Genomic DNA, 115,343 nt, shown 5'->3' with positions numbered 1-115,343 from the left:
GAAACACTGTGTTTTAAAGTTTCAGTTGCATAGCCAATCCCAGTAACTTTAGCAATTGCCTTTTCTGAATTTTCCTTCTGAAGCGCCAATATTCCCGAAGCTTCGCCTAAAACCATTGAATTTCTCTTTTTCTCCATATCCAAAGCGCGACACGGAAAATCAAGATCTTCTGAAGCGTAGATCTTCATGGCTTTCATTTGGGCGATGGTAAATGCGGTTAATGCAGCTTCACTCCCACCGGCAAGAAACTTATCGGCAAAACCAGCCTGCATCCAGGCAATTGCATTTACTACTGCGTGTAAACCGGTTGAGCAGGTTACACTATGAGAAAATTCCGGGCCTTCCGTTTGAAGATCTTGCGAAACCCAGGAAGAAATATTTCCTAAAGTGGTAGAAGGCGAAGCCTGTGTGGCGGCTTTGCCGGTTTCTATAAATTCTTTATGGTATTTTTCAAATAAACCGGTAGCACCACGGGAGCTCCCGATGTTTATTCCGATATTTTTCTCGCTTTTCCAGCCGGCTTCTTTTATAGCTTTTCTGGCTGAAAAAATTGCAAATAAAACCGAATCATCCAGTTTTCTATAATTGGTGTTTTCCTTGCGGAGTGACTCTATAGCAGCCCGGGCTTCCATTGGCAAAAAAGCCGCAAAAGCTTCGGTTTCATCAAACTGATGTTTGGAAATAAAATGTTTCGGATTTTTAGAATTTTTCCATATTTCTGCCGGAGATTGACCAAGCGCAGAAACAGAACCAAGTGAAGATATAAATACCGGTGATTTCAAAAGCGATTAATTTTTCCGCAAAAATACAGTCTGTTGAATCAACCGCTAAATATTTTTAATAAAAAAGAAGTCAAGATAATGAATCAGAAATCCCGCAAGGTTTGAACAACCTTGTAGGATTATTGTTATTTTTCAAACCTACGAGGTATAAAAAACCTTGCAGGAAAGATAGTGAGCTAAACAGAGAGATAAACAAGCTTACCGCTGGTAATAAAGATTTAAAATAGAATCCATTTCTTTTTCGCCTAGAAGGATCTTTTGTAGTTCTAACTGAATTCCTTCAGAAACAAGATCAATAAGTGGTTGATAAACTTTTTCGAATTTCTGAATAGATTTCTGCAAAATCCCGTCCCATTCTTTATGATAATTTACCAAATCGTCGGGATAAACCTTCGTTCTGGAAGCATTTTCCTGAAAAGGTTCAAAAGCTTCATCGAGATTTAGATATCCGTAATCATCGGTTAACTCTTCGCCAACTTGAATATCTCTCACCGCGATTTCAAAACCGTATGCGGTAGAAAAGCAATTAGAATTAAAACTATGGTTTACATATTTCGCCAAATCCCAACAAAGCACCAGGTCCCCAAACCGATTCCGAAAAGCATATTTTTCTAACATTTGCGCACTTTTAGGATGTAGTTTTTCTATCTGGGAAGTATAAAAAACGTAATCCAAATCATCCTGCACCCAGGTAATGGTGCCCTCGGGAATAAATTTGGTAGCAACAACACCATATCCCACCTTTTGGTTAATAAAGCGCAACTCGGTATCTGGATGCATCATAATCGCAAAATTTTAATTCTAATGTAAACAATTAAAGCTTTGCTTTTAAGCCACTTATAAGTTATGCCTAAAATTTATTCAGTAAACAACTTCGGAGCAAACTCACCAAGCATTATTATTGAAAAATCTAATTCCATCTCGAGGCAAGCCTCGGAGCATTTAATCTCGATTATCGAGTAAATCTTCAATCACCTGGTAGATCTTATCCAATTCCGGCTGCGAAATTGTATAAGGCGCCAAAATATAAATAGTATTACCAAGAGGTCTTAGAAATACACCATTATCCATAAAGTGTTTAAAAAGCTGGTTTCTAAGATTGCCGTAGCGCTCCATTTTCACATTAAGATCAAAAGCATAGATTACACCCAGTTGCCGGCGATTGGTAACTTTTGGATGATCTTTTATCTTTTCATCAAAAGCCTGGTGAGATTTAATCACCGATTTGATTTGTTGTTGAATTTCTTCGGAAACCAATAATTCTATTCCGGCAATGGCCGCAGTACAAGCGGGTGGATTTGCAGAATAGGTATGGCCGTGAAATAGGCCTTTAGAAATATCATCGGCATAAAAAGCATCGTAGATTTTTTGCGAACAGGTCGTTAAGCCCATTGGCAGCAATCCGGCGGTTAATGCTTTAGAAAGGCACATCACATCTGGTTTGGTTTCCATATAATCTGAAGCAAAATATTTCCCGGTTTTCCCAAAGCCGGTCATTACTTCATCGGCCACGCAAACAATGTCATGCTCTTTGCAAATTTTCAGGATCTCATTCAAGCCAGCAGCATCGTGCATTTTCATTGCTGCAGCGCCCTGTACTAAGGGCTCATAAATAAATCCCGCAATATTGTTTCCTGAAATTAGCTCTTTCAGTCCCGAAATAACTTCTTCATTATTTTCTCCTAACGGAACCGGGATTCGTAAAACTTCAATAAAATGCTCTTCAAAAGCGCCATTATAAACCGAAAGCCCGGAAACCGACATCGCGCCAAAAGTATCGCCGTGAAAACCTTCTTCAAAAGCCAGCATCACATTGCGATTATTGCCCTGGTTGTGATGATACTGCAAAGCCATTTTTATCCCGATCTCGGTGGCCGTAGACCCATTATCGTTAAAAAATAATTTCTGCTGATTTCCCGGCAAAATTTTTATTAATTCTTCAGAAAGTTTTACCGCCGGCTCGTGGGTGAACCCGCTAAATACTACCTGATCCAGGTTTTGCATCTGGGCTGCAACTTTGCCGGTGATGTATTCATTGCAATGCCCATACATTGCCGTGTACCAGGAAGCGATTCCGTCTATATATTCACTGCCATCTTCGGCGTAAAGAATACTGCCTTTTGCTTTTACAATAGGTAAAGCTTCCGGGGAAATTTTATGCTGGGTTAGCGGATGCCAAAGGTGTTTTTGATCTCGGGTAACTAAGTTCATTTTGTATATTCTAAAGAGGCATTCTGAAAATTTTTCTAAACGTCATTCTGAACTTGATTCAGAATCTAAGTTTTAGATACTCAAAACATATTAGAAGCTGAAACAAGTTCAGCTTGACGATCTTTTAAAACAGCCCCAACGTTTAATTGATTTTTACTTTATTTCAATTTCTCTCTAAATAATTCAGCGTATTCTTTGATCACATTTTGATCAAAATAAGGTTCCTGTTCTATTCTTCCGAGAACTGGTACACCGCTCATTTTTTCAATAATCGGTTCGGTAGATTTGTTTTCTTCGCCCGAAAATATTATTCCGAAGCAATTCAATCCACGGGATTTTAAAGCTTCTATAGTTAATAAAGTATGATTGATACTTCCAAGATAGTGACGGGAAACCAAAATGATGCGATCCTCAGGCTGCATTAAATCGGCTATGGTTTCTTTATCGCTAATAGGAACCAGTAAACCGCCGGCGCCTTCAATAACTAAATAATCTTTTGCTTTAGGTCTTTTTATTTTCTTTGAAGTGATCTTTACTTCATCAATTTCAGCCGCTGCATGCGGACTCATGGGTGTTTTTAACGCAAAGCTATTTTTATGAAAAACAGTTTTATCGTTAGAAATTAATCTTTCTACCTTATGGCTATCAGAATTATCAAGATCGCCGGCCTGGATAGGTTTCCAGTAATCGGCTTCCAGGGCTTCGGTTAAGATTGCTGAAGCTACTGTTTTTCCAACTTCGGTCCCTATTCCGGTAACAAAATAAGTATGTTTCATTTATTTATAAATTCAATTCCAAAGAAGGAATTCATCATTAATTTATAATCAATTTTTTATTCTTTGCCAAGCTTTCGTCCAGCATCAGGCTGGTTTAAACTGAATTTCTCCTCACAATTTTCGCAATGATAATCGTACTTGTAATGAATTGGCAGGGCGAAGGTGAGAAATGAAAACAAAAAAGCAAAGAAAGAACGCACATCTTTAATATGCGTGTAAACTTTTACACGACTGCTTTCACAATTGGGACAAACCACTCTGTTTCCTTCATCGTTTAGAGAATAATTATCGATCTCACTTAAAATTGCCCGGGCTCGTTCCTCATCATCAGCATAAACGTTTAATTTTACACCCCCAATTGCCTGACTTACCAAAGGATCTGTATCTATAAGAACCTGGTCTGCAAGAAATACCTCTATGCCTTCAGATTGTAATTTCCCTTTTACAATTTGTGCTTCAGAAGAATACTGAAACCTGGCTATGTTTACAAAAGTGCTCATGTGTTTTTATATTTTATCCCAAACCGGAAATTAATCCCTGGCTTATACCTAATCCTGAAACAGCCAATTTTTGGGTCCGGCATCATGCTGGTTTCAGGCCAGTAATTTAGCTAGTATTTTTAATACCCTGCTTATTTCTTCTTCAGAATTAAAAGAATGCAGGCAAAACCTTAACCTTTCCTGGCCTTTGGGCACGGTTGGCGAAAGTATGGGTTTTACCTCAAAACCTTCTTTTTTGAGACTTTCAGCTACGTTTTTCACTTCTTCGTTCCCCGGAATTATACAGCTCTGAATAGCAGATTTACTTTGCAGGAAATCTGGTGATAGATTATTCTGAGATACCTGGCTTCTAAAAAACTGAATATTATTTTTTAAATGCTGAATTTGCGGAATCCCCTTTTCAAACTCCTGGTAAACGGCTAAAATAGTCGCCACCGAGTGTGGTGGCAGCGCGGTAGTATAAATAAAACTTCTCGAATAATTAACCAGGTAATCTTTTAGGCTTTTGCTTCCTAAAATTACTGCACCGTGGCATCCTGGCGCCTTTCCAAATGTATTTAAACGCGCGAAAACTTTATCTTGAATTCCAAAATCCTGCACTAAACCTTCACCTTTCTCGCCAAAAATGCCGGTGGCATGGGCTTCATCCACAATTAAAAAAGCACCAAATTGTTCAGAAACTCTAGTAAAGTCTTCTAATGGAGCCATATCACCATCCATGGAGAAAACAGATTCGGTTACAATATAAAGCACCGAATCTTCGATTTTTTTTATTTTGGAAAGCTTATTCTGAAGACTATCGGGATTATTATGATGGAATTTATAAGCTTTGGCGTGACTCATGCCGATGCCGTCTCTTATAGAAGCATGCACAAGTTCGTCGTAAAAAATAAGATCACCTCTTTTTGGGACCGAAGCAAAAAAGCCAATATTAGCATCGTAACCCGAATTAAAAATTAAAGCGGCTTCAGTTTGATGAAATTCTGCAAGGTAATTTTCGGTTAAATCGTATAGAATATGGTTTCCAGAAAGCAGCCTGGAACCGGTGGCGCCATTTTGCAAGAGCTTATTTTCTTTTAAAATTTCATGTGCCTTATTGTAGATTTTTTCCGAAGAAGATAGTCCGAAATAATCGTTAGAAGAAAAATCTATAAGCGAAAAAGATCTTTTCAAGCTTCGGAAAGCCTGTTCCTGCTTTCTACTTTCTAAACTTTTCTCTAATTTTAAGGGTAACTTTTGCATATTACAAAAGTAAGCATTCACCGAAATAATCTTATGGATTGGACATTATTTGCCTTAAGAGTTGGCCTTGCTACTGCAGCCGGTTTAATTATAGGCCTGGAAAGGGAAATTCAAGGCAAGGAGGCGGGCCTTAAAACAAATGCTCTGGTCTCCCTTGGAGCCGCGATCTTTATTTTAATGTCATTAGAATTTGAAGGTGATAAATACGTAGATATTACCCGTGTTTTAGGTCAGATCGTAGTTGGAATTGGGTTTATTGGAGCAGGAACCATCCTGGAAAAAGAAAGAAAAGTAAAGGGCCTCACTACAGCGGCTACAATATGGTGCAGTGCAGGAACAGGTTGCCTGGCGGGATTTGGAATGTATACAGAATTAGCAATAGTGAGCGGGATCATCCTTACAATAAACCTTGTTTTCGGCTATATAGAGCACAAAATGAAGAAAAAGGCAGAAAAGGAGGATGAAGAAAATTCAGATTAGACTATTTGTCTTTCATTTTAGAATGATCTATATTATCTTCTGGAGTATCATCGATCTCGCTTTTTAATATATAGGAATTCTTTTGATATTTCCCTCGCAGATCGTCCATTATAGAACCTTTCCATAACCTAACACCCATAAAATAAGAAGCTCTTCCAATTAGATGAGCACTTACCGGTGCAGTTAAGAAAACAAAAAGAATAATCACTAAAGCCCTGGAAGTAGTAGAAAGGTCGTTAAAGAACACAGCAGTCCCAACCAAAATTAAACCTACCCCTAAAGTTGCCGCTTTTGTATTTACCGAAATTCGCATATACGTATCAGGCATTCTTACCAGGCCAATTGCTGAAAGCAAAACGAACAAGGTTCCTAAAGTGACTAAAATTACTATTATTACTGAACTCATTTTTTTCTATTTCGTTTTTCAAGGTAATAGGAAAAGGCCACCGTACTTAAAAAAGCGATTAAAGCAAGGATCATGGCGGTATCCAGGAAGGTAGACCTTCCGTGTATAATACTGTATACCCCAATAATCCCAATCCCGGTGGTAATTAAAACATCCAGGGCAATGATCTTATCGGCAATACTGGGACCTTTTATAAACCGGTAAACTATAAGAAGTACCGAAAAGGCAAGTATGGGTAGAATTACATAATATAAATAATCGGTTAGCGTCATCTCAATATTTCCAAAATACGTTTTTCAAATCCGTTTTTTATTCCCTTTATAAACTCTTCCCTGTCGGTTATATACATACTATGTACATAAAGCACCTTTTTATCGTTAGAAACATCCAGGCTTAAGGTACCGGGAGTTAAAGAAATCATATTAGCCAGGAAAGTAATTCCCAGATTGCTTTTTACACTTAGTGGCACTTTTACAATCCCTGGTTTCATTCTAAAATTAGGAGTAATTACTTCATAAGCTACCTGCAAGTTCGCTTTAAACAGTTCCCACAAGAAAAAGAAAAAGAAAGCGATTAGTTTGGGAATAATTGTAAAATAGCGCGCATCACTATTCCCCCTTGTAATTACCCATAAAATGAAGAAATTCACAACAAACCCAAACACGTAATTTTGGAAGCCAAAATCTCCAGTTAGGGCCACCCATACAAAGGTGAGTAATAAGTTGGATACAAACCTGCTCTTCATTATTCGGATATTTGTGTGTTAAGTACCGCGTCTATATACTGCTGGTTATTCATTAATTCTGATGAAATTCTTGTAGCTAAAGTTTGAATATGCTCTGCTCCAAAACCTACATACAGAGTCACCATACTTAAGAAAACAATAGGCACTACTATCTGAATTCTCTTTATATTTTTAATCTTATGATAATACCTAAATTTAGGTTTAACAGGTATTTCCTGTGCATCTTTCCAAAAAACTTCAGCCCAAAGCTTTGCGATTACTACCAAGGTAATAAAACTTGCAAAAATAATAGCGGCTAAACTCCAATAACTTCCGGTCTCAAAACTTGCGGTAATCAATGATATCTTAGGCCAAAAACCTGACAAAGGCGGGATTCCAACCAGGGAAAACAAAGGGATAAACATCAACAAACTTAATTTGGGGTAATTAGCATAAAAACCACCCAAAGCACGCATACTATTAGAACCTTTTATGCGATAGATAAGTCCGCTGATCATAAATAAATTTGTCTTTACAAGGATATCGTGAACCAGGTAAAAAATTGCCCCTGCAATAGCTACTTCGGTGAACATTCCTAAACCAATAATCATATATCCAATATGGCAAATGATCAAGTAAGAAAACACCTTCCTAATATTATTTTGCACCAAAGCTCCTAAAGCACCACTAAAAAGGGTGAAAATAGCAAGCACCAATAGAATTTGATCAAGGAAAGCATCTCCCACAAAGATCAGGGTGAAAACCCTAATTAAGGCATAAACCCCAACTTTGGTAAGTAAACCACCAAAAATTGCTGATACAGCCGAAGGTGGCGTATGATAAGAAGCCGGCAACCAGAAATATAAAGGAAAAACTGCCGATTTAATTCCGAAGCCAATTAAGAATAGAATAGCGGTAATCTCTACTAAAGCCCTATTTTCCACGGCTGCTACTTTATTAGCCAGGTCGGCCATATTTAGGCTCCCGGTTAAACCATAAAGCACCGCAATTGCAGTTAAAAAGATCATGGAAGCGAGGAAATTCAGCGTAAAGTATTTTACAGCGCCTTCCAGCTGCGCTTTTTCTCCCCCAATAGTGATTAATACGAAAGAACTTATAATAATAATTTCAAACCAAACATAGAGGTTAAAGATATCTCCTGTTAAAAATGCCCCGGTTAAACCTAAGAGCAGAAAGTGAAAAATGGGGAAATACCCAAACCTTAAACGGTCACCAATTACAGAACCAGAGGAAAATATAGAAACTGCCAACCCTGCAATAGAGGTTAGCAAAACCATGGTAATTGCAAAAGTATCGGCTATAAAGGTTATCCCGAATGGAGCTTCCCAACTCCCGGCCTGTACGGTTTGAGTTCCATTATTCCAGATATAAGCAAATACACCAATACTCACCGCAAGGTGTACAAGACTTCCAAGCATGCTTATTATTCGCTGCGTATTGATTTTCTTCCAGAAAAACATTAGCAGGATAGCCAATAATAATTGCAGCAGTAAAGGATATAATATTAATTGTTGTGTCATGAATCTTCGTCTGTTGCGTTCATTTCGTCCAGATCATCGGTTTTAACCACTTTATGCGCTCTTTTTACAAGAATAATAGCAAAAGATTGTAAACCGAAACTAATTACGATAGCGGTTAATATTAGGGCCTGCGGAACAGGATCTGCATAAGCTTCTAAAAACACCTTGGATTCTTCAGGAATAATTGGTGGTGCTCCTTCGGTAATTCTTCCAAGGAGAAAAATAAGGAGGTTGGCACCATTCCCTAAAAGAATAATTCCAATAATAAGCTTTACCAGACTCCTTCGCAGCATCATATAAATACCTGCGGCATATAGAATCCCAATAATTATCGCTAAAAGAATTTCCATATATTAAGCTGATTCTGAAATTGTAAATATTATTGTTAGCGTAACGCCAATCACTACAAGATAAACCCCAATATCAAAAAACAAGGCCGATCCTACATTTCCTATCACAGGAAATGGTTGAGGAAACCAAAGGCCCGTCATAAAAGACTGGTCTACAAGTACCGGAGCCATACCGCTAAAAAAAGCAAGAGCCAAGCCCACCGGCATCAAAAACCCTGGATGAAATCTCAATAAGCCTTTCGTGTTATCCAAGCCGTTAGCAAAGGCGTGCAGCACAAAAGCTATGGCAGCGATCAATCCGCCCACAAAACCACCTCCAGGCAAATAATGCCCTCGCAATAGTATAAAAATGGAGAACACCAGCAATACCGGCAAAAGGTAATTAGAAGCTGTTCTTAATATTAAAGTACTCATCTATATAATTTTTATTCAACCCGAATAAAGGGCGCTTAAAGTTTTTACTGTGACCTATCGGTGCTTTTCAATCTTAATTTCAACAAACCAAAAACTCCTATTGCTGCGATAGCCAGTACTGAAATTTCCATAAAGGTATCTATACCCCTAAAATCTACCAGAATTACATTTACAACGTTCTTCCCGTGAGCTAAAATATAGGCGTTTTTAGCATAAAAATCACCCAGTTCGGTATTGGTGGGTTCGGCTAAAACCTGGAGGGCGAGCAAACAAACCACCGTACCTAAAGCTGCTGATAAAATTCCATCCCTAACCCTCATTTTATAATCTGAAAGGGTAAGGTATTTTGGTAATCTATAAAGTACCAATACAAACAGAATAACTGTAAGGGTATCAATTGAAAACTGCGTCATTGCCAAATCTGGTGCACTGTAGAAAACAAAAATTAAACAGATAGCCAGACCTACAACTCCCATTGCGGCAACTGCAGCAAGCCTGGATTTTGTAAATACGGTATAGAAAACTCCGGCAATTAATATAATAACCACGGCGAGCTCGTAAGCTGTAACTTCAGAAAGTTGACGATAGTCTATTAAAACGGTTGGATTTCCAAACATAACATATCCCACTAATACCACGAGAAACAAAACAATAGTGGTTACATAATTTCGTAAATATCCATTTTGAAAAACATTGGTCCAGAATGCTGAAAATACACTGAAATAATGCGTTCCCTTTTCCGTAATGCTTTTTGGAGAAATAAACTCCAACTTTCCTATCCTGCTTTCCAGTTTTGCTGAAGGTTTCAGGAAGAAATACAAGAAGATTCCGACTGCAATGGTAATTGCACTCAAAAGTAAAACGGTATTGAAACCGTGCCATAACGCAAGGTGATAATCTGAAGCATCTGCGCCTAAAGAAGAAACCACAGGTTTAACCAGGGCAGATTCAATAAGCATTGGGAATATCCCGAATAGAATTCCTAAAACAGCAAGGATAATTGCAGGGGCCCACATTAAAAATCCGGGGGGGTTTACATCTTTATGAGCTTCAGGCAGTTTGCCTACAAATGGTTTGATTCCGGCTACAAAACCGGCCCAAAGCAATAATATCTTCGTTAAAACAATTGCGATCACAATTATAATCGTAAAAGTTTCAGCGTGCATACTTGCTTCGTAAGTGAGTTCTTTTCCGAGGAAACCTACCGATGGTGGGATACCCGCACTGGAGATCGCTGCCAAAATACCGGCAATCGCAACAGGCATCATAATTTTTCGCAATCCGCCTAATTTGGTGACATCCCGGATTCCGGTCTGGTGATCTATAATTCCCGTAACCAAGAATAAAGTAGCTTTATAAAGCGCGTGAACTATTATAAAAACCGCTGCAGCAAGGAAAGCAGCTTTTGTTCCCAAACCGATTAAGAAAACTAAAATCCCAAGCGCTGAAATGGTCGAATAAGCTAAAACGCCTTTAAGATCTGTTCTAAAAAGAGCGTGTATTGCAGAGTAAACCATTGTGATTCCTCCCACAATTATTAATGTTGTGTTCCAGAATTCCTGATCCCCAAAAACCGGCGTAAAACGCATGAGCAAGTAGATTCCTGCTTTTACCATCGTGGCTGAGTGCAGATATGTCGAAACCGGAGTTGGTGCTTTCATCGCACCTGGCAACCAGAAATGAAATGGAAATTGTGCCGATTTGGTGAATGCGGCAACAAAAATAAAGACTACCGCCAGGATATAATATTCGCTTCCGGCAATAGCCTCTTTCATACTTAGCATTTCAGAAATGCTATAAGTGCCGCTAATGCTACCCAATAATAAAGCTCCTGCCAAAAGGGAAAACCCACCAAAACCGGTAATTCCCAATGCCGTTAAAGCTGACTTTCGAGAAGCCGGGTTGGTATTATTAAACCCGATTAGGAAAAATGAACTTATACTGGTTAATTCCCAAAAAACGAAAAGCGAGATAAGATTGTCTGAAAGTACCAGCCCAAGCATTGCAGCCATAAACAAGCTCAGGTATCCGTAGAAACGGTCAAGATACTTATGCCCTCTAAGGTATGAAGCTGTATATGCAAAAACCAGGAAACCAATCCCGGTGATCATTAATGAAAAAAGAAGGGAGAGACCATCCAGTTTAAAACTAAGGTCAACTCCAAATGCCGGGACCCATTGATAGGTTTTACTAATTATTTCTCCGGAACTTATCTGCGGAATAAAACTCGCAAAATAAGCAAAAAGTCCCGCCGGAATAAGCGCTGAAAGAATCGCCAATTTCCCCCTGAAGAACTTTCCGGTAAAAACCAGGAATATTGCGAATAAAAAACCTAAAAGTATTGCTGCTAGCATATATTTTCTCTCAAAAAGTCCGTTCCCCGCAAATATAAGAGTTATTATTTAAGTTTTACAGCCTAAGCCCTACTTAAGCATCAGAAGGATCCCGATTTAAAAGCTTCCTATTTTTAAGCATTTTAAAAAGCCTGTTTCTTAGCAAATTTCTTAAAATGCTGAAATTAATTTATCTTTTTTAATTATTAAAATTATTGTTTTTCGATAATTTAGCTTAATTTTGTTATTGATAAACGATAATTATAAAGGAATGAAATCTTCAGAATGGCTTAAAAACATTTTTTAATGTTGCTTATTACTTAATGATTCTAGGTTGGATACTTTTATTTGGATTTTTACTTTATGCAATATTTATTAGTCCAAGCGATATCCTGGAAATATTTAGAGATGCTGAAGAATTTGAAATCAAATCTAAAAATGCTCTTTATACCTCTTTATCGTATGAATTATTATCAAGTGGAGTTTGGATCTTTATCCTGTACTTATTTAAAAATTTAATGCAGGACTTAATTGCCGGTCCTTTATTTACAAAGCTCCAAATTGCAAGCTTTAAATTAATTGGGCAACTAATTATTTTTATTACCATTCTAAATGAACTATTTAGATTTGTTTATAAGGTCATTTTTAATAAACGCATTGAGATAAATTTTGATCATTTTAATCTTTGGTTTGTTATTTTTGGCTTATTTCTAATATTCTTATCTAAAATATTTAATCAGGCTAGAATAATAAAGGAGGAGAACGAATTAACCGTATAATCTTATTATTATGAAATGGCATTTAAATATTCTAAGGCTAATTATTAATCTTTCCATTATTGGGATTATTATTTTAGGCATTATTATTTCTTTTGATCTAGCATCTTCGATAATAACTCCAGAAACCTCTTTCTCCGATAAAATTAAATTAGATTATTTTCAGGATGCAAAAGATACTTCTTCGGAAATTGTTGCCTATGTTTTCATTGCAATATACTTAGCACTACATCTTTTTCTTTTAACAAAATTTGTATCGACCAATATATCAATCAAAGCATTATTAAAACGAGGTTTAATTTATAAAAATCAAAATAAGGATTTAAGAAATATAGGATCTGGATTTATTCTTTTTGCAAAATTAAAATACTCGCTTTTAATGATATCTGGTGTATTTTTCTATAATGATATCACCATATTGATCGATGCATTACCGCAATTTTTACTTTTTTATGTTCTGGGTAAAATCTTACTAATGATTTCTCTTATTAGCGCAGAGGGTGAGCTTATCAAACAAGAAAACGAATTAACCGTTTAGCTATGCCAATCAACATCAACCTGGATAAAATTCTGGAAGAACGCGGGATGAAAAGCAATGAACTGGCTGAGAAAATCGGGATTACCACAGCAAATCTTTCCATATTAAAAACGGGAAAAGCAAAAGCGGTTCGTTTTTCTACTTTAGAAGCGATTTGCGAAGCTTTAGATTGCCAGCCGGGAGATATTTTAGAATATACCAAAAACTAAAAAAGCCGGGCACTTGCCCGGCTTTTTCTATATTTAATTTCCTAAGATTAATCGGCTAAAATAATAGCTTTATTATCTTTCATTTCTAAAACTCCGCCTTTTATAGTATAATAAAGAATATTGCTGTTTCCTTTATCTTTCTTAAAATCTTCAGAAAGCTCATCGTCTAATTCCTTATTAGAGGCAGCAAGTTGAATTTTAACTTTCCCTTCAACCAATGTAGAAACTATAGGCGCGTGATTGTTCAGCATTTGGAATTCCCCGTCGTTTCCAGGGACTTTTACTGCATCAACATCAGCTTTAAAAACTACAGCTTCAGGAGTTACTATTTCTAAGTACATATTTTTTAGTTTATGTTTACAGTTTTCAGCAAAAAATATTTACTGAATACTGCTCACTGACCACTGTTTACTTTTTAATTAGTCTTCTTCAGCCAACATTTTCTCTCCGGCCTCGATCGCTTCCTCGATAGTTCCTTTAAGGTTAAAGGCAGATTCTGGAAGGTGATCTAATTCTCCATCCATAATCATATTAAATCCTTTAATGGTATCTTTAATATCAACCAAAACTCCTTTTAAACCGGTAAACTGTTCGGCCACGTGGAAAGGTTGAGAAAGGAAACGTTGCACACGTCTTGCACGAGATACAGCAAGCTTATCTTCTTCAGAAAGCTCTTCCATACCAAGAATAGCAATAATATCCTGCAATTCTTTATAACGCTGTAAAAGCTCTTTTACACGTTGTGCACACTTATAATGATCGTCACCTAAAATATCGGCAGTAAGAATTCTTGAAGTAGATTCCAATGGATCTACCGCAGGATAAATACCAAGCTCAGCAATTTTACGTGAAAGTACCGTTGTTGCATCCAGGTGGGCAAAAGTTGTTGCCGGTGCCGGGTCAGTAAGGTCATCTGCAGGTACGTAAACCGCCTGTACAGATGTAATAGATCCGTTTTTAGTTGAAGTAATACGCTCCTGCATCGCACCCATCTCTGTCGCCAAAGTTGGTTGGTAACCTACCGCAGATGGCATACGCCCTAGAAGTGCTGACACCTCTGAACCTGCCTGAGTAAAACGGAAAATGTTATCTACGAAGAAAAGAACGTCTTTCCCCTGGCCTTCTCCAGCTCCATCACGGAAGTATTCCGCAATTGTAAGGCCGGAAAGCGCCACACGAGCCCGTGCTCCAGGTGGTTCGTTCATCTGTCCAAAAACGAAAGTTGCTTTAGAATCTAGCATTGCAGTTTTATCTACTTTTTTAAGATCCCAACCGCCTTCTTCCATAGATTCAGAAAAAGCGTCTCCATATTTTATAATACCAGATTCAAGCATTTCTCTAAGAAGGTCATTCCCTTCACGAGTACGCTCTCCTACTCCGGCAAATACCGAAAGACCACCGTGGCCTTTAGCAATATTGTTAATTAATTCCTGTATAAGTACTGTTTTACCTACACCGGCACCACCAAAAAGACCAATTTTACCACCTTTTGCATAAGGCTCAATAAGGTCAATTACTTTAATCCCGGTAAATAAAACTTCTGTAGAAACAGATAAGTCTTCAAATTTTGGCGCTTCCCTGTGGATAGACATTCCATCTTTTCCAGCCTTAGGTAGATTCCCAAGTCCGTCAATAGCATCACCTACCACATTAAACAAACGGCCATAAACTTCTTTACCAACCGGCATTTGAATAGGCGCTCCTGTTGCCACTACTTCAACCCCACGGCTTAAACCATCGGTAGAATCCATAGATACTGTTCTCACTGTTTCTTCACCAATGTGAGATTGCACTTCTAAAATTAGAAGGGAACCATCTTTTCTGGTGATTTCCAAAGAATCGTAGATTTTTGGCAATTCAGCATTCTCTGAGTCGAACACAACATCAACTACAGGGCCAATAATTTGGGCAACTTTACCTGTTACTTTAGACATTATTTAATTCTTTAATGTTTTCGTATTTAAAATATCTGAAAAACTCAATGTTATAATTCACAATGTGTTAAAATCAAACAGAGGTATTTTCAGGCTGCAAAGATAGTTTTTTCTAAATAAAATCATACCTCTCTTAAAATAACTTTTTTGAAGCTTATTAAAGCCGGCAAAAATTCATCTAAAAGTATTATTTTAAAAAGAAAAATCCCTTCTGAGAAATTTCAAAAGGGATTTTTATATATATTTAATTAGACCTCACAGGTCTCAGAGACCTGTGAGGTCTTTATTTAGGTCGACATTTTACTCAACTGTAACAGATTTCGCCAAATTCCTTGGCTGATCTACATTCTTTCCAAGCAATACCGCAATATGGTATGACAATAACTGAAGAGGAATAGTTGTTAGAAGCGGCGTTAACGGCTCTAAAGTTTCTGGCACTTCAATCACGTGATCGGCAAGATCTCTCACCTCCTCGTCACCTTCAGTAACAATAGCGATAATTTTACCATTTCTGGATTTAATTTCCTGAATATTACTTACCACTTTTTCGTAATGACCTCTCTTGGTTGCAATAACCACAACAGGCATTTCTTCATCGATAAGCGCAATTGGGCCGTGTTTCATTTCGGCAGCAGGATAACCTTCAGCGTGAATATAGGAAATCTCTTTAAGTTTAAGCGCTCCCTCTAAAGCTACCGGGAAGTTAAACCCTCTTCCTAAATAAAGGCAGTTTCTGGCATCCTTATAAATATCGGCGATCATTTTTATATGCTCATCACCTTCTAATGCTTTCTCTATTTTTGAAGGAATGCGTTCCATTTCCTGCAAATAGGTCATAAACTCCGTATGAGAGATCGTCCCGTTTTGCTTTGCAAGCTTAAGCGCCATTAAAGTAAGCACAGTGATTTGAGTAGTAAAGGCTTTTGTAGAAGCCACCCCAATTTCTGGCCCGGCGTGAGTATAAGCACCTGCATGAGTTTCTCTTGAAATTGAAGAACCAACCACATTACAAACTCCAAAAGCGAACGCGCCTTTTTCCTTAGCTAATTTTATAGCCGCCATGGTATCGGCAGTTTCTCCACTCTGGGAGATTGCTATAATTACATCTTTTTCTGAAATTATAGGATTACGATACCTAAATTCTGAAGCATATTCAACTTCCACAGGAATTCTCGCAAGCTCTTCAAAAACATATTCAGCAACCAAACCGGCGTGCCAGCTGGTTCCGCAGGCAACGATAAGGATTCGTTTTGCATTGGCAATACGCTCCAGGTTGTCATCTACCCCGGCCATTCTTATCAATCCTTCGTCGGCTAACATTCTACCACGATAGGTATCTTTAATTGCAGTAGGTTGTTCGTGAATTTCCTTAAGCATAAAATGCTCGTATCCACCTTTTTCAATTTGCTCAAGATTAAGTTGAAGTTCCTGGATATAAGGATCTACCAAAGTATCATCCTTAATTTTTCTAACCCTAACTTCTTTACCTCTTCGCACCACTGCCATTTCCCCATCTTCCAGGTAAATTGCATTGTTGGTATACTCTATAAACGGAGAGGCATCTGAAGCGATAAAAAATTCATCTTCTCCAACACCAATAGCTAACGGGCTACCTAAACGCGCTACCACGATCTCGTCTGGCTTCGTTTTATTGTAAACCGCGATCGCATAAGCTCCAACAGTTTGGTTCAAAGCGATTTGAACTGCTTTCCCAAGTTTAACACCTTCGTTAATAATTACATCTTCTATAAGATTTACTAAAACTTCGGTATCGGTGTCACTTTCAAAAGTATAACCACGAGTTTTCAGCTCTTTTTTAAGCGCATCGTAATTCTCAATAATTCCGTTGTGAATTATTACAATATCACCAGAATTAGAATAATGAGGGTGACTATTCACATCATTTGGCACCCCGTGGGTTGCCCAACGTGTATGACCAATCGCCACATTTCCATTGGTGGTAATAGTATTTTCAAGTTTCTCTTTTAGATCAGCAACCTTACCCTGTGTTTTACACATTTTGAGTTCTTTACCGTCATAAAGGGCGATCCCTGCACTATCATATCCACGATATTCAAGTCTCTGGAGTCCTTTAAGGACAACGGGATATGCATCCCTATGCCCAATATATCCTACAATTCCGCACATAGTATATTGGTATTATTTAATTAATCTCTGTATAATATATTCTAAGCTTTAATCGCTTTTCTTCGTCATTTGAAAGGTTTCCGTGTAAAACGGTACCTTCTGGTGTAACCACACCCATTACCGGATAAAACTCCACATCTTCAGTATTTCTAACTGCCGAGGTGCTGGTAATGTTTATGTTTTGCGTAACAGCCAAACCTAATCTTACATTTTCAGCTTCATTTTCAATGATATTAGTAACGTGTTGAGTTACATTCAGCTTATAACGAATTCCGTTTCCATCTTCATCTCTTTCTAAAGGAGCAGAGAAAGAAGAAAGCGAGGTAGCCGGATTATTCTCATTCCCATCCTGAATAAAATTCAAAGAGAAATTATAATCGGCAATAATTCTATTATTATCTAAATCGTAAAGATAAATACGTGTAGGTTCATTAATTTCACTAGCAAAATCCTGATCTACATAAAAGCTAAGATTAGCTTCATTAATAAGCCAGTTATTCTCTCTTAAAGCTTCTATTTGCTCGTCACTTTCAAAAAGCTCCACCACAGTCAAAGTACCTTCTCCTCCATTAAGGAAAAGTTTTTCTGCACCGGCATCTTCGTTAGATTCCTCTATAGCCTGTAAAACATCTCCAGGATATTCTCCCTCAAATGTATTTACGATAGTACTTCCAAAATTCAGTTTATAATTTCTGGTATCTCTTTCTGTTTCAGTGCCACCATCATCTGTAGTTGTTTCAACCTCGCTGGTATAAAAAAGCTCTATCCCGGCATCTGAATCCTGAAGATTAAAGAAAATCATTGTACCATCCTCGGCTGTTGATTCAGCTTTAATGAACATTCCGCGTAAATAATTTTTGAAATTGTTATTATTACTAAGTACGCTAGAACCTTCCTTCGCTATAATTTTCTCCTGAAAATAATCTACCGGAAGTTTAACTCTTAAAGCAGGCCCCGAAGTAATAGTGTCCTGTTCGCCTTCTGCATTCTCTTCATAAGAAACAATAGCTCTTGGCGAGGGTATAAAATTATCATTTTCGTAAATCACATCCCCAATAAGGTTTTGCTCAAATAGGTCTTGTTGATCTGAATAATAACGCTGTCTATCCTGAAAATCTGCTTCAGGATCCAGATCATTTAGGTAATAATTAGATTCCTGTACAGAGATTTTAATCGGTGTATTTCCATAAACCGAATCTAAAACGTACTCTATATTTCCGTCTGTATCTAAATCTCCTTCTGTACTAAAGTAAGGAATGGTTAAAACCACGCTATCAAGCTCTGGCTCTACTCCAAAAGTAGGATTATTAGTAGGCAAAGAAACCTGGCTAAGTATGCTTGCCGTAGTTTGCCCGTAAATTGGGTGATTAAAAACACCCAGTAAATGGTTACCCAGATTATTCGTTTGTACTGAATTGATCTTTTTACTGTAAGCAGTCACCTCAACCTCCTCTAATTCAAGATTACTTGGGTTTTCAATAATTTCACCGCCAACGGTACTATACTCATCATCACATGCCACAAAAGCAAAAACAACAACAAGTAGAGTTGCTGTTTTATACATCATTCTCATTAAATTCATTCGATAAAAATTTCTATTCAGATAAAACTTCGTTAGTGTAAAAATCCTGATAAGCCTGGCTAAACTCTTCCCTGTTTTTATAAGGAAGTAGTGGCTTATTAAGCTTACTCAGGTATTTAGATAGATCTTCAGGAATATTCTCACCCGCGGTGATTATAGCATCTGAATGATCTGCTGCAAGCTTCATTAAATTAACAAAGTTTGGGGTTTTTAGATGTTTTATATCTTCTTTTTCCATCCCGTCATACAATACCTTTTCCTGCATATCTTCATCTAACGTTCCTTCGAAGTCTTGATTGTATACAGAGGTAACAATTTTCGCGCCACTAAATAACGGCTCGTTACCATAGTACCTTCTAAGGTATAGCGGAAGTAAGGATGCCAACCAGCCGTGAACGTGAATAATATCGGGTGACCAGTTTAATTTCTTAACGGTTTCTATTACTCCTTTTGCAAAAAAGATAGCCCGCTCGTCATTATCTTCAAACAAGTTACCTTCTTCATCGGTAAGCGTAGCTTTTCTTTTAAAATAATCTTCGTTATCTATAAAGTAAACCTGCATTCTTTCCTTCGGAATAGAAGCCACTTTTATAATTAATGGCATGTCCAGGTCATTGATCACCAAATTCATCCCTGAAAGCCGTATCACTTCGTGAAGTTGATGGCGACGTTCGTTGATATTACCAAACCGGGGCATAAAAATTCTAATTTGCCCTCCAATATTGTTTACCATTTTTGCGGCTTCAAAAGACGTGGATGATATTTCGGTTTCGGGTAGGTAAGGAATAACTTCAGATGATACGTATAATATCCTCTTATCTTTCATAAATTGATGGCTTTAATTGCGATTGCGAACAAAAAACACGCAAAATTACAAAAATTTATGCAGATTGCTAGTAATATATTAAGTTTGCACGCTGTTAATTTTATAATAAAATGCAGGTTTTCAAAGAAAAAACCCCTTTACAGGCGGCGATTAAAGCCGCAAAATCTAAAGCTGAAACCATTGGTCTGGTCCCAACTATGGGCGCCTTACATCAGGGTCATTTATCATTGGTGAAACAGGCTTTGGAAGTCTGTGACCAGGTGATTATCAGCATTTTTGTCAATCCCACTCAATTTGACAACCCTAACGATCTGGAGAAATATCCGCGTACTTTACCAGAAGACATTAAACTCCTGGAAGAGGCCAGTTCAAACCTATGGGTTTTTGCTCCTACCGCCAACGAGTTATATGGTGATAATATAAGTTCTGAGCAGTTTAATTTTGACGGTTTAGAGCAAGTGATGGAAGGAAAGCACCGAAAAGGACATTTTGACGGGGTTGGAACCATAGTAAAAAGATTGTTCGAAATAATTACTCCTCACAAAGCTTTTTTTGGTGAGAAGGATTTCCAGCAATTACAAATTGTAAGAAAATTAACCGAAAAAACAGGGCTTCCGGTGGAAATAATAGGTTGTCCCATTTTGCGAGAAGACAATGGTTTAGCAAGAAGTTCGAGGAATGAAAGATTGAATATAAATGAACGGGAAAAAGCTTCTTTCATTTATCAAACCCTGCTTAAGGTCAAAGAATTATTTGGCACAAAAAGTGCAGAATATATCCACAACTGGGTAAAAGAGCAATTCACAAACCATCCTGTTTTAAAACTAGAATATTTTGAGATTGCTGACACCCGAACATTAGAAAAAATTAACCGAAAAAGAAAAGGCAATACCTACCGTGCTTTTATCGCAGCCTATGTTGACGATATTAGGCTTATAGACAACATTGCCCTAAATAACGAGGAATAAACTATGCAAGTTCACGTAGTAAAATCTAAAATACACAGAGTAAAAGTTACAGGTGCCGATCTTAATTACATTGGAAGTATTACCATAGACGAAGATCTTATGGAAGCTGCCAATATAATTGAAGGTGAAAAAGTTCAAATTGTTAACAACAACAATGGTGAGCGTTTAGAGACTTATGTAATTCCGGGACCAAGAAATACGGGTGAGATCACTTTAAACGGTGCCGCCGCCAGGAAAGTAGCTAAAGGTGATATTTTAATCCTTATCGCTTATGCTATTATGGATTTTGAAGAAGCTAAAGCTTTTAAACCTTCCCTGGTTTTCCCTAACGAAGAAACCAATCTTTTGAGCTAGTTAATTGAACAAGAGAATAGTCAAAATACTTAAAATTATACTCCCATTATTATTGGGAGTTTTTTTAGTTTGGTATTCTCTAACCAGTGCTACTCCAGAAGAACGGGAAGAATTATGGCTCAACATTTTAAATGCCAACCCGTGGTTTCTATTACTTTCTATGATATTTGGTGGGCTTTCCCACCTTTCCCGTGCTTACCGGTGGAAGTTTATGCTAGAACCTATGGGCTACAAACCCAGGTTACCCAATAGTTTTATGGCAGTAATGGCCGGCTACCTGGCAAATTTTGGGATTCCACGATCTGGAGAGGTTTTGCGCGCAGCCAGTCTTTCTTCCTATGAGAAGATTCCTTTTGAAAAAGCTTTTGGAACCATTATTTCTGAAAGAATTGCCGATGTAGTGGTTATGCTAAGTATCACCGCATTTACTTTATTGCTGCAAACCGAATATCTACTGGCTTTTTTCAACACCCATGATATTAATCCTTTAACCAGCTTTGGGATACTTTTGGCATTATTATTAGTTGGCATTCTGGTGCTTCAGTTTATTAAAAGATCCCAGCTTTCCTTTTTGGTTAGGATTAAAAAAATGGCACGCGGACTTTTAGAAGGAATGCGCAGTATATTCAGAATGAAACAAAAATGGGCTTTTATCTTCCATACTTTGTTTATCTGGTTAATGTACATTTTGATGTTCTATGTGATTATTTTTGCAGTACCTGGAATGGAAAACACTGAATTTTCTGTGATTATGGCTGCATTTGTAGTTGGTTCTTTTGCCATTTCGGCCACAAATGGCGGAATTGGCGTTTATCCCGTGGCAATTGGCGCTATTCTGGTTGTTTTCGGAATTTCTAAACAAACCGGCGAAGCTTTTGGCTGGATTACCTGGGGCACTCAAACCCTACTGGTGCTGCTTCTGGGCGGACTTTCCTTCATATTTCTACCTATTTTCAACCGTCAGAAATAATATATATATTGTGTTGGTTAAACAAAACCCAACACCTATGATTAAAAAATTACTAATTTTTGTGCTGCTAGTGGCGCCGCTACTAAGTTCAGCACAAACTCTTTATGAAACGATCTCTTCCGAAAAACTCGGCGAAACAAGAGAAATCAAGATTCAATTACCACGAAATTACGAGGAAAACACCGAAAAGACTTACCCGGTTATTCTCGTACTCGATGGAGATTATCTTTTTGAGCCCATGGCCGGCAACGTAGATTACTATTCTTACTGGGAAGATGCCCCCGAAATGATTGTGGTAGGCGTCAATCAAAGCAAATCTCGTATGGATGATGCTTACTATGAAGAACGCAATTTCCTGCCGGCAGATAAAGGCGCGGCCTTTTTTGAATTCCTGGGAATGGAACTCTTGCAGCATCTGGATAATAAATACAGAACTGCAGATTTTAGAGTAATTGCAGGGCATGATTATACGGCAAATTTCATTAATTATTATCTCTTAAAATCAGATCCAATCTTTGATGGTTACATCAACTTAAGTCCAGATCTGGCGCCACCAATGGCCGATCGCATCAGCAATGCACTTAGAAAGGCTGAAACTAAAAAATGGCTTTACCTGGCTACCGGTACAGATGATATTCCGCAGTTAAAAAAGGGAATTGAAGATTTAAACTCTCAGCTTGCTGCGGTAGAAAACGAGCTTGTAACCTACGAGTTCGATAATTTTGAAAACGCTACTCATTATTCCCTGGTTGGAAAAGCAATTCCGGCTGCTTTGGAAAGCATGTTCAGCGTTTACAGGCCAATAAGCAAGAAAGATTACAATGAGCTTTTATTGCAAACCTCTGTTTCTTCAGTCGATTTTTTAACCGATAAATATGAAAGCATAAACGAGCTTTTTGGGATTCAGAAAAAAATAAGAATAAGTGATTTTTTGGCCGTTCATAATGCGATTGAAAAAACAAGACGCTGGGACGATTATAAAGGATTAAGCGATTTAGCTTATGATAATTACCCGGGCACTATGCTGGGCACTTATTTTGAGGCCCGCTACGAAGAGGAAACCGGCAATCCTAAAAAAGCAATGCGTACCTACCAAAATGCCTACGGACAGGAAAAAATCGCATTTTTAGATACCGATTTTATGCTAGCTAAAGCCGATGCAATTAAAAAAGATTTCGGTTATTAGCTGGAAAATTTAAAGCTAAATGGCCAAGGTTAAATCAACGTTTTATTGCCAGAATTGTGGGAGTCAATATTCTAAATGGCAGGGCAAATGCAGCTCTTGCGGCGAATGGAATACCATTGCCGAAGAAATTGTAGAAAAACCTGACAAAAAAGACTGGAAATCTCCTAGCGAAAGGGAAGCAAAACGAACTGCCAAACCTTTAAAAATAGCCGAAATTGAAAACAGCCCCCAAAACCGATGGAATACCGGCAATAATGAGCTGGACCGGGTTTTAGGCGGCGGACTTGTACCTGGATCGCTCACCCTACTGGGCGGTGAACCGGGCATAGGAAAAAGTACACTTCTCCTTCAAATTTCACTTCAATTAAACTACAAAGTTTTATACGTTTCGGGCGAAGAAAGTCAGCAGCAAATAAAAATGCGCGCAGAACGCATCAACCCTGTTGCTGCCAATTGCTATATTCTTACCGAAACCAAAACCCAAAATATCTTCAGGCAAATTGAAGCTATTGAGCCCGAAGTAATTATTATAGACTCAATTCAAACCCTGCACAGCGATTATATTGAAAGTGCGCCGGGTAGTATTTCCCAAATTAGAGAGTGCACTGCAGAACTTATAAAATTCGCAAAAGAAACTAATACTCCGGTTATTTTAATTGGCCATATTACCAAAGAAGGAAGCATTGCCGGCCCAAAAGTGCTGGAGCATATGGTTGATACCGTTTTGCAGTTTGAAGGCGATAGAAACCACGTATATCGAATTCTAAGAGCTCATAAAAACCGTTTTGGTTCTACCCACGAACTGGGAATTTATGAAATGCAAGGCAGCGGCTTACGGGAAGTAAGCAATCCTTCTGAAATTTTGATTTCAAAAAATGACGAAGACCTTAGCGGAACAGCAATTTCAGCCACCCTGGAAGGGATGCGACCGCTTATGATAGAAATACAGGCCCTGGTTAGCACGGCAGTTTATGGAACGCCGCAACGTTCCGCCACCGGTTATAATGTAAAAAGACTGAATATGCTACTGGCGGTTTTAGAAAAACGAGCCGGTTTTAGATTGGGCGCCAAAGATGTTTTCCTAAATATTACGGGTGGAATTAGTGTAGACGATCCCGCGATAGACCTTGCGGTAATCGCCGCCATTCTATCTTCCAATGAAGATATCTCTATTCCAAAAGATATTTGTTTTGCTGCAGAAGTTGGACTTGCAGGTGAAATTAGACCGGTTACCCGCGTGGAACAGCGCATTATTGAGGCCGAAAAACTTGGTTTTGCTTCAATCCTGGTTTCCAAACAAAGCAAAATCCCAAAAAACAACTTCAATATTAACGTAGTAAAAGTGGCGAAAATTGAAGATGTAGTAAGCCATTTGTTTGGGTAAATTACCCTCTCTTCTTTAATTCAAGAAAATATCGTAATTTAATTTGACTTAAAATTTTCGTTATGAAAAATGATAAATTGAAGGAAAAGATAATAGCTTATATTGATAATGCCGATAAAGACTTATTGAATAGGCTTAGTGAAGTAATTGAAAATTATAAGGAAAAAGAGACTGTTGCCTACACCATAGATGGTCAGTCTTTATCTAGAAAAGAGTATTTAGAGCAATTGAAGGCAGCTGAAAACGAAATCAAAAAAGGTGATTTTATAAGTCAAAAAAACTTAGAGAAAGAAGTCAACACCTGGTAATGCCTAAATTCAAAATAATTTGGTCTTCAAATGCAAAATTAGAACTTCAAAAAATACACGATTATTTTAAGTTCGAGAAAAAGACCCCGAAGGAGCAAAATCAATAGTTCAGGACATTCTTAAAGCAACTAGAGAGATTACTTTTCCTGAACAATACCAAATTGAAGAAAACAATCCAAAATATCGTAGGATTGTAATTCGTAATTATAAAATAATTTACAAAGAAGAGAATAACAATATCTTAATCTTAAGAATTTTTGATAGCCGCCAAAGTCCTGAAAAGTTAAATGATTAAGAAACTTTCACCCCTAAATCTGGCATAATTACTGCTTTACATTGCACGGAAACGCAAGACTATGAAGCAGATTAAAATATTAAGCTTATTCTTAATTTTAATAATTTCGGGATGTTCGCAAGTAAATAAAGCCTCCGATTTTATTACCAATCCCACCGCAAAAGAAAAATATAAGCGCGATTTTAAAGTTTCAGATGAATTGTTCTCCATCTGGGAAAATTCGGCAGAAACAGCTTTTCGTGATAGTGTAAGTGTAAACCTTCCCTATGCTGAAACCGGTAAATTCTTTCCTAAAAGTTTTTCAGTGTATTCTTACGAAATTGAGCTCCAACCGGGTGAAATTCTTAATTTAGAAGTCGAAACCGATTCTACAAAACAATTGGTTTTTATAGAACTTTTTGAGAAAATCAACGATTCTACAAACGTATTTGAAAAAGTCAAATCTTCAGATTTTCAGAAGAAAAGTTTAAGCTTTGAAGCCGACAAAAAAGCTACCTATAAATTAGTTATCCAACCCGAAATAGAAGCCAGTACACCATTTGCATTTAAAATGGAGAAAAGTCCTGCTTATTTATTTCCAGTAGCTTCTGGAGTCAACACTAATGTACAAAGCTATTGGGGAGACAATCGCGATGGTGGCGCAAGAAGCCACGAAGGCATCGATATTTTTGCAAAAAGAGGAACACCTGTGGTAGCGGCTACAAACGGCAGTATCGGCTATACTGGCGAAAAAGGCCTTGGCGGTAAACAGGTTTGGCTACGAGATCGCAAACGCAATCAGTCGCTTTATTATGCGCATTTAGATAGTATTGCAAATATTACCGGAAGTGTAAAAAGAGGAGATACTTTGGGTTTTGTGGGGAATACAGGAAATGCCAGGACTACGCCCCCTCACCTGCATTTTGGTATTTACAAAAGTTACCGTGGCGCGATTAACCCTTTGCATTTTGTTTACCAAACCAATTTACTGGAAACCGAACCTGAGAAATTAGATAGTATTCCACACAAATTGATCGTACAGAGTAGCAAAGCCAATCTTAGAAATAAGCCAACAACTTCTAATTCGACAATTTTAAGCACATCCGAAACACAGGACACCCTTCAATTTCTAGGAAAAACCAACGAATGGTTTCACGTTAGAACTTCAGGGAATAAAGCTTCTTTTATTCACCAGAGTCTGGTTACACCAATATAAATTACGTCATCCTGAACTTGTTTCAGGATCTAAGTTGTTGATACAGAAACATTCTATAAGCTTAACACAAGTTTAAGCTTGACCCTTTTAATACGCCTAAGGCGCAGGGTTTGGATAGGTTTCGTGAACTTTATTGATCTCTTCCAGAACTTCTTTAGAAAGATCTACATCTATACTTCCAATATTTTCCTCTAATTGTTTGATAGACGTTGCGCCAATAATATTACTGGTCACAAAGGGTCGTGTATTCACAAAAGCCAGAGACATTTGTGCGAAATTCAAGTTGTGCTTTTTAGCGATCTCGCTATAAGCACGCGTAGCTTTTACCGCTACATCACCGGAATATCTCTTATACTGTGAAAATAATCCCAGTCTTGAATTTGGCTCAATTCCATCTAAATGTTTTCCGCTTAAAGTTCCCATTCCCAGGGGAGAATATGGAAATAAGCCTACATTTTCACGATGAAGCACTTCTGTAAGTCCAACTTCGTCTTTTCTATTCAGTAAATTATATGGATTTTGTACCGTGATCATTTTTGGAAGGTCGTGCTTTCTACTTTCTTCCAGAAAACGCATTACTCCGTATGGCGTTTCATTAGATAAGCCCACCTGCCGAATTTTTCCTTCTTTTATAAAGCCGCTTAAAGTCTCCAATACTTCCTGGAAATTTTCTTTCCAGGCGTCACTCTCATCATGTTCGTAACCTAATTTCCCAAAGAAATTGGTATTTCGCTCCGGCCAGTGAAGTTGATAAAGATCTATATAATCTGTTTGTAATCTTTTTAAACTTTTGTGTAAAGCATCGGTTACTGCTTCCTTAGAAAAACCAAGGTTCTCCCTAATATGATCCATGGCATTTCCCGGGCCTACAACTTTTGAAGCCAACACTACATCTTCCCTTTTTCCCGTTTTTTTAAACCAGGAACCAATAATTTCTTCAGTACTTCCCTGGGTTTCTGCTTTTCCAGGTATGGAATACATTTCTGCAGTATCCAGGAAATTTACGCCTTTATCCAAAGCAAAATCTATTTGTTCATGCCCTTCGGCTTCGGTGTTTTGTTCACCGTAGGTCATGGTGCCAAGGCATATTTTACTAACTTTTATATCGGTATTTGGGAGCGTGGTATATTTCATTAATTTTTCTTCAGCAATTATTATTTTATTCGTTCAGCAATTTAGTTACCTCATCTAACTTTGGTGTTAAAATCACCTCAATTCTTCTATTTTTTGCCCTTCCTTCAGCAGTTTCATTGGTTGCGATAGGCGCATATTCTCCACGCCCGGCTGCAGTTAGATTCTGCGGATCTATATTATTGTTTTCCTTTAAAATTTGAACAATAGAAGTCGCTCTTTTCGTTGAAAGATCCCAGTTATCGTTTAAAGGGCCGCTACCGCCGTAAGGAACATTATCTGTGTGACCTTCAATTAAAACCGCGATATCCGGATTTTCTGCCAACACCTGCCCTAACTGTTTTACGGCCTGTCTACCTTCAGCATTTACCGCCCAGCTACCGGAACTAAACAATAATTTATTTTCCATGGAAACATAAACTTTACCATCACGTTGCTCTACGGTTAAGCCTTTGCCTTCAAAATTGGTAAGCGCTTTAGAAATAGCCTCTTTTAGCGCATTCATTTTAGCATCTTTGGCGGCGATTAATTCCTCCAGCTCATTTACTCTTCTGGAACGTGCGTCTAAATCGCGCTGTAACTTATCTAACCTGGTTTGTTCTTTTACCAGCGCCTGCTCCTTTTCTTCTAATTCAGCTAGGAGTTGGCGGTTTTGCCGGGAATTTTCTGAAATTGCTGCAGAGCTGTTTTCTTCCAGGGCATCGTAAGAATCTTTAAGGGTAGCGTAATTTTTCCTGGAGCTTTCTAGTTCATCTTTTAAACGATCTCTTTCAGTCGTGGCATCAGCATAATCTTTTTTTAATGCTGAATATTCTTCATCCAGATCTCGATATTTTTCAAGCTCAGATTGTGTATTTCGGTTCTCGCGTTTTAAATCGGCGTGTCTGCCTTCAAGTTCCTGGTATTTTTTTGAAGAAACACAAGAGGTAAACATAAACACTCCTAAAAGGGCTAAAAGACTTAATTTTTTCATAAGTATATTCTTTTCTTTAATATTCTGATTCCAATTCTACCAAAACAGGACAATGATCGCTGTGTTTGGCCTCTGGTAATATAACGGCGCGTTTTAATTTTTCTTGCAAAGGTTGAGCTACCAGAGTATAATCTATACGCCAGCCCTTGTTATTGGCCCTTGCATTAGCACGATAACTCCACCACGAATAATTATCACCTTCTTCATTAAAATGCCTGAAGGAATCTATAAAGCCACTTTTCATAAAATCATCTATCCACTTCCGTTCTTCCGGCAGAAATCCCGAAACATTTTTAAGTCGAACGGGATCATGAATATCAATGGCTTCGTGACAAATATTATAATCTCCACAAATAACTAGATTTGGGAAATCCTGTTTTATTTCGTCTATATATTGGTGAAAATCGTCCATAAACTTGAATTTATGTTCCAACCGGGCAATATTAGTCCCCGATGGTAAATACAAACTTATGATAGAAAATCCTTCAAAATCGGCACGTATCGTTCTACCTTCTTGATCCATATAATCTATCCCGGTACCATATTCTATATGCAAGGGTTTATGCTTGCTTAAGATAGCAACCCCACTGTAACCTTTCTTTTGTGCAGGATACCAGTAATGATATGGATAACCTGAATCTTTAAAATCGTCCAAGTTTAATTGTTCTGGCTGCGCTTTTATTTCCTGGAGACAAACCACATCTGGATCTGCCTGTTGCACCCAATCTAAAAAGCCTTTTCTAATGGCAGCTCTAATTCCGTTTACGTTATAGGAAATGATTTTCATGAAAGTCAATTTTCCTCAAAAATAAGGCTAAATGCAAGATTTACAAGTTGGATTATTGAATTTCCAGCAGTCTTTTGGCTTGTTGAAAATGCCGCTCTTCATGTGCAAGAATAATCTTAAAGGCAGCATCGAGCTTATACACAATTTTAGGGTTTGCAGGCGAAGAGATTACCGCGTTCTTCTCCAAAAGATCTTCAGATTCCAAAATCTTTTGTTTTAATTTCTCCTGGTGCTCGGTAAATCTAACCAGAATATCTTCTGAAGCTCTGTTTTCTGAAGGTTTCCAGATTGAAAATGTTTTTGTCTTCTTAGTGGTTTCAGGCTGAACCGATTTTAAAATAGCTCTTCCGAAGAAATTCACCAAAAACCCGAATTTAGCGGTAAATGCCCGTTTATGATTTTTATGCCGAAGCCTATCTATCATTGGAAAGTAAGACTGATTTATCAAAATAAGATGCTCTAAGTTTTGTGCTATACTCCAGGTCTCAGTATTAGGTTTCCGGTGAATTTCACGCTCGTTTAGACTCCCAAAAGTTTTTGTAAACTTCAGGGTAAGTTCATCTAACCGGTGTAAAAATTCTTCCGTATACATTTCAAAACTATAAATGCGATAACTATTATTCTACAATAAAGCGCTTTACTTTCCCAACTTCCCGGGTTCCCATTCTCACCAGGTAAACTCCCCTGGCGGCGTAAGACATATCTAATTCGTAAACATAGCCGCTACCCGAATTCTCTACCTGATTTTCCAACATTTTTTGTCCTAAAATATTGTGAACCGTAATTCTTAAGGTCTCTTGATAATCGGTTTCCATCACAATTCTAAACTGTTTATTTTCTTCGGAAACCACTATAAGTTCAGCTTCATTTAAAATGAAATCTTCAATATCTAAGGTAGAATCGGTGATATTCACCGAATAATCGTGGGTTGTCCCATAATCCATTACCTCACACGGATTATTTAGATCACCATCAAAATCTACGTCTCCCGCCCTAATTCTTAATAAATGCTGGCCTAAAGACGCATCGCCCGGAATGCTGAAGTTTGTAGAATGCCATTCTCCCGCAGTAGGAATAATTTCTGAAGTGATTAAACGTTCATCATCCCCAAATACGGCATCATCATTTAAATCTATCCACATAGAAAACCGTTCGGCGTCGGTATCGGTTAAGTCTCCAAATAAAGATTGCACAGATACGGTAAACTCACTCTGCGAGCGATCTAAATTAGCCGAAAGTCCAATAAAATCAGCGTAACCATTTCCGCAGGGAATACGCTCGTTAAGTACATTTTCCAGTTCGAAGAAGAAGATCCCATCCCCAAAACTACAATCAGATCCATCAGGAATACAATCTAAATTTGCAACCGATCTTACCGTAGTATCGTTATTGGGTTCAAAATCGTTCTCCAGCCTGGTACCACCGGTAATTCTGTAAGTTCCAGAAGGTGAAATATCTGAGGTTTCATTAAAAGTATAGACCTCCAAACCGCCAACGGGCAAGGTGCCGTTAAAGACTTCCCTTACCGGAGTGTTATTTCCTATTTGATAAAATACAGGGATATCCTGTTGTGGCTCGCCACCAAAGTTTTCTATACTTACAGTTATTTCTTCTGAAGAACTAAAATTCTCCCCGGTTCGTGGCGCATCAATAGAAGTGACTCCAACATCATTAGGCGGTAAATTTCTAACAGAAGTAACCAGCGTATCGTTTTCCTCATTTTCATCAGCTTCTAAATTCGTGCTAAAAATGAATTCATAGGTTCGCCCAACCTCCGAAAGATCGGCGTTTTCAGAGAAGGTAAATTCAGCCGAACTTGTTGCCGCAATGCTTTCTTCAAAAGTTTCGGTTACTTCTGGCCCACCATCTATGCTATAACTTACTTCAAAATTAGATTGAGCATTCCGCCCATAATTTCTTATTATAATCGTAACTTCTTCATTTGCACCCAAACTGGAATCTTCCGGACTAATCAAAGAAACAACGCCAAGATCATTATCAAAATCTGGAGCGATCTTAAAAACACCCACGTGATTTTTTCTTTCCTGACCAACAAAATATTCACCATTATGCCAAAACGTAAGACCATCAGCGGCATCTACGCTTAAATGTGCATAATCACCATACCTGGAATTAGGATTAGGACTTTCACCTTCAATAATGCTTTGCTCTTCTATAGTCATTATTCCGGGTTCATCATTTCTATATCTCCCAGTATAACGCAAAGAGGGAAAAACAGGATTTTGCGGATTATCGTTTAAAACGGTGTAACCAAGAGCAATATTTCCTTCTCTATCCAAACCAATACTTCCGCTAAATCTATCGCTATTATCGGGCGCATAAGTTCCTTCCTGGAAAACACTCCAGGGGCCACCATCGTTTTGCTGCCTAAGTTCATACCAACGTATTCCTGCATGTTCCGCTGCGCTGGGGTCTACATCTACCACGAAGTTCATTACTACGGCATTATAATTTGGAAATCTCCTATAGGTGGTCATATACATCATCGTGGCTTGTAACACATCAATTTCAGGAGTATCGTCACCGGGCTGAGAGAGGTTTGAAAAGGAGCCTCCATCAAAAGTGGCAAGAAAAGGAGAAACACCATCGGCGGATCCTAATTCCTGTGATTCGGAAATCGTAGAATTTGAGGGGTTATTCCAGTCTACATTAATTAGCCAAAGCTTTAAATGATCTTCATTAACCCCTGCCCAGGAATCGTCTTGAAGATAAACTATGGGAGAATTCCCTCTTGGTGGCAATTCCTGTCCAATTCCCGAAAAGCCTGCAGGGCTGTAAAAACCGTTTGTTTCTATTCCGGGTAAAGGGAAAGACATAATTTGGGCAGTTTCCCCTATAAGCATTTGGTCTCTTTCTAGAGCATAAACCACCTGACTCGTTGCGGCTGTTCTGGAATTTTTATTGGTGGTAATATAATAGCCATCTCCCCAAACCGAAATTTTAGGATAATCTGGCAACACACCGTTGGTGGTAAAACGATAGGTATACCAACCATCGTTAATAGGGTCCGGACCCTGCGATACTGCGATCAAAAAACTTTCAGGAGTATCGCTAAATTGTGAAATTATAAACCTATCGGCGAATTCATCGTAAAGAATAATGGGATCGCCAAGGGTTTCATTTGTAAATTCGCCGCCAATACTTGCCAAAGAAGCAGGTTGCATAATTTGATTCCCCGATTTATCAAAAATTGAAAAAGCCGAATTCCAACCGTTTACGTAATGGTTAGGCCCGGCAGCTCCCGTTGGATCTGTAGGTGTAGCTTGTGTAGAAACCGCTTCAAAAGTAAAATTAGGAGCTTTCACCGGGATTTCCCCCATTTTTTGCTGAAGAGCCTCTGTTTTGGTCTTTGGTAAACCTTTACCGGGTACAATTTTATTAATTCCGCGATTTCTGGGATTATATATTTTAAATTCTTTTTCCGGCGGAATTAGTTTTCTTTTAGACATTGCAGAAGAAGGAACCGCGCTGGCAGAATCTATATAGACAGGACTGGCAGTCTCCCGCTCCTGACCAATAACTACAGCATGAAAACCAAAAAATAAAACTAATAGGATTGTAATTTTTCTCATTTTGAAATGACTTCTTCTTTTACTTTCTAAAAATAATGATTCTATGCTTATCAAAAACAAAAGGAGCGATTAACTTGGTTAATCGCTCCTTTTCTATAATAAAAATTACTTTTTATCTATTTTTTCATCCAGGTTTTAAAATCTACTTCCTGCTGGATAATCTCTTTAAGCTCTGTAATTGCAACTCGTTTTTGTTCCATGGAATCCCTAAAACGCACGGTCACTTTTTTATCTTCAAGTGAATCGTGATCTACGGTAATACAAAGCGGAGTTCCCGCAGCATCCTGGCGACGATACCTACGGCCAATCGCATCTTTTTCGTCGTACTGAACTCTAAAATCCCATTTTAATTCTTCTATAATTTCATGGGCAAGCTCTGGCAAACCATCTTTTTTAACTAACGGAAGAACCGCAACTTTAGTTGGCGCAAGAACAGCCGGTAGTTTTAGAACTGTTCTACTAGTGCCGCCTTCCAGCTCCTCCTCTTTTAATGAAGCTGAAAAAACCGCCAAAAACATTCTATCTAAACCAATAGAAGTTTCAATTACATAAGGCACATAATTTTCTTTCATTTCAGGATCATAGAAACGCAATTTCTTCCCTGAATGTTCTTCGTGCGCTTTTAAATCGAAATCTGTTCTAGAGTGAATCCCTTCCAATTCTTTAAATCCGAATGGGAAATTAAATTCTATATCTGTAGCGGCATTAGCATAATGCGCCATTTTTTCGTGATCGTGGAAACGGTAGTTTTCTTCGCCCAAACCTAGAGATGCGTGCCAATTCTGGCGGGTTTCTTTCCAGTGCTCAAACCATTTTAATTCTTCGCCTGGACGCACAAAAAATTGCATCTCCATTTGCTCGAATTCCCGCTGGCGGAAGATAAATTGTCTCGCTACAATTTCATTTCTGAAAGCTTTTCCTATCTGTGCAATTCCAAAAGGAATTTTCATCCTTCCGGTTTTTTGCACATTCGAAAAGTTTACAAAAATTCCCTGCGCGGTTTCAGGCCTTAGATATAAATCTGTGGCAGAATCGGCAGAAGCCCCCAGTTTAGTGCCAAACATAAGGTTGAACTGTTTAACATCTGTCCAGTTCTTAGAACCGCTTTCAGGACAGGCAATTTCCAACTCTTCAATTAATGCTTTTACATCGGCTAGATCTTCATCGGTAAGTGATTTGGCAAGGCGCTCAAGAATCTCTTTTTCTTCTTTTTTATAACGAAGTACCCGTGGGTTGGTAGTAACAAATTCTTCTTCATTGAACTTATCGCCAAAACGTTTTTTCGCCTTTGCAATTTCCTTCTGCGCTTTTTGATTGATCTTTTCAGCATAATCCTCAACCAAAACATCGGCGCGATAACGCTTTTTAGAATCTTTATTATCAATTAAAGGATCATTAAACGCATCTACGTGGCCAGAAGCCTTCCAGGTGGTTGGGTGCATTAAGATTGCCGCATCTAAACCTACGATGTTCTGATGCAGTTGCACCATACTTTTCCACCAGTAATCTTTGATGTTTTTCTTTAATTCGGCCCCATTTTGCCCGTAATCATAAACAGCACTAAGTCCGTCGTATATTTCACTCGATGCAAAAATATAACCATACTCTTTAGCATGGGATATTACATTTTTAAAAAAGTCTTCTTGTTTTGCCATAGCGCAAAAATAAAAAAACCGCCCTTATAAACAGCAGGGCGGCCTTTGAATTTTAGGTTTTAATCCGGAATATTCATCAATTCCAATACTTACCTTTGTAACGACAAAGTTTCACTAAGTCGGGATTAACCGCTTTAATTGATTTTTCACTTTATTTCAAGAATAATAGTGGTTAATTATCTTAAGTTAAAAGAGGCTGTTCCCAATAAAGTTGCATTTGCATAAACATATACTTTATAGGTGCCTTCAAGTAATTTATCTTCGTTGGTATTGGCCAGTAAACAAACATCAAGTTCGTTATTCTCGTAGTATACTTTTGAAGCTGCACTGTAAACCATTGCCCCGCCTTCGTGTTCTACCACAATTTCGTCACCTACCAATTCATTTTCAGGATTATAAACCTGTACATACATATCTCTTTCGCCAGGACCGGCAAGATCGTTAGCTGTAATAGTAAAGCAAGTTCGCACCTGGTCTATCCTTCGGGTACGATCGTTTTCTACTAATTTCCCGCTATTTCTTACGATAACTCCTTCTCCTCGTAGATTAGTAATTTTTAACTGGGCTGCACGATCTACCTTATTAGAAAGATCCTGATTTGTAGTTTGTAAAGAATCAGACATACGAGTACGTTCCTCTAAAACTACATTAGTACTGTCTAAAGTTTGAGACATCATTTGGTTTTGACGGTTTAAACTATCTACCACTCTAAACAAACGGTCTTTTTCAGCTTTCAGGTTTCCAATTTCACGACGATAGCGCGAAATCAATACCAGGTTAGCTTCATTATCTTCAACCGAATCTAATAGCCGTTCAATTCTATTTCTTGCATCTACAAGGTTTTGATCCATAATTTGATTTTCCTCAATGGCTTCATCGTATTTCACGATCAAATCATTAAGCTCATCTTCTATTACCTCTTTTTCTTTGGTAAGGATCGCTTTATTTTCTTTCTCTTCGTTGTAGAATTTAATTGTATAAATACCCAGGGCCAGTAAGGCCACGGCCAAAACTCCCGTTAAGATCTTAAGCGCGGTGTTATTTTTCTTTTCAGTCATCATATAAATAAATTTTGTTTGTAAATTTAGGAGTTTATTAAGGCAAACTGCAAGGACTTAACAAATGTTTCACGATTTAGCCAACCTGTTCTATCCTAAAATATGTAATTGTTGTGACAGCCCATTATTAAAGGCTGAAGAAGTAATTTGTACTTCCTGTTTGCATCAACTCCCAACTACTAATTATCACTTTGATAACGAGAATACCACCAGGAAAGTATTCGATGCCCGCTTAAGCCTTGAAAATGCTACTTCTTTGCTTTATTTCAAAAAGAAAGGAATGGTGCAAAACCTTATTCATAATCTCAAATACAAAAAGCAGGAAGAGGTTGGAATTTTTCTGGGAAACTGGCTTGGTAAGGCGTTAGCGTCACATCAAGGTTTTAAAGGTATAGATTGCGTAATTCCGGTTCCTCTTCATCGTCAGAAACTAAAGAAAAGAGGTTTTAATCAGGTAACGGAATTTGGAAAAGAACTCGCAAAAAAATTGGACGCTGAATTTATTGAGGACGTCCTGGTAAAGAAATCAACTTCCAGAACCCAAACATTTAAAAAGCGTTTAAGTAGATGGGGTAGTATTGACGCTACATTTATGGTAGAAAATCCTGAAAAATTAGAAAACAAACATCTTTTACTGGTAGACGATCTTGTCACTACCGGCGCAACCCTGGAAGCCTGCGGAAATAAACTTCTAAAAATTAAAAACACGAAATTAAGTATTGCCACAATGGCAATTACAGATTGATACCCGCGTTAAAACCTAAAATAATTGTTTCTTTGTCTTTAGATTTCATTTTTTAATTATGCTGAAACGAATTCCCGGAATTTTAATAGTTGCTGCGCTGGTTTTGCTCTGTGTTCAATGTGCCAAAAAAGGAATGCCAGAAGGTGGTCCTGAAGATGAAGAACCGCCAAAATTTATTAGGGCAAATCCTGAAAATTACAACACGAATTTCGATGCCGATGAGATAAGGATCTTTTTCAACGAATACATAAAACTGGAAGATGCCCGGCAGCAAATAGTAATTTCCCCGCCAATAGAACCACGCCCCAGCATCATGCCAATGGGATCGGCGCGTAAAGATGTGCGCATACAAAACTTAGATTCGCTTCAGGAAAATACCACTTACACCATTAATTTTGGGAAAAGCATTGTAGATAATAACGAAGGCAATCCACTGCCCTATTTCAAGTACGTATTTTCTACCGGAGATTACCTTGATTCCTTAAAAATTTCAGGAACAATAAAAGACGCTTACCTAAAAGCTCCTTCAGAATTTATTTCGATTTTTTTATATGAAGTAGATTCTATTTTTTCAGATTCATTAGTATATAAAGAAACGCCCAGATACATCACCTATACTTTAGACAGTACCGTGAATTTTGAGCTTGAAAACCTTAAAGAAGGTACTTACCAAATACTTGCTGTTGAAGACAAAAACGATAATTATAATTTCAATCCTAAAACCGAAAAAATAGGTTTTGTAAAAAACTATATCACGCTTCCCACAGATTCCACTTACGACATTACCATTTTTAAAGAGAAATTAGAATTTGAAGCGGAACGCCCAAAATTATTAAAAGGAAATCAAATACTTTTTGGATACGAAGGCTCCAAAGGTGTAGATAGCGTGGAAATTAACCTGCTAACTCCAAAACCGGAAGGCTTCCAGTCCAGAATTGTAAAAGATCGAAAAACCGATACGCTGTATTATTGGTATAATATAAGGCCTGAAAACGACAGTCTTTCTTTTGAAGTGGTAAGTCCAAAGAGACGTGACACCTTATTTACAAAGATAGCCGAAGCTGAACGGGATTCCCTTCAAATTACTTCAGAACCCACTGGATCTATAGAGTTTGAACAAAGTTATCGCTTACGAGCAAACACCCCAATAACAGATTTTGACCAGGACTTGATTAGCATAAGGGATGGAGATTCTACTTTAGTACCTTTTAATGCTGAAATGCGCAGTCTGGAGAATGAAATCGTAATTTCTTTCGATAAAGAAGAAAGCAGTAAATACCAGGTAATGACCTTACCCGGCGCGGTAACCGATCTCTTTGGAGACACCAACGATACAATTAGAAATACACTTAACACCAAATCTTATGCAGATTATGGAAGTATTATTTTAACGCTGCAAAATGTGAATCGTTTTCCGCTGTTGGTTCAACTCACTAATGAAAAAGGTGAAGTACAGGCCGAAAAATATTCTAACGGTGATACTAATTTACATTTCAGATTTTTAAAGCCCGGAAAATATCTTATTCGGGTTATTTTTGATAATAATGAAAATCGAAAATGGGACACCGGGAATTATCTAAAGAGAATTCAGCCTGAAGAAATCCAATATTACCGGGATACCATAGATGTAAGGTCTAACTGGGATATGCCAGAGACTTTTACTTTAGAGTAAATTCATCGCGATCCTGGAGGAATTTGAAATGACTTCGGGTTTCTTCCAATTGCTTTTTATCCAGGGCAATTTCCTGCACAAAAGGCTCGTCCCTATCCAAGTCGGTTATGTTTTGGCCTAAACCGTCGTAGACTGCGGTATGCCCATTATATTCGGCTTTATTTCCATCTTTTCCGGTTCGGTTTACACCAATGCAGTAACTCATATTTTCTATAGCGCGGGCTTTTAAAAGTACATCCCAGGCAAAAACCCGTTTCTTTGGCCAATTGGCAACATAGATCAACAGATCATAATCTTCGGTATTTCTCGAAAAAACCGGGAATCTCAGGTCGTAGCAAACCAGCGGACAAATTTTCCAGCCCTTATATTCAACCACCAATCTTTCTTTTCCGGCAGTATAGGTTTTATGTTCGTTGGCCAAAGTAAAAGTGTGGCGCTTATCATAGATTTTATAAGTTCCGTCAGGAAAAACAAAGAAAAGTCGGTTGTAATAATTATTATTTTCGGTTATGATCAGGCTTCCGGTTACCGCTGCATCTTTCAGTTTTGCAATTTCACGCATCCACTGTAAACTTAAACCATCGGTCTGTTCGGCCAATCTTTCAGCATTCATGCTAAAACCAGTAGTGAACATTTCGGGGAGGATAATTAGATCGACATCTTCAGAAAGTGCTTTGATCTCCTTTGAAAAAAGACTTCTATTTTCCTGCGGATCTTCCCACTTTAAATTTGCCTGTATTATCGCGGTATTTAGTTTTTGTGCCATACCCAAAATTACCAAATTTTAAATTTCTGCTGCTAAATCCTTGTTAAACAATTGTAGAAAACTCACATAATGGATAGTTTTAATATGTAAAATCATACAATATGAAAGTACAAACCTTATTGAAAAAAGATTCTTATTCTAAAGCAGCCGGTCGTGGATTATTGGCCGGAGTAATTGGCGGATTAGCGGGAACGGCGGTAAAAAGCCTGGTAGAACATTTTTTAACTGTGCGGGAAGTGGAGCAGCGTTCAGCTCAAATTAAAATTGTAGATGAGCTTTCTACAAAAATCACCGGTTCTCCCATAAGTGTTGATAATGAAGAATTAGCCGAACAATTAGTGAATTTCCCAATTGGTGCCAGTGTTGGTGCGGCTTACGGTTTCGGCAAAAAAGACAATGAAAAATTAAATATTACAGACGGAATAATCTTAGGCGGTTCTACCTGGATTTCGACTCACGAAACTTCGCTACCCATGATGGGACTGGAGCCAAAACCTACAGATGTTCCTATAAGAATGCAATTTAACGAACTATTCGCCCACGTTCTTTTTGGTATTACTACTGAAGTGGTTCGCAGCACAGTTTTGCAAAGATTAAACGAGAGAGACTAATTTTCAAGGCTTTTCAGCATTCTTTTAATCCTATCTTCCAGTTTTTCTGAAGATAATTTTTCTCTTAATCGGTCTGTGATGATCGGAAAAGAAAACGGCGTTGGTTTTTCGCAGTTTTTCCAAATAATCTTTTGATGTTGAATGCGCTCTAAAGCCATTCTTAATCGGCCTTCTTCCAACTGATGCTCAAAAGTTTCTCTGAAGGATTGTAAATACAATAAATTATCATCTTCATAATCTTTAAAAACGCTGAACAATAATTGGGAGCTACTTTGTAAATGCTTGCTTTTAATCAATTTGTTCGGGTAACCGGTAAAAACCATCCCGGCAATTACTGCAATATCCCTGAATTTTCGCCTGGCCATTTCTGTAGCGTTTAAACTTTTGTAAAGATCATCCATTAAATATGCTGCGGAAAAAAGATCGTTATCCAAAACTTGCTGCATATCAATTTCCTGGTCTGAGAGCAATTCAAAACCATAGTCATTAAAAGCTATACTAAATGAAATTGGCGAGAGCAAACTGATGCGATACGCTAATAAACTTCCCAAAGCCTCGTGTACAAAACGGCCCTCAAAAGGATAAAAGATCGCGTGATAACCTTCCCGGGTTTTAAAAGTTTCAATTAAAAACTCATTCTGTTTAGGGATAATCGATTCTTTTTGTTGCCGCTCCAAAATTGGCTGTAAAGCTTTTAATTCTTCTGATTTTTCCGAAGAATCTGTAGAAGTCGAAGCTGATGCCGCATACATTTCTTCCCGAAGCAGTTCACTCATTTGCGCCGAAAAGGCCATTCTCCCGCCCATCCAACTAGGGACTTTAGAAGTCTTTTTCTTCGATTTTCTAACTAAAACCTGCATACTTTTTATGCGCACCAATTCCAGGTTTCTACCGGCAAAAGTGAATACATCGCCGGGTGTAAGTTTGGAAATAAACCATTCTTCAATCGTGCCAATATAACCGCCTTTTAGGTATTTTACACTTAAAACCGCATCGCTCACAATTGTTCCTATTTGCAAGCGGTGACGCATCGCAATTCCACGGTTATTTACTTTAAAAAGACCGTCTTCTTCAATTTCAATTTTCTTGTATTCATCATAAGCCTGCAAACTCTGGCTGCCTTTGGTAACGAAATTCAAGATCCATAACCATTTATCTTCAGTAATGCCCTGAAAACAAAACGTAGATTTAATTTCCGGCCAAATCTCCTTCGGTAAAAAACCATTAGAAACCGCCAAAGTAGTAAGGTATTGCACCAGAACATCAAAACTTAACAAATACGGAATTCTATCTTCCACCGCCGCTTTTTGCACTGCTTTTTGTAAAGCTGAAGCTTCAATAAGTTCTATAGCGTGCGTGGGTAAAAAATGAATTACACTTTCTTTTCCCGGTTGGTGGCCGCTTCTTCCAGCTCGTTGTAAAAACCTGGCCACACCTTTTGGCCCGCCAATTTGAATAATGGTTTCTACCGGCGCAAAATCCACTCCCAAATCCAGGCTGGAAGTGCAAACCACAGCTTTTAAAGTTTCATTTCTAATGGCCTGTTCAACCCAAAGCCTGGTTTCTTTATTAATGCTACCGTGATGCATCGCTACTTCCCCGGCAAATTCTGGATATTTATGCATTAATTTCTGAAACCAAAGTTCGCATTGTGAGCGAGTATTAGTGAAGAGCAAAGTGGTTCTGGAGTTTTTAATAATCGGCACTACTTCATCAATCAAATGTAACCCTAAATGTCCCCGCCAGGGAAACTTTTCCATTTTCTCTGGAATAATAGATTTCACGCTGATCTTCTTCTTCAAGTTCGCTCTTATCAATACCGAATTCTGAAAGGCTTCGGAATTTGGACCGAGCAAAACTTCCCGCGCCTGCTCTAAATTCCCAATCGTTGCTGAAATTCCCCAAATTCGTAAATCTTCTGAAACCGTTTTTAAACGCGATAAAGCGAGTTCCATTTGCACGCCGCGCTTGGTACCCAGTAATTCGTGCCATTCATCAACCACCACGGCGCTTAGGTTTTTAAAAGTTTTATCGTAGTTTTTTGAAGAAAGCAATAATTGCAAACTTTCGGGCGTGGTAATAAGTAAATCGGGCATTGATTTTTTTTGCGCTGCGCGAACTTTTTGTGGGGTATCTCCCGTGCGAATTCCTACGGTTAAACCACTCCCAGTTTCATCAGCAAATCGTTGCGCCGACTGTTCAATTTCTACCGAAAGGGCACGAAGTGGGGTGATCCAAATAGCTTTTAATCCTTTTTTTTGCTTCCTTTTATAATCGGGATTTTTCTTTAAATAATCCAGCACTATTGGCACCCAAAGTGCGTAAGTTTTTCCGCTACCCGTTGGTGCGTTTAAGAGTCCGTTTTTTTTCTGTAAAAAAGCCGTCCAGGTTTGCTTCTGAAAAGCAAAAGGTTTCCACCCCTGGTTAGAAAACCAGGTTTCGGCTAATTTTTTGAGTTGGTTTCTATTCATGTTTTAACCCTTCCGTCTTATTCAGCTATCGCTGAATAATCCATTTTCCCTTAAAAAGGGAAGGAGCTTTTATTTTAATATTTCATCATCCCCAAAGTTCCCCTCCTTTTTAAGGAGGGGTGCTCAATAGGGCGGAATGGTTAGTCCGGTATCAAATCTCGCAACTCACCCAACGTATTTGCTTCGTGTATATTTTTATCGGTGCGCCAGCGTACCATTCTTGGAAAACGGGTTGCCACGCCGCTTTTATGACGTTTGGATTCGGCTATACCTTCAAAAGCAATTTCAAAAACGTGGTGTGGTGTCACGCTTCTTACCGGCCCAAAGCGCTCTAAAGTGTTTTTCTTGATCCACGCATCCAATTTTCTAAATTCAGCATCGGTTAGGCCTGAGTATGCTTTAGCAAAAGTCACCAGCTCCTTTTTGTCATCATCCCACAATCCAAAAGTATAATCGGTAAATAAATTGCTTCGTCTTCCGTGACCGCGCATAGCATAAGTGAGCACGGCATCTACCGTAAGCGGATCTACCTTCCACTTCCACCAGTCGCCTTTTTTTCTTCCCACTAAATACGGCGAATCCAATCTTTTCAACATCAAGCCTTCCGATTTTTCCTCCCGGGCACGCTCGCGTTCTTCGGCAACTTCAGCCCAGTTTTTAAAAGAAATTCGTTCAGATAAATGCAAGGGAATTTCTTCTGATGAAACCTCAGCATATAGCTTCTCCAGAATATTTCTTCTTTCAACAAATGGCTCGGTTCTTATATCTTCTCCTTTCCATTCTAAAACATCGTAAGCTTTTAAAATTACCGGGGTTTTCTCCAGCAATTTTTTACTGATATTTTTTCTTCCAATTCGGGTTTGCAGGTCTTTAAAGGTTCCAATTTTGCCATCTGGAAAAGATAATATTTCGCCGTCTATTACCGTTCCATTAGGAACTTTGCCCACGAAATCTTCAAATTCGGGATATTTATCGGTGACCAGTTCTTCCCCCCGGCTCCAAACAAAAAGTTCATCATTTCTAACAATCACCTGGGAGCGGATGCCATCCCATTTATGCTCGGCGCTCCAATTAGCTACAACTCCTAAGTCTTCAATTTCACCATCTATGGCGTAGGCCAGGTAAAAAGGATAAGGTTTTGACAAATAATCTTCTTCGTTTTCTTCTAAAATCAGTTTTTTAAAAGTTGTTTTTTCAGGCTTCCAATTACCCATCATTTTGTAGGCAAGAATATCTTCGTCTATACCGGTTGCTTTTGAAAGTGCACGCGTCATTAATTTTTGACTTACCCCAATTCGAAAACTTCCCGTGATGAGTTTGGTAAACACAAAACGCTCGTAATAATTAAGCTCTAGCCAGTTTTTATGTAAGTAGTCCTTTTTTTCTGCTTCGGTTTTAGGTTTTAATTCCAGTATTTCCTGAAGAAATTGATTCAAACTTTTTTCGGTATTTTCTTCGGCTGGCGGAATTACCAAAGCGATTGTTTCGGCCAGATCGCCAACAATGTGGTAGGATTCTTCAAATAACCATACAGGGATATTGGCCAATTCTGAAGCCCATTGGCGCATTAAAGTGGTGTTCACAGGTCTTGATGGCCTGCGATGCGATAAAATAGCGATAGTCCAAACCTTGTCTTTATCCTCAGCATTTTTAAAATAATGCGTTAAGGCTTCAACTTTTAAGGTAGTTTTATTGGTGCTGTCCAGGGTTTTTATAAGCTCTGCAAAGTCCTTCATTTTAAATTAGTTTAGTTACTTCTTAATTGCGCTCGAAGTGACAAAGCATTCAACTTTCTTTTTCAATTTTTGACTCTTCCTCTCCCAATTCTCCTTCGTATTGTGTTTCTTCGGTTCGAGCATCATAGCCTAATTCCCGTAAATAGCGGGAGAAAGTATCGGTATAACCGTGAGTGCAAATCACTTTTTCGGCTCCGGTAGCTTTTATAGATTTCAAAAGTCCCTGCCAGTCGCAATGATCGGAAAGAACAAAACCTCGATCTATTGCACGTCTTCTTCTTGCTCCTCGAAACGTCATCCAGCCGCTGGCCGAAGCTGTAACATAAGGCACCATTTTCTTAATCCATGGGCTGCCGTGGGCACTTGGAGGAGCTACCACGATATTTCCTTTAAATTCATTCTTTTTAGTATCACGGGTAACTCTTGTAGTTTCGGGCATTTCAGCTAAAGGTCGAATCACCTCCGTCATATTTTCTATAGCACCGTGAGTGTAAATTTTACCGATAGAAGTATCGAGATGTTTCAACAAACGCTGTGCTTTTCCGAGGGAATATCCAAAGATCACAGAGGTTCTATCGTCTTCCTTATTTTGCTGCCACCAGTTATTAATTTCAGTAAAAACTTCCGCTTGCGGCTGCCATTTAAAAGCAGGCAAACCAAAAGTACATTCGGTGATAAATGTGTGACATTTTACCGGTTCATAAGGTACGGCCACACCATCTTCTTCATCTTTATAATCGCCGGTAAAAACCCAAACCTCACCTTTGTGCTCTACTCTAATCTGCGAAGAACCAATAATATGCCCGGCGGGATGCAGAGAAAATTTCACACCATTAATTGTAAATGTTTCGTTCCATTCTTTCCCCGAAACTTCAATTTCCCCCAGGCGATGCTTTATAATAGGAACATTGCTGTGATGTGTAATATATTTTTTATGTCCCCAACGGGAATGATCGGCATGGCCGTGGGAAATAATTGCCTTATCTACAGGTTTCCAGGGATCCAGGTAAACATCTGCTGCTTCGCAGTAAATTCCTTTTTTATTAAAAGCGAGTAAAGGTGGTTTCATTTTTCTTAAGTAATTGGATTGAAATTACCCAAAATGCCACGCCTAAAAAAAGGATTAAGAAAAGATTAGGGATTGATTAAAACCTGAATATTTTAGCCATTTTTTGATAAAATATACTTTAAGCTTTAAGTATATTTGCAGTATAAAATTTATTAAAATGTCATTTTCAGATTTATTTGGTTCGGGAGAACATCTTCGCAATATCAACCACTTTGCTTCTATTGTAAACCTTGCAAGTGTAGATGGTGAGATCAACGAAAAAGAACGTGTTCTTTTAGAACGTTTTGCGCGTAAACTTGATATTAGCCAACAGGAATATAAAATGGTTATTAAGAACCCACAGGAATTTCCAATTAGCGCATATAACAGCAGTGAAAAGCGACTGGAACGGCTTCACGATCTTTTCAAGATCATTTTTGCAGATAACGAAATAGACCACGAAGAAGAAACACTTATCAAGCGTTATGCTATAGGTCTTGGTTTTTCTAATGAGAATGCCGAAAAAATAATTAAAAGGTCTATACAGATCTTTAGCGGACAATTGAATTTTGAAGATTACCAGTATCTATTAGATAAGTAAACAAGTTCGTAACAAGCTTACGAAACATTATTTTTGGAAAATTTAATTTGATTTCGAGGCATCCCGACACTTCGGGATGAAGCATTTAATCTCGATTATCGAGTAAAACATATAAATTATTTGGGCTTGTAAAAGTCGGAAAAAAAGTCAGGCTAAAATAACTCCTAAACTTCCGGATTATTTTAGCCTGATGTTTTTATATAAACTAAGTGGTTATGCTTTTTAACTATACTTCTGCATAAATTCTTCAGCCTTATCTACCATATTTTTACTTCCGCAGAAAAAAGGTGCACGCTCGTGTAATTCTTTAGGCTGAATGTCCATAATTCGATTAAATCCATCGGTGGCTTTACCGCCGGCCTGTTCTACGATAAACGCCATTGGGTTACATTCGTACAACAACCTGAGTTTACCATTATTAGCTTTAGAACTTTTTGGGTAGATAAAAATTCCGCCTTTAATCATATTCCTGTGAATATCTGAAACCATAGATCCAATATAGCGGGACGTGTAAGGCCTGTCATCTTTTTCTTCCTGGCAATACTTTATATATTTTTTTACGCCCTGGGGAAAATGCACATAGTTCCCCTCATTCATCGAATATATACTTCCATTTTCGGGAAATTTCATATCTGGATGCGATAAATACCAGGATCCTAAGGCAGGATTTAAGGTGAAACCATTTACTCCGCAACCAGTAGTGTAAACCAGCATTGTAGAAGTACCATAAATAATATAACCAGCTGCTACCTGTTTATTTCCCGGCTGTAAAAAATCTTCTTTAGTTACCGGAGTACCAATTGGAGTAACACGACGATAAATAGAAAAAATAGTACCTACCGAAACGTTTACATCAATATTAGAGCTCCCATCCAGCGGATCCATAAGGACTACGTATTTATTTTTGTTGTCATTATTTTTCCCTGAAATAGTAATAAAATCGTCATTTTCTTCTGAAGCGATTCCGCAAACAATCTCCCGATTAATTAGGGTTTGAATAAAAGTTTCGTTGGCATAAACATCTAGTTTCTGCTGGTCTTCACCCTGGATATTGGTATCGCCATGCAAGCCTAAAATATCTACTAAACCTGCTTTATTCACTTCGTGATTTACCACTTTAGCCGCCAGGCGTAAGGACCTAATTAAGCGGGAAAGTTCTCCCGAAGAATAAGGAAAAGCCTCCTGATTTTCTATAATGAATTCACCTAAAGTTTGATTTTTCTTAACCATTTTGAACCAATATCGTTATTTGCTTCAAAATTATTCATTTTTTTTAGTTACTAAAACGTTTTCGCTATAAAGTATTGAAAATTCACAAAAATTTAAATCAGTCAAAATTCAGGGCAGTTATTTCTAATATTTCCATTAAAACAATGTCGCAGCAAACTCACGAAGCATTATTTAATATTGGTAGATATAATTTAATTCGAAGTAAGCCTCGGAGCATTCAGTCTCGATTATCGAGTAAATTTTTAGAATTATCTATATTGAAATTTCATTCTTTACTTTTGTAGATAAAGCAAATTAAAATGGAATTTAAAATTAGAAAAGCAAGACCGGAAGATATGCCGGCTGTGCTAGAACTAATACAGGAACTGGCAGAATTTGAAAAGGAACCCGATGCCGTAATAATTTCGGCAGAAGACCTAAAAAGAGATGGTTTTGGCACCAATCCAGCCTTTACCTGTTTTGTAGCCGAAGCAGCCGGAACGATAGAAGGAATGGCGTTATGCTATTTTAGATATTCTACCTGGAAGGGAAAAACAGTTCATCTAGAAGACCTGGTAGTTAGAGAAAGTATGCGTGGCAAAGGATTAGGCAATGCCCTTTACACGCGCGTAATAGAATTCGCTAAAGAACAGAGCGTAAAACGTACCGAATGGGTGGTTTTAGACTGGAATACCCACGCTCGTGCCTTTTACAGCCGCAGTGGCGCTACCGTTTTTACCGACTGGTGTACCGTGCAGATGGAAGAGAATGCAATGAATAAATTTCTGGAGAAATCACGTTAATTATAAGCTAAGCCCGCTAAAATAGGCCCGGTTATTAAAATCTATTCCTATTTTTGTAGAAACACCGAACTTATGGAATACGTTGTACGTGAAGCTAAGCGGGAAGATATGCCCGCGGTTTTGGAACTTATAAAAGAACTTGCTGCTTATGAAAAGGCTGCCGACCAGGTTGAAATTCGAGTGAGCGACCTTGAGCACGAGGGTTTTGATGAAGGCAACTTTAAATGTTTTGTAGCCGAAGTAGATGGAAAGATTGAAGGAATGGCACTTGTTTATTTTAGGTTTTCTACCTGGAAAGGCCGTACCGTTCACCTGGAAGATCTAATCGTTAGAAAAAGTATGCGAGGCACAGGACTTGGTGGCGCACTCTACAAAAGAGTCGTAAAATATGGCCACGAAAATAGCGTTAGAAGAGTAGAATGGGTAGTTTCTGAAGGGAACAAAAATGCCCAGGAATTTTACGAAAATACCGGGGCAGATATCAAGAAAAACTGGTATACCGTACATATGGATGAAACCGGAATCCAGAAAAATATCGATTAAAATTTTATGAAGGTTTTTAAGTTTGGAGGCGCATCGGTGAAAGATGCAGCCGGGGTAAAAAATGTTCAAAATGTATTAGAGAAAACCGGGAACGGCCCCAAAGTGATCGTGATCTCGGCGATGGGTAAAACCACCAACGCGCTGGAAATTGTAATTAAAGATTATCTTTTTGAAAAAGAAATCCCTAAAAGCCTCGAGGCGGTTGAAGAAACCCATTTTGAGATTTTAAACGAGCTTTTTGAAGATACCAAAGCGCCAGTTTTCACTAAAGTTAATACACTTTTTACCGAGCTTAAAAATTTTCTTCAGCATAATAAATCTGAACAATACGATTTTGTTTACGACCAGGTAATTTGTTACGGTGAGCTGGTTTCTACCGCTATTGTGAGTGAGTATTTGAATTCTCAAAATGTAAATACCAATTGGGTAGATGCGCGTGAATTTATAAAAACCGATAGTGTTTACCGGGATGCAGGTGTAAATTGGGAAGAAACCCAGGAAGCAATTCAGCGCAACCTGAATTTAAACGAAATAAACATCACCCAGGGTTTTATTGGCTCAGATCCCAATAACTTTACTACCACGCTTGGGAGAGAAGGTAGTGATTATACCGCGGCAATTTTCGCCTATTGTTTAAATGCTGAAAATGTAACCATCTGGAAAGATGTGCCCGGGGTTCTAAATGCCGATCCACGGGTTTTTAAAGATCCAGAATTACTTCAACATATTTCTTATGAAGAAGCTATAGAACTTGCTTTTTATGGAGCTTCGGTAATTCACCCAAAAACATTACAGCCTCTTCAACAAAAAGAAATCCCGCTATTTGTAAAACCATTTTTAAAACCAGAAAGTGAAGGCACTAAAGTGGGAAAAGGAGCATTAATTTTTCCTGAAATTCCCTGTTTCATTGTAAAGAACGACCTGGTTTTAATTTCGCTCTCTACCCTGGATTTTTCTTTTATGGTAGAAGAAAACATCAGTGAGATCTTTAGGCTTTTTCATCAGTATCAAATGAAGGTGGACTTAATTCAGAATTCTGCCATTAGTTTTTCGGTTTGTGTAGACAATAAATTTAACCAGTTAGAGAAACTTATTCAACATTTAAAAGCACGATTTAAAGTAAGTTTTGTTCCCGGAGTTTCACTGTTCACCATTAGGCATTTTAATGATGAAGCTATTGCCAGCCTTGAAAAAGACAAAGAAATTTTACTAAAACAGCTCACTCATAACACCCTACAAATTGTAACTCGCAATTAAAGATTTTTTATTGCAACTAATTAAACCAACCAAAGAATGGGAATTGTAAGTGCCAGAGAGGTCGCCAAAGTAATGAACCTTGAAAAATTGGGATTTTTAGGAACTTCTATGGGCTGGCTTATTTTAAGAACTACAAAACTCTCCCGGCTCAATAAGGAATACCAAAAACGCAAAAAGCTCAACGGAATTGACTTTATAGATTCGATTTTAGAAGGCTTCGAAATCGATTTTGAAATTCCGGAGAAAGACCTGAAACGCATACCTAAATCTGGAGCATTTATTACAATTTCCAATCATCCACTTGGCGGAATTGACGGAATGATCTTGATGAAATTACTACTCAATCAACGTCCGGATTATAAGGTTATCGCAAACTTTCTACTTCATCGCTTAGATCCACTGAGGCCTTATATTATGCCGGTAAATCCTTTTGAAGATCACAAAGAGGCTAAATCTAGCTTAGGCGGAATTAAGGAGGCAATCTCCCATTTAAAGGAAGGTCACGCGTTGGGAATGTTCCCCGCGGGAGAAGTTTCTACTTATAAAGATCAAAAAATAATTGTAGACAAAGCCTGGGAACCGGCTGCAATGAAACTTATACAAAAAGCCAAAGTGCCCGTAGTCCCAATTTATTTTCACGCCAAAAACTCTACTTTTTTCTATCGCTTAGCTTCAATGAGCGATATTTTGCGCACTGCGAAACTACCCAGCGAAATGCTAACGCAAAAAAAGCGAAAAATTAAAGTGCGCATTGGTAATCCAATTAGCGTAGAAGACCAATTAGAACATTCTAATATAGAGGCTTTCACAGCATTTCTACGCCGAAAGACCTACATGCTGGCCAATGTTTTTGAAAAGAAAAACCTTTTTGATAAAATTCCAAAGACTTTAAAACTTCAGAAAAATCCGAAAAAGATCGCGGGTGAAACGGCTGAAATCTTAATGGAAACAGAAGTTGAGAACTGCCGAAAAATGGACAAACGTTTACTATCCAGTAAAAATTATGAAGTATTTCTGTCAAAGAAAGAAGTGATTCCGCATATCGTTGCTGAATTGGGTAGATTACGCGAAATCACCTTTAGAGCAATTGGCGAGGGCACTAATAATGCTACCGATCTTGATAAATTTGACGATTATTATTATCACCTCTTTTTATGGGATAATGAGACTAAAAAAGTAGCCGGCGCTTACCGAATGGGAATGGGGAATGAAATTTATGCCAGTCACGGGATTGAAGGGTTTTACCTTCAGGAACTTTTCAAATTTGAGCCCGAGCTTCATAAAATGATGAGGCAGTCAATAGAAATGGGCAGGGCCTTTATTGTTAAAGACTATCAGCAAAAACCCATGCCCCTGTTTTTACTTTGGAAAGGCATTGTGCACTGTACTTTGCGCTTCCCCGAGCATAAATATCTTATTGGCGGCGTAAGCATCAGTAATAAATTTTCAAACTTCTCTAAATCGTTAATGATCGAGTTTATGAAATCGCATTACTACGATCCTTATGTCGCACAGTATATTAAGCCAAAAAAAGAATTCAAAGTAAAACTAAAAGATGCCGATAAGGATATTGTTTTTGATGCCAGTAAAGCTGACCTAAACAAGTTCGATAAAATTATAGATGAAATTGAACCCGAAAATATGCGGCTGCCGGTGTTGATCAAAAAATATATCAAACAAAATGCAAAAGTTGTGGCCTTCAATGTAGATCCGCTTTTCAATAATGCTGTGGACGGATTGATGTATATAAGAATCGCCGATTTGCCTGAAAGCACCGTAAAACCCGTGATGGAAGAGTTTCAGAAAGAACTGGAGGCAAAGTTCAGTTTAAAGCATTAAGCTGTTAATTTCATGTTATTCTGAAGCTTTCATTATGAAGGTTTTTAATTCATCCTTATCTTGAATTTGATAAAATTAAAGTTAGAAATGGAAAAGATACTAATAGCCGGTTCAACCGGACAAACAGGAAAAAGGGTTATTGAAATTTTAAATAATACCGAAAATTTTAAACCCATTGCCATGATTCGTAAAGAGGAGCAGAAGCAAATCTTTGACGATATGGATGTAGAAAGTGTAATGGCAGATCTTGAAGGCGAAATAGACCATGCTTTTAAAGGAATAGATCGTGTTATTTTTGCTGCCGGTTCTGGTGGTAGTACTGGCCCGGATAAAACAACGGCAGTAGACCAGGAAGGCGCAAAAAAAATGGTAGATGCAGCTAAAAAGCATAACGTGAAGAAGTTTATTATGCTTAGCGCAATGGGAACCGATAAGCCAGAAGAAGGTGGCGATCTTGAGCATTATCTAAGAGCGAAAAAAGAAGCAGATGACTATCTTGTAGATAGTGGAATTGTTTACACTATTGTACAGCCAGGAAGGCTTACCGACGATATGGGGCTTGCTAAAGTAAAATTAGCACCAAAACTAAAAGAACGTGGTGAAATATCTCGTGATGATGTAGCATTTCTTTTAGTAATGTGCCTTGCCGATCCATTAGGAAAAAATATGGCATTCCAGGCGCTAGAAGGTCAGGAATCTATTAAATCTGCGCTTGTAGAATTAAGCCAGAATAATTAAAAAATATCTTTAGATAGAGCTTATTAAAATGCTGTTTGGTAGTTCCCAAATGATAGATCCCCGATCCAAAATCGGGGCAGGCTCTGAAACAAGTCCAGGATGACGTGGGAATGATCAAACAGCATTTTTTGTTTTATAGGTTGTCATTCACAAAATTCTCACACCAGTCTTTTATTTGGTTCCTGGTGCTTCTAAAAGCTTCCTGAATTTCTTCTTCTGAACCTTTTACCTTTGAAGGATCTTTAAAATTATGATGTAACCTTACCGCATTTTTCGACGGAATAAATGGGCAGTTTTCATTGGCATGATCGCAGACGGTAATAATAAAATCGAAGTCCACTTCTTTATATTCGTCTACATTATTGCTGGTATGATGAGAAATATCTATCCCATCTTCTTTCATAATGGCTACCGCTTTTTTATTTAAGCCGTGAGTTTCAATTCCCGCGCTATAAATATTTGAACGCGATTTGGCAAAATGTTCTAAATATCCCTGCGCCATCTGGCTTCTACAAGAATTTCCGGTACACAATACAAGTACGTTTTTCATAAAATATAATATTAGCAGCAGCCACCGCCGGGTGCACATTCATTTACACTAAGCTCTTCAGGCTGGGCTACACCGCAGGTTTCTTTTGCTTTACAATCGGTAGGATTTATATCCAGGTTTATCAATAAATTTCCATTTTTAATTACAAAACCGGTTACAAATAATTGTGCGGTATGAAAGTTAGCGTTACTGTATTCAAATTTCACCTCGGCATCCATATCGTAAGATTTCATTTGCCCTACTCTATCAAGAATTGCCAGGGCTTTAGAAACCTTCATGAATTCAGTTTTCCCAAATTCCTCCGGACTTTCCCAAAGTTGAATAATAGTTTCGTTCCAGGCATCAGTTCCGGCTCCGCAATCTACCGAGTCGATTTTTAAATGTTTCACTTCGGTTATATGATAATTAGCTCCTACCAGCAGGTTAGGTGCATATTCAAAAAGTAATGGTTTTTCCTGGTGAGATTTGAGTAACTCGAATAATTCTGAAGTTTTCATAATTCTATATATTAATATATCGCAATATTACGATTAATATGATTTATAAAAAATTTATAGCCGATTTTTATTCCTAAAAATAAGTGTAGATAAAAATAACCCCTCCGCCTATCGGCACCTCCCCTTGAAAAAAAGGGGAGGAACTCTAAAATTTTATAAAAAAGCCCTGTCATTAGGCTCCCAAAGTTCTATTTTATTTCCTTCCAGATCCATTATCCAACCGAATTTCCCCTCTTCTACTTTCTGAATTTCATCCATAACCTCAACTCCTTCTTCCTTTAAAGTTTCCAGCAATTCTTCAAGATCTTCCACGCGATAATTCATCATAAAATCCTTTTCTGAAGGTTTAAAATGCTCGGTATCTTCTTTAAAAGGACTCCATTGTGTAGAACATTTGTTTCCATTTTCATCCAGCCACCAAAATGTGCATCCCCATTGGTCTGTATTTAAACCAAGATGTTTGCTGTACCATTCTTTTACCGCTTTCGGATCTTTGGTTTTAAAGAAAACTCCGCCTATTCCTGTAACTCTTTTATTCATATTTTCTGAATTAATTTTTATGAAAATACGCTAATTCGTTTGAGGATTAAAATAATTATAAAAATGACTTTCTCAAAAAAATTGTAAACGTCATTACGAACGAAGTGAAGTAATCTTTGGTTTGATTTTTCCAAATTGCAGATTGCTTCTCTCAATAAAAATCGGGATCACAATGACAAAAAACTTGCTGTTTTAAGGAATAAAAACTTTAAGGTATTAGATTCTGAAATAAATTCAGAATGACGAAAGCTCATAAAAAAACCTCACAGGTCTCGGAGGCCTGTGAGGTTTATACTTTATCTACTTTCAAGAAAATTACTTCTATTCTCCTTTTCCGAATTTATCTATAATTTTTCCGGCAATTACACTTGCCAGTCTTTCGTGAGATTCTTTGGTCCAACCGGCAACGTGCGGACTTAAAATAACGTTATTTAAAAACATAAGTTCTCGCATAGCATCTGGAATTTGATTTTCTATACTTAGCGAAACGTTCTTTTTATTAGAAAAAAGACTTTCAAAGGACGCCTTTTCGTATTCCAGAACATCAAGCCCGGCGCCAAGTACCCGCCCATCTTTTAATGCGTCCACAAGATCTGCGGTTACCACATTCTTTCCGCGAGCGGTATTGATAAACCAAAATGGCTTTTTATAAGCATCAATAAATTCTTTATTGATCATTTGGTCGGTTTCAGGTGTCCAGGGAGTGTGCAAGCTCACTACATCGCATTTCTCTCTAAATTCCTCTAAAGATACCTGGCGTACGTGTTCATCGCCTACACCCTCTTTAATATCGTAGCAAATTATCTCAACATCAAATCCGCGAAGTTTTTTGGCAAAAGCTTTTCCCATATTTCCGTAACCAACAATTCCAACGGTTTTCCCGTCTAATTCAAGGCCCCTGTTTTCTTCTCGATGCCAAAGCCCATCCCGAACTTCCCTATCGGCTTTATTTAGTTTATTAAAAAGGGAAAGCAGCATTGCCAGAGTATGTTCACCAACGGCATTTCGGTTTCCTTCGGGTGCAGAAAACAAAGTGATTCCGTGAGCTTCGGCATACTCCACGTCAATATTTTCAAGACCCGCTCCTACTCTTGCAATAAATTTTAAATTAGGAGCAGCATCAATAAACTCACGATCTATGGTATAGCGGCTTCTAATCACGATCCCATCGTACAAATGCTGATTCTCCAGTGTTTCTTCACGAGACTGGCTAAAACCCTCTATATTATGATGACCGGCATCGTCTAGTTGTTTAATTAAAGTTGGATGATTGGTATCTGAATGTAAAATAATCATTGCTCTAAATTGAGTTTTTATTTTTATAAAATAACGGCCGCCGGGAGAAAGCGTAAAAACAGGCTACTCCTCGTTAATTAATTAGGTTTGAAAAATGAAATAATTATATGGAAATGATGGCGGTTTCATCTTTGTTTACTCACTGAGTGAGATTTTATAAGGCTGAATAAAAAAATTTCACGTCAAGCTAAACTTGTTTCAGCTTCTATAATGTTAGATCCTGAAACAAGTTCAGGATGACGGTTTGAACAGCCTAATTATGTTTTTCAAATTAGTGTAACCTGTAAACTTCTTACAGGCATTTTAATTATTAACCGACAAAGTTAAAGAATGATTTCTGTAATGAGAAACCTGAGGAGTTTAACTTAAAAACCAAGCACCAATTTAGAAATATAGAAAAAGAGAAAAATTCCGAAGATATCATTACTCGTGGTGATAAATGGTCCCGTAGCAATGGCAGGATCAATACCTTGTTTGTTTAAAATGATCGGCACAAAAGTTCCTACCAAAGCGGCAACAATAATTACCGAAAGTAAGGATGCAGCTATAGTTATGCTTACCAGTTGATCCTGACCAACAATTAACCCAAATAAGATAACCAGGATTCCTAATGCAACCCCATTTATTAAACTAAGACCTACTTCTTTTATTAAACGCTGTAATAAGCTACCCCGTAAATTATCATTCGCAAGTCCCTGAACAATTATGGCACTGGATTGAACTCCAACATTTCCCGCCATTGCTGCAATTAAAGGCGTGAAAAAGAATAAAATCGGGAATTGTTCGAGAGCCTCTTCAAAACCTTTCATAATATAAACACTGCCCAGTCCACCAAAAAGTCCCAGTACCAGCCAGGGTAACCTCGCTCGTGTTAATCTTAAAATGCTATCATCGGCCTCTACATTTTCAGAGATACCGGAAGCCATTTGGTAGTCTTTTTCGGCTTCTTCTTTTATAAAATCTACAATATCATCAATGGTAATTCTTCCAACCAGGCGCCCCATTTCATCTACCACGGGAATAGCTTCCAGGTCATACTTTTGCATAATTCGCGCTACTTCATCGCCTTCGGTATGAACATTTACAAAATCTACCTGCGGAATATATACATCGCTAATATTTGCGTGACTTGGCGCGGTAAGTAAATCTTTTAAGGAAAGACGGCCTTTTAATTTATTTTTGCTGTCAACTACATAGATAGAATGTACCCGGGTCACATTTTCGGCTTGCTCACGCATCTCTGTCATACAACCGGTCACACTCCAGCTCTCCTGTACTTTCACCAGCTCTTTAGCCATAAGACCACCGGCTGAATCTTCATCATAACGAAGCAGCTCTACAATATTATCGGCATGTTCCTCGTCTACGAGTTCTGCAATAACATTTTGCTGGCGTTCAGGAGAAAGTTCAGAAATGATATCGGCAGCATCATCGGTATCCATTTCTTCCAGCTCTTCGGCAATTTCTTTAGCCGAAAGAGTATCTAAAATACGCTCCCGAACTCCTTCTTCCAGCTCCATTAAAGCTTCGGCCGTTTTCTGGCTGTCTAAAAGTTTAACCACATAAGTGGCTTCTTCCAGAGAAAGTTCGGTTATAATTTCGGCAATATCAGCGTGGTGTACATCTTCAAGATGCAGTAGCAATTCCTCGTTATTCTCTTCGGCAACAAGAAACTGTATTTTCTCAATTAATTCACTGCTGATTTGAAATTGCATAAGGCTGAATTTTAAGGGTCAAATCGATAAATTCCCGAAAACCTAGTTGTTCCGGGCGTTTGCCAAATATAATATCTTCCCTTAGATTATCGGGTAAATCGAAACTTTTTAAACTATTTCTCAAGGTCTTTCTGCGCTGCTGAAAGGCTGTTTTTACGACTCTGAAAAACAGTTTTTCATCACTAGGCAGGCTAAAATCTTCCTTTCGGGTTAATCGCAATACTCCGCTATCTACTTTTGGCGGCGGATTAAATACTGAAGGTGGCACGGTAAACAAATACTCGGCTTCATAAAAAGCCTGCACCAGTACCGAGAGGATTCCGTAGGTTTTATTGCCTTCTTTCTCACAAATTCGCTTAGCAACTTCCTTTTGAAACATTCCTGAAAACTCAGGAATTTGATGTTTTAGCTCTAAAACCTTAAAAACGATTTGGGTAGAAATATTATAAGGAAAGTTGCCTATAACCGCAAAAGCTTCATCCCGAAAAACCGATCCCAGATCGTATTTTAGAAAATCGTATTGGTGAATTCTATCTTCAAGTTGCGGATAATGTTCCTGAAGGTAAGTAACACTTTCGGTATCAATTTCAATTACGTGAACTTCAGTATCTTGTTTTAAGAGGTATTTGGTTAAAACGCCCATTCCGGGGCCAATTTCCAAAACCTTATTATAGCCTTTATAGCTAAGCGTTTCAGCGATATCCTGCGCCACACTTTCATCGGTCAAAAAATGCTGGCCAAGGTGTTTTTTAGCTCTTACATCACCATCCTGTACCTGAGGTGTTTTACCTTTCTTTTTGTATTTCCCCATAAAATTATTGCTCGCTAATTACTTGCATTTCGGTTCTAAAAGCGACGAATTTACCTTCAAAAACTTTACTTTTTCCTCTCATTCTATCAGCATCCTCCTCGTAATATTTCTCCAATTCTGCCTTGCTTTCAGCTGTATATTGAACGGAATACGTGATGCCGCCCATAGCTTCGGTGACCATTACACGCGTCATTAAAGCTTTTTTAAATTTCCCGGTATCCAACATTTCGGGAATATGTTCTTGTTTCATCCATTTTACCCACTCGTCGTGAATAGCTTCTTCTACATTTATGGTTACGTTGTATATGTACATGTTGATTTTTTAAGGTGTTTCTTCGTAATCTCCTCTAAGCGCGCGGTATTTTTTGCGGGCTTCCACAAAATAAATACTGTCGGCAAAGTTAAAGATTATTTGCTCGTAATATTCTTTAGCCTTTTCAGGGTTTTCCAGCTCATTTGAATATAATTCAGCTAAATAATAATGGGCGTTATCAGCCAGAATATCAGTATTAAAATTCTCGATAATTGTGAGATAATTATTCTCTGCCTTTTCCGGTTGCCCTGCTTCTTCATATAATTGAGCTTGCTTGAGCAATGCTTCATCTTCTATTTTTTCTCCTTTATGAAGATTTAAAATTTCTTCAAAAAGTTGAATTGCTTCTAAATTTTTCTCCTGAAAAGCCAGCAAATCGGCACGGGCATATTTTTTAAGTGCAGTTTGGGTGGTATCTTCTATAGAATTATCTTCAATAAGCAAACTCAACTCCATCGCGTCATTAGCGATAAGTTGCGAAGTAGAAGATTTTAAAATATCAAGCTGTTGTTTAGCCCATTTAAAATCTCCTTTAAAATAGCTGGTTTTAGCGACTTTAAAACGTGCATTTTGCGAAATTTGGTCGTTTTTCACCAAATTCTGAACCTGGGAATAATAAATAAGCGCTTCGTTAAATTTCTCCTGAAGCACTAAAATATCTGCAAGCGCTAGTTTAATCATCGCTTTATCAAAATCGCGATTAGCCTGCTCTGAGAGCTTTTTTAATAAGCCGATAGCTTCTTCCTGCTTATCCTGTTTAAAAGCCAGGAAATTGGCAAAATCTATTTGCAAAGCCAAGGTGTTAAGGCCGGTTCCAAACTGCTCCAGCAATTCAGCATATCTTTTTTCTACTTCTGCATATGTTTTTTCATCTTCATTTTTCAGCTGTATTTTTAATAAAAACTGATTTCCCTGCAACACCAGATTTTCTGAAGGCGCTTCTTCTATTACATATTCAACAATTTCTGTAGCGGCTTCAAAATCTGAAGCTTCTCTGGCCATAACCGCAAGGTTTAAAATACTTTGTAAACTTTTATCACTTCTTCTATAAATAGCTTTCTCCTGCCAAAAGGCTTTCAAAAATTCCTCTTCCTGGGTAAAAAGCCAGCTGAGCATTTCGTTATAAAGCAACCTGGGATTTTTTTGCAGCTTAGTGAGCAGCAACCTTCTAAAAATTGTATTGGCTTCACTTGAAGCATCTGCTGAAATATACTTGCCGAATTCTCGATTCGCGATTGGGAAAAAGTCGGGATTCGCTTCTATAAGCTCCAGGTAATTCTCAAACATAAGTTCGGTTTTACCCTGCTCCCCGTAAATTCTTGCAAGTTGCATATTAAAGTTTAGCTCATTATTTAGCTGCATTGCCTTTTCATAGGTTTCTGCAGCATATTTTAGCAAACTATATTTCTGAAAAGTTCTGGCTATGGAATAGGCGTAATTAGGACGAGCATCTACCGCGCTTAAGGCTTCTGCATAGAATTGCTCTGCTCTTTCGGTGTTTTGCTGAAGTTCATAATTATACCCCAACTCTATTAAAAGCGTTGGATTATTTGCTGAATTATTCAATTTCTGCCGAAGTAATTCTTCTGATTTTTTAAAATTCTCCAGTTGCTGATGACTTTGCACCACTCCGAAAAAATAGGAAGTATTCTGCGGATTTTCCTCTAGTAATTCCTCGTAGGTTTTAAGCGCTTTCTCAAATTCTCCCTGGTCGAAAAAATTACGCGCCAATACCTCAGATTGCGCAAAAGCACCTGAAATTGAGCAAATAAAAACGAGAAAAAATAAGACAGAGCGCATCCCGTAAATATAAGGATTTGACCTGTGAATAATTATGTTTAGCCGCTTAATCTATAAGATCGAAACCTGTGTAAGGCACCAAGACATCAGGAACTTTAATTCCGTCTTCAGTTTGATAGTTCTCCAGAATTCCTGCAAGAACACGCGGCAGGGCCAAAGCACTTCCGTTAAGTGTGTGCACCAATTCCTTTTTTCCTTCTTTATTCTTATAGCGAAGTTTAAGTCGGTTAGCCTGGAAAGTTTCAAAATTTGAAACCGAGCTAATCTCTAACCAACGATCTTGTGCGGTAGAAAATACCTCAAAATCGTAAGTAAGGGCTGAAGTAAAACCAAGATCACCACCGCAAAGCCTTAAAATTCGGTAAGGTAATTTTAGATCGGCCAGAATATCTTTAATATGCTCCACCATGTTATCTAAAGCCGCATAAGAATTTTCAGGTTTTTCAATTCTTACCAGCTCCACTTTATCAAATTGATGTAAACGGTTAAGGCCGCGAACGTGGGCGCCATAAGAACCAGCTTCGCGTCTAAAACACGGAGTATAACCGGTACAGGCAATTGGAAAATCTTTATCGGTTAACAAACGGTCACGGTACATATTCGTTATAGGCACCTCGGCAGTTGGAATCATATAAAGATCATCAGCCGTGATGTGATACATTTGGCCTTCTTTATCTGGCAATTGTCCTGTTCCTAGCCCTGAAGCTTCGTTGATCATTAAGGGTAATTGATATTCGGTATAACCGGCATCAATGGCTTTATCTAAAAAGTAAGTAATTAAAGCTCTTTGCAAACGTGCGCCTTTCCCTTTATAAACAGGGAACCCGGCACCGGTTACTTTATTACCAAGTTCAAAATCTATAATATCGTATTTCTTGGCAAGTTCCCAGTGTGGAAGCGAACCTTCTGCAAGCACAGGCACATCACCCTCTTTAAAGATCTCTTCGTTATCATCTTCGGAAGTTCCCGCGGGCACAGATTCGTGAGGAACGTTAGGAATAGTATAAAGCAAAGTTTCCAGTTTTGCTACAGTTTCAGAAAGCTCTTCGGAAAGCGCTTTAGAATCTTCCTTTAGATTCCCGGTTTTTTCTTTGATGAGATTGGCTTTTTGATGTTCTCCATTTTTGAACATCATCCCAATTTCTTTAGAAAGCCTGTTGGATTCAGCTAAAATATCATCGAGTTTTACCTGGGTTGCCCTACGTTTTTCGTCTAACTGCAACACCTCTTCAAGAATACTTTCGGCCTCAAAATTTCTTTTTTTGAGTGCGTTAATGAAGTCCTGCTTATTTTCCCTGATATTATTAACCTGTAACATAGCTTTCTTTTACTCGATAATCGAGAGTTAAATGTTCCGTCCCGAAGAATCGGAATGCCTCGAAATTATTAATTATTTCCTCGTAAAGCTTCGTAGACCTGCCCGAAGTGATTTACCTGATTTGAAGCTGCAAATGTAAGAAAAGCACTGAAGAATTCTAGTCTAATTTTGAAGGTAAAATCCAGTCGTGATGCTTAAAATGATGCCATTTTTCAGCGGCAAGATCTACTTTTGGATCAATAAACGGCTCATAAGGACGGCCGTTGATACTTATTTTAGATTTTACAAACACCTGCACATCTTTTCCTTCTTCGGCATAATCTTCCTTAAGATGCTGCGCAAACTGCCACATCATATCTGGCTTACTGGTTACAGATCGCATTTGCTTTCTAGTCAAATAGCGAGCTTTGTTCACGTGAATGGTATCGGTTGTTCCTTTTTCCACCACTTTAAAAGTGGTTTTTCCGGAACGGGAACGCAACATCATCCGCCAGCTTAGTCTATGGCCTTCCTCTGTCCAGAGTACATTATCCTTAAAAAACCAGTGCCTAAGCGGTAAGCCAATTTGGATAACGAACCAAAGCGCGAGAACCACAATTAGTGGTTTTTTATAGGAAGGCACTATAATCTCCCCTTTATCGTAATGAGGCTTTTTGTTCCGAAGAATGTATTTATTTATTATTTCTGAAGGAAAAAAGAACAGGCAAAAAGCCAGGGACAAATATGGAAAGATCCCAATATGGAAAATAAAACTATTAAAAAGATGAAAGAAAATGGCGAGGATAAAAGCCGGCATTCTTGTTCGTTTCCACAAAAGCGCCGGGATAATCAATAAATCGAAGATTAACCCAAAATACGTAATTATATACCTAACCCAGTTCTGCTGAAGTATTTCTCCAACCAGCCAATAATCGGCTTTCCCACGCATAAGCATAGCCGGCAACGTGCCATCTAACCAATCTGGATATAATTTGGCTACTGAAGCGTAAGTATATACAATCCATAATTGTAAAACAATTAAAAGCCAGACCCATTGCGGCATGGCAATCTTTCTAAAATCTGGTTTTTTCCAGGCGTCAATGGAGAGATAGCGATGTGCGGGCAGAAAAAACATAATTCCGCATAACAGCATCAGCAAATAATAATGATTGTTATAGGAGGATTTTTGCATCAGGTAAACCGATGCCCACATAACGGTGTAACAAAAAATACTAAAACGATATTTAAAGCCCAGCATCACAAAAATGCCAAACAGTCCCATTATTCCGTAGTAAAATAACATTCCATTGCCCGGGAGCGGTTGCAGGAATTCAAAACCAATAAAATTAAAAGTAAAGTCGGGCTCAATGAGTGCTCTGCGAATCCAACCCGTAAAAATGGCTCCAACAGCTTCAATAGTGATAAGCAGGCCAAAAATAATTCTGAATGCAATAAGTGCCGAATTATCTACCTGCTTAAAAAGCCATTTATTGAGCATAATTATCTCTAATATACTGTTTAGAAAAGGCTTCGTCCTGTCTCATTGCGGTCTTTAGAGCTTCTATAGAACTAAATTTCTTCTCTTCTCTAATCCTGGTGAGCATTTCTATTTTAAGCTCTTTATCGTAGAGATCTTCATCAAGATCAAAGAAATAGGTTTCTATGGTTTGTTCCTCTCCACCAACCGTTGGATTGGTGCCTATATTCATCATTCCAAAATGGGTTTTCCCATTAATATTGGAACGCACCACGTAAACCCCATTTTTTGGAATTAGTTTGTAGTCTTCTTTAATTTTTAAATTGGCGGTAGGGTAATTGAATTCTTTCCCCAAACCGCGGCCTTTTACCACAGTACCTCTTAAACTAAATGGCGTTTGTAAATAGTTATTGGCCTGTTCTACCCGACCGTCTAATAGTGCATTTCTTATTTTGGTAGAACTCACCGCTACCTGGTCTACTTCCTGCTTGGTGATCTCTTCTACATCAAAACCATACTCTTCCCCAAATTGCTTTAAAGTATTGATATCTGCTGTACGATTTCGGCCAAAACGATGATCATATCCAATAATCACTTTCTTGGCTTTTAAGCGATTTACTAAAATATCGCGCACAAATTCCTGTGCAGTAAGCCTTGAAAACTGTTGAGTAAATGGATGTACCACCAAATGATCTATCCCGGTTTCTTCCAGAATTTCGGTGCGTTCCTCTATGGTATTTATAAGTTTTAGTCCGCTTTCTTTTTGCAGCACCATTCTGGGATGCGGGAAAAAAGTAAATATTACCGACTCAAGATTTTCAATCGTGGCAGCATCTACAAGACGTTTAATAATTTGTTGGTGACCGGCATGCACCCCATCAAAAGTTCCAATGGTAACTACCGTTTGCTTTTCACCTTTAAAAGCATTTGCTCCTTTATGTATCTTCAAGCTCAACTTATTTTCCGTTAAAAGAATTCATTGTGTTAGAAACGCCTGCGGTTCCAAAAGATTTTACCAACTCGGCCGATTTCTGAAAGCGTTCGGGCAATTCCTTTTTTTCTTCTTCACCCCATTCGCCCAGAACATAATCTACTTGCTGACCTTTAGAAAACTCATCGCTAATTCCGAATCTAAACCTATTATATTTAGTGGTATTTAGCGTGTTTTGAATGTCTTTCAAGCCATTATGCCCACCATCGCTACCTTTGGTTTTTAGCCGGATAGTACCGAATGCTAAATTAAGATCATCGGTAATCACCAATAAATTCTGTAATTCTATTTTTTCTTTCTGAAGCCAGTAATTAACAGCCTTCCCGCTTAAATTCATATAAGTTGAAGGCTTCAACATTATAAAGGTCCGGCCTTTAAACTTAAATGTAGCAATATCTCCTAATTTTTCTGTAGAAAAACTCACCTCTTCTTTTTCGGCTATATAATCTAAGATTTTGAATCCAATATTATGGCGGGTGTTCGCATACTTAGGACCTGGATTTCCCAGCCCTACGATCAAAAATTTCTTCATGGGATCTTGTTCTTCTTCCTGGGGCTTTTTCTTACTGAGTATTCTTCCGAAGAAAGACAGCATAGCTTTAGTTTTGGTAAAGATAAAATTATTAGAATATCTAACTAAAAGTTTTTACTCGATAATCGAGACTGAATACTCCAGGGCTTGTCTGGAAAGTAAAATATTGTTTCGAATATATAGAGTCGGGAGCTAGCTTTAAGCTAGTTTACCACTGATAAATTTTAAAATCTTCGGAAATAAAAAAAGCACCCCAAATGGGATGCTTTTATGTTTTGTTGAAAAAAGAATAGATTAATTATCTTCTCCTTCTTTAACTGCAGCAACATCATCTGTTTCAGTAGATGGTACTTCGTCTGCTGGTACTTCATCTTCATCATCTTCGTCGTCCTCAAGGGCAACAATGTTACGTGAAGTTCTAACCTGACAAATTACTGTGTTATCTGGGTGCTGAATTTCGTAAGATTCATCTGCAACCGCAGTAACGTAAAGTTTTTGACCTATCTTAAGTTTAGATACGTTTGCAGTAATATAATCTGGCAATTCCTGAGCCAAACCTCTTACTTTTAATCTACGTAAGTTGTAACGTAATACACCACCATTCTTTACACCTCTGGCTACACCTTCGGTATGAATTGGAATTTCCATAGTGATTGGCTTATCATCACTAATTTGGTAGAAGTCTACGTGTAAGATAGCATCTGTAACCGGGTGGAACTGGATGTCCTGAAGAATAGCGTCAAACTTCTCGCTATCTCCAAACTTAATTTCCACAGTATGCACATCTGGGGTGTACACAAGGTTGTTAAACGAAATTTCTTCTGTTGCAAAGTGCAACGGCTTGGCATCTCCCCCGTATAATACGCAAGGAACCTGTCCAGCATTACGTAGGGCCTTCGTGGCTTTCTTTCCTACGCTTTCTCTTTTAGATCCGTTGATCGTAATTGATTTCATTGTTGAAAAATTTTAGGCTGCAAAAGTAGCGCTTTTTTCCTTTCTATAAAACCCTGAATCAAAATTCTTTAAAGCAAGCTTCTTATTAATGAAACTCCTTAAGAAACTGATTGCAAGAAGACTTACATGATAAATTTAGAACTGATGGATTTATTTTTGTGTACCCTGCTCATTACATCGGCAAAAAGATCGGCACAGCTTACCACTTTAATTTTAGGACTATCTTGTTTTAAAGGAATAGAATCGGTAACAATTAATTCCTGAAGTTTAGAATTTTCAATTCGCTCGTAAGCCTCTCCAGAAAGTACCGGGTGTGTACAAATAGCACGTACACTTTTGGCACCACGCTCCATCATCACATCAGCAGCTTTAGTAAGTGTTCCGGCAGTATCTACCATATCATCTACCAATACCACATTTTTTCCTTCTACATTACCAATTAGTTCCATATGTGAAATCGTATTGGCTTTGGCCCTTTGTTTATAACAGATAACCACATCGCTTTCCAGGGCCTTAGAATAAGCATAAGCCCGTTTAGAACCACCCATATCAGGCGATGCTATGGTTAAGTTATCCAGTCCTAATTTTCTTAAATGCGGAAGAAATATTGTAGACGCAAACAAGTGATCTACAGGTTTTTCAAAGAACCCCTGAATTTGATCGGCGTGCAAATCCATAGTAATAATCCTGGTTGCGCCGGCAGTTTCAAGAATACTTGCAATCATTTTAGCCGCGATTGGCACCCTGGGTTTATCCTTTCTATCCTGGCGTGCCCATCCGAAATACGGTAGCACGGCAGTAATATGCCTGGCTGATGCTCTTTTTGCAGCATCCAGCATTAATAGCATTTCCATTAAATGATCTGATCCCGGATGGGTTGATCCTATAATAAAAACTCGAGATCCGCGAACCGATTCTTCAAAAGAAGGCTGAAACTCCCCATCACTATAAGTAGAGGTGATTACGTTTCCTAATTTGGTGCCGTAAGCAGCCGCTATTTCTGTAGCTAAAGCTTTACTCTGTGTACAGGAAAAAATTTTTGCTTCGGTAGTTGCTTCTGACATTTTTGTGTTGTGTTTGAGTGTTTGTTGGGATTATGTTGTGTGGCCCCAAATTTATAAATTTATTTCTTTCTGAACAGGCTTTGAAAGAAGCTACTTCGTGTTAAAAAATAGGATTTTAGCATTAGCCTATTAAAGCGGGAAAAACTAAAGCAAATATCCGAGTAATTTAAAGTTGAAATACCCGGCAATTCCCAGCAAGAAACCCGTATATGGTTTATTTTCAGAAAAATACTAACTTTAAAAGAAAAATGGTTCAACAGCAATATGCTTTAATCTTAATACCTTTTATTATGAGCAGTTTACTCATTTTCGACTTTAGTGCTACAAATGACTGGTCGGGCTGGGAAGTAGAAAACGATGTGGTGATGGGAGGAAATTCTTCCAGCCAACTGGAGCGCAGTGCTGAAGGCAATGCTGTTTTTAAAGGCACTGTTTCCCTGGAAAACAATGGTGGGTTTGCTTCATTGCAATATCATTTTCCTTCTAAAAATATCAAGGCCTACACTAAAGCATCTATTAAAATAAAAGGAGACGGAAAAGAATATCAGTTCAGGATAAAATCTAATCTAAAAGATAGAGCTTCCTATATATATACTTTTAAAACTACCGGAGACTGGCAAACTATAGAGATCCCAATAAATGAAATGACGCCAACCTTCAGGGGCCGAAAACTGGATATCCCTAACTTTTCGGCAGATGAGATTCAGGAAGTGCGGTTTTTAATTGGAAATAAAAGAGCTGAAGATTTCCGACTTATAATTGACAAGATCGAGTTAAAGTAAAATTTTCCCAAAGTTGAGAAATCGGCTTTTTTATTACGCACAATAAGCTTACAGACGCAGTTAAAAAGTTCAAAAAAATTCATTCCAGCCTTCACTTTAGCCCTTTGGAAAAAAAGTAGAAAAAACCGTGTGGAGAATGTAAATTTTTATAATTTTGCCGTCCACTTGCTCGAGTGGCGGAACTGGTAGACGCGCTGGATTCAAAATCCAGTAACTTCGGTTGTGCGGGTTCGATTCCCGCCTCGAGTACTTAAAAACCTGTAAACACTACTTATCAATGTGTTACGGGTTTTTTTATGCCCTGCTTACAAATATTTGACAAAGAATAATGAAAGTATCTCTTTTTTTATCCGTTTAAATAACAATTAAAAGTTGTTTTTCTTTGACTAAAATGCGGTTAATTGTTCCTCACTCATATAATCAATATAAGAGTTTATTAATTTTCTAATATTTAGAATGGCCTTTTTTTTATTGAATTTCCCGGTTGCAACAAACTGCTCAGGTTTTACGGTTATTTTTGTTGCACTGTCTTTTAATTGAATTTGAATATTGGCGTTATATCCGCCATTTTGATAAATAGCAAATCCATTATAAGCCCATTTAGGTGCCATTTGGTATTTACCCGTTATAATCCCTTCTTCTTTATCTCTAAAATCTATTACCATACGCGGACTATTAAACGCTTCCGAAAACCAAGAATTTGCCCTTACATATAATTCATTTTTTGAGCCTGGCGCTTCGAATGATTTTTCTATCGGTTCAATTGTAGTAGGTTTTGTTCCGCAGGCAAATACAATTAATGGTATAAGTAGTAATAATCTTCTCATTTGTAGTTCATTTAAAGTTTAAACCAACTAAAGTATAAAAAGCTACTTAATAAGTGAGCGAACAGATATGGAGATATTCTTTTTATACATCCAATTTGTTTAATTCCTACCTTTTATTTTTTCTTTTTTACTGTGAGAAAAACTTGTTCTTTTTACCAGGTAAGAAAGACTATTTTTTTATCGGGTAAAAAATAATTGACTGATCAAACTCACACATAAAGAGATAGTGAGATATTATAATTTTCAAAATGTACTTTAATTCTTGGCATCCTAAGGTAATCTCGTCTGACGAGACCTCCAGATACATCCTAAAGAAATCTAAGATCACTACAGGCGTAAATAAATTTTATTTTATTCTACATCAATTACCTGAAAATTTGATTTAAAGCGCCATCATCTATCTTTGATTTGGTTTAGAATTATTTCAACCAGCCTGTCGCTCCAGCGCTAAATAGTGAGTGGTATTATCATTGATTAATGGAATCACACTAATCTCACATTTATAAGCGGTTTGGTCTTTTTTGTAGTTAATCAAAACTTCTGTAAAAGGTTCTTCCCGTGAGAGTTTCTGCCTTATTCGCTCTAAAGCTACTTTATCGGTTTCTTTTCCCTGTAAAAAATGTGGAGTTTTATTGACAGCGAACCTACTACTGTATCCAGTCATTTCGCTGAAACCTTCACTCACCCATTCTATTTTCGCTTCTTTATTAGTAAGCACTAAAGCATCAAAAGTTTTATCTTTAAACACAGCATCAAGATCGTTTTCCCATTCAAACTTCTTCGCCAACTCCTTAAAGGAATTAATAGTATTCTGCTGCCTTAAAATCGCTAATTGCCTTGCATAATAATCGTTATAAATATCCCAGCTACGAAGAGGCATCAGTTTGATTTCAGAAACCCTTATATCATCTTCAATTTCTCTGTACTCTTCCATACTTAGAGAGGAAAGATAAATATCCAGAGACTGCATGTTCATTAAATTCTTCTTCATAATTTTTTCTTTTATCAATAAACCGACTCCAATTCTGGGTGATTTAATTTTATTAAAAACAAAATCTGTCCGGCAGAGGGGCATTCAAAATTCACTTAACAAGCAAAACTAACCAAAATCACGTTCAACATCGTTTAAACCAACGTTAATGTTTGATTTTTCACTAAAAAAGTTAGACGTTACATAAAGAAAATCGGGTTTTTGTGGGTGATTACTATAACCAAAATGTATCAACTCATATTCATAGTTCAGCATTAACATTACCCGGAGAGTCCTTAATTTAATCATGAAATTTCCTTAAAAAAAACCTCTTTAGCAGGGCAAAACTGAGCCCTCCAAAAGCCTTTGCAATTTTCTGAATAAGTTGTACTTTCGGGTTTTTCTAATAATTTTTTATATGTCTCAATTCTGGCTGTACTTTAGATTAGGTCTCGAACACGTTCTGGACTGGCAGGCTTATGACCATATTTTGTTTCTAATCGTTCTGGTTACAGCCTACACTTTTAGCAGCTGGAAACGAATTCTTTGGTTGGTGACTTTATTTACCATTGGCCATACCCTGGCCTTATTCCTTTCTGTTTACGGAATTGTTAAAGTAGATTCGGCCTGGGTGGAATTGCTCATTCCTATTACAATAATTCTTACAGCTTTGTACAATATAGTAACCGCCAGCAAAAAAGAACGTAACAAAAACCACAATCCCCTGTATTTTACTACGGTATTTTTCGGTTTAATACACGGTCTTGGGTTTTCTACCTATTTTAAGATGGTTGCAGCAAATACCGAAAGTAAATTTTTACCACTTCTGGAATTTGCTTTAGGAATAGAAACTGCACAGGTTATTGTAGTAATTGCTGTAATTATTCTTGGTTTTATTGCTCAAAATATCTTTTCGGTTTCTAAAAGAGACTGGATATTAGTAAGTTCAGCAATAGTTATTGGTATTATTTTACCAATTCTTCAGGAAAATTTTCAGGCTATTTTTTAAATTAGGGAATTAATTTAAAAACTTCGGAGCAAGCTCACGAAGCATTGTTATTGGAAAATATAATTTGATTTCGAGGCATCCCGATGCTTCGGGACGGAGTATTTAATCTCGATTATCGAGTAAAAAATCACATCTGCAAAGCCGGAAAATAGCGCTCATGGATAAGAAAAAACAATTAAAATACGATAAAGCTTATTTGAGAATTGCTCGAGAATGGAGTAAATTATCACAATGTAAAAGAAAGCAGGTTGGCGCAGTTATTGTGAAAGATAGAATGATAATTTCTGATGGTTTTAACGGCACCCCTACTGGTTTTGAAAATTATTGTGAAGATGACGAAGGCTACACTAAATGGTATGTGCTACACGCTGAAGCCAATGCTATTTTAAAAGTTGCAGGCTCTACCCAATCCTGCAATGGCGCCACGCTATATATCACGATGTCCCCCTGCAAGGAATGCAGTAAATTAATTCACCAGGCAGGAATCACCAGGCTGGTTTATCATATAGATTACAAAGATAATTCGGGACTCGAATTTCTTGAAAAGGCCGGAGTAGAACTTGAAATGATAAAGGATTTAGAAGATTGAATACCAGGCAAAAAATATTAATTCCTATTCTTCTCGCAACAGCTTGCGCTACCGGCGTATTGCTGGGCGGAAAATTGGATTTTTCCTCTTCTGACACCCTATTTTCTTCAAATCCGAAAAAACAAAAACTCAACCGACTTATAGACTACATAGATTATGAGTATGTAGACGATGTGAATACCGATAGTATAGTAGATCTTACGGTAAATAGAATCCTTGAAAATCTCGATCCGCATTCGGTATACATTCCTAAAGAAGAATATGCAGGCGTAGTGGAGAATATGCAGGGTGATTTTGTAGGAATTGGAGTTAGCTTTTATAATGTAAACGATACTGTTGTGGTGATTCAGGCCCTGGAAGGCGGCCCAAGCGAAGAAATAGGAATTCGTGGCGGCGACCGGATTCTGTATGCCGATGGCACACCACTTTTCAACAATAATATTAGTAATGATTCTTTAACCAAACATCTTAAAGGAGAAGAAGATTCGCGGGTAACACTTAAGGTAAAAAGAAAGGGCATTAAAGACCTGCTAACTTTTAAGGTAAGAAGAGGTAGAGTTCCTCTAAAAAGTGTGGATGCCGCATATATGTTATCGCCAGATGTCGGCTATATTAAGGTGAACAGATTTTCTGAAACTACCTATAAAGAATTTGAAAAAGCATTGAAAGATCTCAAGGCCAAAGGCGCTAATCAAATCGCTTTAGACCTTAGGGACAATCCCGGCGGTTACCTTTCTGAAGCTATTAAAATTGTAGATGAATTCCTCGAGGACGAAAAACTGATTCTATACACCAAAAATAAAAGTGGCGCTGTAGAAGAAACATTTTCAAGACGAAAAGGACTTTTGGAAAATGGTGATCTCTATGTGCTCATTAACGAGAATTCAGCTTCGGCCAGTGAAGTTGTAGCGGGCGCATTACAGGACAACGATCGCGGTACTATTGTAGGTCGCAGGTCTTACGGTAAAGGCCTTGTGCAACGCGAAATGGAATTAGGCGATGGTAGTGCAGTTAGGTTAACAATTGCCCGCTATTACACCCCTACAGGCCGTTCTATCCAAAAGCCTTACGATAACGGAAACGAAAGCTATTTTAAAGATTACATGCGCCGTTACAAGAATGGTGAACTCAACAGTGCCGACAGTATAAATGTAGATGATTCTCTTAGATACGAAACTCCCGAAGGGAAAGTAGTTTACGGCGGCGGCGGGATTATTCCCGATATCTTTATTCCACTTGATAGCGATAATGAAAGAAACAACATTAAACTCCTATTACACGGCGGTTATATGAGTCGGTTTATCTTTAATGTACTGGAAGAAAATCGTAGTTTTTACAACAATGTTAAGCGCGAGAATTTTGAGAGTGAAGTGGTTATTTCAGATGAAATGGTGCGCGATTTTGTTCGTTTTGTAGCGAGTGCCAATATCAGGCTGAATGTAAATAGTCAAAAAACACTTTTAAAACAATTTTTAAAGGCTGTGATCGCCCAGCAGCTATACGGCACTACCGCTTTTGAGAAATTGATCAATGAAAATGATCCCGCTATTGAAAAAGTGCTTGAATTATCGAAAAAAAATGAATAAATTGCATTCGTGAGTGCGTTTCATGAAAATCTTATAATATTTCTTACTGTTTCCCCGCTATTTTTCTTCATTGTAGCGGTGAGCTTTAGATTATTGGATAATAGCGCACTACTTTTCTTACAGAAAGAAATCCTGGTTACTTCCTCTAATGTTTCAGTGAGTTGTATTAAAAGTCAGATTAAAATTACAGAAGATAAAGACTTTCGAAATAAATTAAAACTAGCCCTTCTTTACAGAAGATTACACCGCACCTGCCTAATTTTAATGATCTTTTCTGTCCCCTTAATGGTAACGGGTTACTATATGTTATAGCACTTTATCGTGTACTTTGGTATGTTCCCCGGTCCATAAACTCAGGATATCTGTGGCCACACTAGCCCCACTTCCGCAGGCAATAGCGAATTGACTTCGCCAACCGGCAAGACTACCTGCAACATAAATGCCTGGTTTCACCAAATGATCTTTGTTTTTCAGCTGAATACGCTCTTTAGAAACTTTCGCTTTTTTATGCGGAATCACTTCATTTTCTAATCCTTCTATTCTAAAAGGACTGTTATAACCGGTGGCTATTACTACAATTTCAGTTTCATAGCTATTTTTATTGGTAACTACCCTGAAACCTTCGTCTAACTGAATGATCTCCTTAACTTTTTCTTTATCTATTTGTTCGATCTCGGGATATTGCTCTTCTAAATGCAACACACCTTCTTCCAGGATTTGTTTTCCCGAAGTTCCCGGCACCACCCCCAATGCATTATTAAGAAGCGCCGAGTTTAGATGGGAAGCTTTCTGATGCATAATAATCCCTACATTCTTATTAGAAACTACATTTTTCTGGATTGCAGAGCCCAGAATAAGCGCGCAAGACATTCCGGCAGCGCCACCTCCTATAATAAGAACGTTAAATTTCATTTTAAGAATTATGCTTTTCGGCTATACTTCTGGAGGTTAATAAAATCCCCATAAGTATTATAAGACAAAGACCACCTACTATTACAAGCACAGCAGTACCGCTATCGCCTTTTAAAAGCGCATCAAAATTCAAAACGGTTGTACTGTAGCCAATAATAACTAAGGCTAGAAAAATTACGGTATAAATAAATAACTTCATGTAAATAAACTCTGAATATTAGTGGCAAATAATTTCACGGCAATAGCAAGTAAAATTACACCAAACACTTTTCTAATTACGCTAATGCCCTGGCTTCCTAAAACCCTCTCAATTTTAGTAGAAGATTTTAATACCATATACACAAAGATAATATTGATTAGGATAGCCACAATAATATTTATCGCTTCATATTCTGCCTGTAGCGATACTAGCGTAGTAAGTGTACCCGCACCGGCAATTAATGGGAACGCCAGCGGAACAATAGAAGCGGTTTCGGGTTCATCGTCTTTATAAAGTGTAATTCCTAAAATCATCTCTAAGGCCAGGAAAAACAAAATAAATGCACCGGCTACGGCAAACGAATTTACATCTATCCCAATAAGATTTAAGATCTCTTTTCCTACAAATAGAAAAACGATCATAATAATCCCGGCGACTACCGAAGCCTTTTCACTTTGAATATGCCCTACCTTTTTACGCAGGTCTATAATAATTGGGATATTTCCAATTATATCTATAACCGCGAAGAGAATCATTCCGGCGGTAAAAATCTGTTTTGCGTTAAGTAATTCCCACATAACTCCCCTTTTTAAAAATTTTGCGCAAAAGTAATTTTTAAAAACAGAGTGTCAAGCAATTAGGAAGTAAAATTTTTATTAAAATTTAACCAGTTTTTCAGAGAACCTAATACCGGTTATTTGAGTATAATCCTGGTAAAATTTTCAGATAAACTGAATTTGCCAAAAAATACGTAAAAACAAGTATTTCACTAGAAAACAGCTTAATATACTTTTAATCTTCCCAACTTGGTTCAATTTTCAATATATCTTTTTGATCAATAAAATAAAGGAGTAATTATTCCCCGGGCCTCTCCTGTGAATTTTTTAAACTAACACCATCAAGTAATGAAAACAAAAACTAACATTTTGATTGCCCTGGTAATTATACTGAATATGGGAAACATTAACGCCCAGGAATCTATTTCTTACAACAAAAACCAAACGGAAGAAAAAAAAGTAAGACCCTTTAGAGTTGGCGCTAAACTTGGATTTCCCAATATAATAGGCGGAAATATAGAATATGTAACACCACTTTTCAATGATAAATTAGCGGTTAACCTGGATTATTCAATGATAAAATCAGATTGGTTAGGCTTTGATGAAGAGGCCGAGGCCGAGAATAATGAATTAGACCTCACTTATATTGAAGGCGGATTAAATTACTATTTCTTTAAACCGGGAAGAGGTTTGTATGGGGGGGTTGAGTTACGGAAATATTAAAGCGAAAGGCACAATAGTCTACCAGGAATTTAGAGATATTGTAGATACATCACATGGCTCTCTGAATGTGAAATTAGGAGCAAAACTAGGGGGCCTTTTTTACTTTAGACCTGAAATTGGTTATGCATTTTCTCCATTACCAGAAACAATAGAAACGACAAGAGTTTACAACGATGGAAACAGCGAAACCAGACGAATAAGTTTTGATACCGACGGGACACCTTATGCCTTATTTTTCTCTGGTTTTATGGCAAATATTGGTATAGGCTTCGCATTCTAAAATTAAGCAGTACCAGTCATTAAATACCTACAAAACTATATCTTAAAATTTTCTGCTTTAGAATTTAAATTAATTGGGCAAAACATAAAAGATTTGTAGGTTAAAATTTTCCGGGTCAGGTAAGTTAAATTTATATTTGCAGCATGTTTCAAATAGGAAAAACCATAGTTTCAGAAGAGATCTTAACCAAAGATTTTGTGTGCAACCTTTCAGCATGTAAAGGCGCGTGCTGCGTAGACGGTGATGCCGGTGCCCCGGTAACGCCAGAAGAAAGGCAAATTCTAGACGATATCTATCCAAAAGTAAAGCCTTATTTGCGCCAAAAAGGAATAGAGGCTATAGAGAAACAAGGTACCTATATCACTACCGATCTTGATGAGATTGAAACCCCATTGATAGATGGAGCAGATTGTGCTTACGTAACTTTTGATGAAAAAGGCACCGCGCTTTGCGGAATTGAAGAAGCTTACAACCAGGGAGAAATCGATTTTAAAAAACCTATCTCCTGTCACTTATACCCAGTTCGTATTCAGGAATATTCAGAATTTTCTGCTGTCAATTACCATAAATGGCAAATTTGTGACGATGCCTGTAGCCTGGGAGCAGAGCTTCAGGTGCCGGTTTATAAATTCACCAAAGATGCACTTATCAGGAAATTTGGTGAAGACTGGTACAACCAATTAGAAGAAGCTGCGAAAGAAATTTAAATCCACCACACATTTTATATCATTGATTTTGAGAATAGTATTTTTAATATTCTGAAATATTTTGTACCTTAAAATTTCAAATTTTTACCCCAAAATCCGGCGAACCCCAAGCCGGTAGTTTAAAAACCTCCCTACATTTTTTAATTAATTCAGCCCCAGCCTGTAATCCTAAGGTTTACAGTTTATTTATAATCTAAAATTCGAAATTATGAAAAAGCTAATCTTGTTGGGATTCTCGCTTCTATTCTGCATTTCCACGATGGAGGCACAGTTTCTCAAAAAATTAAAGGAAAAAGTAGAGAAAAAGGTTGAACACGCAGTAACCGAAAATATTTCAGACAAAGCGGCGAATGAAGCTGATAAATCCCTCAATAAAATGTGGGATACCAAGCTTAAAAATAGCCCTATTCCTATGGGCGCTAATAGAGTAGACATTAGTGAAGTGCCCCAATCTTATGATTTTGATTGGGAATATCAGCTAAATATGGAAACCAAGGACGGGAATATAGATATGACGTATCTTCTAAAAGAAGACGCTCCTTATTTCGGGATGCGAATGCCTCAAGCTGAAGGTATGTTTATGGTTCTCGATATGAACAATAAGCTTAGTATAATGTATTTCACTTCTGGCGAAAATAATTTTATAACTGCCAGTAAGTTAGATGATCTTATGAGTAGCGAAGAAGAAACCAATCCATATCAGGATACAGAATTAAAGAAGATTGGCACAAAAAATATTCTGGGATATGAATGCCAGGGTTATGAAGCCGAAACCGAAGAGCACAAGTTCACTTTCTATCTTACGCAGGAGGCACCAATTAGTTTTGCCAACATGTATAGTTCCGAAAAAAGCAACATCCCAAAAGGCTGGAATGCCGATTGGCTAGAAGAAGGAGATGCCTTGATGATGGAAATGCAAATGGTAGATAAAAATAATGCTAACCGCAATGCGAATATGCGCTGTACCGGCCTGGAGAAAAAATCTTTCTCAATAAATAAGGAGGATTACGCTTCCTTGGGTGCATCTAAGTAATAAATAAAAATCATGGAAGACTCAAACACACATACAAACGAGGCTAAAAGTACGTTCGATCCCAAAACAATAGCCATTATTGCCTACTTAACCGTAATTGGATTGGTAGTAGCTTTCGTTTTAAATAACGAGAAAAAAGATGAATTTGCGGCTTTTCATATAAAACAATCTCTTGGATTGGTAATAATTAGCCTGGGACTTTTCATTATAGGCATGATTCCCATTTTAGGCTGGATCTTAAGCTTCCTTGGATCAATATTCCTGTTGTATTTATGGATTGTAGGATTAATTAATGCCATTAACCATAAAACGAAATCCGTTCCAATCCTTGGGCATCAGTTTGAGAAATGGTTCGCCAATATTTAAAGAAATGAAAACAATTAATATAATTTTAATCGTTTGTTTGCTTTTCGGGATCAATGTTCAATCTCAAAACCTAATCGAAGCCCGATTAGATAATTGGGAACATGGGGAAGCAGATTTGGGAGTAATTGATTTTATTACCGGAGAAGCCCAAAAATTTGGAAGTATTGACGAAGATGGAAACATACAAATTAAACTTGAAGCTAATTTTCTTCAAAAAATGAAAGATAAAATGGAGAAAGAACAGGAAAAGGCACCAAAAGGCTGGAAGGCAGCTCTTAAAAATGTTTCCGGCACCTTCGCCTGTTTTTCAGATGATTTAACTTACACGAATGGAGAAGCCAATTTGAGCAGCCTGCCAAAATATCTTGTGGTATACAGGGATAAAAAAGAAGTTCTTGGAGGCATTCTCGCGGCTTCCAATAAGCCTATTGCCGATTACTTTTTTTCTTATGGCGATCTAAATTGTGAAACCGGAAAGTATTTAGAATGGACTTATTTAGACGAACCCGCTGCGGTGAAGGGAACTTGCAGCATTACAACTTTCACCCAAATCCAGGATGAAAGTTTTGAGGAAACAACAGATTATTCACTTGATTTCAAAGAAGGCTGGAATCTTATTGAATATCAAATTACTGAGGTTTTTGAGGGAGCGGACGGGAAAGTGCAACCAAAAACTACAATAGTTCAACGTATAGAAAATATTCCTTCAGATATAAACTGGTATTTCCTACAGGAATAATAATATTTCCCTTATTGGTATTATTTTCAAACGTGACTACAGGCTTATTTTAATATTTTCAACATCCTAATTCCAGAATATCGGTAAAAAGCAAAAAATTAGGGTTCAATGCGCTAATTTTGAACTTTTTATGTTGAAAACTTTGTTGAAATATTAATTATTATATATTAAATAAACAATAATATTTTTTGATATTTGTTAATGATCTTTTATTTAAATTTCATTAATATCGCTTTTTATGAATAGACAGGAACCCAGACTTCGGGACAACAAGGACAGATTTGTAATATTTCCTGTAAAACACAACGATATTTGGGACGCCTACAAAGCCATTGAGGCAAATTTCTGGACAACCGGTGAAATAGATATTCATCAAGATCTTGAAAACTGGAAAGACCTAAACGAAGAAAAACGTTTATTCCTGCATAAGGTAATTGCGCTAATTCTTCATTCAGAACATAATTTGAATGGAAAAAGCACTAATAAACTTAGTGAAAACATCAAACTTCCTGAAGCGAAATCATTTCTTGACTTACAGTCAGTAATGGAAAACACCCATACAGAAACGTATGGTATTTTTTTAAACTCCTTTTTAAATTCCACAGAACAGGAGCAAATATTTAAAGAAATCGAAGCTTTCCCTACCAACACAGCAAGAAAAGAATGGATTAAAAGATGGACCAATAGCCCCTCTTTTGCAGAAAAATTAGTTGCGCTTGCTACCGCAAAGAGTATTTTTTCCTACAGTAGTTTTGCTACTATTTTCTGGATTAAAAACTGTGGTTTACTGCCAGGATTAAGTTATACTTACGAAATGATTTATCGCGACAAAGCACTACACCGCGATTTTGCAACCCACTTATTTAGAGATCACCTTTTAGAGAATATTTCAGATAAAAAAGTTCAGCAAATTATTGGTGAAGCCGTGGCTATAGAAAAAGAAGTTATTTTTAATTTCCTTCCTTTAGAATTAATTGGCTTAACTGCAAAAGCTTTAAACGAATACCTGGATTATGAAAGTAACAGGCTGTTCACTGATCTAATGGTGAACAGAAGTTTAAAGAATGAGAAAGAAAACCTCTTAGAGCAAAGAGCACAAAAACTTTCAAAAAATACAGACAAAAACTTTAATAAAATCAGTAAGAAAACTGATTAGTAAACCACCTCGGAGCAAGGTCGAGATGCATTTATATAAATAATATTTTTAATTTCAAGGCAAGTAATCTCGATTATCGAGTAAAACTGAAACGAGCGTTATATTCCCCAATGTAGCGCAGTTTCAGTTTTTTATTGTGAATTCAGCTTAAATCTTTCCCTTTTATCTCTTCTCTGGAAAGTTTACTTTCAGCAAATAAGCATCAACTAGCTTATATTCTTAAGGCTTTTTCTATTTTTGAAGTGGAAATAATATTTCGGCACTAAATAGCATAAAATTATGATGAACTGGGAGCAACTCCTTTCTTTAAAACGTTTTGGAGACACAAATAAAAGACTGAGAAAAGAGCAAAACGAAACCCGTTTGGGTTTTGAAGTAGATTACGATCGTATTATTTTTTCTTCAGCTTTTAGAAGTTTACAGGACAAAACACAGGTGATCCCACTTTCTAAAACCGATTTTGTACATACTCGGTTAACACATAGTTTAGAAGTTTCTGTAGTAGGTAGATCTTTAGGTAGGCTCGCCGGACAAAAAATCCTGGAAAAGCATCCACAACTCGAAAAAACACACGCTTATAAAATGAATGATTTTGGTGCCATTGTAGCTGCTGCTGCACTTGCACACGATATTGGGAATCCGCCTTTTGGGCATTCCGGAGAAAAAGCGATTGGAGAATATTTTAGCCACGGAAACGGAAAACGCTTTAAAGATGAACTTTCGGCGAAAGAGTACCAGGATCTTGTAAAATTTGAAGGGAACGCCAATGGTTTTAAAATTCTTACACAGAATAAACCGGGCATCTCTGGTGGGCTTCGCCTTTCTTACGCTACTCTGGGTGCTTTTATTAAGTATCCAAAGGAATCACTTCCGCATAAACCCACAACTAATATAGCCGATAAAAAATTCGGGTTTTTCCAGACCGAAAAAGAGATCTTTGAGGAGGTAGCTACAGAACTTGGTCTTCTAAAAACCGGAAAAAATGGAGATATAAGTTATTACAGGCACCCGTTAGCATTTTTAGTAGAAGCAGCAGATGATATTTGTTATACTATAATAGACTTTGAAGACGGGATAAACCTCGGACTTATAGATGAAGATTACGCGCTGGAGTATCTTATAAAACTAGTTAAAGACAATATAAACACCAGTAAATATAATAGCCTTACCAACACGGCCGATAGACTGAGCTACCTAAGAGCTTTAGCCATAAACACCTTAATCACTGAGGCGGTAGAGACCTTTCTGAAAAATGAAGATGCAATTCTGGCCGGTAACTTTCACCACGGCTTATTGGATAAAAGTAAATATGAAGCTCAAATAGACGACATTATTAAAATTAGCATTGAGAAAATATACCAAAGCGAAGAAGTGATTAGCAAAGAAATTGCAGGTTATAAGATGCTTTCACACCTATTAGATACTTATACTGAAGCTTTACTTCCAGAAGAGGATCAGCACGATTCTAATTTTAACCAATTAGTTTTAAAATCGGTTCCAAACCTGGCTGAGCTTCAGGAAAAGTCTAGTGTTTATAAGCGTTTGTTGGAAATCTGTTCTCATACCGCTTCCTTAACCGATGGTTTTACCGTGGCTTCTTTTGAAAAATATAAAGGGATTAAATTATAAGAAACTATTCCTTTAAGAGTGCCTTTGAAGTACTTCACAAAAACTTTAAAATCTTGATAAGAAAATGCCGGCTTAGGCAGCCGGCATCTTTAAAATTCGTAAACGAGGCCCACGCCAAGCATTTGTTTAAACTGAACTCTGGGCCCGGTGGTTTCCAATTCCCCGTCCCCATTTGTATCTTCTTTAAATTTTACATCGTCATCATATCGCAAATGTGAACCAACATTGGCTTTTATAAAGTCGTTTACTTTTAAATTTACGTTTAGCTGCCATTCCACATCGATATTTCCAAATTTGTTTAGGTAATCTGAATACAGACTCAACTGATTATCTAGCTCAACATTTTCAAAAACTTCTTTTGAAAAATCGCTAGTGACCAGGAATCCAAATTCCGTTCTTACTTTTTCCCCTTCTTCCACAATATTGCCAAGCGTATCCCGAACCGCGCCGGTAACACCAAACATCCCTTCATTAGCCAACCTCTGGTCTAAAACAAATGTTGATTTTTGAGTGACAGGAGAAATATACACCTTAAGATCTTCTACAGGATCTGAATATTCACTACCAATACCCAGAAATAGATAACCTGGCGCCATAAATTTAGAGATGGGACTATTGGTATCAGGATATTTGTATCCGTTAGTAAACTGGGTATTAAAGTTAAATTTTGCGGAGTAAAACCAGTTAGAAATCGAATCTTTTCTATAACCAAAAGAAGAACTCAAACGTAATTCATCTTCAGTTTTTCTAAGCTCCTGGCCTTCCTGGGAGTTAATCCCATAACGTACAATTGCTTTATTCCGCCAATTAAGATCATCTTTTTTATAATTTCTTTCCAGGTTACCATAGACCAATGCCGAAATTGAATTATTTCCCCCTGCATTCCAGTTTACAAAAGCAACCTCGCTAAGATTTACCCCTACTTCATTTTTCTCTGTCCAGAAAGTAACCACAACAGAATCCACCTCTGTTTCGGGCGGCACTACTTTAAGAGAATCTGAAGGTTTTATCGTATCGCTATAATTGCCAGGATAGTAATCTGAAATTGAATTTTTTGCGGTTGAATTTAAGTGAATTAAGCAAGCTAAAAGACATAAGACTTTGATTTTCATTAGTTAATTAAGATTTTTCGGAATTGCAAAATTAAAGATTTTGAATAAGAGAGACTATCTCTTCTTCAATATATTGAACGTTAATTTTTGCAATTTCTTGTAACTCATCTATATTTCCCTGTTCGATGAATTCATCTGGCAAGCCTAAATTTCTAATTTTAGCCTTATAATCGTGTTTTGCGGCAAATTCTAAAACCACAGAACCAAAACCTCCGGTCACTACGCCATCTTCGATAGTGATAACCACTTTATATTTTTTAAATACAAAATGCAAAACCTCTTCATCTAAAGGTTTTACAAAACGCATATCATAATGGCCTACTGTTTCGTTTTTCACCTTTTTTATAGCTTTAGTTGCGTTTTGCACCATATTACCAATACTTAACACTGCAATTCTATCTCCTTGCTGTAAGCAGCTGGCTTTTCCTATTTCTACTTCTTCAAAAGGAGTTTCCCACTGTTTTTGAACTCCTCTTCCCCGTGGGTATCTTATCGCCATAGGAAGCCTTAAATCTAGCTGTGCCGTATACAGCAAGTTTCTTAGTTCAGTTTCATTACTGGGTGCTGCAATTATAATATTTGGAATACATCTTAAATAGGCAATATCAAAAACGCCGTGGTGTGTGGCGCCATCTTCTCCCACCAGTCCTGCCCTATCCAGACAGAAAACAACAGGGAGTTTTTGCAGTGCCACATCGTGAATTACCTGGTCGTAAGCGCGTTGTAAAAAAGTAGAATAAATAGCGCAAAAAACCACAAAGCCCTGGGTAGCCATCCCTGCCGAAAGCGTAACCGCATGTTGTTCGGCTATTCCCACATCAAATGCTCTTTCCGGAAATGCCTGCATCATAAACTTCAGGGAGCTTCCTGTGGGCATAGCAGGAGTAATTCCTATAATTTTTTCGTTCTTTTTTGCTAATTCTACCAAAGTGAGACCAAAAACATCCTGATATTTTAGAGGAAGCCCGGCGGTATCATAAGTTAAAAGTTCACCGGTATCGGGTTTAAATTTTCCGGGGGCGTGATATTTTACCTGGTCTTCTTCAGCTTTTTTTAATCCTTTACCCTTTGTAGTAATTACGTGAAGGAATTTTGGACCTTCAATTTGCTTCATTTGTTCAAAAACTTCCAGCAACCCGGCAATATCATGCCCGTCTACAGGACCAAAATATTTAAAATTTAAAGCTTCAATAATATTGCTTTGCTTTGGCTTATAACCCACTCGCGCTTTGGTTAGGTATTGTTTTAAAGCACCCACGCTGGGGTCTATCCCAATAGCATTATCGTTAAGAACAACTAATAAATTAGCTTTGGTCACTCCCGCATGATTTAATCCTTCAAAGGCCATTCCACTGGCAATAGAAGCATCTCCCACCACAGCAATATGATGTTTACTGAATTCTCCCTTTAAATTCGAAGCAATCGCCATTCCAAGCGCTGCAGAGATCGCGGTTGAGGAATGCCCTACCCCAAAAATATCGTACTCACTTTCTTCCCGCTTCGGAAATCCGCTAATACCGTTGAGTCTTCTATTGGTATGAAAATTTTCGCGTCTACCCGTTAAGATCTTATGGCCGTAGGCCTGGTGACCAACATCCCAAACCAGGAGATCTTTAGGCGTATTGAACGCATAATGCAAGGCAATAGTTAATTCTACCACCCCAAGGCTAGCGCCAAGATGCCCTTCTTTGGTGGCTACTATATCTATAATAAACTTACGCAACGCGGTTGAAACTTCCTGTAATCTCTCTGCCGAAAGTTTTCGTAAGTCTTCAGGTGAATGTATTTCTTCTAAAATATTGGGATCCATAGTAAGCAAAGTTAAGCTTTGAAAAGATATTTCTTACAAGGATTTCTTCAGAAGCTAATTTTATAATTTTTATCTTTCCGCAGAAATATTAATCTACAATGCTACAGCCTTACAACGACGAATATTTTATGCGAAAAGCCCTGGAAGAAGCCGAAAAAGCTTTTGAAAGGGGCGAGATTCCCGTAGGCGTTGTTGTGGTGATTAACAATCAAATTATTGCGCGTGGCCATAATCTAAACGAAACCTTGAACGATGTGACCGCTCACGCCGAAATGCAGGCCATAACCGCTGCTGCCAGTTTTCTTGGCGGAAAATATTTAAAAGATTGCACAATGTATGTAAGCCTGGAGCCCTGCCAAATGTGCGCAGGTGCTTTATATTGGAGCCAGATCTCAAAGCTTATTTTTGCCGCCGAAGACCAACAACGTGGTTATCGTAAAACCGGGGTCAAACTCCATCCAAAAACCGAAGTCAAATCTGGTATCCTGGCAGAAGAAGCTTCCTCTTTATTGAAACGCTTTTTTATTCAAAAAAGAAACCTGAATTAATTGAATACTCCCTTAACGTTAAAGACTTGCTAATAACAAGTGTTATAATGCGTTAAAAGCTATTGTAAAACGGCATTTTTTTTCAAAAATTTGACATTCAATAAAAATAATTTTCGTTTTACGCATATATGGGAAATATTCATACGCTTTTAAAACTTACATTTCTTTTCTTATTTTCAGGGATAACGGCAACTGCCCAGGTTACTCCCGGTAAAGAAAAACCTAAATCTCTGGAACATACTTTTTATGTTGCAGGAAATATTGGAAACGACCTTACTGGTGAAGGTCAAAAAGTACTAAAAGCTATTGTAGAAGCTTCTAAAAATGACGAGGAAGCTACCCTGCTGGTGCAAGGGAATTTTCTTCCGTCTAAAGGATTTCCGCAAGAAGGAGAACGGGAAGCTCAAAAGCAATTTCTTAAAAAGAATCTTTTAGATGCCGTTCAGGAATTTAATGGAAAAGTTGTTTTTACTCCCGGCCAAAACGAATGGACAAAAGGTGGCCAAAACCGAATAGACGATCTTGAGTCTTTTCTTCAGGATAACCAATCTAATATTGAAGTTTGGCCAGATGATGGCTGCCCCATAGAAAAAGAAGATATCACTGATGATCTTGTACTTGTAACCGTAGATACCCAATGGTATTTAGAAAACTGGGACGATCACCCAAATATGAATGCTAAATGTGATATAAAAACCAGGGAACGCTTTTTTGCAGAGTTTAAGGATGATATTAAAGATGCCCACGGAAAAACTATTTTAGTTTCACTGCAACACCCGGTGATGAGTAATTCAAAAAGATCTTTTACCGAAAAGATTGGCGGATTTTCTCCACAGGATTATCAAAATGAAGAACATAGATATTTACGAGGCCGGTTAGAAACCCTGGCCAGCCAGTTTGATAATGTGATTTTCATTTCCGGGAAAGATCAAAATCTGCAATATTTAGAAGACGATGGTATTCCACAAATTATAAGCGGAAGCACCGGAAAACCTAAAAAACTAAGCATAAGGAAGGAAAATGAACACTTCGGAACTACTAAAAGTGGTTATGCGAAATTAAAACTCTATAAAAATAACGAAACACTAGTTGAATTCTTCACCATAGAAAATACTGAAAATCCAATTTTCAGCAAGACAATTAAAAGCGACGAACCTAACTGGGATGAAATTGATTTTAAAACCAAAGAGGAAATTGGGGATACTATAAGTGCTTCTATTTATACCGAAGAAGAAACCGATAAATCGGGCTTGTATAAATCGCTTTTTGGAGATTTTTACAGGGATGTTTATAGTACAAAAATAAAGGCTCCTGTGCTATTTCTAGATACGTTAGACGGGAATCTTGAACCGCTAAAAGAAGGCGGTGGTATGCAATCACGTTCCCTGCGATTTATTGCCGACGATAAAAACGAATTCACTATACGTGCACTTAAGAAAAGCGCTACCCGTTTTCTGCAATCTGCAGCTATAAAAGATCATTATATAAAAGATTATATAGAAAATACAGTGGCACAACGCTATGCTTTAGATCTCTTTACCACGGCACATCCTTATGCTCGTTACTCTTTAAAACACATCAACGACTTACTTGAAATAAATGCCGGGAAACCACAAATATTCTATATCCCGAAACAAAAAGCGCTCGGCCTGAATAATGATGAATATGGGAATGAACTTTATATGCTTGAAGCTCACGTAGGTGATGAAAATAAAGAGTTTGAAAAATTTGGCTCTCCTGAAGATATCATTAGTACACGCGATCTTTTAACAGAATTGAAAGAGTCTAAAAATATACAGGCAGATGAAGATAAATTTATAAAAAACCGGTTGGTAGATATGCTAATTGGCGATTGGGACAGGCATTATGACCAATGGAGATGGGCCTTGCATACCCAAAGCGATGGCACCAAACTTTACAAACCTATCCCAAGAGATAGGGATTTTGCATTTCCTAATTACGATGGTTTTATTCCAGATTTAGTGAAACTGGGCTTACCAATTGTGAGAAAAATGGAAACCTATGATGATAACGTAGATAATGTAAAATGGTTTAATCTTTCCGGATACCCTCTAGATCAGCGATTATTGAAAACTTCAGATTGGGAAGATTGGCAGGAGCAAGTGAACTTTATTCAGTCTCAGCTTACCAACGAAGAAATAGAAACTGCTTTTGAAGCTTTACCCGAAGCAGTTCAGGATAAAACCATAGAAGATATTAAAGCACACCTTAAGGCCAGAAGAGATAATTTAGGCGACATTGCTCAACGATATTACAACTACCTCCAGGAATTCCAGGTATTACCCGGAACCGAGGAAGATGATGTTTTTAATATTATAAGAAAAGAAAACGGTATTACTGCTATAGAGATGATTAATGAAGATGGAAAAGAAGTCTTCAGTAAATCTTATAATTCTGAAGCTACCGATGAGATTTGGATCTACGGCCTTGATGGTGATGATACTTTTAAAGTTACCGGTAATGGAGAAAATCTTATTAGAATCAATGTTATTGGAGGAGAAGAAAATGACATTTACGATTTTGAAAATACACGTAAAATTAAATTGTACGATCACAAAACCAAGGAAAACACCATTACCAATCCAAAATCTAAAAAATGGTTGGTAGATGATTACGAGATCAATACATATGATCCTGACAAGCGCAAACAAAGTGAGAATAAAATTATGCCCCAGGTAGATTATAATGGGGATGAGGGACTTTCCCTTGGACTAAAAGACACCTACACTACTTACGGATTAACCAATAATCCGTTTAACACGCAACATAGTTTTGATGCCTCCTATTATTTCGCCACAAATGGCTTTGAAGTAGGATATTTTGGGGAATTTGCCCACATTTTCTATAACTGGAACCTTGGAATAGATGCGCGTTATACCAGTCCTAATTTTGCTTTAAACTATTTTGGTGAAGGCATAGAATCAGAAAATATGCGAGACAGTTTTGGTCGTGATTATAACCGTGTAAGGATTGAGCAATGGAAAATTGCCCCATCACTAATTTGGCGCGGAAATTCGGGCGGAAGTTTTTATGCGAAACCTTTCTTACAATCAAGAGAAGTGTCTTATGATGAAGAACGATTTATAGCCGATGCTTTTGATGAAGAGAACGACCTTTTTAATCAGCAACTTTATGCTGGGGGGGAATTAAACTACCATTATGAAAATAGGGGTAACCCTGCATATCCAGCACGCGGATTTGAAGCCGATATTACCACGGGTTACAAAACTAATATTGACGAATACAATAATGAATTTGCCTATATAAGTCCGTCTCTAGCCATAGATTATCCATTACACGAAAGCGGAATAGCTGTCCTGGCCACCAAAATAGGCGGAAAAGTTATTATTGGTGATAATTATGAATACTATGACGGTGCTATTCTTGGCGGAAACGAAAACCTAAGAGCCTACCGTTGGGAACGCTTCAACGGGAAGCAATCTTTCTACCACTCTACCGATCTTAGGGTTGGCATAAGCCGATTTAAAACGAATTTCATTCCGTTGCAAATTGGAGTAAGCGCAGGTTTCGATTACGGTCGTGTTTGGGCTGAAGGTTCTAATTCAGAACAATGGCGAAACAATTATGGTGGATCTATCTGGATAAATGGCTTTAGCGCTTTTACCGCAAACACCGGTTATTATTATGGTGATGATGGAGGAAGATTAACCTTTACCTTCGGGTTCAAATTTTAACCCACAGCCGAAGAAGCTATTTTCAACAAAATTTTACTTAAAAGAAAAAAGACAGGCAGAGCTGAAAAATTCAAGCTCTGCCTGTCCAAACAACCAAACATCATGTTCTTTTAAACAAATAACATTTGCGTTCCATCCTGGTCGGCTCTATTATAAAAATCACCGATAGTCAGGATTCCGTCCATATCATCTATTAGATCTTTTTCTTCCAGGTGAAACATATCTACCGCCAGTTTACAACCCCATAATTTCACTCCTGAAGCCGAGAGAATTTCAAGAAACTCGTCTACCGGAGGCATATCAAGTTTTTCCATCTCTTTTTTCATCATTCTTGTAGCGATAGCTTCCATACCCGGTAACCCCCCTACCATGGTAGGAATATGCATCGCCGGATTACCAACTGTTGCTACATGAAGGTTATTCAGTTTTTTCTTTTGCACGGCCTCCAGACCGAAAAAAGTAAAGAATATTTCTGCTTCAATGCCTTCCATTCTCGCTCCATTAGCCATAATAAAAGCTGCATATACGTTCTCTATGGTAGCCTTCGATAAAATAAAGAGCATCTTTTTAACTTTTGTAGTACTCATAGTTGTAAGTTTTAGTGGTTAAATACAGCTTTTGGGTTTAGGCACACCGGCAATCTTGGTAGAGATCTTTAATGGTCCTCCCGGGAAAAGAGCATAAAACTCTTTTATATCAAGCACACCGCTTTTTTTAATCCCTCTTATCGATAAGGCTTTGTCTGCTTTTACCTGTTCCTGAATCCAGTTGATAACTTCCCAATGGCGCGGAGTCATTTCAATCCCTTCCTCTTTAGCGATTTGCTCTCCCACTTCTTTATTCCATTGAGAGAAATCGGTTAAATATCCTTCCTGGTTTCTATCTACGTTTAATGTGTTTACTTGAGTTTCCATGATATTGATTTTAAATTATTATTATAGTTTTTTTCCTTTTGTACTCATATTTCGGCCAACGAATGGAATTGGAATTCCTTTTAAAAGCATGTTCCAGTAGATCCATCGAAAAGCCAGTTTCCCCCAGTGATTAAACACGCTTTCTTTTAGCAATTTTAAGGGACCTATAACGGAAAACGGGAAAGTTCCTTCTACAGGTTCCTGTTTATAATTAAAGTCTATCAACAGGGCTTTATTATCACCGGTTTCAATAAAGCAGTTGGCGTGGCCGTCAAATTCCTCTTTAAGAGGCTTTCCATCTTTATAAAGCAAGATGTTATCTGTAAGGGTTTCTGATTGAAAGTGGGCTACCGAGCCGGCTTTAGAAGCAGGAACATCAGTAGCATCTCCAATCACAAAAACATTTTCGTGATCTTTAGACTGAAGGGTGTGATGATCTGTAGGAACGAAATTTAAGTCGTCTCCCATCCCAGAGCGTTCTATCACATCGTCACCCATATTGGTTGGAATGGTTACCAGGAGATCGTATTCCACTTCTTTTCCGCCGTAATCAATAATTTTATTATTCTCATTATCCACGCTTTCTATGGCGAAATCTATCTCAAGATTTATTTTCTTTTCTTCAAGTAAGTAACCAAGTGTTTCAGCACTTTTCTCTTTGGTAAAAGCTCCTGAAAGAGGAGTTACATAAGTAAGTTCCACCTTATCACGCATTCCTTTTTCCTTGAAATAGGAATCAGCTAAAAATGCAAATTCCAGGGGTGCTACGGGACATTTTATTGGCATCTCGGTGAGATGAACCACCATTTTACCTCCCTGCCAGTCTCTAAGCTTATTTCGTAGTGCCAAAGCACCTTCATAAGTATAAAAATCAAAAACATTTTTGTGCCAGTTCTTACCTTTCATTCCTTCCACTTCTTCGGGGGCAATTTTAGAACCGGTAGCGATTATAAGGATATCATAGTTAATAGTTTCATCTTCCAGTTTTACCTTGTTTTCTTCAGGGAAAATTCTATCTATTTTCTTTTGAACATAATTTACTCCGTTAGGAATAAACTTTTTTCCTACTTTTTTAACCTGGTCTTCGGTGTATATATCGAAAGGCAGAAATAAAAATCCAGGCTGGTAGTAATGCGTTTTATTTTGGTCTACGATGGTAATCTGCCACTGATCTTTTTTTAATTTGGACCGAAGCTGGTTCGCCATCATCGTTCCTGCTGTTCCGGCTCCAAGTATGAGTAAATTTTTCATGATGTACTGGTTTAATAACTTACTCAAAGATACCTACAGGACTGATTTTCAAATGCAACCAAAGTTACATAGACCATTTTCACATTTTTTGAACAGATTAGTATATTTTGTGATTATATTTTATGTAAAATAATTTTTAGTGGTGATTAATTAAATTATTATTGGTTAAAATTCATTTAAATGAATTTATTATAATTTTTAAACAGAATTTTTAAATATGACGAGGATCAGTTTTACCCAATTATTTTTTGTAATTAAAGTTCAGACCGAATGATTTATATGTAGAAACTAATAGAAGTTGAAAAACTTCGGTTGTTTCAATATTCGTTTTTATCAATTTTTTCCATAATCCAGCTATAAACAGGCTTCGCCATTTCCACAGTCACAGGAATCCAGTAATGGAAAATTTCCACAGTATTGGGTATAAATTCCTGAGATAGTAAATATCTCACCAGAATATCTTTAAAACCCTAAACCGTCTAATCCCTCGCACAGAGAGAGCTCAATGAGGAAAACACGCTTTATTCTACAGATATTCATTTTAGGTAAGGATATTGGATTTAAAGAGATAAATAGATATAAAAAATGTCTCCAGATATAAACCTTATTCATAACCTGTTGCAAGCGATAATGCTTATTCCGTTTTTGCACCTGGTAAATCAATATATTTTTAAAAAGATTAGTGAAAAGCACGATTTTTTCTCGGCAAACCTGATGAATAAATTGTTCTATTACCACTTAATATTTGCCGGAATTTATTATACCTATGCATTCTTTAACCCTTCAGATTCTAAAAGGTATTTTAGAGTACCGGGAAAAGAAGGCAAAACCTGGGACGGCTTTTTAGAAACCGGCACCTCTTTTATAGATTTCATCTCCTATCCGTTTATTAATTTCTTCGGATTTAGCTACGAAATGATGATGCTGCTTTTTAGCTGGATCGGCTTTATGGGCTTTGTCTATGCCTACTTGTTTTTTAAAGAAAATATCGCACTAAATATTAAGGTATTCAAAAAAATAGATTTCTTAGTACTAATACTTTTCCTACCCAATATGCACTTCTGGACAGCATCTTTAGGAAAAGGTGCTCCAATATTCCTGGGATTAATGCTATTCGCTTATGCTCTTAGAAAGCCCAAGAACAGGATTTTTAGCTTAAGTTTGGGATCACTCCTGGTTTTCGCCATTAGGCCCCATATGTTCTTGTTACTGGCCGGTGCAGGGATGTTGAGTATATTTATTAATAAAAACCAGATAAGCTTAAAGCAAAAAGCTATTTTCGTAGGTGCAATCACTGGAGTTTTATTGCTTTTTCACAAGCAAATTCTTGAAGTAGTAAACCTCGGAAATTCGCAAAACCTAATCGCCGATTTTCTTTCTTTTACTGAAAACAGGGCAAAAGATTTGGATAACGCGACTTCAGGAGTCCCAATGACCGACTATTCACTTATTGAAAAATTCTTTACATTCTGGTTTAGACCTTTATTTTTTGATGCACCGGGAATTCTTGGAGTGATCGTATCTATAGAGAATTTTATCTATTTGTTGTTATTCGGAAAGTTGTTTAAAAAGAGCTTCTTTGGATTCTTAAAGACAGCACCGGGACACGTAAAACTAAGCCTGATCTTGTTTTTCACCACCTCTTTCGCAATGACTTTTGTAATGTCTAATTTGGGAATAATTTTAAGACAGAAATCAATGATCATGTATTTCTTGTTTTTTGTGATCTATTATTTCCTTGCTTACGAAAAAGACACTGTATTTAGATTAAAACAAGAGGTGACCGAAAGAAAGACGCTGGCAGAAGCTGCCTAATTTTTGTTAAATTCAAGCAGTTATTGAATATTGAAATTATTTCCAAAACTCATCTTCCCAAAGGCCGCATGAAATTTCTTTCTCGTGGTGTTCCTGAATATGCTGAAGTTCTTCGGTTGAAGCTTGTTCCTGGATTTTATTAAAAAGAACCCGCTCTTCAAACCTAATATGGCCTTCCAGATCATTCTGGATCATTTCTAATGCAAGCGCTATTTCATTTTTCTGAAGAAATAACGAGGCAAGATGCTCGTGCTCTTCCAGCGCCTGTTTTACCAAATCATTTTCAGCACCCAAAACCGGAAATACATATTTTTCTTCAATTTTAAAATGCTCTTCTAACTGGTTTTCCCAAAACCAATCGGTATAATTTTTAATTCGCTGCGGTTCGATTCCTTTTTCAAAACCTTTTCTAATTTTCCAGCATAACAAAAGCCCCTGGTGGTGCTCTCTACTTAATGGCTGAATGGCTATATGTCTTTTTATTGGTTTGTTCTTTGGCGGTACCATAATGTGAAAAATTGATTCCTATATAAAATAAGAAATCTTAGTTTGTTTCTAATGAAATTTCCAATTTATCTGAATTCCCTTTAATAATTAAGTCTCCATTGACTTTAGAAACCTCAAGGTTTTCAGTCATCATTTTATATTCTGAATTTGAATAGTTGGTTAAAATAAGTTCTATCTCCCAGTCTTCCTCCTGAGTAATTTCAATATTCAATTCACCATTAGATTTTGAAAAATAAACCGAAACTTCATTTTCGCCTATAACCACGTTTTCCAAAGAAGCTTCGTTCCAGGTTTTAGGCATTTGCGGCTGTACTACTATTTTCTTATTCAAGGCATCGGGCTTAATCCCAAAGAATTGATTTACGATCGGTACTGCGTATCCATAAATATTCCAGGCCTGCGAGATCATTCCGTAATCTGGGGAAACTTCATACATACTGCCGGGAAATGCAAAACTAAAACTGCGCGTCATTCGTTCCATATAATCAAGAGCTTTTTCGGGTCTTCCGTAATTATTTTCCGCAATAATTTGCACCGCCGTTGGCAGCGTCATAACAGCTCCTGTATAGGTAAAAACTTCTCCTCCTTTAAAAGAACTTTCTTCGGTTTTTTCCACCTCATCACGATCTATCCCGGTAACAAACACTCCAAACGGATTTCTATATCTTTCTGCAGTATTCAAAGCTTTAATCGCCCTGGCAGAATCGGCTATTTTCATCTCCATTGGCGTATTAACTACCCAATTATGATGCACTACATAAGGCCGTGAACCTTCCGAGGGGTTAGCTAATATTTTTGATTTGGTTTCTTTTAATTCTTTTACCGCCCAGGGTTTTTCTAAAGTATCAGCCCTTACAATTGCATCATCAATTAACCGCAGTGCCTGCTTGTCGGTTCCTATAAAATCGGCATAAGAATTAAATTCTTCAGACCAGAATTCTTCGTTTATTTTGTTTTTTAATTTATTGGCTACATCCTCATATTCTTCAGCCAAGTGCTTTTCACCAAGGATTTCAGCCATTTTTGAAGCGTCTGCGAATCCTTTCTGGCTATAAACGGCTACATCTATCATTTCGCTATCCAGCCCGTGAATTTCCATCATCCCAAAACCTTCGGGAAAAAGATTAGCATCGGTATCCTGCGTCTGCAGCCAATCCAGGCCTTTCTTAATAGTGGGAAAATATCTTTTTAGAAATTCAAGATCGCCATTCCATTTAAAGATCTCCCAAATAAGCGATGCAAATTGCGGTGTTTCATTGATATTTCCGTCATTAAAAACGGCGCCATTTGTAGACATTTCGTGAATAATCTTCCCATTAGCATTCACCACATTGCTCATACTATCCAGCAATTTAATAGTACCATAAACTGCATCGGTTTGGCCAACCATCATATACCCCTGCAGTGCATATTCGCTATCTACTCCAAACCACCAGGGATAATCTGGAATTCCGGCGGTGATCCCGGTGCCAATTCCAGGCACAGTTTGCACTAACCAATCGCTGTTGTATTTAAGCCATTCAAAAGCCTCTTCAATATTCTTATTGGGAATGGTAAGTTTAGATCTATTAGCCAGGTTTTTATAACGTTCTCTTTTATCGGCAACATGAGATTTCAAGTTTTGCCCGATTTCATTATATGTTTTAAGCGCAGCCTCCTTACTTTCAAAAGAACCGGCAATGGTGAAATTAAGTACTTCTTGCTGCCCGGCGGGAATACTTAGTTTATAAGTCTGTGATGCCGAAACTCCTTTCCCCTTATAATTGGTTTTCGTTTGTTCATGTTTTTCCGAAGTTCTTTTTGCACCAAAAACAGTAAACCAGAGATTATTTTCGTCTTTTACCAACCAGGCATTTTCCTTTGGTAGGAATTCAGCGATATCTTTATGATCTTTCATGCCGGTGCGATCACCCAGCCAGGTAGGTCTAAGATCTGTTGAAGCTTTAAATATAAAATCGGTATTTATTTTTTCAGAAGAATTATTCTGAATAATATACTGTACTGCCAGACCTTCTTCGCCATCGGGAACAAATTGCCAGCGGGTAATCTCAACTTCTTCATCTTTCAAATGAAAAATATGTTTTCCGGTGAAAGGATAATTAACGAATTCTGATGCATTATTTAATTCGATCTTCTCTTCGTTCAAAATGATTTCTGCAGAAAAACCATCTAAAAGTTTAATAGGATGATTCCAAACACCGCCCATTTCGCCTTCAATATGCCAGCCGAGTTGCGGAAAACTACCATTTTGATGGCCAACTACATACACGCGATCTCCCGCAGTGACAAAAGGCGAGTCCAGGTATTCAGCCTTCCCCGTTATATTGGGACTATTCTGGGTCCAATCATTAAAGTTTTCCTGCGCAATTAAATAATTGATACATAGAAGAAAACAACAGCTGTAAATGAAGATATTTTTCATAACTGAAATTTACAAAACTTAGGTTTAATCTTTGGCAGGGTTTATACCAATAGCAATCCTGCTATATAAACAAGACTTCCCACCAACATCATTACCAGCGTATAGGGCAGGATTTCCCGGGCTTTTAGTTTGGTGATAGCAAGTAATGGCAACGCCCAGAAAGGTTGCAGCATATTCGTTATTTGGTCTCCATAGGCCAAAGCCATTACGGCTTTATTAAGTGGCACTCCAAGTTTTAATGCACTTTCTAAAATTATTGGTCCCTGCACCGCCCACTGACCGCCGCCACTGGGTACAAAAATATTTACCAGGCCTGCACTAAAGAAGCTATAAACCGGTAAACTAACATCGGTTGCAACACTCACAAAAAAACCGGAAATATCACTTACCAAACCCGTTTCCCGCATTATGCCCATTATTCCAAAATACAACGGAAATTGGATTAAAATAGCCGCTGCTCCTCCAATGGCTTCTTCTAAAGCTTTTAAAAATGAAGCAAAAGACTCATGTAATAAAACACACAAGCAAAGCATTAGAAAATTCAGCATATTAGGCGTAAGGTTTCCTGCAGAAATTTCATCAGAATAACTGGCGAAAAAAGCGGCTAGAAGAAGAAATCCAAAAATCAATCTTAGTGAGTTTGAATGATCTAGTTTTTCAGCACCGGTGATCTTTGCGATATGATTTGTTTTTGTTTCAGCTTCAATTTTCACCGTTTTCGATTCACTGATCCTGGAAAGAAAATACAGTGTAAGCGGAATAAACACTAATAAAGTTCCGAAAATCAATAAATTCCAGGAAGAAAAAATGGTACTCGTGGTAGGAAGACTATTGGGCAATTGTGAAAGAAATTCCGCACCTGCTCCCGGAAAGAGACTGGCTAAATGGCCTTCTTCAGCCGCTTTTAAGGGTGCGCTACCGCTCATTCCGCCGTGCCAAACCATTAAGCCAACATAACCCGCAGCACCAATTAAGGGGTAATTAATTTTAAAGCCTCTATTGGAAGCTGCTTCGGCAACTTTCCTCGCCATTATTGCTCCAAAGATCAATCCCAGTCCCCAGTTAAAAAATGCTACTAACATTGTAGAAACCGAAACGATAATTACTGCGCTCGCGTTTCCTGTCACTATTTTGGTTAACTGACTCGTTAGCCAGGAAACAGGTTTGCTTAGTACTAAGATGTGGCCCAAAACCAAAATGAGCATCATTTGCACCATAAACACAATAAGTGAGGGGTCCCACATCCCGGTTTGCCAGAAATCGAGGATTTGAATGGCAGAATTTGTATTGGTTTCTCCCGTAAAAAAGAAGGCGACAAAAAGGGTAATTAACGTAAGTAGCACCGCTAAAGTAAAGGGAGCAGGGATGAGTTTTTTAAAGGTATTTTCTATGAAATTGCTAAGGTTCAAATTTTTAGATTTATACGTACTGATCTACCAAAAACTGACTGTATTATTCGATTAATTTTCATACTAAAAATCCCATCCCAAAGTAGGGTTTGGATGGGCATTATCTATTAACACTGCTTAAAACTATAAATTATTTATTAATTTCTTATGAAATGCAGTTTCTAATTAAAAAACTTTTGATTAGATCGCTCTCAAAAGAAAACCCCCGCCAAATTGACGAGGGTTTCATATTATTAAAGCAATTTCAGTATAAAATTACATTATACTTTTTTGAGCTACAGTTTTTCAAGATCTTTTACTTCATCTTTGCTGGCTTCCATAATGCTAATCGCATAACCTCCACCAGGAGCAGATTTTTGTGAAAGCTCAGACTTACTATTCACTCGGTATTTTTTAATCTCATAAGCCTGCGGATTATCTTTATAATGCGCATCTTCAGCATCTGCATAAACCGTAGCGATATAGGTTTTCCCTTTTTCAAGGAAATCGAATTCAATTTCTGAAGTTCTTGGCGTAAGTCCGTTTACATTACCTACAAACCAGTTATTTCCATCTTTTTCTTTTCGTGCAATCGTAATGTAATCTCCAGGCTCGGCTTCCAGGTAAACACTTTTTTCCCAATCTATCGCTACATCTTTTATAAACTGAAATGCATCCATAAACTGCTCGTAATGCTTAGGCAAATCGGCCGCCATTTGTAAAGGCGAATACATTGTTACATACAAAGCCAATTGATTCGCCAGCGTGCTGTTTACGTGAGAATTATTGTCTGGATTCAGTTTACTGATATCCATTTCAAAAATTCCGGGAGTGTAATCCATGGGTCCGCCAATTAAACGCGTAAATGGCAAAACGGTCACATGATTTGGCTTATTTCCGCCGAAGGCCTGATATTCGGTTCCACGGGCCGATTCGTTGGCGATAAGGTTTGGCCAGGTTCTGGCAATTCCGGTTGGTCTAACCGCTTCGTGCGCGTTGATCATAATCTCATATTCCGCAGCTTTTTCAAGCGCATATTGATAATGATTAACAATCCACTGGCTATAATGATTTTCACCTCTTGGAAGAATATCGCCTACATAACCGGTTTTAACCGCGTTATAATTATTGGCTTTCATAAACTGGTAAGCCGTGTCTAAATGCCTTTCGTAATTTCTAACCGAAGCTGAAGTTTCGTGGTGCATAATCATTTCCACGTCTTTGCTTTTGGCATATTCCCTAATTTCATCTACATCAAAATCTGGGTAAGGTGTTACAAAATCAAAGACATAATCTTTAGAATTTCCAAACCAATCTTCCCAGCCTACATTCCAGCCTTCAACCAGTAAGCCGTCAAAACCGTGTTCTGATGCAAAATCAATATATCTTTTTACGTTTTCGGTATTTGCAGCGTGAGTACCATTCGGTTCAGCGGCTTCAAAATCGGTTTCACCAAGTTTTACTGCGGCAAATTCATCGGTATAATCCCAGGAGCTCATTCCCGTGATCATTTCCCACCAAACGCCCATATATTTCATTGGTTTAATCCACGAGGTATCTTCAATTTTGCTTGGTTCATTTAGGTTGTAAGTGATTCTTGAGGAAAGGATATCTTTTGCCTCATCACTTACAATTATAGTTCTCCAGGGTGTTTTTCCGGGAGCGATCATATAAGCCTTATCCCCATTCACATCTGGTGTTAACCAGGATTCAAAAACCATAGTTTCATCGTCTAGATTTAAGTGCATTGCAGGATAATCTAATAAAGCGGCTTCGTGTAAATTAATATACAGGCCGTCTTCAGTTTTAAGCATCAAAGAAGTTTGCACTCCTGTGGGTGAGAATGATTTTTGAGAAACATTGGCGGTTACCGCCTCTGCCATCAAGCCTCTTATTTCTGAAAGTTTGCTTTCGGTATAATCGTATTCCTGGGTATCATAATCGCCGGCGATCCAAAAAGCGGTGTGATCTCCGGTCATGGCGAATTCGGTTTTTTCATCTGAGATCACGAAATGCCCAAGCTTGGAGTCCTGCGGAAATTCATATCTAAACCCGAGTCCTTCGTTGAATAAACGAAAGCGTAAAACCAATTTACGCTCTGAATCTTCCTGATCTAAATGAACTACAAGTTCATTATAATGATTTTCAATCTCACTTTCTTCTCCCCAAACCGGCGTCCAGGTTTCGTTAAAAGTAGATTTTTCGGTGTTTTCTATGCTAAAATTAGAGGTAAGAGGTTGCCCTTCTTTTAACTCTAAACCAAGCTTACTATTTTCAATAATAGTTTCTCCTTCAAACTCCAGGTTATAAAGCGGAGTTCCATCTTCCTGAAGAGAGAATTTCATCTCCAGATCTCCATTTGGAGATTCCAGGCTTTGTGCATGGATACTTCCAAAAACAGCCAGGCATAGCAGGCTTAATATTAATCTACTTTTCATAAAATATACTTTTGTTTATGTGAGAATTCACAAAAGTAAGGTTTTATATTTTTCGAGGAAATTAAAGGTTCTGAAACTATTTTTAAGAAGCTAACATTTTAAAAAGCTCTTCGTCAATCTTAGCATTTTCATTTCGGTGATATTTGTTCAGCAAATTGGCTATTAATTCGCCTATCGCATCCTGACGATCTTCAGATTTATTCATAAACTGAATTTTTCCCCAGCCTCGAATATCGCAGACCATCATTCCCTTAGCATCCCAAATTGTTTGTTGCTTCGCATCATAATGCACAGGAAACTTTAAAGTTTCCAAAGCTAAATTGTTCTTTTCACTTAAATTCATAATCAATTTTTTACAATTATTTTAAGCAAAATTAGACGGAAACAAGCAGGGATAGGTTATTTAAAAATTAAGCCTGAACCCCTGGTTTTTAAGCGAATGTTAAGTTGAATTCCCATGCTTTCTCATAATAAAAACTTAGTATTTACTTGACCTTCGTTTAACTTAAATAGAACTGAACTGATCTATTTTTGGAGTGTATAATTGGGTAAGAAAGGGGGCAATTCTGAAATGATGGTCAAGCCCCCTTTTTTTATGCGATATTTTTTAAGGTTCTATATTGTTTAACACAATTCTAGCTACAACTTACCAGCTTGTAAACTCACATTAAGCATATATTCTGTTCCAAAGAATTTATTAACTTTACTCGATAATCGAGATTAAATGCTCCGTGAGCTTGCTATGAAGTAATTTACTTTTTAGCCTATTCAAAGGCTTTCCAATTTCCGAATTAAAAAAATCATCTATGAGTAAGAAATTCATTTACAAAACCTGCGGAGTTATTGGTATTTTAGGCTGCGTAGCTGTTTTGGCGGCCGATCTTATTGGGATTGCACTGCATGAAGCACATAATCCCATAAGAAACACGATTAGCATGCTGGCCATAGGTAAATACGGATGGATCCAGGATCTGGGCTTAGATATTTTGGCTATTGGTTTTTTTGCGCTTGCCATTGGACTTTATACCTGGAAGAATTCGGGCACAAAATGGATTATAAGTCTTATTATACTTGTTCTTATAAGCGTAGATCTCATCATGATCGCTGAACATAACCAGTATGCCGGAAGACCTGGCGATAAAATACATCGCAAACTCGTTTATGCCCTGGCACTTCTATTCCCCGCACTTGTTCTTCTTACAAGTTTTGATCTAAAATCATTAAAACCTTATCTGAAAAAATTCTCTTTCTGGATTGCTGGCTTATGGCTTGTTTTTGCTCCACTTTTACCTTTAATGCCAGATTCTATAAACGGTGGCTACGAGCGGCTGGTTTCTAGCTTAATAGTGATTTGGCTGGGTACAGTTTCTTATAATTTAATCTATGCTTATAGGAAGACTGAAAATACCTGATGATTATAAAATCAATTTTTAATCGATAGTTATGTGTTATGATATATGAGTGAACCAATAAAACACCATTATGTTCCACAGATTTATTTAAAGAGATTTTCTCTTAATAGAAATGGTGACATATTCACATTAAAAACCAGTACCAAATATCCAGCTTCAACAAGACTTACTAATAAAAGTAAGATATGCTATGAGGCAAAGAGATACACTTTCGATAATAAAGAAATTATAGAAAGATATAAAATTACCGATCCCAATGTTATTGAAAAAAGCCGCTTTTCATATGAAAACAAAGAATTAGAAGAATTATTTGACAAAATAGATTACCACAAAAAATTTACTAAAACACAATTCGAAAGATTAGTAAGAATCATTGTGGATATAAAAATGAGAAATCCAAGATTTAGCGAAAACTTTAAAAATTTTGATCCGAAATCTGATAAAGTTCAAAAAAAAGCTAAAAAATTTCTAGAGGATGCAGTAGAATTTTGCAAGAGAGCTGGTCTTAGTACTGATATAGTGAAAAAAGCTGAAGAGGCAGTTTATGAAAAATATAGAGATGAAAAGTATCTTCAGAATGTTTATAGAGCTGGAATTTATATTAATGAAAATGCGAGAGAAGAGTTAATAAAAAAATTAATTAAATGGGACGCACTTATAATGAAGACCAATTATGAAAATCCTTTTATAACATCTGATAATCCAGGATTTAATCTGAATGAAAAAGATCAAATTTTCAATACTGATTTTGATTCTGCTAATTCATTAGTTTTTCCAATTTCACCAAAGAGTATTCTAATTCTTAAAAGATCCGAAAAAAATGACCTCGGAATTTTTAAAAATGTCTCTTATAAAAAAATGAAAATCAATAGTGTTTTAAGCGTAAATAAAGCTACACTTAAGAATGCAAATGATATTATTATAGGTAATTCCAAAGAGCAATTACTAATAACAAAAAAAATTTAATATTATCACTCGTAATGCATGTTGATCGTCCAATAACGATAATGCAAAAAAAGGGAAGATTTTAGAAACCAAGTAAGCAAATGGTTAAGCCGACAAGATCGCGTCCATAATCCCGCATTATTCGATAACCGTGACTGTTACTGTTTGTTCCTTAAAAGATATTTATTTTAAACTTCACTCTTATTAAGCCTTTTTATAATGCGTAGCCTCACCGTAAAACAATTCGGCGCTTTCCATTATAGTTTCTGAAAGAGTAGGATGCGGATGAATAGTTAGCGATAAATCACTGGCTGTACTACCCATTTCGATAGCCAAAGCGATCTCTGGAATTAAACTCCCGGCATTTTTTCCGGCTACGGCTCCTCCTAAAATCACTTCGGTTTCCTTATCTATTAAAAGTTTGGTTAAACCCGCATTTTCTCCAATAGCAACTGCCCTTCCAGAAGCAGACCAGGGGAATTTTACACCTTTTACATTCTTATTTTTTTCCTTTGCTTCTTCTTCAGTAAGACCACACCAGGCGAGCTCAGGATTAGTAAATACAATTGCCGGAATTACCTTAGGATCGTAAGCGGCTCCTTTTTTCCCTGCAATCACTTCTGCAGCAATTCTACCTTCGTGACTTGCTTTATGTGCCAACATAGGTTCTCCTGTAATATCTCCTATCGCAAAAACGTGGTTCAATTTTGTTCGGCGTTTATCATCTACTTCCAGGAATCCTTTTTCGTTGGCCGAAATTCCAAGTTTTTTAAGGCCCAAATTCTGTGTATTTGGCTTTCTTCCAACAGCTACCAATACACAATCAAATTTTTTGCTCTGTTCTTCTTTTTTTCCTTTTAAGAAAACTTTCACCCCTTTTTTGGTGATCTTCACTTTTTCTACTTTAGTTTCAAAAAAGACATCTTTAAAAGGTTCGTTTTTCTTAAAAACCTTAATCAGGTCTCGATCTGTTCCAGGTAAAAATCCCGGGGTCATTTCAGCTATAGAAACTTTTGTTCCCAAAGCAGCATAAACACTCCCAAGCTCCAGGCCTATATAACCACCACCAACGACTAGCATTTTTTTGGGTATTTCCTTAAGTTCCAGTGCATCGGTAGCGTCCCAAATTTTCTCATGATCTATCTCCAGCTCGGGTAAGCCTACCGAAGAGGACCCGGTAGCAATAATCACTTTTTCAAAACTTAAACCCGAAGCCTTTCCTTTATTATCGGTTACTTCCAGTTCATTTTTGCCGGTAAATTTGGCCTTTCCCTGGATGTATTCAATATTTCGGGCTTTGCTCAGCTGCCCTAAGCCTTCTGTAAGTTTTTTCACCACCTTCTCTTTCCAGCTTGCAACTTTTTTAATATCTATTTTAGGCTCTTCAAATTTCACCCCCCACTTGGAGGCCTGGATAGCCTCTTCTTTGGTTTTTGCCAGGTGTAAAAGTGCCTTGGAAGGAATACAACCACGGTAAAGGCAAACTCCCCCGGGGTTAACCTCAGGATCAATAAGCGTTACTTTTATTCCGAGATCTGCGGCGTGAAAAGCTGCAGCATAGCCTCCGGGACCGGCACCAATAATCACAAGTTCTTTTCTATCTTTTTTTGCCATTGTTTCTGAGATTTAGATTAGCCCAAAAGTGCTTCGTACGGATCTTCCAGTGCTTTTACCAGCCAATTCATAAAACCAGCTCCATCGGCGCCATCTATTAAGCGATGATCATAAGATAAACTAAGTGGAAGAATGCTGCGAGGTTCAAACTTTCCGTCTATATAAACCGGTTTGGTAGTTGCCCGTGAAATACCGAGAATCGCCACCTGCGGATGGTAGACTATGGGTGTAAAATTAGTACCACCAATACCGCCGAGGTTTGAGATAGAAAAATTGCCTCCTTCCATATCTTCTTTAGATAGTTTTTGTTCCCGTGCTTTCTCTGCTATTTCTGAAATTTCTACCGATAGATCTTTGATACTTTTTTGATCTGCATTTTTAATCACCGGAACTAAAAGGCCATCTTCTGTAGCCACTGCAATATTGATATTTACATATTTTTTAAGGATCATTTCTTCCTTATCCATATCTATACTTGCATTGAATGTTGGAAACTTATGCAAAGCTGTGGCCACAATTTTGGTAAGTATGGCTGTAAGCGTGAGTTTACCACCGGCTTTTTCAACCTTCTCTTTATGATCTTCTATATAAGTTTCAACTCCAGAAATATCAGCTTCTCCAAACTGAAACACGTGTGGAATAGTTTGCCAGGAGAACAATACATTTTTGGCCGTGGTTTTTTTAATACTATTTAGCGGTTTAGTTTCTACCGCTCCCCATTTACTAAAATCGGGTAATTTAGCCTGGCCAGAACTGCTCTTTTTACTACCGCCTTCCTGGAATTCCTTGACATCTTTTTCAGTAATTCTTCCACTTTCGCCGCTACCACTTATTTCTTTTATATTCACGCCAAGTTCACGAGCTAATCGCCTTACTCCGGGAGAAGCATAGACTTCTTTTGAAGATGCTTCATCGGTTTCTTTATCTTTTTTAGACTTGGTGTCTTTATTTTTTTTCTTCTCATCTCCGTCCTTTTCATCCTCATCCTCATCATCTTCTTCCTGCTCGTCATCTTTTTCTTTAGACTTGGATTTGTCTTTTTTATTTTCTTCAGAATCGGATTCTTCTTCGTCTTTTTCAGAATCTTCCTTTTTCTTTTTTGAAGTATCTTCTTCTTTTTCTATAGTTTTCTCTTCCTCTTTTTCTTCTGAATCGTCATCGTCATCTTCCAGGATAATAATCACATCGCCTACGTTCACCTCATCACCTTCGCTAACTTTTATTTCTTTAATTGTTCCTCCGGAACTAGCAGGAACTTCGGCCGTAGCTTTATCGGTTTCTACTGAAATCACCGACTGATCTTCTTCAATCTTATCTCCTTCAGAAACCAGGATTTCAGAAATCACAGCGGTCTCTACGCCTTCTGATATTTGCGGAACTTTTATCTCTTTTGCCATAATTATCTTTTTAAGCCGTTCGTGGATTGGTTTTTTGTGGATCTATTTTTAGTTTTTTTACTGCTTTTTTCAACTCTTCCATGCTGATTTGATCCTGTTTAGCAAGGCCATATAAAGCCGCATAAGCAATATGTGAGGCATCGATCTCAAAGAAAGCACGCAAAGCTTCCCTATTATCACTCCTGCCAAACCCATCGGCACCTAAACTAATAAGTTCATCGGGGAAATAGGAAGCAAGGCTTTCGGGAAGCGCCTTCACAAAATCTGAAGCGGCTACAAAAGTGCCCTTTTCATCCTTCAACTGTTGCTCTATATAATTTTCATCTTTATTTACCTGGCCTTTTAGACGGTTAGTGCGTTCGGTATCAATAGCATTATCGTATAAAGTTTTATAACTGGTAATGCTCCAAATATCGGCGCCCACATCAAATTTTTCTTCCAAAATTTCAGCAGCTTCCAGTACCTCTTTCATAATAGCACCGCTACCAAATAGATGCGCCTTCTTTTTCTTCTTACGAGATTTAGATTTTCTGAATCTATATAGCCCGTTAATAATGGCGTCCCTATCCACATCTTCCGGCATTTCGGGCATAGGATAAGTATCATTTCCAATGGTGATATAGTAAAACAAATCCTTTTTATCTATATACATATTCTTAATTCCTTCTTCTACAATAACCGCCAGCTCATAGGCAAAAGCGGGATCGTAAGCTCTTAAATTAGGAAATGCCAGCGCGTATAAATGACTTTGGCCGTCCTGGTGTTGCAAACCTTCCCCGGGAATACTGGTTCTTCCGGAAATACCGCCCATCAGGAAACCTTTTGCACCTGCATCTGCCGCAGCCCACATTAGATCACCGGTTCTTTGAAAACCAAACATGGAATAGAAAAAGTAAAACGGAATGGTATTGATCCCGTGGGTCAAATAAGTAGTCCCTGCTGCAATAAATTCGGCCATACAACCAGATTCGGTAATGCCTTCTTCCATTATAGCGCCATTTTTGGCTTCTTTATAATAGAGCAAACTATCTTCATCTACCGGATCATATTTTTGCCCGTGGGGAGCGTATATTCCGGCTTGTCTAAAAAGGGATTCCATTCCAAAAGTTCGGGATTCATCAGGAATAATTGGTACTATTAATTTTCCCAAATTTTTATCCTTCATCAATTTGCTTAGAATCTGCACCATGGCCATAGTGGTTGCCGCGTAATCTTCGCCCGATCCTTTTAAAAAGCTTTCAAAAATTTTTACATCTGGAGCCTTTAATTTTGAGCTTCTGTCTTTTCGCTGCGGAATATAACCACCAAGGTCTTTTCGCTTTTCCTCCAGGTATTTTAACTCATCACTATCTTTCTTCGGTTTTATAAATGGAATTTTTTCCAGGTCTTTATCTGAAACCGGCACCTTAAAAAAGTCTCTAAATTCTCCCAGCTGCTCTTTATTGAATTTTTTGGTTTTATGCGAAACATTGCTGGCCTCACCGGCACTGCCCTGGCCATAACCTTTAACGGTTTGTGCCAAAACAATACTGGGCTTTTCCTTTGTTTCTAATGCTACTTTATAGGCATTGTATATTTTTTCTGAATCGTGGCCACCACGTTTAAAATTCCCCAATTCTTCATCAGAATAATCTTCAACTAACTTCTTTAGATCTTTATCACTTTCAAAGAAATCTTTCCGCAGAAATTCTCCGTCACTATAAGCGTATTTTTGAAGCTGGCCATCGGTAAGTTCACCTAATTTTTTACGGAGTTTCCCGGTTTTATCCTTTTCTATAAGTTTATCCCATTCCTTTCCCCAAAGCAGTTTCATCACATTCCAGCCGGCACCTCGAAACAGGCCTTCCATTTCCTGGATAACTTTGCTGTTACCTCGAACCGGACCGTCCAGACGCTGTAAATTACAATCTACCACAAAAATGAGATTGTCCAGTTTATCCCTTGATGCGATATTAATAGCTCCCCGGGCTTCTACCTCGTCCATCTCTCCATCGCCAATAAATGCCCAGACTTTACTATTGTCTTCGTCTATAAGTCCGCGGTTGTGCAGATATTTATTAAATCTAGCCCTATAAATAGCCTGGATGGGGCCCAAACCCATAGAAACCGTCGGATTACTCCAAAAATCCGGCATTAAATGTGGGTGCGGATAAGAAGTAAGGCCTTTTTCAGATTGTACCTCGTGGCGAAAATTTTCAAGGTTCTTTTTAGTTAAGCGCCCTTCCATATAAGCCCGGGCATAAATCCCGGGAGAAGCGTGACCCTGGAAATATATCTGATCCTGTACATTGTTTTCAATCTTAAAAAAATGATGAAAGCCCACTTCCCAAAGTTGTGCAATAGAGGCGTATGTAGAGATATGCCCACCAATTCCTTCATCAGCTTTATTGGCTTTTACCACCATGGCCATGGCGTTCCACCTAATATAAGCCAGGATCTTTTCTTCCAGTTCTAAATCGCCGGGATAATCCTCCTCTTTGTCGTGTGAAATAGTATTGTGATAAGGCGTGGTTAGTGTCTCAGGAAGCTCTACATCATGTTTTTTGGCTTCTTCCTGTAAAATATTTAGTAATTCCTCTGCCCTTTTAGTAGATTTATTTTCAATGATCCAGGTTAGCGAATCTATCCATTCCTGATTTTCCTGTTGTGTACTGTCTTTCTTACTATTGGCCATAAGTTATTTGTTGATTTCAAAAGAGATAGTGAAGCCTTGATGGGTAATTAAAAAAGGAAGATAAACTCAAGAAAAATTTATCTTCCTCTTTCTATAATTTCTATTTAAACGAAACTATTTATTTACGGTAAATGAGACTTTTGCGTTTACCGCATAGGTCGTTATTTGATTATTATCTACGTTGGCGTGCATTTCTTTAACATAAATAGATTTTATGTTACTTACAGATTTGCTTGCCTCTTTAAGTGCATTTTTAACTGCATCATCAAAACTTGTTTCTGAAGAGGCGATTACCTCAATTACTTTTACAATACTCATAATTTTATTTTTTGGTTAATGTTTAGCTTCAATTTAAAAAATAACAGGTTTAATTTCAATTGATTAACATAAGATTATAGGCAGATGTTAAAGAATTAAAAGAATAGAAGTGGCAAAGCACCAGACAGCGAAAAATTCAAAAAAAAATGCCGCCTATTATAAGGCAGCATTTAGTATTCTCTACAATTTTTTTAATTCAGTTATTTATCTGAATCGTCCTCATCTTCTATTTCCTTTTCCCATTCTGAAGCTATCACCTCTTCTTTTTTAATAAGGTTCCCGGAAGTTGTTATTTTAAAATGATCATTTTCTGATACTTCTAAATTCCAGATAATATTTTCAGCCTCCGGAAATTCTGCATCGCCATTCATTTGCTCTTCAAACAATCTTTTAACGATATTCCTGTCTGATAGGCCATCATTCAACAACCTCAACACCGATTTTTTACTTAAGCTGGAATCGGCAGCTTCATTTACCGGAGTGATAGAACAATTAATAATTGTAGCGCTGGAACTCGGAAACTTGCCATTAAAAGCTTTATAAAGTAATTGATTTACGTGGAATAAAGGAGCTTGCAATTCCATTTCAGGATATTCTTCACAAACAGTATCTATTAGCATATCGTTTGATATCTGTTCAATTTGTCCTTCAGATAATTGCTCCCCCAGCTTATACTCCAACACTAATTGTGCTGCTTCAGAAGGTTCAAAATCTGATATCGCCATAAATAATAGCTCTCTCAAATTTTCAGGATCAGAATCTTCAGCATCGGGAAAATCGAATTTTTTCAGTAATTGAATATAATCTTCCTTGGTCCAATACTCCCTTATCTCATCTACATTACTTACTTGCTCTATGCTTATTTTATATTTCATCTTAATATTTTATTCAGTTGTTAAACAGCATTATACCGCTTTTAGCATGATAATCATTTTCTACAACTTAATAGATGAAATTCCTGACTTTTAATCAACTTTATTTCGTAAAAATATGATGCTGTGTTGCCGTAAAATAATCACGGAAAACCTGGTTTAGAGGCTGATCGTTTCTGCTCGCTTTTATTCCGAGATAAGGAAATATTTCAATCATATTCTTTGAAATATTTTTTACTGAATTTGAAGCCGAAGAATGGACTTCTGCAATATATTCTGAATTAATGCCTTTGTTTGAATTGATCTTGTTCTCAATTTCCTTGGCGTACTCTGCAACTTTCAGATTGGAAATGGAGAGAACTTCGGCTAAAGAATTCAGACTTTTATCGGGCTTAAGTTCACGAGTTGCAGCCAGGAAATGTTCTGCCATACCAATATAATTTACCCAAAGCGTAAGATCGGCAAATACTGAAAACGGAATTTTAAAGATATCCTGAGGCTGATGAAATTCATTATAGATAAAACTGAAGCGTTGAGGAACTAAAACATTTTCCACTTTAAAAGAATGGGTACTTGAAGCTTTTAAGCCCATACTATTCCAATCTTCGATGATTTCTACCTCTTCCCGGGGAAGTACAAACGAAAGTATTTTGGGCGACCCATCTTTGTTTTTTAATGGTTTACCATCTTCCTGTATTTCAGCATTCAATGTAAAATGCGTTAAATAATTTGCGCCGGTGGCATAGCGCCAGGTTCCGGAAATTTTATAATCATCACCAATTTTTTCGGTTGTTCCAAAAACGCCTCCGCTTCCTCCCAAAATTGTAGTTTTTGAATCTTGAAAAATCTCCTTCGCGGCTGCTGGTTGCAGGTTTCCTATAAAATAGTTGGCGCCACTACATAAAGTTACCGTCCAACCAAGGCTGCCATCAATCCTGGCCAATTCCTGAAGTCTGGAAAGCCCTTCGGGAAATGATAATTCCAATCCGCCGTAATTTTTGGGCACCCATATATTCCAAAGATTTTCTCTCTGGATCCAGCTTAAAATTTTTTCAGGAAAAAGGTTTTTCCCAAAACATATTTTTTTCAGCTCTTGTGGCATCTGCTCTTCTACCATTACATAAAATTTAGATATTGAATTCCATATTTACAACTCCCGGCTATAATTTAATGGGCGGAAGCTAATTGCCCATTATGGGCTTTAACAATTTTTCGCCATTTAAAATATCCCGAAGTTCCTACTATAAACAGGAAGATCGTCAAACCGGCATATATGTATAATTCTTTGTAAATAAGTAAAGGAATGGAAATGGCATTGCTGATATTTAGAAAGATCCAGTTCTCCATTTTTCTTTTTGCCATAAGCCACATCCCGGCCCAGGCGAAAGCGCTCACCCCGGCATCCCAAAGAGGAACATCAGAATTGGTATGGAATCGAAGCCAGTAACTCATTCCTGTGAAACAAACCAAAACAATTCCGAGGGCTTTTAAGTGCTCCAATTTACTGGAATAGGAAATTGGGGTTTCTTCTTTCTCCTTACCGAATTTCCAGAAAAACCATCCGTAGATACTCATCACCAGGTAATACAGGTTTAAAATGATATCGGCATATAGTTTAGACTGGTAAAGTACCCAGAGGCTTATAAGAATGGCAACGATCCCAAATAGATAATTATCGATATTATTTTTTCTTGCCAGTAAAACCTGAACCACTCCAAAAGTAGTTCCGATAGCTTGTAACCAGGTAAGTTGTGTAAAGAAATCCTCTATCATTGCGTTCAAATTTTACAATGAAATGAGGTGATGAAGTAGCTAAAAGTTGCAGAAATACAACCTCAGCTTAAAAAATCCCTACGCCGGCATTATCCGGATCAGGTTCAGAGTAAATTACATCGAGGCGAAAAACATTTTTAGAAAATGAATCTTGATTCGAGTAAAAACTCCCGGGTATCATCTCAGCCTACCGTATGGCAAGCACCCCATTTCAAGCACAAAGCTATGATTTATTTAAGAAGATGTTGAAATTTCTTGAGGGTTTTGATAAATGCAGAAAAAGTAGCCTCGCCAGGAATCGAACCTGGATCTAAAGTTTAGGAAACTTCTATTCTATCCGTTGAACTACGAGGCCAATATTTAAAACTTACCTTAAAAACCCGGATCTTAGGTTTAGGATCCCGAAGCTTCGGGACTATTCTATCCGTTGAACTACGAGGCCTTGTAAGCGCAACAAAAATAATAATGTTTTCAGAAATTTATCATATTATAACTTAAAACTTCAGTCAGTTTCACGGCTTTTATTAACTTTAATTCGATTGTTTATTTTCAAAATAAAATTTTATGAAAGTCTTTTTTCTAAGCCTGTTTACCGGACTCATTTTTTTTGCTGCTACCTGTGACAGGGAAAAAACACAAGAACAAATGCAACTTACCGGAACTATAGAAAACCAGGGAATTACTTCTTACCAATATGGCACCCACGTTTTAAATTCAGAAGAGGATTTTTATGCTTTAAAAAGTGAAAAATTGAATCTGGACGAATTTGTAGGTAAAGAAATCAAAGTTTCAGGATCAAAAATAGAAGGTTATCCCGTAGATGGTGGCCCCGATTATATTCTGGTTACAGAAGTGAAAGAGCAGTAATACCATACTTTTTCACTGCGGAATGCTATATTTGCGAAAAAGCAAAAATGAAAAATTCACTTCTTTCCGCAATTCTATTTAGCCTTCTTATTTCCTTTTCTGCCAATGCCCAGATTGATGAAGATCAAACCGGCGCCTGGTATATGTATTTCTGGAACACTAATCTTGGCGAGAGTCAATGGGGTCTCCAGGGAGATATACAATATAGAAACTGGAATCTTGGTGGCGATTTAGAGCAACTACTTATTCGCGGCGGACTTACCTATTCGCCAAAAAATGCAGATGTAAAATTCACTCTTGGATATGGTAATATTACCTCTGGAACTTTTGGTGATAGCGACGATACTTCAGGTGAAAGCAGGATTTACCAGGAGGCTTTGCTTCCGCATAAATTAAGTGAACGTTTTTACCTCACACACCGCTTTAGATACGAGCAGCGCTGGGTAGAAGACCAGGATTTTAGAACCCGTTATCGCTATAATTTATTTTTAAATGTGCCTTTAAATCAGAAAAACCTCAACAAAAACGCTGTTTATCTTGCCTTATATAACGAGATCTTCATAAATGGCGAACGGGAAATTGGCGGTGGTAGAAGCGTAGAATTATTTGATCGTAACCGATTCTATTCAGCACTGGGTTATGCGCTAAAAGACAATCTTAAAGTCCAGGCCGGTTATATGACACAGACTACAGATAATGTGAGCAAAGGCCAAATTCAGCTTAGCCTGCATCATACTTTTTAAATAATTCAGTAGAGTTTCGCTATCTTTAACTTTTAATCAGAAACCTGCGTTATGAAGCAATTTTTACTCTTTAGCGTTTTACTATTTATCTCAACTTTAAATAGTAAAGCCCAAAATTCTGAAATTAGCGGAGACGCTTTTGCACATACCTATTCTATTGTAGCCCGGGATGCTAAAACCGGCGAGATGGCTGTGGGCGTTCAAAGTCATTGGTTTTCGGTTGGGCCTCTGGTGGCCTGGGGAAAATCTGGAGTTGGCGTGGTTGCCACCCAATCTTTTGTAAATCCTGCTTTTGGTCCCGAAGGCCTTAAACTTTTAAACGAAGGCTACACCCCGGAAGAAGCTATAGAAACACTTATTAATAACGATGAAGGTCGCGATTTTCGGCAATTAGCCATTCTTGGAAAATCGGGAAAAAATGCAGCTTATACCGGCGAAAATTGTGTAGCTGAAGCCCGGCATATTACCGGAGATAACTTTTCGGTTCAGGCTAATATGATGCTTAATGATCAAGTAGTTCCTGAAATGGCAAAAGCCTTTACTGAAAATGTAAATCTGCCTCTAGCCGAAAGAGTCGTAGCCGTTTTAAAAGCTGCTCAAAAAGCAGGTGGAGATATCCGCGGGAAACAATCGGCAGCTTTAATCGTGGTTGGTCCCGATAAAGTTGAAGAAGTTTGGAAGGATAAGAAAATAGACCTGAGAGTAGATGACCATAAAAACCCTATAAAAGAACTGGACAGACTGCTAAAAACAGCAAGAGCTTACGAATTTATGAACCGTGGCGATCTGGCTATGGAAGAAGGAAATGTAGAAAAAGCTCTGGAGCAATACGGCACTGCTGAAAGTATGTTCCCGGAAAACCTGGAAATGCGTTTCTGGAAAGCGGTGGCTCTTGCCAACAGCGCTCGTTTACAAGAAGCGAAACAAATTTTTGATAGAATTTTTGATGAAGACGAAAACTGGAGAACAATGTTGAAGCGTCTACCAAAAGCCGGACTTATAGATGTGACCGAAGAGGAACTAGAAATGCTCACCAGTCAATCTTCTAAGAATTAGTACCTTTAAAACTTAAAATATTACTGTTATGAAAATCACTATAAATAAAATTTTTCTCGGAATTGCTGTTTTAGGACTTACTGTTTTTACTTCGTGTAAAGAAGAAGAAAAAACTCCTGAAACTGCGCCAAATACTCAAATGACAGGAAACACTGCAGGTAGCGAAGAAACTCCAGATGTGAATCCTCCACATGGACAACCCGGTCACCGTTGCGATATGCCGGTTGGCGCTTCTTTAACTGAAGCCAACAGTACTGACACCCAACAGGAAATGACCACTTCCCCAATAAGAGTAAGACAAGACAAGCCTACTAAAAATCCTCCACACGGTGAGCCTTATCACGATTGCAGCATTCCTGTAGGAGGGGATTTGAAAGGTTAAATCTATAAGATTTCTATAAATCAAAACGTCATTAAGAACGGAGTGAAGTAATCTGCCATTAATTTACAGATTACTTCGTCCCTCTCAATGACGTTTTTTAAGTTCGTCAAGCTGAACTTGTTTCAGCTTCTAACTTGTTTTTACTGTCAACATCTTAGATCCTGAAACAAGTTCAGGATGACGTTTTAAAAAAAATCAAACAACCTTTTTATTAATTAGCCCTTAATCCAATCCGCCTTTTCTCTCAGCATCTCTTGGTTCAGGCCAGGTCATTTGTTCGCCTGTTCTTCTGTTAATTGGTAAAACAGCTCTTTCTCTTGAGGTAGTTTCAGGATCTTCGCTCGCCATATAAGTCATAATCGCGGTTAAGATCACATTACTGCGTACATCATCAAAAACAATTTTATCATAGGTATCTAAATTGGTGTGCCAGGTATAGTCCCAGTAAGACCAGTTTAAAGATCTCAACATAAACGCAGGCGCTCCGGCAGCCACGAAAGAAGCATGATCAGTTCCTCCGCTGGAAGGTGTTCCGGGGAAAGAAGTTTCAATCTCACTTTTTATTTCCTGTGGAACAGGTTCTAACCAACTTCCAATATAATCATAGGCGTGCAAAAATCCCTGTCCGCTAATATTTTTCACTCTTCCGGTTCCGTTATCCTGGTTAAATAAGGCCTGAACATTAGCTACAATTTCCGGGTTGTCCTTTACAAAAGCACGAGAACCATTAAGTCCCTGCTCTTCACTACCCCAATGCCCGGCAATAATAGTTCGTTTAGGGTTTGGATATAGTTTTTTAAGGATTCGCATCGTTTCCATCATCACCATAGTTCCTGTAGCATTATCGGTTGCTCCGGTTCCACCATCCCAGGAATCGAAATGCGCAGAAAGAATAACATATTCTTCAGGCTTTTCGCTGCCTTCAATTCTGGCTATTGTATTGAAAGTTGGCACTTCACCCAGATCTTTAGATTGGGCCACTACTTTTATCTCCGGTGCGTTATTATTTTCGGCTAAACGATAAAGCAAACCGTAATCTTCCAGAGCAAGATCTATAGTGGGAATATCATTGGTATACGCACCAAAAACCTTATTCGCACCAAATCCGTGAGACCAGTTTGAAGTTACAATACCTGCTGCACCGGCTTCTTCTAAAGCTTTTGGCAGTTCACGATAACCATATCCCGTATTTTGAATTCGGTTTCTCCAAAGAGAATCGGTTTCCTTTATGCTTTCCTGCATATTCTTCCAGGATTTTTCAGTAGCCCATTCTTCCCAGTTATATGGTGGTCTTCCGGTAGGTTCGTTTACCGATATCATCACGAATTTTCCTTTAACCGAGGAAAGCATTTCGGCAAACGCAGTAGAATCTTCTGCTTCAGGTAGAATAACTACCTCGGCAGTCACTCCTTTTTTTCCTGTAGAAGGGCTCCAGGCCAATTGCCGTCCATTTAAGGTTCTCACTCTTGGTTCTACAAGATCTATATGGGTAATTCCGCGTTCCCAGCCTCGCCAGGTTCCATATTCCTGATTTTCTGCTGAAATCCCCCAGCTATCATATTTTTTTACTGCCCAGTCGTGTGCGTTTTTCATTTGCGGGGTTCCCACCAATCGTGGCCCTACCACATCTACCATTTCGTGGGCAAGTTCTTCTAACTTTGAATTTTCATTGGCTTCCTTTACAATTTTGTCTACCATTTCTTCTTGCGCCTGCACCTGTAATGCACCGGCCACAAGGAATAAACTAAAAAGTGAACGTAAGTTTTTCTTCATTCTATTTTGATTAATATGTTAAGAATTGAGCCTAAAGATATCATTTATATTTTTTCAACTTCAAGCGAATGCTTTACTGTTTTTAGCATTTTAACTATATTGGCTGTGCTTTTAAAAATTAAAACGACAATTCCTTAAATCGATGAAAAAACATCTACCCAATCCCCTCAAATTTAAATTTCACTTTCTCTTTTTAACATTAATAGGTTTCAGTTTTATCGGCATCTCGCAAACAAGCGAGCTTTCCGTAGAAAAAATTATGCAGGATCCTAATTGGATGGGCACCTTCCCTTCTAATGTAAAGTGGAGTGCAGATAGTGAAACCATCTATTTTGACTATAATCCCGAGAAAAATACTGAAGATTCGCTTTATAAAATTGACTTGAGCAATACTTCAAAAATAAGCAAGGTAAGCCTTGAAGAAGAACGAAAGTTAATTCCCAGGTATGGCGACTTCAATAAAGCCAGAAGTAAAAAGGTCTATAGTGAAAATGGAAATTTGATGATTTACGAGCTAAAATCCGGTGAAACTACCCAGCTATTAGATCTTTCGGAAAGTATTTCGAATGCCGAATTCATGGCAGATGAAAATAAAATCAGCTTTAGCCTGGGCGAAAACGCTTTTATCTATAATAAAAAAGCAGGCAGCATTAAACAGCTTACTAATATTAAAAGCGGTAAAGCAAAAGAAGAGAAAGAAGACAAAACTTCGGAAAAAGATGCCTGGGTTAGAGATGAAAATCTTGAACTTCTGGAAGTTGTTAATCAGCGAAAAACCGAAGAGGAAAATGAAAAAGCTTATCGTGAAGCTACTGCGGAAGAAGAGAGCTTTACATTTTACCTGGAAGAGCGTAATCTTAGTAGCTTACAGGTTTCACCAAACGCAAAATTCGCAACTTTTAAGCTCATTACCCGCGAAGGTGGAGAAAACACCAATGTTCCAAATTATGTTGATGAGTCGGGGTACACCGTAAATCTGCCTGCCCGCAGTAAAGTTGGTGAAAATGAAACTAAAGTTGAACTTGCTATTTACAACTTTGAAAAAGACACGGTTTATAACATAAAGACAAATGAATTACCCGGAATTACTGATCTACCCGATTACGTAAAAGATTATCCAGATAAAGAATGGGAAGAAACCGAAAGAGAAGTAGTTCCCACTACCGTTTATTTTTCAGAAAATGGGGAACACGCCGTGGTTAACATTCGTTCTAAAGACAATAAAGACCGCTGGATCGCTAAAATAAACCTGGAAACCGGCGAGTTAAATACTTTAGACCGTCAGCGAGACGAAGCCTGGATTGCCGGGCCGGGAATTGGCTATACTTTTTACGGTAATGAAGAGATGGGGTGGTTGCCAGATAACAAACATATTTACTTTCAAAGTGAGGAAACAGGATATTCTCATCTATACCTGTTAGATGTTACTTCTGGCAATAAAAAAGCATTGACCAAGGGCGATTTTGAAGTTTTTGATCCGGAACTTTCCAACAATAAAAAACATTGGTTCTTAACGACTTCAGAAGTTGGGCCCGGCGAACGTCATTTTTATAAAATGCCGGTTATGGGTGGTAAGATGGAAAAACTGACTCAAATGGAAGGCAACAATGATGTTTACCTTTCTCCCGATGAAAAAAATATGGCCATTTTACATTCCTATAGCAATAAACCCTGGGAATTATATTTAAAGAAAACGAAAGCAAATGCGGAAGCCAAACAACTAACCGAAGGACAATCTGAAGCATTTAGCAACTACGAATGGAGAGAACCCGAATTAATAGAATTTGAAGCGAAAGATGGCGCTATGGTTCCCGCCAGGTTATACAAACCGGAAGCAGATGTAAAAAACAATGCTGCAGTAGTTTTTGTACATGGTGCAGGTTACCTACAAAACGCGCACAAATGGTGGAGCAGTTATTTTAGGGAATATATGTTTCATAATCTTTTAACAGATCTTGGCTACACCGTAATCGATATCGATTACCGCGGAAGTGCAGGTTATGGTCGCGATTGGAGAACAGGAATTT

At 37.7% G+C, this 115,343-nt stretch carries 109 protein-coding genes, 2 tRNA genes and 1 pseudogene (2 of these 112 cut by a window edge); 44 read left to right on the top strand and 68 right to left on the bottom strand.

Features of this window, described 5'->3' with window-relative positions:
- The 6 genes from B5440_RS03345 to B5440_RS03320 form a co-directional block, all read right to left on the bottom strand.
- A protein-coding gene (locus B5440_RS03345) for a beta-ketoacyl synthase N-terminal-like domain-containing protein (RefSeq protein WP_070054573.1) crosses the window boundary here: on the bottom strand, window positions 1-782 show its 5' portion. Its footprint begins 376 nt before the window's first position; the window shows 782 of its 1,158 coding nt (coding positions 1-782); the start codon lies at window positions 780-782; its stop codon lies off the left edge, out of view.
- Window positions 783-980: 198 nt separating this feature from the next.
- Window positions 981-1,565: an SET domain-containing protein gene (locus B5440_RS03340; protein ID WP_070054572.1), complete on the bottom strand. Its 585-nt coding sequence runs from the start codon at window positions 1,563-1,565 to the stop codon at window positions 981-983.
- A gap of 159 nt (window positions 1,566-1,724) precedes the next feature.
- Complete coding sequence (bioA, locus tag B5440_RS03335; RefSeq protein ID WP_070054571.1) at window positions 1,725-2,993, bottom strand: adenosylmethionine--8-amino-7-oxononanoate transaminase; 1,269 nt, start codon at window positions 2,991-2,993, stop codon at window positions 1,725-1,727.
- A gap of 158 nt (window positions 2,994-3,151) precedes the next feature.
- Window positions 3,152-3,769: a dethiobiotin synthase gene (bioD, locus tag B5440_RS03330; RefSeq protein ID WP_070054570.1), complete on the bottom strand. Its 618-nt coding sequence runs from the start codon at window positions 3,767-3,769 to the stop codon at window positions 3,152-3,154.
- 56 nt (window positions 3,770-3,825) lie between these two features.
- Window positions 3,826-4,269 (bottom strand): putative signal transducing protein, encoded by a 444-nt coding sequence (locus B5440_RS03325; RefSeq protein WP_070054569.1) that lies wholly within the window; start codon window positions 4,267-4,269, stop codon window positions 3,826-3,828.
- A gap of 93 nt (window positions 4,270-4,362) precedes the next feature.
- The gene (locus B5440_RS03320) at window positions 4,363-5,511 is read right to left on the bottom strand and encodes an aminotransferase class I/II-fold pyridoxal phosphate-dependent enzyme (RefSeq protein ID WP_070054568.1); all 1,149 of its coding nucleotides are present in this window, start codon (window positions 5,509-5,511) and stop codon (window positions 4,363-4,365) included.
- A gap of 33 nt (window positions 5,512-5,544) precedes the next feature.
- On the opposite strand from B5440_RS03320, the gene B5440_RS03315 reads away from it, so the two are divergent.
- The gene (locus B5440_RS03315; protein ID WP_070054567.1) at window positions 5,545-5,991 is read left to right on the top strand and encodes an MgtC/SapB family protein; all 447 of its coding nucleotides are present in this window, start codon (window positions 5,545-5,547) and stop codon (window positions 5,989-5,991) included.
- 1 nt (window position 5,992) lies between these two features.
- On the opposite strand, the gene mnhG is transcribed toward B5440_RS03315, so the two are convergent.
- The 7 genes from mnhG to B5440_RS03280 are packed head-to-tail and all read right to left on the bottom strand — an operon-like array spanning window position 5,993 to window position 11,780.
- Window positions 5,993-6,397, bottom strand: coding sequence for a monovalent cation/H(+) antiporter subunit G (gene mnhG, locus B5440_RS03310; protein WP_070054566.1), 405 nt, complete (start codon window positions 6,395-6,397; stop codon window positions 5,993-5,995).
- Entirely contained in the window at window positions 6,394-6,669 is a 276-nt protein-coding gene (locus tag B5440_RS03305; protein WP_057482813.1) for a cation:proton antiporter, read from the bottom strand. The genes mnhG and B5440_RS03305 overlap by 4 nt, the downstream gene beginning before the upstream one ends.
- Entirely contained in the window at window positions 6,666-7,142 is a 477-nt protein-coding gene (locus B5440_RS03300) for a Na+/H+ antiporter subunit E (RefSeq protein WP_070054565.1), read from the bottom strand. Before B5440_RS03300 ends, B5440_RS03305 begins: the two co-directional genes overlap by 4 nt.
- The gene (locus B5440_RS03295; protein WP_070054564.1) at window positions 7,142-8,662 is read right to left on the bottom strand and encodes a proton-conducting transporter transmembrane domain-containing protein; all 1,521 of its coding nucleotides are present in this window, start codon (window positions 8,660-8,662) and stop codon (window positions 7,142-7,144) included. The genes B5440_RS03300 and B5440_RS03295 overlap by 1 nt, the downstream gene beginning before the upstream one ends.
- Entirely contained in the window at window positions 8,659-9,012 is a 354-nt protein-coding gene (locus B5440_RS03290) for a Na+/H+ antiporter subunit C (protein WP_070054563.1), read from the bottom strand. Before B5440_RS03290 ends, B5440_RS03295 begins: the two co-directional genes overlap by 4 nt.
- Before the next feature lie 3 nt (window positions 9,013-9,015).
- Complete coding sequence (locus B5440_RS03285; RefSeq protein WP_070054562.1) at window positions 9,016-9,426, bottom strand: Na+/H+ antiporter subunit B; 411 nt, start codon at window positions 9,424-9,426, stop codon at window positions 9,016-9,018.
- Window positions 9,427-9,470: 44 nt separating this feature from the next.
- Window positions 9,471-11,780 (bottom strand): putative monovalent cation/H+ antiporter subunit A, encoded by a 2,310-nt coding sequence (locus B5440_RS03280; RefSeq protein WP_070054561.1) that lies wholly within the window; start codon window positions 11,778-11,780, stop codon window positions 9,471-9,473.
- 302 nt (window positions 11,781-12,082) lie between these two features.
- On the opposite strand from B5440_RS03280, the gene B5440_RS03275 reads away from it, so the two are divergent.
- The 3 genes from B5440_RS03275 to B5440_RS03265 are packed head-to-tail and all read left to right on the top strand — an operon-like array spanning window position 12,083 to window position 13,282.
- Complete coding sequence (locus tag B5440_RS03275) at window positions 12,083-12,538, top strand: DUF2975 domain-containing protein (protein WP_070054560.1); 456 nt, start codon at window positions 12,083-12,085, stop codon at window positions 12,536-12,538.
- A 10-nt stretch (window positions 12,539-12,548) separates the two neighbouring features.
- Window positions 12,549-13,073, top strand: a complete 525-nt coding sequence (locus B5440_RS03270; protein WP_070054559.1) for a hypothetical protein — start codon at window positions 12,549-12,551, stop codon at window positions 13,071-13,073.
- 2 nt (window positions 13,074-13,075) lie between these two features.
- Complete coding sequence (locus tag B5440_RS03265; RefSeq protein ID WP_070054558.1) at window positions 13,076-13,282, top strand: helix-turn-helix domain-containing protein; 207 nt, start codon at window positions 13,076-13,078, stop codon at window positions 13,280-13,282.
- Between the two features lie 47 nt (window positions 13,283-13,329).
- Here B5440_RS03265 and B5440_RS03260 read toward each other — a convergent pair whose 3' ends face one another.
- From B5440_RS03260 to B5440_RS03240, 5 genes are all read right to left on the bottom strand, one after another.
- Entirely contained in the window at window positions 13,330-13,623 is a 294-nt protein-coding gene (locus B5440_RS03260) for a FoF1 ATP synthase subunit delta/epsilon (RefSeq protein WP_070054557.1), read from the bottom strand.
- 78 nt (window positions 13,624-13,701) lie between these two features.
- Window positions 13,702-15,216 (bottom strand): F0F1 ATP synthase subunit beta, encoded by a 1,515-nt coding sequence (atpD, locus tag B5440_RS03255; RefSeq protein WP_070054556.1) that lies wholly within the window; start codon window positions 15,214-15,216, stop codon window positions 13,702-13,704.
- Window positions 15,217-15,516: 300 nt separating this feature from the next.
- Entirely contained in the window at window positions 15,517-17,364 is a 1,848-nt protein-coding gene (gene glmS / locus B5440_RS03250) for a glutamine--fructose-6-phosphate transaminase (isomerizing) (RefSeq protein ID WP_070054555.1), read from the bottom strand.
- Between the two features lie 16 nt (window positions 17,365-17,380).
- Window positions 17,381-18,946: a BamH family beta-barrel-assembly machinery protein gene (locus tag B5440_RS03245; RefSeq protein WP_070054554.1), complete on the bottom strand. Its 1,566-nt coding sequence runs from the start codon at window positions 18,944-18,946 to the stop codon at window positions 17,381-17,383.
- 13 nt (window positions 18,947-18,959) lie between these two features.
- A complete protein-coding gene (locus B5440_RS03240; RefSeq protein WP_070054553.1) occupies window positions 18,960-19,772 on the bottom strand; it encodes a glycogen/starch synthase in 813 nt (270 codons plus the stop codon).
- 110 nt (window positions 19,773-19,882) lie between these two features.
- Here B5440_RS03240 and panC point away from each other — a divergent pair, with 110 nt between their 5' ends.
- From panC to B5440_RS03200, 8 genes and pseudogenes are all read left to right on the top strand, one after another.
- Complete coding sequence (panC, locus tag B5440_RS03235; protein ID WP_070054552.1) at window positions 19,883-20,740, top strand: pantoate--beta-alanine ligase; 858 nt, start codon at window positions 19,883-19,885, stop codon at window positions 20,738-20,740.
- A gap of 3 nt (window positions 20,741-20,743) precedes the next feature.
- A complete protein-coding gene (gene panD, locus B5440_RS03230) occupies window positions 20,744-21,094 on the top strand; it encodes an aspartate 1-decarboxylase (protein ID WP_057482799.1) in 351 nt (116 codons plus the stop codon).
- A 4-nt stretch (window positions 21,095-21,098) separates the two neighbouring features.
- Complete coding sequence (locus B5440_RS03225; RefSeq protein WP_070054551.1) at window positions 21,099-22,064, top strand: lysylphosphatidylglycerol synthase transmembrane domain-containing protein; 966 nt, start codon at window positions 21,099-21,101, stop codon at window positions 22,062-22,064.
- 37 nt (window positions 22,065-22,101) lie between these two features.
- The gene (locus B5440_RS03220) at window positions 22,102-23,250 is read left to right on the top strand and encodes an alpha/beta hydrolase (protein ID WP_070054605.1); all 1,149 of its coding nucleotides are present in this window, start codon (window positions 22,102-22,104) and stop codon (window positions 23,248-23,250) included.
- 19 nt (window positions 23,251-23,269) lie between these two features.
- The gene (gene radA / locus B5440_RS03215) at window positions 23,270-24,634 is read left to right on the top strand and encodes a DNA repair protein RadA (RefSeq protein WP_070054550.1); all 1,365 of its coding nucleotides are present in this window, start codon (window positions 23,270-23,272) and stop codon (window positions 24,632-24,634) included.
- Window positions 24,635-24,696: 62 nt separating this feature from the next.
- Window positions 24,697-24,942: a hypothetical protein gene (locus tag B5440_RS03210; protein WP_070054549.1), complete on the top strand. Its 246-nt coding sequence runs from the start codon at window positions 24,697-24,699 to the stop codon at window positions 24,940-24,942.
- Window positions 24,943-25,036: 94 nt separating this feature from the next.
- Window positions 25,037-25,237: pseudogene (locus tag B5440_RS15880) on the top strand (type II toxin-antitoxin system RelE/ParE family toxin); the annotation flags it as partial.
- Between the two features lie 61 nt (window positions 25,238-25,298).
- Entirely contained in the window at window positions 25,299-26,432 is a 1,134-nt protein-coding gene (locus tag B5440_RS03200) for a M23 family metallopeptidase (protein WP_070054548.1), read from the top strand.
- Window positions 26,433-26,528: 96 nt separating this feature from the next.
- On the opposite strand, the gene B5440_RS03195 is transcribed toward B5440_RS03200, so the two are convergent.
- From B5440_RS03195 to B5440_RS03165, 7 genes are all read right to left on the bottom strand, one after another.
- Entirely contained in the window at window positions 26,529-27,566 is a 1,038-nt protein-coding gene (locus B5440_RS03195; protein ID WP_070054547.1) for an NADP(H)-dependent aldo-keto reductase, read from the bottom strand.
- A gap of 25 nt (window positions 27,567-27,591) precedes the next feature.
- Window positions 27,592-28,536, bottom strand: coding sequence for an OmpA family protein (locus tag B5440_RS03190; protein WP_070054546.1), 945 nt, complete (start codon window positions 28,534-28,536; stop codon window positions 27,592-27,594).
- A 16-nt stretch (window positions 28,537-28,552) separates the two neighbouring features.
- Complete coding sequence (locus B5440_RS03185) at window positions 28,553-29,323, bottom strand: exodeoxyribonuclease III (RefSeq protein WP_070054545.1); 771 nt, start codon at window positions 29,321-29,323, stop codon at window positions 28,553-28,555.
- Between the two features lie 52 nt (window positions 29,324-29,375).
- Window positions 29,376-29,915: a DinB family protein gene (locus B5440_RS03180; RefSeq protein ID WP_070054544.1), complete on the bottom strand. Its 540-nt coding sequence runs from the start codon at window positions 29,913-29,915 to the stop codon at window positions 29,376-29,378.
- A gap of 25 nt (window positions 29,916-29,940) precedes the next feature.
- Entirely contained in the window at window positions 29,941-32,916 is a 2,976-nt protein-coding gene (locus tag B5440_RS03175; RefSeq protein WP_070054543.1) for a GEVED domain-containing protein, read from the bottom strand.
- Window positions 32,917-33,032: 116 nt separating this feature from the next.
- Window positions 33,033-34,571, bottom strand: coding sequence for a glycine--tRNA ligase (locus B5440_RS03170; RefSeq protein ID WP_070054542.1), 1,539 nt, complete (start codon window positions 34,569-34,571; stop codon window positions 33,033-33,035).
- A gap of 176 nt (window positions 34,572-34,747) precedes the next feature.
- Entirely contained in the window at window positions 34,748-35,632 is an 885-nt protein-coding gene (locus tag B5440_RS03165) for a hypothetical protein (protein WP_079711055.1), read from the bottom strand.
- Window positions 35,633-35,693: 61 nt separating this feature from the next.
- Between B5440_RS03165 and B5440_RS03160 the strand changes: the two genes are divergently transcribed.
- A complete protein-coding gene (locus B5440_RS03160; RefSeq protein WP_070054540.1) occupies window positions 35,694-36,374 on the top strand; it encodes a ComF family protein in 681 nt (226 codons plus the stop codon).
- Window positions 36,375-36,432: 58 nt separating this feature from the next.
- Window positions 36,433-38,046 (top strand): Ig-like domain-containing domain, encoded by a 1,614-nt coding sequence (locus B5440_RS03155; RefSeq protein WP_070054539.1) that lies wholly within the window; start codon window positions 36,433-36,435, stop codon window positions 38,044-38,046.
- Here B5440_RS03155 and B5440_RS03150 read toward each other — a convergent pair.
- A complete protein-coding gene (locus B5440_RS03150; RefSeq protein WP_070054538.1) occupies window positions 38,033-38,812 on the bottom strand; it encodes an amidohydrolase in 780 nt (259 codons plus the stop codon). The two genes, B5440_RS03155 and B5440_RS03150, sit on opposite strands and share 14 nt — an antisense overlap.
- 101 nt (window positions 38,813-38,913) lie before the next feature.
- Here B5440_RS03150 and B5440_RS03145 point away from each other — a divergent pair, with 101 nt between their 5' ends.
- A complete protein-coding gene (locus tag B5440_RS03145) occupies window positions 38,914-39,423 on the top strand; it encodes a DUF1440 domain-containing protein (protein WP_070054537.1) in 510 nt (169 codons plus the stop codon).
- Here the strand turns inward: B5440_RS03145 and B5440_RS03140 are convergent.
- The 3 genes from B5440_RS03140 to B5440_RS03130 all read right to left on the bottom strand — a co-directional run bounded on the left by B5440_RS03140 (window position 39,420) and on the right by B5440_RS03130 (window position 44,699).
- On the bottom strand, window positions 39,420-41,894 hold the full coding sequence (locus tag B5440_RS03140) for a ligase-associated DNA damage response DEXH box helicase (RefSeq protein WP_070054536.1): 2,475 nt from the start codon (window positions 41,892-41,894) through the stop codon (window positions 39,420-39,422). The two genes, B5440_RS03145 and B5440_RS03140, sit on opposite strands and share 4 nt — an antisense overlap.
- A 140-nt stretch (window positions 41,895-42,034) precedes the next feature.
- Window positions 42,035-43,630, bottom strand: a complete 1,596-nt coding sequence (locus B5440_RS03135; RefSeq protein ID WP_070054535.1) for an ATP-dependent DNA ligase — start codon at window positions 43,628-43,630, stop codon at window positions 42,035-42,037.
- A 49-nt stretch (window positions 43,631-43,679) separates the two neighbouring features.
- Window positions 43,680-44,699: a ligase-associated DNA damage response exonuclease gene (locus B5440_RS03130; protein ID WP_070054534.1), complete on the bottom strand. Its 1,020-nt coding sequence runs from the start codon at window positions 44,697-44,699 to the stop codon at window positions 43,680-43,682.
- 157 nt (window positions 44,700-44,856) lie between these two features.
- On the opposite strand from B5440_RS03130, the gene B5440_RS03125 reads away from it, so the two are divergent.
- On the top strand, window positions 44,857-45,279 hold the full coding sequence (locus B5440_RS03125; RefSeq protein WP_070054533.1) for a tellurite resistance TerB family protein: 423 nt from the start codon (window positions 44,857-44,859) through the stop codon (window positions 45,277-45,279).
- 222 nt (window positions 45,280-45,501) lie between these two features.
- Here B5440_RS03125 and fbp read toward each other — a convergent pair whose 3' ends face one another.
- A complete protein-coding gene (gene fbp / locus B5440_RS03120; RefSeq protein ID WP_070054532.1) occupies window positions 45,502-46,509 on the bottom strand; it encodes a class 1 fructose-bisphosphatase in 1,008 nt (335 codons plus the stop codon).
- A gap of 299 nt (window positions 46,510-46,808) precedes the next feature.
- Here fbp and B5440_RS03115 point away from each other — a divergent pair, with 299 nt between their 5' ends.
- From B5440_RS03115 to B5440_RS03095, 5 genes are all read left to right on the top strand, one after another.
- Entirely contained in the window at window positions 46,809-47,291 is a 483-nt protein-coding gene (locus B5440_RS03115) for a GNAT family N-acetyltransferase (RefSeq protein WP_070054531.1), read from the top strand.
- A 72-nt stretch (window positions 47,292-47,363) separates the two neighbouring features.
- The gene (locus B5440_RS03110) at window positions 47,364-47,834 is read left to right on the top strand and encodes a GNAT family N-acetyltransferase (protein ID WP_070054530.1); all 471 of its coding nucleotides are present in this window, start codon (window positions 47,364-47,366) and stop codon (window positions 47,832-47,834) included.
- Between the two features lie 6 nt (window positions 47,835-47,840).
- Window positions 47,841-49,091: an aspartate kinase gene (locus B5440_RS03105; protein ID WP_070054529.1), complete on the top strand. Its 1,251-nt coding sequence runs from the start codon at window positions 47,841-47,843 to the stop codon at window positions 49,089-49,091.
- Between the two features lie 36 nt (window positions 49,092-49,127).
- Window positions 49,128-50,930, top strand: a complete 1,803-nt coding sequence (locus B5440_RS03100; RefSeq protein ID WP_070054528.1) for a GNAT family N-acyltransferase — start codon at window positions 49,128-49,130, stop codon at window positions 50,928-50,930.
- 87 nt (window positions 50,931-51,017) lie between these two features.
- Window positions 51,018-51,668: an SDR family oxidoreductase gene (locus B5440_RS03095; RefSeq protein WP_070054604.1), complete on the top strand. Its 651-nt coding sequence runs from the start codon at window positions 51,018-51,020 to the stop codon at window positions 51,666-51,668.
- A 133-nt stretch (window positions 51,669-51,801) separates the two neighbouring features.
- On the opposite strand, the gene B5440_RS03090 is transcribed toward B5440_RS03095, so the two are convergent.
- The 14 genes from B5440_RS03090 to B5440_RS03025 form a co-directional block, all read right to left on the bottom strand.
- Window positions 51,802-52,218 (bottom strand): arsenate reductase ArsC, encoded by a 417-nt coding sequence (locus tag B5440_RS03090; RefSeq protein WP_070054527.1) that lies wholly within the window; start codon window positions 52,216-52,218, stop codon window positions 51,802-51,804.
- 11 nt (window positions 52,219-52,229) lie between these two features.
- Complete coding sequence (locus B5440_RS03085; RefSeq protein WP_070054526.1) at window positions 52,230-52,715, bottom strand: DUF6428 family protein; 486 nt, start codon at window positions 52,713-52,715, stop codon at window positions 52,230-52,232.
- 153 nt (window positions 52,716-52,868) lie between these two features.
- Window positions 52,869-53,255: a VOC family protein gene (locus tag B5440_RS03080; protein ID WP_070054525.1), complete on the bottom strand. Its 387-nt coding sequence runs from the start codon at window positions 53,253-53,255 to the stop codon at window positions 52,869-52,871.
- Window positions 53,256-53,576: 321 nt separating this feature from the next.
- On the bottom strand, window positions 53,577-54,551 hold the full coding sequence (locus B5440_RS03075) for a 2-hydroxyacid dehydrogenase (RefSeq protein ID WP_070054524.1): 975 nt from the start codon (window positions 54,549-54,551) through the stop codon (window positions 53,577-53,579).
- A 365-nt stretch (window positions 54,552-54,916) separates the two neighbouring features.
- Window positions 54,917-56,266: a magnesium transporter gene (mgtE, locus tag B5440_RS03070; protein WP_070054523.1), complete on the bottom strand. Its 1,350-nt coding sequence runs from the start codon at window positions 56,264-56,266 to the stop codon at window positions 54,917-54,919.
- Window positions 56,244-57,077: a 16S rRNA (adenine(1518)-N(6)/adenine(1519)-N(6))-dimethyltransferase RsmA gene (rsmA, locus tag B5440_RS03065; protein WP_070054522.1), complete on the bottom strand. Its 834-nt coding sequence runs from the start codon at window positions 57,075-57,077 to the stop codon at window positions 56,244-56,246. Before rsmA ends, mgtE begins: the two co-directional genes overlap by 23 nt.
- A 4-nt stretch (window positions 57,078-57,081) precedes the next feature.
- The gene (locus tag B5440_RS03060) at window positions 57,082-57,390 is read right to left on the bottom strand and encodes a DUF4286 family protein (protein WP_070054521.1); all 309 of its coding nucleotides are present in this window, start codon (window positions 57,388-57,390) and stop codon (window positions 57,082-57,084) included.
- Between the two features lie 9 nt (window positions 57,391-57,399).
- Window positions 57,400-59,190, bottom strand: coding sequence for a tetratricopeptide repeat protein (locus B5440_RS03055; protein ID WP_070054520.1), 1,791 nt, complete (start codon window positions 59,188-59,190; stop codon window positions 57,400-57,402).
- 46 nt (window positions 59,191-59,236) lie between these two features.
- Window positions 59,237-60,508, bottom strand: a complete 1,272-nt coding sequence (gene serS, locus B5440_RS03050) for a serine--tRNA ligase (RefSeq protein WP_070054519.1) — start codon at window positions 60,506-60,508, stop codon at window positions 59,237-59,239.
- Window positions 60,509-60,665: 157 nt separating this feature from the next.
- Window positions 60,666-61,985, bottom strand: a complete 1,320-nt coding sequence (locus tag B5440_RS03045) for an HTTM domain-containing protein (protein ID WP_070054518.1) — start codon at window positions 61,983-61,985, stop codon at window positions 60,666-60,668.
- Window positions 61,975-62,913, bottom strand: a complete 939-nt coding sequence (locus tag B5440_RS03040; protein ID WP_070054517.1) for a bifunctional riboflavin kinase/FAD synthetase — start codon at window positions 62,911-62,913, stop codon at window positions 61,975-61,977. The genes B5440_RS03045 and B5440_RS03040 overlap by 11 nt, the downstream gene beginning before the upstream one ends.
- A gap of 7 nt (window positions 62,914-62,920) precedes the next feature.
- Window positions 62,921-63,550, bottom strand: a complete 630-nt coding sequence (pth, locus tag B5440_RS03035) for an aminoacyl-tRNA hydrolase (RefSeq protein WP_070054516.1) — start codon at window positions 63,548-63,550, stop codon at window positions 62,921-62,923.
- 231 nt (window positions 63,551-63,781) lie between these two features.
- Window positions 63,782-64,441, bottom strand: a complete 660-nt coding sequence (locus B5440_RS03030; protein ID WP_070054515.1) for a 50S ribosomal protein L25/general stress protein Ctc — start codon at window positions 64,439-64,441, stop codon at window positions 63,782-63,784.
- Between the two features lie 122 nt (window positions 64,442-64,563).
- The gene (locus B5440_RS03025; protein WP_070054514.1) at window positions 64,564-65,505 is read right to left on the bottom strand and encodes a ribose-phosphate pyrophosphokinase; all 942 of its coding nucleotides are present in this window, start codon (window positions 65,503-65,505) and stop codon (window positions 64,564-64,566) included.
- A 290-nt stretch (window positions 65,506-65,795) separates the two neighbouring features.
- Here B5440_RS03025 and B5440_RS03020 point away from each other — a divergent pair, with 290 nt between their 5' ends.
- Complete coding sequence (locus tag B5440_RS03020; RefSeq protein WP_232756015.1) at window positions 65,796-66,287, top strand: CIA30 family protein; 492 nt, start codon at window positions 65,796-65,798, stop codon at window positions 66,285-66,287.
- A 167-nt stretch (window positions 66,288-66,454) separates the two neighbouring features.
- Window positions 66,455-66,536: transfer RNA gene (locus tag B5440_RS03015), tRNA-Leu, on the top strand.
- Between the two features lie 137 nt (window positions 66,537-66,673).
- On the opposite strand, the gene B5440_RS03010 is transcribed toward B5440_RS03015, so the two are convergent.
- Both B5440_RS03010 and B5440_RS03005 read right to left on the bottom strand, forming a co-directional pair.
- Window positions 66,674-67,114 (bottom strand): DUF4468 domain-containing protein, encoded by a 441-nt coding sequence (locus B5440_RS03010; RefSeq protein WP_070054513.1) that lies wholly within the window; start codon window positions 67,112-67,114, stop codon window positions 66,674-66,676.
- 424 nt (window positions 67,115-67,538) lie between these two features.
- Window positions 67,539-68,105 carry a PAS domain-containing protein gene (locus tag B5440_RS03005; RefSeq protein WP_070054602.1) on the bottom strand — a complete coding sequence of 189 codons (567 nt, stop codon included), beginning with the start codon at window positions 68,103-68,105 and terminating at the stop codon, window positions 67,539-67,541.
- Window positions 68,106-68,502: 397 nt separating this feature from the next.
- On the opposite strand from B5440_RS03005, the gene B5440_RS02995 reads away from it, so the two are divergent.
- The 3 genes from B5440_RS02995 (at window position 68,503) to B5440_RS02985 (ending at window position 71,268) form a co-directional block, all read left to right on the top strand.
- Window positions 68,503-69,093 carry a HupE/UreJ family protein gene (locus B5440_RS02995; RefSeq protein ID WP_070054511.1) on the top strand — a complete coding sequence of 197 codons (591 nt, stop codon included), beginning with the start codon at window positions 68,503-68,505 and terminating at the stop codon, window positions 69,091-69,093.
- A 157-nt stretch (window positions 69,094-69,250) separates the two neighbouring features.
- Window positions 69,251-69,682 (top strand): deoxycytidylate deaminase, encoded by a 432-nt coding sequence (locus tag B5440_RS02990; protein ID WP_057481054.1) that lies wholly within the window; start codon window positions 69,251-69,253, stop codon window positions 69,680-69,682.
- Entirely contained in the window at window positions 69,679-71,268 is a 1,590-nt protein-coding gene (locus tag B5440_RS02985) for a S41 family peptidase (protein WP_070054510.1), read from the top strand. Before B5440_RS02990 ends, B5440_RS02985 begins: the two co-directional genes overlap by 4 nt.
- Before the next feature lie 306 nt (window positions 71,269-71,574).
- On the opposite strand, the gene B5440_RS02975 is transcribed toward B5440_RS02985, so the two are convergent.
- From B5440_RS02975 to B5440_RS02965, 3 genes are read right to left on the bottom strand one after another with little or no spacing between them, the layout of a single operon-like run.
- Window positions 71,575-72,180, bottom strand: coding sequence for an FAD-dependent oxidoreductase (locus tag B5440_RS02975; RefSeq protein ID WP_070054508.1), 606 nt, complete (start codon window positions 72,178-72,180; stop codon window positions 71,575-71,577).
- 1 nt (window position 72,181) lies between these two features.
- Window positions 72,182-72,379 carry a hypothetical protein gene (locus B5440_RS02970; protein ID WP_070054507.1) on the bottom strand — a complete coding sequence of 66 codons (198 nt, stop codon included), beginning with the start codon at window positions 72,377-72,379 and terminating at the stop codon, window positions 72,182-72,184.
- Entirely contained in the window at window positions 72,376-72,957 is a 582-nt protein-coding gene (locus B5440_RS02965) for a MarC family protein (RefSeq protein ID WP_070054506.1), read from the bottom strand. The genes B5440_RS02970 and B5440_RS02965 overlap by 4 nt, the downstream gene beginning before the upstream one ends.
- 327 nt (window positions 72,958-73,284) lie before the next feature.
- Between B5440_RS02965 and B5440_RS02960 the strand changes: the two genes are divergently transcribed.
- The 8 genes from B5440_RS02960 (at window position 73,285) to B5440_RS02925 (ending at window position 79,569) form a co-directional block, all read left to right on the top strand.
- Window positions 73,285-73,659 (top strand): hypothetical protein, encoded by a 375-nt coding sequence (locus B5440_RS02960; protein ID WP_070054505.1) that lies wholly within the window; start codon window positions 73,285-73,287, stop codon window positions 73,657-73,659.
- Entirely contained in the window at window positions 73,631-73,939 is a 309-nt protein-coding gene (locus B5440_RS02955) for a hypothetical protein (protein ID WP_141728132.1), read from the top strand. Before B5440_RS02960 ends, B5440_RS02955 begins: the two co-directional genes overlap by 29 nt.
- 143 nt (window positions 73,940-74,082) lie before the next feature.
- A complete protein-coding gene (locus B5440_RS02950) occupies window positions 74,083-74,646 on the top strand; it encodes a DUF3109 family protein (protein ID WP_070054503.1) in 564 nt (187 codons plus the stop codon).
- A gap of 208 nt (window positions 74,647-74,854) precedes the next feature.
- Window positions 74,855-75,679 (top strand): DUF4412 domain-containing protein, encoded by an 825-nt coding sequence (locus B5440_RS02945; RefSeq protein ID WP_079711053.1) that lies wholly within the window; start codon window positions 74,855-74,857, stop codon window positions 75,677-75,679.
- A 12-nt stretch (window positions 75,680-75,691) separates the two neighbouring features.
- A complete protein-coding gene (locus B5440_RS02940) occupies window positions 75,692-76,045 on the top strand; it encodes a DUF4870 domain-containing protein (RefSeq protein ID WP_070054501.1) in 354 nt (117 codons plus the stop codon).
- Window positions 76,046-76,049: 4 nt separating this feature from the next.
- The gene (locus B5440_RS02935) at window positions 76,050-76,784 is read left to right on the top strand and encodes a hypothetical protein (RefSeq protein WP_070054500.1); all 735 of its coding nucleotides are present in this window, start codon (window positions 76,050-76,052) and stop codon (window positions 76,782-76,784) included.
- Window positions 76,785-77,022: 238 nt separating this feature from the next.
- Window positions 77,023-77,940: a ribonucleotide-diphosphate reductase subunit beta gene (locus tag B5440_RS02930; RefSeq protein WP_070054499.1), complete on the top strand. Its 918-nt coding sequence runs from the start codon at window positions 77,023-77,025 to the stop codon at window positions 77,938-77,940.
- A gap of 282 nt (window positions 77,941-78,222) precedes the next feature.
- Window positions 78,223-79,569: a deoxyguanosinetriphosphate triphosphohydrolase gene (locus tag B5440_RS02925; RefSeq protein WP_070054498.1), complete on the top strand. Its 1,347-nt coding sequence runs from the start codon at window positions 78,223-78,225 to the stop codon at window positions 79,567-79,569.
- Window positions 79,570-79,658: 89 nt separating this feature from the next.
- Here the strand turns inward: B5440_RS02925 and B5440_RS02920 are convergent, their stop codons facing one another.
- Together B5440_RS02920 and dxs are read right to left on the bottom strand one after the other, a co-directional pair.
- On the bottom strand, window positions 79,659-80,681 hold the full coding sequence (locus B5440_RS02920; RefSeq protein ID WP_070054497.1) for a DUF3078 domain-containing protein: 1,023 nt from the start codon (window positions 80,679-80,681) through the stop codon (window positions 79,659-79,661).
- A 31-nt stretch (window positions 80,682-80,712) separates the two neighbouring features.
- A complete protein-coding gene (gene dxs, locus B5440_RS02915; RefSeq protein ID WP_070054496.1) occupies window positions 80,713-82,491 on the bottom strand; it encodes a 1-deoxy-D-xylulose-5-phosphate synthase in 1,779 nt (592 codons plus the stop codon).
- A 98-nt stretch (window positions 82,492-82,589) separates the two neighbouring features.
- Here dxs and B5440_RS02910 point away from each other — a divergent pair, with 98 nt between their 5' ends.
- The gene (locus B5440_RS02910; RefSeq protein ID WP_070054495.1) at window positions 82,590-83,039 is read left to right on the top strand and encodes a nucleoside deaminase; all 450 of its coding nucleotides are present in this window, start codon (window positions 82,590-82,592) and stop codon (window positions 83,037-83,039) included.
- A gap of 128 nt (window positions 83,040-83,167) precedes the next feature.
- On the top strand, window positions 83,168-86,755 hold the full coding sequence (locus B5440_RS02905) for a bifunctional metallophosphoesterase/BamA family protein (RefSeq protein WP_070054494.1): 3,588 nt from the start codon (window positions 83,168-83,170) through the stop codon (window positions 86,753-86,755).
- 110 nt (window positions 86,756-86,865) lie between these two features.
- Here B5440_RS02905 and B5440_RS02900 read toward each other — a convergent pair whose 3' ends face one another.
- The 3 genes from B5440_RS02900 to sqr are packed head-to-tail and all read right to left on the bottom strand — an operon-like array spanning window position 86,866 to window position 88,920.
- The gene (locus B5440_RS02900; protein WP_070054493.1) at window positions 86,866-87,342 is read right to left on the bottom strand and encodes a DsrE/DsrF/DrsH-like family protein; all 477 of its coding nucleotides are present in this window, start codon (window positions 87,340-87,342) and stop codon (window positions 86,866-86,868) included.
- Between the two features lie 18 nt (window positions 87,343-87,360).
- On the bottom strand, window positions 87,361-87,669 hold the full coding sequence (locus B5440_RS02895; RefSeq protein ID WP_070054492.1) for a TusE/DsrC/DsvC family sulfur relay protein: 309 nt from the start codon (window positions 87,667-87,669) through the stop codon (window positions 87,361-87,363).
- 21 nt (window positions 87,670-87,690) lie between these two features.
- Window positions 87,691-88,920: a type III sulfide quinone reductase, selenoprotein subtype gene (gene sqr / locus B5440_RS02890; RefSeq protein ID WP_070054491.1), complete on the bottom strand. Its 1,230-nt coding sequence runs from the start codon at window positions 88,918-88,920 to the stop codon at window positions 87,691-87,693.
- Window positions 88,921-89,505: 585 nt separating this feature from the next.
- Between sqr and B5440_RS02885 the strand changes: the two genes are divergently transcribed.
- Window positions 89,506-90,735 (top strand): hypothetical protein, encoded by a 1,230-nt coding sequence (locus B5440_RS02885; RefSeq protein ID WP_232756014.1) that lies wholly within the window; start codon window positions 89,506-89,508, stop codon window positions 90,733-90,735.
- A gap of 36 nt (window positions 90,736-90,771) precedes the next feature.
- Here B5440_RS02885 and B5440_RS02880 read toward each other — a convergent pair whose 3' ends face one another.
- The 5 genes from B5440_RS02880 to B5440_RS02860 all read right to left on the bottom strand — a co-directional run bounded on the left by B5440_RS02880 (window position 90,772) and on the right by B5440_RS02860 (window position 97,833).
- On the bottom strand, window positions 90,772-91,242 hold the full coding sequence (locus B5440_RS02880) for a hemerythrin domain-containing protein (RefSeq protein WP_070054490.1): 471 nt from the start codon (window positions 91,240-91,242) through the stop codon (window positions 90,772-90,774).
- 37 nt (window positions 91,243-91,279) lie between these two features.
- Window positions 91,280-93,664, bottom strand: coding sequence for an alpha-L-rhamnosidase-related protein (locus tag B5440_RS02875; RefSeq protein WP_070054489.1), 2,385 nt, complete (start codon window positions 93,662-93,664; stop codon window positions 91,280-91,282).
- A gap of 41 nt (window positions 93,665-93,705) precedes the next feature.
- Window positions 93,706-95,073, bottom strand: coding sequence for a short-chain fatty acid transporter (locus B5440_RS02870; protein WP_070054488.1), 1,368 nt, complete (start codon window positions 95,071-95,073; stop codon window positions 93,706-93,708).
- Window positions 95,074-95,348: 275 nt separating this feature from the next.
- A complete protein-coding gene (locus B5440_RS02865) occupies window positions 95,349-97,490 on the bottom strand; it encodes a glycoside hydrolase family 97 protein (RefSeq protein WP_070054487.1) in 2,142 nt (713 codons plus the stop codon).
- Window positions 97,491-97,572: 82 nt separating this feature from the next.
- Window positions 97,573-97,833 (bottom strand): hypothetical protein, encoded by a 261-nt coding sequence (locus B5440_RS02860; protein ID WP_070054486.1) that lies wholly within the window; start codon window positions 97,831-97,833, stop codon window positions 97,573-97,575.
- A gap of 463 nt (window positions 97,834-98,296) precedes the next feature.
- On the opposite strand from B5440_RS02860, the gene B5440_RS02855 reads away from it, so the two are divergent.
- Window positions 98,297-98,902 (top strand): DUF998 domain-containing protein, encoded by a 606-nt coding sequence (locus B5440_RS02855; RefSeq protein ID WP_070054485.1) that lies wholly within the window; start codon window positions 98,297-98,299, stop codon window positions 98,900-98,902.
- 45 nt (window positions 98,903-98,947) lie between these two features.
- Window positions 98,948-99,868, top strand: a complete 921-nt coding sequence (locus B5440_RS02850; protein ID WP_070054484.1) for a DUF4238 domain-containing protein — start codon at window positions 98,948-98,950, stop codon at window positions 99,866-99,868.
- A gap of 183 nt (window positions 99,869-100,051) precedes the next feature.
- Here B5440_RS02850 and lpdA read toward each other — a convergent pair whose 3' ends face one another.
- The 8 genes from lpdA to B5440_RS02810 all read right to left on the bottom strand — a co-directional run bounded on the left by lpdA (window position 100,052) and on the right by B5440_RS02810 (window position 108,850).
- Entirely contained in the window at window positions 100,052-101,461 is a 1,410-nt protein-coding gene (gene lpdA / locus B5440_RS02845; protein WP_070054483.1) for a dihydrolipoyl dehydrogenase, read from the bottom strand.
- A 17-nt stretch (window positions 101,462-101,478) separates the two neighbouring features.
- On the bottom strand, window positions 101,479-102,858 hold the full coding sequence (locus B5440_RS02840; RefSeq protein ID WP_070054482.1) for a 2-oxo acid dehydrogenase subunit E2: 1,380 nt from the start codon (window positions 102,856-102,858) through the stop codon (window positions 101,479-101,481).
- Window positions 102,859-102,868: 10 nt separating this feature from the next.
- Complete coding sequence (gene aceE, locus B5440_RS02835; RefSeq protein WP_070054481.1) at window positions 102,869-105,532, bottom strand: pyruvate dehydrogenase (acetyl-transferring), homodimeric type; 2,664 nt, start codon at window positions 105,530-105,532, stop codon at window positions 102,869-102,871.
- Between the two features lie 114 nt (window positions 105,533-105,646).
- Window positions 105,647-105,850, bottom strand: coding sequence for a dodecin family protein (locus B5440_RS02830; protein ID WP_070054480.1), 204 nt, complete (start codon window positions 105,848-105,850; stop codon window positions 105,647-105,649).
- A gap of 200 nt (window positions 105,851-106,050) precedes the next feature.
- Window positions 106,051-106,725: a hypothetical protein gene (locus B5440_RS02825; protein WP_070054479.1), complete on the bottom strand. Its 675-nt coding sequence runs from the start codon at window positions 106,723-106,725 to the stop codon at window positions 106,051-106,053.
- Window positions 106,726-106,825: 100 nt separating this feature from the next.
- A complete protein-coding gene (locus tag B5440_RS02820) occupies window positions 106,826-107,839 on the bottom strand; it encodes an acyl-CoA dehydrogenase family protein (RefSeq protein WP_232756013.1) in 1,014 nt (337 codons plus the stop codon).
- 50 nt (window positions 107,840-107,889) lie between these two features.
- Complete coding sequence (pnuC, locus tag B5440_RS02815) at window positions 107,890-108,495, bottom strand: nicotinamide riboside transporter PnuC (RefSeq protein WP_070054478.1); 606 nt, start codon at window positions 108,493-108,495, stop codon at window positions 107,890-107,892.
- A gap of 283 nt (window positions 108,496-108,778) precedes the next feature.
- Window positions 108,779-108,850: transfer RNA gene (locus tag B5440_RS02810), tRNA-Arg, on the bottom strand.
- A 209-nt stretch (window positions 108,851-109,059) separates the two neighbouring features.
- Here B5440_RS02810 and B5440_RS02805 point away from each other — a divergent pair.
- From B5440_RS02805 to B5440_RS02790, 4 genes are read left to right on the top strand one after another with little or no spacing between them, the layout of a single operon-like run.
- A complete protein-coding gene (locus tag B5440_RS02805) occupies window positions 109,060-109,362 on the top strand; it encodes a hypothetical protein (RefSeq protein WP_070054477.1) in 303 nt (100 codons plus the stop codon).
- A 47-nt stretch (window positions 109,363-109,409) separates the two neighbouring features.
- Complete coding sequence (locus tag B5440_RS02800) at window positions 109,410-110,105, top strand: DUF2490 domain-containing protein (RefSeq protein ID WP_070054476.1); 696 nt, start codon at window positions 109,410-109,412, stop codon at window positions 110,103-110,105.
- Between the two features lie 51 nt (window positions 110,106-110,156).
- The gene (locus tag B5440_RS02795) at window positions 110,157-111,161 is read left to right on the top strand and encodes a DUF1028 domain-containing protein (protein WP_070054475.1); all 1,005 of its coding nucleotides are present in this window, start codon (window positions 110,157-110,159) and stop codon (window positions 111,159-111,161) included.
- A gap of 28 nt (window positions 111,162-111,189) precedes the next feature.
- Window positions 111,190-111,543 carry a hypothetical protein gene (locus B5440_RS02790; RefSeq protein ID WP_070054474.1) on the top strand — a complete coding sequence of 118 codons (354 nt, stop codon included), beginning with the start codon at window positions 111,190-111,192 and terminating at the stop codon, window positions 111,541-111,543.
- Between the two features lie 222 nt (window positions 111,544-111,765).
- Here the strand turns inward: B5440_RS02790 and B5440_RS02785 are convergent, their stop codons facing one another.
- Window positions 111,766-113,316, bottom strand: a complete 1,551-nt coding sequence (locus tag B5440_RS02785; protein ID WP_070054473.1) for a M20/M25/M40 family metallo-hydrolase — start codon at window positions 113,314-113,316, stop codon at window positions 111,766-111,768.
- A gap of 142 nt (window positions 113,317-113,458) precedes the next feature.
- Between B5440_RS02785 and B5440_RS02780 the strand changes: the two genes are divergently transcribed.
- A protein-coding gene (locus B5440_RS02780; protein WP_070054472.1) for a S9 family peptidase crosses the window boundary here: on the top strand, window positions 113,459-115,343 show its 5' portion. Its footprint extends 509 nt past the window's final position; the window shows 1,885 of its 2,394 coding nt (coding positions 1-1,885); the start codon lies at window positions 113,459-113,461; the stop codon falls past the right edge of the window.

This window comes from Salegentibacter salarius (assembly GCF_900168265.1).
GTDB lineage: Bacteria > Bacteroidota > Bacteroidia > Flavobacteriales > Flavobacteriaceae > Salegentibacter > Salegentibacter salarius.
The sequence above is the reverse complement of the archived record's forward strand: the minus strand, read 5'-3'. Positions and strand labels throughout refer to the sequence as shown.

What these genes read in the sequence shown, in the direction of transcription:
- sqr (WP_070054491.1), bottom strand. Translation starts at nt 88,920, where the DNA reads ATGAAAAATTTACTCATACTTGGAGCCGGAACAGCAGGAACGATGATG.
- B5440_RS03165 (WP_079711055.1), bottom strand. Translation starts at nt 35,632, where the DNA reads ATGATGACTGAAAAGAAAAATAACACCGCGCTTAAGATCTTAACGGGA.
- B5440_RS03275 (WP_070054560.1), top strand. Translation starts at nt 12,083, where the DNA reads ATGATTCTAGGTTGGATACTTTTATTTGGATTTTTACTTTATGCAATA.
- B5440_RS03325 (WP_070054569.1), bottom strand. Translation starts at nt 4,269, where the DNA reads ATGAGCACTTTTGTAAACATAGCCAGGTTTCAGTATTCTTCTGAAGCA.
- B5440_RS03260 (WP_070054557.1), bottom strand. Translation starts at nt 13,623, where the DNA reads ATGTACTTAGAAATAGTAACTCCTGAAGCTGTAGTTTTTAAAGCTGAT.
- B5440_RS03130 (WP_070054534.1), bottom strand. Translation starts at nt 44,699, where the DNA reads ATGAAACCACCTTTACTCGCTTTTAATAAAAAAGGAATTTACTGCGAA.
- B5440_RS03280 (WP_070054561.1), bottom strand. Translation starts at nt 11,780, where the DNA reads ATGCTAGCAGCAATACTTTTAGGTTTTTTATTCGCAATATTCCTGGTT.
- B5440_RS02825 (WP_070054479.1), bottom strand. Translation starts at nt 106,725, where the DNA reads ATGAAATATAAAATAAGCATAGAGCAAGTAAGTAATGTAGATGAGATA.
- B5440_RS02990 (WP_057481054.1), top strand. Translation starts at nt 69,251, where the DNA reads ATGGATAAGAAAAAACAATTAAAATACGATAAAGCTTATTTGAGAATT.
- B5440_RS02800 (WP_070054476.1), top strand. Translation starts at nt 109,410, where the DNA reads ATGAAAAATTCACTTCTTTCCGCAATTCTATTTAGCCTTCTTATTTCC.
- B5440_RS03060 (WP_070054521.1), bottom strand. Translation starts at nt 57,390, where the DNA reads ATGTACATATACAACGTAACCATAAATGTAGAAGAAGCTATTCACGAC.
- B5440_RS03200 (WP_070054548.1), top strand. Translation starts at nt 25,299, where the DNA reads ATGAAGCAGATTAAAATATTAAGCTTATTCTTAATTTTAATAATTTCG.
- B5440_RS03300 (WP_070054565.1), bottom strand. Translation starts at nt 7,142, where the DNA reads ATGAAGAGCAGGTTTGTATCCAACTTATTACTCACCTTTGTATGGGTG.
- B5440_RS03315 (WP_070054567.1), top strand. Translation starts at nt 5,545, where the DNA reads ATGGATTGGACATTATTTGCCTTAAGAGTTGGCCTTGCTACTGCAGCC.
- B5440_RS02970 (WP_070054507.1), bottom strand. Translation starts at nt 72,379, where the DNA reads ATGAAGTTATTTATTTATACCGTAATTTTTCTAGCCTTAGTTATTATT.
- B5440_RS02840 (WP_070054482.1), bottom strand. Translation starts at nt 102,858, where the DNA reads ATGGCAAAAGAGATAAAAGTTCCGCAAATATCAGAAGGCGTAGAGACC.
- B5440_RS03145 (WP_070054537.1), top strand. Translation starts at nt 38,914, where the DNA reads ATGAAAGTACAAACCTTATTGAAAAAAGATTCTTATTCTAAAGCAGCC.
- B5440_RS03030 (WP_070054515.1), bottom strand. Translation starts at nt 64,441, where the DNA reads ATGAAATCAATTACGATCAACGGATCTAAAAGAGAAAGCGTAGGAAAG.
- B5440_RS02905 (WP_070054494.1), top strand. Translation starts at nt 83,168, where the DNA reads ATGGGAAATATTCATACGCTTTTAAAACTTACATTTCTTTTCTTATTT.
- mgtE (WP_070054523.1), bottom strand. Translation starts at nt 56,266, where the DNA reads ATGCAATTTCAAATCAGCAGTGAATTAATTGAGAAAATACAGTTTCTT.
- B5440_RS02795 (WP_070054475.1), top strand. Translation starts at nt 110,157, where the DNA reads ATGAAGCAATTTTTACTCTTTAGCGTTTTACTATTTATCTCAACTTTA.
- B5440_RS02935 (WP_070054500.1), top strand. Translation starts at nt 76,050, where the DNA reads ATGAAAACAATTAATATAATTTTAATCGTTTGTTTGCTTTTCGGGATC.
- B5440_RS03095 (WP_070054604.1), top strand. Translation starts at nt 51,018, where the DNA reads ATGGAAAAGATACTAATAGCCGGTTCAACCGGACAAACAGGAAAAAGG.
- B5440_RS03210 (WP_070054549.1), top strand. Translation starts at nt 24,697, where the DNA reads ATGAAAAATGATAAATTGAAGGAAAAGATAATAGCTTATATTGATAAT.
- B5440_RS03135 (WP_070054535.1), bottom strand. Translation starts at nt 43,630, where the DNA reads ATGAAGGACTTTGCAGAGCTTATAAAAACCCTGGACAGCACCAATAAA.
- B5440_RS02945 (WP_079711053.1), top strand. Translation starts at nt 74,855, where the DNA reads ATGAAAAAGCTAATCTTGTTGGGATTCTCGCTTCTATTCTGCATTTCC.
- B5440_RS03100 (WP_070054528.1), top strand. Translation starts at nt 49,128, where the DNA reads ATGGGAATTGTAAGTGCCAGAGAGGTCGCCAAAGTAATGAACCTTGAA.
- radA (WP_070054550.1), top strand. Translation starts at nt 23,270, where the DNA reads ATGGCCAAGGTTAAATCAACGTTTTATTGCCAGAATTGTGGGAGTCAA.
- B5440_RS03075 (WP_070054524.1), bottom strand. Translation starts at nt 54,551, where the DNA reads ATGATTATTTTACATTCAGATACCAATCATCCAACTTTAATTAAACAA.
- B5440_RS03265 (WP_070054558.1), top strand. Translation starts at nt 13,076, where the DNA reads ATGCCAATCAACATCAACCTGGATAAAATTCTGGAAGAACGCGGGATG.
- panC (WP_070054552.1), top strand. Translation starts at nt 19,883, where the DNA reads ATGCAGGTTTTCAAAGAAAAAACCCCTTTACAGGCGGCGATTAAAGCC.
- panD (WP_057482799.1), top strand. Translation starts at nt 20,744, where the DNA reads ATGCAAGTTCACGTAGTAAAATCTAAAATACACAGAGTAAAAGTTACA.
- B5440_RS03185 (WP_070054545.1), bottom strand. Translation starts at nt 29,323, where the DNA reads ATGAAAATCATTTCCTATAACGTAAACGGAATTAGAGCTGCCATTAGA.
- glmS (WP_070054555.1), bottom strand. Translation starts at nt 17,364, where the DNA reads ATGTGCGGAATTGTAGGATATATTGGGCATAGGGATGCATATCCCGTT.
- B5440_RS02785 (WP_070054473.1), bottom strand. Translation starts at nt 113,316, where the DNA reads ATGAAGAAAAACTTACGTTCACTTTTTAGTTTATTCCTTGTGGCCGGT.
- B5440_RS02950 (WP_070054503.1), top strand. Translation starts at nt 74,083, where the DNA reads ATGTTTCAAATAGGAAAAACCATAGTTTCAGAAGAGATCTTAACCAAA.
- aceE (WP_070054481.1), bottom strand. Translation starts at nt 105,532, where the DNA reads ATGGCCAATAGTAAGAAAGACAGTACACAACAGGAAAATCAGGAATGG.
- B5440_RS03105 (WP_070054529.1), top strand. Translation starts at nt 47,841, where the DNA reads ATGAAGGTTTTTAAGTTTGGAGGCGCATCGGTGAAAGATGCAGCCGGG.
- B5440_RS02880 (WP_070054490.1), bottom strand. Translation starts at nt 91,242, where the DNA reads ATGGTACCGCCAAAGAACAAACCAATAAAAAGACATATAGCCATTCAG.
- B5440_RS03020 (WP_232756015.1), top strand. Translation starts at nt 65,796, where the DNA reads ATGAGCAGTTTACTCATTTTCGACTTTAGTGCTACAAATGACTGGTCG.
- B5440_RS02790 (WP_070054474.1), top strand. Translation starts at nt 111,190, where the DNA reads ATGAAAATCACTATAAATAAAATTTTTCTCGGAATTGCTGTTTTAGGA.
- B5440_RS02995 (WP_070054511.1), top strand. Translation starts at nt 68,503, where the DNA reads ATGTCTCAATTCTGGCTGTACTTTAGATTAGGTCTCGAACACGTTCTG.
- B5440_RS02920 (WP_070054497.1), bottom strand. Translation starts at nt 80,681, where the DNA reads ATGAAAATCAAAGTCTTATGTCTTTTAGCTTGCTTAATTCACTTAAAT.
- pnuC (WP_070054478.1), bottom strand. Translation starts at nt 108,495, where the DNA reads ATGATAGAGGATTTCTTTACACAACTTACCTGGTTACAAGCTATCGGA.
- B5440_RS03160 (WP_070054540.1), top strand. Translation starts at nt 35,694, where the DNA reads ATGTTTCACGATTTAGCCAACCTGTTCTATCCTAAAATATGTAATTGT.
- B5440_RS02975 (WP_070054508.1), bottom strand. Translation starts at nt 72,180, where the DNA reads ATGAAATTTAACGTTCTTATTATAGGAGGTGGCGCTGCCGGAATGTCT.
- B5440_RS02850 (WP_070054484.1), top strand. Translation starts at nt 98,948, where the DNA reads ATGAGTGAACCAATAAAACACCATTATGTTCCACAGATTTATTTAAAG.
- B5440_RS03170 (WP_070054542.1), bottom strand. Translation starts at nt 34,571, where the DNA reads ATGGCAAAACAAGAAGACTTTTTTAAAAATGTAATATCCCATGCTAAA.
- B5440_RS03150 (WP_070054538.1), bottom strand. Translation starts at nt 38,812, where the DNA reads ATGGCACAAAAACTAAATACCGCGATAATACAGGCAAATTTAAAGTGG.
- fbp (WP_070054532.1), bottom strand. Translation starts at nt 46,509, where the DNA reads ATGGTTAAGAAAAATCAAACTTTAGGTGAATTCATTATAGAAAATCAG.
- B5440_RS02860 (WP_070054486.1), bottom strand. Translation starts at nt 97,833, where the DNA reads ATGAATTTAAGTGAAAAGAACAATTTAGCTTTGGAAACTTTAAAGTTT.
- B5440_RS03110 (WP_070054530.1), top strand. Translation starts at nt 47,364, where the DNA reads ATGGAATACGTTGTACGTGAAGCTAAGCGGGAAGATATGCCCGCGGTT.
- B5440_RS02865 (WP_070054487.1), bottom strand. Translation starts at nt 97,490, where the DNA reads ATGAAAAGTAGATTAATATTAAGCCTGCTATGCCTGGCTGTTTTTGGA.
- B5440_RS03055 (WP_070054520.1), bottom strand. Translation starts at nt 59,190, where the DNA reads ATGCGCTCTGTCTTATTTTTTCTCGTTTTTATTTGCTCAATTTCAGGT.
- B5440_RS03155 (WP_070054539.1), top strand. Translation starts at nt 36,433, where the DNA reads ATGCTGAAACGAATTCCCGGAATTTTAATAGTTGCTGCGCTGGTTTTG.
- B5440_RS03045 (WP_070054518.1), bottom strand. Translation starts at nt 61,985, where the DNA reads ATGCTCAATAAATGGCTTTTTAAGCAGGTAGATAATTCGGCACTTATT.
- B5440_RS02820 (WP_232756013.1), bottom strand. Translation starts at nt 107,839, where the DNA reads ATGGTAGAAGAGCAGATGCCACAAGAGCTGAAAAAAATATGTTTTGGG.
- atpD (WP_070054556.1), bottom strand. Translation starts at nt 15,216, where the DNA reads ATGTCTAAAGTAACAGGTAAAGTTGCCCAAATTATTGGCCCTGTAGTT.
- B5440_RS02955 (WP_141728132.1), top strand. Translation starts at nt 73,631, where the DNA reads ATGGGGGGGTTGAGTTACGGAAATATTAAAGCGAAAGGCACAATAGTC.
- B5440_RS03290 (WP_070054563.1), bottom strand. Translation starts at nt 9,012, where the DNA reads ATGGAAATTCTTTTAGCGATAATTATTGGGATTCTATATGCCGCAGGT.
- rsmA (WP_070054522.1), bottom strand. Translation starts at nt 57,077, where the DNA reads ATGGGGAAATACAAAAAGAAAGGTAAAACACCTCAGGTACAGGATGGT.
- B5440_RS02875 (WP_070054489.1), bottom strand. Translation starts at nt 93,664, where the DNA reads ATGAAAAATATCTTCATTTACAGCTGTTGTTTTCTTCTATGTATCAAT.
- mnhG (WP_070054566.1), bottom strand. Translation starts at nt 6,397, where the DNA reads ATGAGTTCAGTAATAATAGTAATTTTAGTCACTTTAGGAACCTTGTTC.
- B5440_RS03340 (WP_070054572.1), bottom strand. Translation starts at nt 1,565, where the DNA reads ATGATGCATCCAGATACCGAGTTGCGCTTTATTAACCAAAAGGTGGGA.
- B5440_RS02900 (WP_070054493.1), bottom strand. Translation starts at nt 87,342, where the DNA reads ATGAGTACTACAAAAGTTAAAAAGATGCTCTTTATTTTATCGAAGGCT.
- B5440_RS03180 (WP_070054544.1), bottom strand. Translation starts at nt 29,915, where the DNA reads ATGTATACGGAAGAATTTTTACACCGGTTAGATGAACTTACCCTGAAG.
- lpdA (WP_070054483.1), bottom strand. Translation starts at nt 101,461, where the DNA reads ATGGCAAAAAAAGATAGAAAAGAACTTGTGATTATTGGTGCCGGTCCC.
- serS (WP_070054519.1), bottom strand. Translation starts at nt 60,508, where the DNA reads ATGTTACAGGTTAATAATATCAGGGAAAATAAGCAGGACTTCATTAAC.
- B5440_RS03320 (WP_070054568.1), bottom strand. Translation starts at nt 5,511, where the DNA reads ATGCAAAAGTTACCCTTAAAATTAGAGAAAAGTTTAGAAAGTAGAAAG.
- B5440_RS03080 (WP_070054525.1), bottom strand. Translation starts at nt 53,255, where the DNA reads ATGAATAAAAGAGTTACAGGAATAGGCGGAGTTTTCTTTAAAACCAAA.
- B5440_RS03005 (WP_070054602.1), bottom strand. Translation starts at nt 68,105, where the DNA reads ATGAAGAAGAATTTAATGAACATGCAGTCTCTGGATATTTATCTTTCC.
- B5440_RS02930 (WP_070054499.1), top strand. Translation starts at nt 77,023, where the DNA reads ATGAATAGACAGGAACCCAGACTTCGGGACAACAAGGACAGATTTGTA.
- B5440_RS02925 (WP_070054498.1), top strand. Translation starts at nt 78,223, where the DNA reads ATGAACTGGGAGCAACTCCTTTCTTTAAAACGTTTTGGAGACACAAAT.
- B5440_RS03270 (WP_070054559.1), top strand. Translation starts at nt 12,549, where the DNA reads ATGAAATGGCATTTAAATATTCTAAGGCTAATTATTAATCTTTCCATT.
- B5440_RS02885 (WP_232756014.1), top strand. Translation starts at nt 89,506, where the DNA reads ATGTCTCCAGATATAAACCTTATTCATAACCTGTTGCAAGCGATAATG.
- B5440_RS02960 (WP_070054505.1), top strand. Translation starts at nt 73,285, where the DNA reads ATGAAAACAAAAACTAACATTTTGATTGCCCTGGTAATTATACTGAAT.
- B5440_RS03190 (WP_070054546.1), bottom strand. Translation starts at nt 28,536, where the DNA reads ATGAAAAAATTAAGTCTTTTAGCCCTTTTAGGAGTGTTTATGTTTACC.
- B5440_RS03140 (WP_070054536.1), bottom strand. Translation starts at nt 41,894, where the DNA reads ATGAATAGAAACCAACTCAAAAAATTAGCCGAAACCTGGTTTTCTAAC.
- B5440_RS03175 (WP_070054543.1), bottom strand. Translation starts at nt 32,916, where the DNA reads ATGAGAAAAATTACAATCCTATTAGTTTTATTTTTTGGTTTTCATGCT.
- pth (WP_070054516.1), bottom strand. Translation starts at nt 63,550, where the DNA reads ATGCTGTCTTTCTTCGGAAGAATACTCAGTAAGAAAAAGCCCCAGGAA.
- B5440_RS03115 (WP_070054531.1), top strand. Translation starts at nt 46,809, where the DNA reads ATGGAATTTAAAATTAGAAAAGCAAGACCGGAAGATATGCCGGCTGTG.
- bioD (WP_070054570.1), bottom strand. Translation starts at nt 3,769, where the DNA reads ATGAAACATACTTATTTTGTTACCGGAATAGGGACCGAAGTTGGAAAA.
- B5440_RS02855 (WP_070054485.1), top strand. Translation starts at nt 98,297, where the DNA reads ATGAGTAAGAAATTCATTTACAAAACCTGCGGAGTTATTGGTATTTTA.
- B5440_RS03285 (WP_070054562.1), bottom strand. Translation starts at nt 9,426, where the DNA reads ATGAGTACTTTAATATTAAGAACAGCTTCTAATTACCTTTTGCCGGTA.
- B5440_RS02895 (WP_070054492.1), bottom strand. Translation starts at nt 87,669, where the DNA reads ATGGAAACTCAAGTAAACACATTAAACGTAGATAGAAACCAGGAAGGA.
- B5440_RS03195 (WP_070054547.1), bottom strand. Translation starts at nt 27,566, where the DNA reads ATGAAATATACCACGCTCCCAAATACCGATATAAAAGTTAGTAAAATA.
- B5440_RS03220 (WP_070054605.1), top strand. Translation starts at nt 22,102, where the DNA reads ATGATTAAAAAATTACTAATTTTTGTGCTGCTAGTGGCGCCGCTACTA.
- B5440_RS03125 (WP_070054533.1), top strand. Translation starts at nt 44,857, where the DNA reads ATGTCATTTTCAGATTTATTTGGTTCGGGAGAACATCTTCGCAATATC.
- B5440_RS02910 (WP_070054495.1), top strand. Translation starts at nt 82,590, where the DNA reads ATGCTACAGCCTTACAACGACGAATATTTTATGCGAAAAGCCCTGGAA.
- B5440_RS03240 (WP_070054553.1), bottom strand. Translation starts at nt 19,772, where the DNA reads ATGAAAGATAAGAGGATATTATACGTATCATCTGAAGTTATTCCTTAC.
- B5440_RS02805 (WP_070054477.1), top strand. Translation starts at nt 109,060, where the DNA reads ATGAAAGTCTTTTTTCTAAGCCTGTTTACCGGACTCATTTTTTTTGCT.
- B5440_RS03025 (WP_070054514.1), bottom strand. Translation starts at nt 65,505, where the DNA reads ATGTCAGAAGCAACTACCGAAGCAAAAATTTTTTCCTGTACACAGAGT.
- B5440_RS03305 (WP_057482813.1), bottom strand. Translation starts at nt 6,669, where the DNA reads ATGACGCTAACCGATTATTTATATTATGTAATTCTACCCATACTTGCC.
- dxs (WP_070054496.1), bottom strand. Translation starts at nt 82,491, where the DNA reads ATGGATCCCAATATTTTAGAAGAAATACATTCACCTGAAGACTTACGA.
- B5440_RS03295 (WP_070054564.1), bottom strand. Translation starts at nt 8,662, where the DNA reads ATGACACAACAATTAATATTATATCCTTTACTGCTGCAATTATTATTG.
- B5440_RS02830 (WP_070054480.1), bottom strand. Translation starts at nt 105,850, where the DNA reads ATGAGTATTGTAAAAGTAATTGAGGTAATCGCCTCTTCAGAAACAAGT.
- B5440_RS02940 (WP_070054501.1), top strand. Translation starts at nt 75,692, where the DNA reads ATGGAAGACTCAAACACACATACAAACGAGGCTAAAAGTACGTTCGAT.
- B5440_RS03085 (WP_070054526.1), bottom strand. Translation starts at nt 52,715, where the DNA reads ATGAAAACTTCAGAATTATTCGAGTTACTCAAATCTCACCAGGAAAAA.
- B5440_RS03010 (WP_070054513.1), bottom strand. Translation starts at nt 67,114, where the DNA reads ATGAGAAGATTATTACTACTTATACCATTAATTGTATTTGCCTGCGGA.
- B5440_RS02965 (WP_070054506.1), bottom strand. Translation starts at nt 72,957, where the DNA reads ATGTGGGAATTACTTAACGCAAAACAGATTTTTACCGCCGGAATGATT.
- B5440_RS03090 (WP_070054527.1), bottom strand. Translation starts at nt 52,218, where the DNA reads ATGAAAAACGTACTTGTATTGTGTACCGGAAATTCTTGTAGAAGCCAG.
- bioA (WP_070054571.1), bottom strand. Translation starts at nt 2,993, where the DNA reads ATGAACTTAGTTACCCGAGATCAAAAACACCTTTGGCATCCGCTAACC.
- B5440_RS03245 (WP_070054554.1), bottom strand. Translation starts at nt 18,946, where the DNA reads ATGAATTTAATGAGAATGATGTATAAAACAGCAACTCTACTTGTTGTT.